Annotated in this window: 73 protein-coding genes and 1 tRNA gene (2 of these 74 cut by a window edge); 27 read left to right on the top strand and 47 right to left on the bottom strand. The window is 43.9% G+C overall.

All coding sequences use genetic code 11. The features are described 5' to 3' along the window. The 6 genes in view from AB5443_RS11560 to AB5443_RS11535 are tightly spaced (at most 46 nt apart) and all read left to right on the top strand, a layout consistent with a single transcriptional unit that may run on beyond the window. Positions 1 to 2,409, top strand: partial view of a SusC/RagA family TonB-linked outer membrane protein gene (locus AB5443_RS11560; RefSeq protein ID WP_277130344.1) — the 3' portion only. Its footprint begins 1,173 nt before the window's first position; the window shows 2,409 of its 3,582 coding nt (coding positions 1,174-3,582); the start codon falls outside the window, past its left edge; it ends in the stop codon at positions 2,407 to 2,409. Between the two features lie 22 nt (positions 2,410 to 2,431). After that, complete coding sequence (locus AB5443_RS11555) at positions 2,432 to 3,979, top strand: RagB/SusD family nutrient uptake outer membrane protein (protein ID WP_277130346.1); 1,548 nt, start codon at positions 2,432 to 2,434, stop codon at positions 3,977 to 3,979. A gap of 16 nt (positions 3,980 to 3,995) precedes the next feature. Continuing rightward, positions 3,996 to 4,916: a hypothetical protein gene (locus AB5443_RS11550; protein WP_277130348.1), complete on the top strand. Its 921-nt coding sequence runs from the start codon at positions 3,996 to 3,998 to the stop codon at positions 4,914 to 4,916. Positions 4,917 to 4,928: 12 nt separating this feature from the next. Beyond that, positions 4,929 to 5,627: an FISUMP domain-containing protein gene (locus AB5443_RS11545; RefSeq protein ID WP_277130350.1), complete on the top strand. Its 699-nt coding sequence runs from the start codon at positions 4,929 to 4,931 to the stop codon at positions 5,625 to 5,627. A 46-nt stretch (positions 5,628 to 5,673) separates the two neighbouring features. Further along, on the top strand, positions 5,674 to 6,864 hold the full coding sequence (locus tag AB5443_RS11540; RefSeq protein WP_277130352.1) for a TlpA disulfide reductase family protein: 1,191 nt from the start codon (positions 5,674 to 5,676) through the stop codon (positions 6,862 to 6,864). 19 nt (positions 6,865 to 6,883) lie between these two features. Continuing rightward, on the top strand, positions 6,884 to 8,095 hold the full coding sequence (locus AB5443_RS11535) for a TlpA disulfide reductase family protein (protein ID WP_277130354.1): 1,212 nt from the start codon (positions 6,884 to 6,886) through the stop codon (positions 8,093 to 8,095). A gap of 113 nt (positions 8,096 to 8,208) precedes the next feature. Here AB5443_RS11535 and AB5443_RS11530 read toward each other — a convergent pair whose 3' ends face one another. From AB5443_RS11530 to AB5443_RS11505, 6 genes are all read right to left on the bottom strand, one after another. After that, the gene (locus tag AB5443_RS11530; protein ID WP_022138710.1) at positions 8,209 to 9,984 is read right to left on the bottom strand and encodes a hypothetical protein; all 1,776 of its coding nucleotides are present in this window, start codon (positions 9,982 to 9,984) and stop codon (positions 8,209 to 8,211) included. 225 nt (positions 9,985 to 10,209) lie between these two features. Beyond that, positions 10,210 to 10,965: a succinate dehydrogenase/fumarate reductase iron-sulfur subunit gene (locus AB5443_RS11525; RefSeq protein WP_195406235.1), complete on the bottom strand. Its 756-nt coding sequence runs from the start codon at positions 10,963 to 10,965 to the stop codon at positions 10,210 to 10,212. 36 nt (positions 10,966 to 11,001) lie between these two features. After that, a complete protein-coding gene (locus tag AB5443_RS11520) occupies positions 11,002 to 12,981 on the bottom strand; it encodes a fumarate reductase/succinate dehydrogenase flavoprotein subunit (protein WP_073347137.1) in 1,980 nt (659 codons plus the stop codon). A 37-nt stretch (positions 12,982 to 13,018) separates the two neighbouring features. Next, complete coding sequence (locus tag AB5443_RS11515; protein ID WP_044654738.1) at positions 13,019 to 13,723, bottom strand: fumarate reductase; 705 nt, start codon at positions 13,721 to 13,723, stop codon at positions 13,019 to 13,021. Positions 13,724 to 13,843: 120 nt separating this feature from the next. Continuing rightward, the gene (locus AB5443_RS11510) at positions 13,844 to 14,716 is read right to left on the bottom strand and encodes an AraC family transcriptional regulator (protein WP_022138868.1); all 873 of its coding nucleotides are present in this window, start codon (positions 14,714 to 14,716) and stop codon (positions 13,844 to 13,846) included. Between the two features lie 110 nt (positions 14,717 to 14,826). Further along, positions 14,827 to 16,410, bottom strand: a complete 1,584-nt coding sequence (locus AB5443_RS11505) for a sulfatase (RefSeq protein WP_277130357.1) — start codon at positions 16,408 to 16,410, stop codon at positions 14,827 to 14,829. A 316-nt stretch (positions 16,411 to 16,726) separates the two neighbouring features. Here AB5443_RS11505 and AB5443_RS11500 point away from each other — a divergent pair, with 316 nt between their 5' ends. Then, a complete protein-coding gene (locus AB5443_RS11500) occupies positions 16,727 to 17,689 on the top strand; it encodes a glycoside hydrolase family 18 protein (protein WP_277130359.1) in 963 nt (320 codons plus the stop codon). A 203-nt stretch (positions 17,690 to 17,892) separates the two neighbouring features. On the opposite strand, the gene AB5443_RS11495 is transcribed toward AB5443_RS11500, so the two are convergent. Beyond that, positions 17,893 to 22,023 (bottom strand): two-component regulator propeller domain-containing protein, encoded by a 4,131-nt coding sequence (locus AB5443_RS11495; protein WP_368113397.1) that lies wholly within the window; start codon positions 22,021 to 22,023, stop codon positions 17,893 to 17,895. Between the two features lie 217 nt (positions 22,024 to 22,240). Here AB5443_RS11495 and AB5443_RS11490 point away from each other — a divergent pair, with 217 nt between their 5' ends. From AB5443_RS11490 to AB5443_RS11470, 5 genes are read left to right on the top strand one after another with little or no spacing between them, the layout of a single operon-like run. Then, positions 22,241 to 23,677 carry a hypothetical protein gene (locus tag AB5443_RS11490; protein WP_368113398.1) on the top strand — a complete coding sequence of 479 codons (1,437 nt, stop codon included), beginning with the start codon at positions 22,241 to 22,243 and terminating at the stop codon, positions 23,675 to 23,677. Positions 23,678 to 23,694: 17 nt separating this feature from the next. Next, on the top strand, positions 23,695 to 26,730 hold the full coding sequence (locus tag AB5443_RS11485) for a SusC/RagA family TonB-linked outer membrane protein (protein ID WP_368113399.1): 3,036 nt from the start codon (positions 23,695 to 23,697) through the stop codon (positions 26,728 to 26,730). Positions 26,731 to 26,752: 22 nt separating this feature from the next. Beyond that, the gene (locus tag AB5443_RS11480; protein WP_277130367.1) at positions 26,753 to 28,342 is read left to right on the top strand and encodes a RagB/SusD family nutrient uptake outer membrane protein; all 1,590 of its coding nucleotides are present in this window, start codon (positions 26,753 to 26,755) and stop codon (positions 28,340 to 28,342) included. Positions 28,343 to 28,372: 30 nt separating this feature from the next. Continuing rightward, positions 28,373 to 30,022: a glycoside hydrolase gene (locus tag AB5443_RS11475; RefSeq protein WP_368113400.1), complete on the top strand. Its 1,650-nt coding sequence runs from the start codon at positions 28,373 to 28,375 to the stop codon at positions 30,020 to 30,022. A 56-nt stretch (positions 30,023 to 30,078) separates the two neighbouring features. Then, on the top strand, positions 30,079 to 31,668 hold the full coding sequence (locus AB5443_RS11470; RefSeq protein ID WP_368113401.1) for a glycoside hydrolase family 30 protein: 1,590 nt from the start codon (positions 30,079 to 30,081) through the stop codon (positions 31,666 to 31,668). Between the two features lie 314 nt (positions 31,669 to 31,982). On the opposite strand, the gene AB5443_RS11465 is transcribed toward AB5443_RS11470, so the two are convergent. The 7 genes from AB5443_RS11465 to AB5443_RS11435 all read right to left on the bottom strand — a co-directional run bounded on the left by AB5443_RS11465 (position 31,983) and on the right by AB5443_RS11435 (position 42,873). Further along, entirely contained in the window at positions 31,983 to 32,636 is a 654-nt protein-coding gene (locus AB5443_RS11465; protein WP_022137646.1) for an HU family DNA-binding protein, read from the bottom strand. Positions 32,637 to 33,190: 554 nt separating this feature from the next. Continuing rightward, positions 33,191 to 34,786, bottom strand: coding sequence for a S41 family peptidase (locus AB5443_RS11460; protein ID WP_368113402.1), 1,596 nt, complete (start codon positions 34,784 to 34,786; stop codon positions 33,191 to 33,193). A 20-nt stretch (positions 34,787 to 34,806) separates the two neighbouring features. Then, a complete protein-coding gene (gene coaD, locus AB5443_RS11455; RefSeq protein WP_195661813.1) occupies positions 34,807 to 35,262 on the bottom strand; it encodes a pantetheine-phosphate adenylyltransferase in 456 nt (151 codons plus the stop codon). Beyond that, on the bottom strand, positions 35,259 to 37,136 hold the full coding sequence (locus tag AB5443_RS11450; protein WP_195406220.1) for a DNA topoisomerase IV subunit B: 1,878 nt from the start codon (positions 37,134 to 37,136) through the stop codon (positions 35,259 to 35,261). The genes coaD and AB5443_RS11450 overlap by 4 nt, the downstream gene beginning before the upstream one ends. A 10-nt stretch (positions 37,137 to 37,146) precedes the next feature. Further along, positions 37,147 to 38,283, bottom strand: a complete 1,137-nt coding sequence (locus tag AB5443_RS11445) for an N-acetyltransferase (protein ID WP_167960409.1) — start codon at positions 38,281 to 38,283, stop codon at positions 37,147 to 37,149. Positions 38,284 to 38,467: 184 nt separating this feature from the next. After that, the gene (locus tag AB5443_RS11440; protein ID WP_368113403.1) at positions 38,468 to 40,951 is read right to left on the bottom strand and encodes a PQQ-binding-like beta-propeller repeat protein; all 2,484 of its coding nucleotides are present in this window, start codon (positions 40,949 to 40,951) and stop codon (positions 38,468 to 38,470) included. A gap of 44 nt (positions 40,952 to 40,995) precedes the next feature. Continuing rightward, positions 40,996 to 42,873, bottom strand: coding sequence for a sodium:solute symporter family protein (locus tag AB5443_RS11435; protein ID WP_368113404.1), 1,878 nt, complete (start codon positions 42,871 to 42,873; stop codon positions 40,996 to 40,998). A gap of 241 nt (positions 42,874 to 43,114) precedes the next feature. On the opposite strand from AB5443_RS11435, the gene AB5443_RS11430 reads away from it, so the two are divergent. Beyond that, on the top strand, positions 43,115 to 44,377 hold the full coding sequence (locus AB5443_RS11430; protein ID WP_277130382.1) for an ATP-binding protein: 1,263 nt from the start codon (positions 43,115 to 43,117) through the stop codon (positions 44,375 to 44,377). Positions 44,378 to 44,447: 70 nt separating this feature from the next. Here AB5443_RS11430 and AB5443_RS11425 read toward each other — a convergent pair whose 3' ends face one another. The 12 genes from AB5443_RS11425 to AB5443_RS11370 form a co-directional block, all read right to left on the bottom strand. Continuing rightward, on the bottom strand, positions 44,448 to 45,632 hold the full coding sequence (locus AB5443_RS11425; RefSeq protein WP_277130384.1) for a glycosidase: 1,185 nt from the start codon (positions 45,630 to 45,632) through the stop codon (positions 44,448 to 44,450). A gap of 145 nt (positions 45,633 to 45,777) precedes the next feature. Then, positions 45,778 to 46,956 carry a hypothetical protein gene (locus AB5443_RS11420; RefSeq protein ID WP_277130386.1) on the bottom strand — a complete coding sequence of 393 codons (1,179 nt, stop codon included), beginning with the start codon at positions 46,954 to 46,956 and terminating at the stop codon, positions 45,778 to 45,780. Between the two features lie 25 nt (positions 46,957 to 46,981). Then, entirely contained in the window at positions 46,982 to 48,547 is a 1,566-nt protein-coding gene (locus AB5443_RS11415) for a glycoside hydrolase (protein WP_277130388.1), read from the bottom strand. A 34-nt stretch (positions 48,548 to 48,581) separates the two neighbouring features. After that, positions 48,582 to 50,207 carry a RagB/SusD family nutrient uptake outer membrane protein gene (locus AB5443_RS11410; RefSeq protein ID WP_277130390.1) on the bottom strand — a complete coding sequence of 542 codons (1,626 nt, stop codon included), beginning with the start codon at positions 50,205 to 50,207 and terminating at the stop codon, positions 48,582 to 48,584. A 38-nt stretch (positions 50,208 to 50,245) separates the two neighbouring features. Continuing rightward, on the bottom strand, positions 50,246 to 53,311 hold the full coding sequence (locus AB5443_RS11405) for a SusC/RagA family TonB-linked outer membrane protein (RefSeq protein ID WP_368113405.1): 3,066 nt from the start codon (positions 53,309 to 53,311) through the stop codon (positions 50,246 to 50,248). 707 nt (positions 53,312 to 54,018) lie between these two features. Continuing rightward, positions 54,019 to 55,209: a glycosidase gene (locus AB5443_RS11400; protein WP_368113406.1), complete on the bottom strand. Its 1,191-nt coding sequence runs from the start codon at positions 55,207 to 55,209 to the stop codon at positions 54,019 to 54,021. A 91-nt stretch (positions 55,210 to 55,300) separates the two neighbouring features. Further along, entirely contained in the window at positions 55,301 to 56,749 is a 1,449-nt protein-coding gene (locus AB5443_RS11395) for a hypothetical protein (RefSeq protein WP_277130396.1), read from the bottom strand. 19 nt (positions 56,750 to 56,768) lie between these two features. After that, positions 56,769 to 58,358, bottom strand: coding sequence for a glycosyl hydrolase (locus AB5443_RS11390; protein WP_044653677.1), 1,590 nt, complete (start codon positions 58,356 to 58,358; stop codon positions 56,769 to 56,771). A gap of 25 nt (positions 58,359 to 58,383) precedes the next feature. Further along, positions 58,384 to 60,177, bottom strand: coding sequence for a RagB/SusD family nutrient uptake outer membrane protein (locus tag AB5443_RS11385; RefSeq protein ID WP_044653676.1), 1,794 nt, complete (start codon positions 60,175 to 60,177; stop codon positions 58,384 to 58,386). 34 nt (positions 60,178 to 60,211) lie between these two features. Continuing rightward, the gene (locus tag AB5443_RS11380) at positions 60,212 to 63,268 is read right to left on the bottom strand and encodes a TonB-dependent receptor (protein WP_338127972.1); all 3,057 of its coding nucleotides are present in this window, start codon (positions 63,266 to 63,268) and stop codon (positions 60,212 to 60,214) included. Positions 63,269 to 63,378: 110 nt separating this feature from the next. Beyond that, on the bottom strand, positions 63,379 to 64,779 hold the full coding sequence (locus tag AB5443_RS11375; RefSeq protein WP_044653674.1) for a hypothetical protein: 1,401 nt from the start codon (positions 64,777 to 64,779) through the stop codon (positions 63,379 to 63,381). A gap of 378 nt (positions 64,780 to 65,157) precedes the next feature. Then, on the bottom strand, positions 65,158 to 66,492 hold the full coding sequence (locus AB5443_RS11370) for a DUF4925 domain-containing protein (protein ID WP_277130404.1): 1,335 nt from the start codon (positions 66,490 to 66,492) through the stop codon (positions 65,158 to 65,160). Between the two features lie 326 nt (positions 66,493 to 66,818). Here AB5443_RS11370 and AB5443_RS11365 point away from each other — a divergent pair, with 326 nt between their 5' ends. Next, complete coding sequence (locus tag AB5443_RS11365) at positions 66,819 to 67,922, top strand: Fic family protein (protein ID WP_301425683.1); 1,104 nt, start codon at positions 66,819 to 66,821, stop codon at positions 67,920 to 67,922. Positions 67,923 to 68,000: 78 nt separating this feature from the next. Here the strand turns inward: AB5443_RS11365 and AB5443_RS11360 are convergent, their stop codons facing one another. From AB5443_RS11360 to AB5443_RS11340, 5 genes are all read right to left on the bottom strand, one after another. Then, a complete protein-coding gene (locus AB5443_RS11360) occupies positions 68,001 to 68,471 on the bottom strand; it encodes a hypothetical protein (protein WP_022140395.1) in 471 nt (156 codons plus the stop codon). After that, positions 68,464 to 69,684 (bottom strand): ATP-binding protein, encoded by a 1,221-nt coding sequence (locus AB5443_RS11355; RefSeq protein WP_277130409.1) that lies wholly within the window; start codon positions 69,682 to 69,684, stop codon positions 68,464 to 68,466. Before AB5443_RS11355 ends, AB5443_RS11360 begins: the two co-directional genes overlap by 8 nt. Before the next feature lie 177 nt (positions 69,685 to 69,861). Then, positions 69,862 to 70,305, bottom strand: a complete 444-nt coding sequence (locus AB5443_RS11350; RefSeq protein WP_022140397.1) for a VOC family protein — start codon at positions 70,303 to 70,305, stop codon at positions 69,862 to 69,864. Between the two features lie 72 nt (positions 70,306 to 70,377). After that, positions 70,378 to 71,295: an alkaline phosphatase gene (locus AB5443_RS11345; protein ID WP_195406208.1), complete on the bottom strand. Its 918-nt coding sequence runs from the start codon at positions 71,293 to 71,295 to the stop codon at positions 70,378 to 70,380. Between the two features lie 708 nt (positions 71,296 to 72,003). Beyond that, positions 72,004 to 73,251 (bottom strand): DUF2264 domain-containing protein, encoded by a 1,248-nt coding sequence (locus AB5443_RS11340; RefSeq protein ID WP_368113407.1) that lies wholly within the window; start codon positions 73,249 to 73,251, stop codon positions 72,004 to 72,006. Positions 73,252 to 73,454: 203 nt separating this feature from the next. Here AB5443_RS11340 and AB5443_RS11335 point away from each other — a divergent pair, with 203 nt between their 5' ends. Continuing rightward, the gene (locus tag AB5443_RS11335; protein ID WP_368113408.1) at positions 73,455 to 75,023 is read left to right on the top strand and encodes a DUF4832 domain-containing protein; all 1,569 of its coding nucleotides are present in this window, start codon (positions 73,455 to 73,457) and stop codon (positions 75,021 to 75,023) included. Between the two features lie 147 nt (positions 75,024 to 75,170). After that, positions 75,171 to 76,511, top strand: a complete 1,341-nt coding sequence (locus tag AB5443_RS11330; protein WP_368113409.1) for an ATP-binding protein — start codon at positions 75,171 to 75,173, stop codon at positions 76,509 to 76,511. A gap of 40 nt (positions 76,512 to 76,551) precedes the next feature. On the opposite strand, the gene AB5443_RS11325 is transcribed toward AB5443_RS11330, so the two are convergent. Next, positions 76,552 to 77,541 carry a calcium/sodium antiporter gene (locus AB5443_RS11325; RefSeq protein ID WP_368113410.1) on the bottom strand — a complete coding sequence of 330 codons (990 nt, stop codon included), beginning with the start codon at positions 77,539 to 77,541 and terminating at the stop codon, positions 76,552 to 76,554. 127 nt (positions 77,542 to 77,668) lie between these two features. Here AB5443_RS11325 and AB5443_RS11320 point away from each other — a divergent pair, with 127 nt between their 5' ends. Continuing rightward, positions 77,669 to 79,525 (top strand): mechanosensitive ion channel family protein, encoded by a 1,857-nt coding sequence (locus AB5443_RS11320; protein WP_288359966.1) that lies wholly within the window; start codon positions 77,669 to 77,671, stop codon positions 79,523 to 79,525. Between the two features lie 47 nt (positions 79,526 to 79,572). On the opposite strand, the gene AB5443_RS11315 is transcribed toward AB5443_RS11320, so the two are convergent. The 7 genes from AB5443_RS11315 to AB5443_RS11285 are packed head-to-tail and all read right to left on the bottom strand — an operon-like array spanning position 79,573 to position 90,012. After that, a complete protein-coding gene (locus AB5443_RS11315) occupies positions 79,573 to 80,058 on the bottom strand; it encodes a hypothetical protein (RefSeq protein WP_195661797.1) in 486 nt (161 codons plus the stop codon). A gap of 17 nt (positions 80,059 to 80,075) precedes the next feature. Next, a complete protein-coding gene (locus tag AB5443_RS11310; protein ID WP_044653665.1) occupies positions 80,076 to 80,726 on the bottom strand; it encodes a hypothetical protein in 651 nt (216 codons plus the stop codon). 47 nt (positions 80,727 to 80,773) lie between these two features. Continuing rightward, positions 80,774 to 81,961: a class I SAM-dependent methyltransferase gene (locus AB5443_RS11305; RefSeq protein WP_073347168.1), complete on the bottom strand. Its 1,188-nt coding sequence runs from the start codon at positions 81,959 to 81,961 to the stop codon at positions 80,774 to 80,776. Positions 81,962 to 82,012: 51 nt separating this feature from the next. After that, a complete protein-coding gene (locus AB5443_RS11300; RefSeq protein WP_195406197.1) occupies positions 82,013 to 82,783 on the bottom strand; it encodes a M15 family metallopeptidase in 771 nt (256 codons plus the stop codon). A 43-nt stretch (positions 82,784 to 82,826) separates the two neighbouring features. Next, positions 82,827 to 85,715, bottom strand: coding sequence for a DUF6493 family protein (locus AB5443_RS11295; protein WP_307995219.1), 2,889 nt, complete (start codon positions 85,713 to 85,715; stop codon positions 82,827 to 82,829). 14 nt (positions 85,716 to 85,729) lie between these two features. Next, positions 85,730 to 88,669, bottom strand: a complete 2,940-nt coding sequence (locus tag AB5443_RS11290) for a DUF6493 family protein (protein ID WP_368113411.1) — start codon at positions 88,667 to 88,669, stop codon at positions 85,730 to 85,732. Next, complete coding sequence (locus AB5443_RS11285) at positions 88,657 to 90,012, bottom strand: SWIM zinc finger domain-containing protein (protein WP_022140408.1); 1,356 nt, start codon at positions 90,010 to 90,012, stop codon at positions 88,657 to 88,659. The genes AB5443_RS11290 and AB5443_RS11285 overlap by 13 nt, the downstream gene beginning before the upstream one ends. A gap of 591 nt (positions 90,013 to 90,603) precedes the next feature. Between AB5443_RS11285 and AB5443_RS11280 the strand changes: the two genes are divergently transcribed. Further along, a complete protein-coding gene (locus AB5443_RS11280; protein ID WP_073347173.1) occupies positions 90,604 to 91,107 on the top strand; it encodes an RNA polymerase sigma factor in 504 nt (167 codons plus the stop codon). A gap of 113 nt (positions 91,108 to 91,220) precedes the next feature. On the opposite strand, the gene AB5443_RS11275 is transcribed toward AB5443_RS11280, so the two are convergent. The 5 genes from AB5443_RS11275 to AB5443_RS11255 all read right to left on the bottom strand — a co-directional run bounded on the left by AB5443_RS11275 (position 91,221) and on the right by AB5443_RS11255 (position 93,813). Continuing rightward, positions 91,221 to 91,294 (bottom strand) — tRNA-Ile (locus tag AB5443_RS11275). Between the two features lie 91 nt (positions 91,295 to 91,385). After that, on the bottom strand, positions 91,386 to 91,697 hold the full coding sequence (locus AB5443_RS11270) for a DUF4491 family protein (protein ID WP_044653730.1): 312 nt from the start codon (positions 91,695 to 91,697) through the stop codon (positions 91,386 to 91,388). A gap of 7 nt (positions 91,698 to 91,704) precedes the next feature. Next, positions 91,705 to 92,169: an Lrp/AsnC family transcriptional regulator gene (locus AB5443_RS11265; protein ID WP_004302580.1), complete on the bottom strand. Its 465-nt coding sequence runs from the start codon at positions 92,167 to 92,169 to the stop codon at positions 91,705 to 91,707. Between the two features lie 160 nt (positions 92,170 to 92,329). Beyond that, the gene (locus tag AB5443_RS11260; RefSeq protein ID WP_022140413.1) at positions 92,330 to 93,208 is read right to left on the bottom strand and encodes an FKBP-type peptidyl-prolyl cis-trans isomerase; all 879 of its coding nucleotides are present in this window, start codon (positions 93,206 to 93,208) and stop codon (positions 92,330 to 92,332) included. Between the two features lie 20 nt (positions 93,209 to 93,228). Then, on the bottom strand, positions 93,229 to 93,813 hold the full coding sequence (locus AB5443_RS11255; RefSeq protein ID WP_022140414.1) for an FKBP-type peptidyl-prolyl cis-trans isomerase: 585 nt from the start codon (positions 93,811 to 93,813) through the stop codon (positions 93,229 to 93,231). Positions 93,814 to 94,047: 234 nt separating this feature from the next. On the opposite strand from AB5443_RS11255, the gene AB5443_RS11250 reads away from it, so the two are divergent. Next, positions 94,048 to 94,746: an NAD-dependent deacylase gene (locus AB5443_RS11250; RefSeq protein WP_073347183.1), complete on the top strand. Its 699-nt coding sequence runs from the start codon at positions 94,048 to 94,050 to the stop codon at positions 94,744 to 94,746. Positions 94,747 to 94,775: 29 nt separating this feature from the next. Here AB5443_RS11250 and AB5443_RS11245 read toward each other — a convergent pair whose 3' ends face one another. From AB5443_RS11245 to AB5443_RS11235, 3 genes are all read right to left on the bottom strand, one after another. Then, positions 94,776 to 94,994, bottom strand: a complete 219-nt coding sequence (locus tag AB5443_RS11245) for a hypothetical protein (RefSeq protein ID WP_073347184.1) — start codon at positions 94,992 to 94,994, stop codon at positions 94,776 to 94,778. Positions 94,995 to 95,011: 17 nt separating this feature from the next. After that, complete coding sequence (locus AB5443_RS11240) at positions 95,012 to 95,359, bottom strand: helix-turn-helix domain-containing protein (RefSeq protein ID WP_022140417.1); 348 nt, start codon at positions 95,357 to 95,359, stop codon at positions 95,012 to 95,014. Between the two features lie 74 nt (positions 95,360 to 95,433). Further along, complete coding sequence (locus AB5443_RS11235) at positions 95,434 to 96,207, bottom strand: class I SAM-dependent methyltransferase (protein WP_195661791.1); 774 nt, start codon at positions 96,205 to 96,207, stop codon at positions 95,434 to 95,436. An 886-nt stretch (positions 96,208 to 97,093) separates the two neighbouring features. On the opposite strand from AB5443_RS11235, the gene AB5443_RS11230 reads away from it, so the two are divergent. The 8 genes from AB5443_RS11230 to AB5443_RS11195 all read left to right on the top strand — a co-directional run. Beyond that, complete coding sequence (locus AB5443_RS11230; RefSeq protein WP_283140075.1) at positions 97,094 to 101,089, top strand: ATP-binding protein; 3,996 nt, start codon at positions 97,094 to 97,096, stop codon at positions 101,087 to 101,089. A gap of 249 nt (positions 101,090 to 101,338) precedes the next feature. Further along, complete coding sequence (locus AB5443_RS11225) at positions 101,339 to 103,303, top strand: M60 family metallopeptidase (RefSeq protein ID WP_022138431.1); 1,965 nt, start codon at positions 101,339 to 101,341, stop codon at positions 103,301 to 103,303. 42 nt (positions 103,304 to 103,345) lie between these two features. Continuing rightward, complete coding sequence (locus tag AB5443_RS11220; RefSeq protein ID WP_022138432.1) at positions 103,346 to 104,776, top strand: alpha-L-fucosidase; 1,431 nt, start codon at positions 103,346 to 103,348, stop codon at positions 104,774 to 104,776. A gap of 19 nt (positions 104,777 to 104,795) precedes the next feature. After that, entirely contained in the window at positions 104,796 to 106,904 is a 2,109-nt protein-coding gene (locus AB5443_RS11215) for a glycoside hydrolase family 2 protein (protein ID WP_368113412.1), read from the top strand. Between the two features lie 31 nt (positions 106,905 to 106,935). Continuing rightward, positions 106,936 to 109,812 (top strand): SusC/RagA family TonB-linked outer membrane protein, encoded by a 2,877-nt coding sequence (locus AB5443_RS11210; RefSeq protein ID WP_368113413.1) that lies wholly within the window; start codon positions 106,936 to 106,938, stop codon positions 109,810 to 109,812. Positions 109,813 to 109,823: 11 nt separating this feature from the next. Continuing rightward, on the top strand, positions 109,824 to 111,632 hold the full coding sequence (locus AB5443_RS11205) for a RagB/SusD family nutrient uptake outer membrane protein (RefSeq protein WP_022138435.1): 1,809 nt from the start codon (positions 109,824 to 109,826) through the stop codon (positions 111,630 to 111,632). 14 nt (positions 111,633 to 111,646) lie between these two features. Next, positions 111,647 to 114,796: a TonB-dependent receptor gene (locus AB5443_RS11200; protein WP_022138436.1), complete on the top strand. Its 3,150-nt coding sequence runs from the start codon at positions 111,647 to 111,649 to the stop codon at positions 114,794 to 114,796. Between the two features lie 13 nt (positions 114,797 to 114,809). Then, positions 114,810 to 115,343, top strand: the beginning of a protein-coding gene (locus tag AB5443_RS11195; protein WP_368113414.1) for a RagB/SusD family nutrient uptake outer membrane protein. The gene runs 1,239 nt beyond the window's last position; the window shows 534 of its 1,773 coding nt (coding positions 1-534); the start codon lies at positions 114,810 to 114,812; the stop codon falls past the right edge of the window.

Genomic DNA, 115,343 nt, shown 5'->3' with positions numbered 1-115,343 from the left:
GGACTTGTCAATCAGCTTTATAAAGGAACGATTACGGATGATGAATTTAAAAGGCAAGTTGCCTATCTGGAGACTGTCAATACCGACTGGTTCGACCTGCTGACGCATAACAGTTTCTCACAGCAGCACACCGTAAGCATGAACGGGGGATCGGAGCGCGGAACCTATTATGCTTCCATTGGTTACACGGATAATGATGACGTGGTGAAAGGAACCAAGAACAAGCGCTATAATGCAATGCTGAACCTTGATACCAGGTTCACTAAATGGTTTTCGGCAGCTATCGGACTGAAAGGAAATGTTTCCGAGAGAGAGTATTATCAGGATGCCAATTCACCGGTGGATTATGCCTATAACACCAGTCGCGCTATTCCTGCATTCACGCCGGACGGTGAGGACTATTACTATTACGGAAGATTGCAGCGCCACACACATCCGCACAATTATAATATTCTGAATGAGCTGGATAACAGTGGCATCAAGCAGGATGGTTCATCGTTTACTTTGGATGCGAATCTTAAATTTCATTTTAATGACTGGCTTACAGCTAATGCGATTGCTTCTTATACCAATTCGAACACAGACATTGAAAATTATTGGGGTGACCGCACTTGGTATGCAGCCGAATTGCGTGACAGCGAATATGGTGAAACGCCCGGAGAAGCCAGCCTGATGCCGCAGGGCGGACAGTTGAGCCGTAATCTCACGCGCCAGAAAGGGTATACGCTTCGTCTTCAGTTGGATTGGAACAAGTATTTCGGCGAGAACGAGAAGCATAATTTCAGCGGGGGTGTGGGTTATGAGATGAGTTCTACCCATTATAGAGGATTCTCCAGCCTGAACCGTGGGTATTACCCTGATCGGGGACTTACGTTTGTCACAGGAATCGACCTTGACAAGTATACCGCTTACAAGGCCTGGATATCTGACAATATGCCTCAAATCACAGATAATAAGTCGAACACGATATCCGCATATGCTACGGTGAGTTATAATTATAACCGCATGCTTTATCTGAATGCCAATGCGCGTATCGATGGCTCCAATAACTTCGGTGACCGCAGTAATGACAAAATTCTGCCCATTTGGTCAGTGTCTGCATCGTTTGATGCCTCGAAACTCGGATTCATCAGAGATTTGGAATGGCTGGATTTCCTGACTGTGAAGACCTCTTACGGTTTTCAGGGGAATATGCTTTCCAGCCAGTCACCTGTAATGATTATACAGAAGAATCCTATGAGCGATTATTACGGAGAGTTTACTTCTACTGCCAGGCATAATCCGAATCCCAATTTGAAATGGGAGCGTACGAACAGCTATAATCTCGGACTGGAGATGTCGTTCCTTGACAACCGTATCCAGTTGGAAGCCTCTCTTTATTTCAAGCGTACCAAGGATGCCTTTATGTCCAAGAATATCTCCACCGTGAACGGCTATTCCAGTTATGTGGTGAATGGCGGAAATATTTCCAACGACGGATACAGCATCGGCATCACGGCTCGTCCCATCCGGACAAAAGATTGGCAATGGAGTTTGAGCACTTCTTTCTCTCGCACCATCAATTCGGTGGAAACGCTTCCTGCCGGTGAAGAATACCATTTGTCCAACTTCCTGAACGGAACGGCTGTGGTAAAAGGGAAACCGGTAGGCACGTTCTACTCTTACAAGTTTTTGGGACTCAGCCCGGTGGACGGAGGACCGATGTTTGACGACTGGTTTGACCATTACGAAGACTTGACGGGGTTGAGCAAGTATGACACATATACACGGGTACTGGAAGCTTCCGGTTCTCGCGAACCTTATATGTCGGGTAGTCTGAGCAGCCAGTTGCGCTATAAAAGTCTGCGCATGCACTTTACGCTTGCCTATAGTCTGGGAGCCAAGACACGGCTTTTCGGTATGTATGGAGAAGGGGCCGCAACCGGCAGTGATGGCAGCAGTGGTGTAATTGTGAGAGCCGGTGAGATACGTCCCGAGCAGAACTTAAGCCGTGATTATCTCAATCGTTGGAAACGTCCCGGTGATGAGGCGCATACCAATATCCCCGCCATCATTTCGACTAGTAACAGTGCTTACTTCAGATATCTGAACCACTGGTCGTCAAACCTTACGGATAAAGGGATTCAGGAAATAGCGAGTAGCTATTGGGATATGTATGATTACAGTGACTTGCGCGTGGTAAGTGCGAGTTATCTGAAATTGTCTTCCCTTAGCTTGATGTATGAGTTGCCTAAGGCATGGCTCGCACCTTGCGGAATTTCGCGCTTGGAACTGAATGTATCCGGCAGTAATCTTTTTACCGTATGTGACCGGAAACTAAAAGGGCAAACCCCTACTCAGGGTGGTTTCACCACGATACAATTGTCCGACCGTCCCAGTTTCTCGTGTGGAGTAAGTGTAGCGTTCTAATTAAAAAAAGAGATAAAAGAGTATGAAAAAGATATTGTTTACATGGGTTGTTGGTGCAGTGCTTATCACCGGCGCAACCTCTTGTTCCGGTTTTCTTGAAGAATATTCGCAAGACCTTGCGAAGGTGGAAAGTTGGAGAGACCTTGATGAAGTGTTGTTGGGTGATGGATATATGCAATCCGGCAGGGTACAGGTATTCGATTCGTATTCAACACCAGAAAGGAAAGGAAACCTGGATATCCTGCATTTTATGAGCGACGAACTTCAGCAAGTGGATGATAATGTGTCGGATGTTGTTGCGTATAAGAGCAGCATGTTTCCTTTCTATACGTGGCAGCAGGATACAGGAATGGATGAGAAATTCAAGTATGTAGGCGGAGATGAAACGTATTGGGATTTTCTTTACAATAAAATCAACATTTGCAATATGGTTATTGCTTTGATTGACGAACAACCGGAGAGCAATGATGATGACCGTATAGAGAAAGAACGGGTGAAAGGTGAAGCGTATTTTCTGCGGGGAGCGTACTATTTCCTGCTTGCCAATCTTTACAGCGAGCCCTATGTTCCTGCCAAGGCGGAAAATATGCCCGGTGTACCTGTGAAAGTGACCGAATTTGTGGAAGATACGGAATTCCGGCGTTTAACGCTTGCGGAAACCTATGGGCAGATATTGGAAGACCTCAGTAAAGCGGAACGATGTCTGGACGGGAAAAGGCGTGCTTCCATTTATCATGCCAATCAGACTGCCGCGTTGCTGCTGAAAAGCCGCGTTTATCTTTATATGCAGAATTGGGAAAAAGCTGCGGAATATGCCGGAATGGCATTGGACAGGCAGAGCGCGTTGCTTGACCTGCATACGAAAACTCCGGGTGAGAATTGCATTTATAAGGACTCGCCCGAAACGATATTCAGCATGGGGGATTACATGATATCGACAGCTTTTGCCGACAGGCGTCGCGAACAACCACCCTATTATTTGTCAGATGATATGCAGGCGTTGTTTGATAGAAATGACTTGCGTTCAACGTTGTATGTCGGCGAGACGGAACATAGGGGATATCCCGGGGTATTTATGAAAGTGAACGGGCAGTTGAGCAAGTGGGGAGGTTATTATGACGTTTCCAGCAATTTCCTGCTCCGTACGCCTGAAGCATACCTCACTCTTGCCGAAGCTGCGGCTTATAGTGGTGATGAAGACACCGCCCGGCAGAATTTGAAAACCTTTCTGACTACCCGTATGAACGGCAGTGTGACTGTTGACGAAGCAGGAGAAGAGTTGATAGCGCTGATTCGTGACGAACGTGCACGTGAGTTCCTGTTGGAGGGGCATCGTTGGTTCGACTTGCGCCGGTACACAGTATGTGAGCCCTATCCGTGGTCTAAAGTCATCGAACACGGGCATGTTTATATTGCGGATTATGAGGTGGATTATATTGATTATTACCGTTTGGAGAAGAATGATGATGCATATACATTGCCTATTCCCCGTGAGATCCGTAATTTCCAGAATACATTGGGCAACAATAGCCGTCCTGCGCGTAAACCTTTTAAAACCGTAACTTACTAAACAAACTTACCAAAAAATGATGAAGAAGATATATTATACCTTGCTGGTTTTCGCCGGCTTAACCTTGTTGGCGGCTTGCGATAAAGAAGAAACACTGGAACCCAGCGGAGCAAACGATAACTTTTTCCGTGTGTCGGACGACAGGCAGGATGCGGAAGCCGTGTTGTGCCGTGACTTTTTGGAGAAAAACGGCATTTATCTGCTCTGTAACGATACATTGCGTAAGGAATACCTTGGCAAAGATGCTTATGGTGATGACCGCTGGCAGGTGGAGCTCGTTGATTTTGATTACAATCTGACAAGTCTTGGAGATCAGAAAGCGACCTATGATTTTCTGGAGACGATGGAAGAGAAGCGGAAGGCGGCGAAACTGATAGAAGACGAGATTCTTCCTCACATCGAAGGTGGGGCTTTGGCACCTTATTCCATACTCCTGCTCAATTCGCTGGAGAAATACAGTTCGGAGGAGTGGGAAGTCGTTCCGGCTAAAACAATCAACTGCATGCGTTGCCTGGGCATTGCTGTAGGCGAATGGATGGCACTGGAAAATGAAGAAGAACGGGAAGCTTATAAAAAGGAAGTGCTGGTTGATTTGATAAGCGCCAAGTTCAATTCCAGTAGTGAGGAGGCAGACCCGTTTTATGAGGTTTCCAATGAATATTATGGTGAATATTTGTCGGAAATTGTGGAAGATTGGGACAGGAATATCGAAGATGTCTATGCGTTGGGATTCCTGAGTTTCACGGAGGATTATTGGGACGATGACCCGGATTATGATTACTTGCCTTATGATACCGGTGATTTTAAGGCTTATTTCAATGCGGTCATGGGACGGAGCGAAGAGGATTTTGTAAGTCAGTATGGCAATTATCCTGTAGTGATGAACAAATACTATATCATCCGGAACATTATCATCGGATTAGGTTATAAATTTTAAACAGAAGGAAACATGAAATATTTGATAAACTATATGTGGGTAATCGCCGTTGTGCTTTTGACCGCTTGCGGTGATGATGAATCACCGGTTGTTGTGCCTTCCGACCGTGGTACGGTGGCTGATGCCGATGGTAATGTATATAACTGGGTGCGTATCGGAGATTTGCAATGGACTACGTCGAATGCCCGAAACGGCACCGACATGTGTGATTTGCAGTATTTTGACGGATGGGACTATGTAGATGCTTTTTCCGAGTCGAAGAAAGAAGAATTGAGAAAGGATTACATACCTGTCTACGGCAATTTGATGAGTTATGAGGATGCATTGGCATCAGCTCCCGAAGGATGGCGGCTTCCGTCGGACGAGGACTGGCAGGTGTTGGAGCGTATGCTGGGTATGGTGGACACAGACAGCAAAGGTTGGCGTGGAAAGGATAGTGCCTTCAAGATGATGGAAGAAACGGGAGGAACGGAACTGGCGTTGAGGATTGGTGGTATCTGTACCTGGAAAGCGGTGTATGGTTGGATGGAACTGGAATTGGATTATGTGAAAGAGTATGGCTATTACTGGACTTCGACCATCGATCCTTCTTACACAGACCATGAGGCTGCTTATTACCGTAAACTGTGTTTCGGGCGTGGCAGTGTGGAGCGGCAATGTGGCACTACGGACAAGTTGATGAACGTACGCTGGGTGCGGGATGCACGATAAACTCCTATTTATAAAAATTGATTTTGAAATATTATTTATAAAAACAATGAATTTATTGAGAACTATTCTTGCCGGTTGTGTTGCTTCGTGTGGAATGTTTCCGGCAATGGCTCAGACCGGTTTCACTCTTAAAGGAACCATTGAGGGACTGCCGGACAGTGTGAAGGTGGCATTGGTCACTACCGATATCGGTGAAGGGGGAAACGGTAAGTTGCTGTGTGAAACAGTAGTTGCCGAACAGTCGTTTGAATTGTGTGGGGAAGTACAGTCTCCTCAATTATGCAAACTCCAGTTCAGGAGGCTGAATCCGAAAACGAAGCGGCATTTCGCTACCGTTTCGCTTCGTCTGATGGTGGAAAACGTGCCGATGACACTTACTTCTTCCGTCCCGTACGACAGCTTGCGAAAAGTGTCCTATAGCTTTGACCAGGAACGGCTGGTTCACCTGAGGGGTGGGCAGGCGTTAAGCCAGTGGAACGAATACCGTTCGGAACTCTATGAACCGTTGAAGTGTGCACGGTTGGCAGGCTATAAAAGTGCGGAGAAGTACTTTGAGACAAGTGACAATGAAGACACCGTACAGAAATACGATGCCATAAAGAAGAAGGCGGAAGTGGAACTCTTGGCGGCCCGTCTTCGTTTTGTAGAGCAAAATCCCGGTTATTATATTTCGGCTTGCCTGATGAATGAATACCTCGGCACGTTTTATACATATACCACGGCAGAGTTGAACAAGATGGCGGAGTTTGTGCAAGCATGTCCGGACACGGCGGCAGTCAACCGTTCACGTAAATTATTGGACCGTGCCTTGCGCTATGCCTTGGCAGAACCGTACAAGGATTTTGATGCGACTACTCCGGACGGTAAGGTACAAAAACTCTCTTCTTGTGTCATTCCGGGGCATTATTTGCTCGTCGACTTCTGGGCGTCCTGGTGCGGACCGTGCCGTGCTGCCATTCCGAAAGTGCAGAAATTACGTGAGCAATATGCCGGCAGACTGGACGTGTGTAGCGTGTCCGTAGACGAGAAAGAAGGCAGGTGGCGTAAGGCAATGGGGGAAGAGAAGATGGCGTGGACGCAACTTTGGCTCAACAAGGAGCAGGCAGATAAAGCGTGTACGGATTATGTAGTGCAGTCCATCCCTCGTCTGGTGTTGATTGACGATGGGGGAAAGGTGGTCTGTGTAACCTTCAAGCCGGCAGATATAGAGAAATACTTGAAACAACATTTGGAATAAGAAGCATTGAAATAGGAAGATGAAACAGCGAAATATTTATTGGGTACTGGCGGTGTTACTAGGCACGGCATGTACGTCGACTTCCGACCGGTTTACAATTGACAGTCATATCGGCGGCTTGAAAGACGGTACTGTTGTTCGTTTGATGAACCTTGAACGTGAGGAACATAAAGGTGAATTGATGGCAACCGATACTGTTAGAAATGGAGCATTCCAATTGAAAGGTACGGTAGCATCGCCCACTCGTTGTCGGGTGGAGATTGTGTTACCACGTCATTATGAGGACGGCACCCCGTATGAAGCAGAAACCGCTACGGTGATGATGGTAGAGAATGTTGCCATGGCAATCCATGCTGAACACGTGGATAGCCTACCTCTGACATGGGAGTATATGCATTCACCCTTGGAGAAGGAAATGAATGCCCGTGTTACCGGCGGACGTGCGCAACAGGAATATACTGAATATCGTGCAGCGCTCCATGCACTCGAACTTGAAGCATGGCAGGAAGGAAGGAGACTTATGTATTGGGAATACGATACCGCGAAGGGTGTCCTTGGCAAGCAAGATAGCATTGCCTGTTACAAGAGGCGGCAGGCAAAGGCGGCGGCAGTTGTACGACAGGCAATGCATGAGTTTGTGCAGCATCATCCTGCTTATGCCATTTCTGTCGAACTGCTTCGCCGTGATGCTGCCCGGCTTTTCACTTATACGCCTGAGGAACTTGACACAATGGCTCAACTGGCAAGTGCAACGTACGATACCACTCGCTTTGCCCGTCTGAAAGAAACCATTGAAGCAACGAAACATCATGCACGCGGTGTGCCTTACAGAGACTTTACGTTGCAGGATGAACAGAAGACGGAAAAGCGGCTTTCCGATTGCCTGCGTTCGGATGTCTATACGTTGATGGATTTTTGGGCATCCTGGTGCGGTCCTTGTCGTGCCGCTATTCCTCATGTGAAAGAGTTGCATGAACGTTATGGTGACCGGCTTGATGTAATCAGTGTTTCCGTAGACAAGAAAGAATCGGAATGGCTCGGTGCCGTGAAGGTTGAAAAGATGCCGTGGAGACAATTTATCGTTCCAGTCGACAAGATGAAGGAAGCTACTGAAGGCTATCAGTTCTCTTCCATTCCTACATTAGTTGTCATTGCTCCCGACGGAACCATTCAATGTGAGACAAACGAAGCGGACGAGATAGATGAGTTTCTTTCACGAAATTTAAACTAGGAAGATGATGTATATACTTCTTGAGAGAGGAGTATATACCCTTAGGATAGTAGTAAATGCACAGATTATCGGTTTCCATGGATAATCTGTGCATTTTTATTATTTATTATGCATCATGCGAAAATATCACTTCTCTCAATATACGCTATCACATCTCCTTTGCGGACATTATCCCCTTGCTGTGCACATACTTCAACAATACGTCCGGTAAATCCGGTAAATACCTTTTCGTATTCTCCCCATGGAGTGGAAAGGTAGCATAATACTGAATCGTGTTGGTATTTGCATCCGATGAACGGTGCGGTTGATGGTCCTTCTACGGAGACTTCCCAAAGTACCTGTCCGTTGGCGGGAGCGATGACGGGATCTGCTTTCGCACGTTTCAGTTTCTTTATTTCCTCTTCCGAATAACCGTTCTTTACCATGGACGCATCTTTGGCACGTTGCAGTTCTTCTTCGAAACGTTTCTTGGCAACGCCCGACTTGTAGTCACGATATTGGCGGTCGTGCATAGCCAGTTCAAAGAGTTCTTCATCATCTTCTCCATATTCCCAGCCGTTTTCGTCCATTTCCTTGCGGTAGTCGTCCAAGGCATCCGGGTAGTTCAACTGCGGGTCGGTATCGACGAATTCATATCCTTTGGATTGGGCCAGTTCCACAATCTCCGGTGCAAGTGTGCCGGGGAGACGCCCGCTCTTGCCTAAAATCATGTCCCAGGTATGGTTGTCTATCATTGTCCAGCGTTCTTCACCTTTTACCAGTTGCATAAGGTTCATTAAGGCAACATTCTTCACATACTGGCTGAAAGGAGTTACCAAAGGGGGATAGCCTAACTTGGGCCATACATATTCCACTTCGTCGAAAAGCATGACAAGCAGGTCGTCAATGCTAAGCTCCGGTTCGTTCTTGCTTCTCAATATCATGTTGATGCCGGAATGCACTCCTTTCAAGTCTGCCATCATGGAACCCATCATACCGCCGGGCAAACCACATTTCAACAGGAGTGAGGACATATATTTATTGGTGGTATCCATGAAGTAGCCTAAGAAATCGTCAATGAATTCTTGCGTCATGGCACGGGCTTTCATGTATGCCTTCATATTTATGTCGGGAACTTGGAAGCCTAAGTCTTTCAACATTGCCTGTACGGAGATGATGTCCGGATGAACCTTGCCCCAGGACATGGGTTCCATGGCTACGTCGATAATATCCGCGCCATTCTCGCAGACTTCGAGGATGGAAGCCATAGATAATCCCGGCCCGCTATGGCCATGGTATTGTATTAATATTTCAGGATGCTTTTCTTTAATGGTCTTGACCAGGCGTCCCAACATACCCGGACGTCCTACGCCTGCCATATCTTTCAGGCAGATTTCCGGTGCACCGGCAGCGATTAGCTGGTCGGCAATCCGGGCGTAATATTCAACGGTATGCACCGGAGAGTAAGTGATACAGAGCGTTGCCTGCGGTATCATACCTGCTTCCAGAGCATATTTGATGGAAGGAATTATGTTTCTAGTCTCGTTCAGTCCGCAGAAGATACGTGTAATGTCCACGCCTTGCGCATGTTTGACTTTATACATCAGTTTGCGTATATCTGCGGGAACGGGATACATTCGCAACGCATTCAATCCGCGGTCAAGCATATGTGTCTGGATACCGGCTTTTCTGAAAGGTTCGGTAAAGGCACGGACGGCTTTGTTGGGATTTTCACCATATAGCAGGTTTACTTGCTCGAAAGCGCCGCCATTGGTTTCAACTCGCGCGAAGCAGCCCATTTCAATAATTAAAGGAGCTATACGTACCAGTTGGTCGACCCGTGGCTGATATTTGCCTGAGGACTGCCACATGTCCCGATAAACAAGACTAAACTTAATTTCCTTTTTCATTGTAGTCAGTATTAAACGTTCTTTCTTTGGTTAACTTCACATATACAAATATAAAGGATAATTGTGACATATAGTCAATTGTATGCCCAAAAATATGCGAATATAGATATGTTATATATCATAATGTAAGGATATGGGTGCTGACAAAAAAATCCCCAACCGGCATGCCGACTGGGGATTCTGTCATTAATCAAATTGTCTCTCAAACTCGAAAACTAGCAGTCTTTAGTCTTTTAATTTCGCGATAATGAAGTCACGGTTCAAGCGGGCGATGTTGCTGATAGAGATGTTTTTCGGGCATTCAGCCTCGCAAGCGCGGGTGTTGGTACAGTTACCGAAGCCCAATTCGTCCATCTTTGACAGCATGGCTTTTGCACGACGCAAAGCTTCCGGTTTACCTTGCGGCAGCAAGTTCAACTGGCTGACTTTTGCAGAAACGAACAACATGGCAGAACCATTCTTACAGGCAGCGGCACAAGCGCCGCAACCGATACAAGAAGCGGCATCCATAGCTTCGTCAGCGATAGGTTTTGCAATCAGGATAGCGTTGGCATCCTGAGGAGCACCCGTACGGACGCTTACGTAACCACCAGCCTGCATAATCTTGTCATAAGCAGTACGGTCTACCATCAAGTCTTTGATAACCGGGAAACCAGCCGAACGCCACGGCTCAACAGTGATTGTGTCACCGTCGTTGAAGCGGCGCATATAAATCTGGCAAGTAGTAGCACCTGTTGCCGGACCGTGCGGATGTCCGTTGATGTACAGAGAGCACATACCGCAGATACCTTCACGGCAGTCATGGTCAAATACAACCGGTTCTTTTCTTTCGCTGATAAGCTGTTCGTTCAGGATATCCAGCATTTCAAGGAATGAAGTATCACCGGGGATATCTTTCATTTGGTAGGTTTCAAAAGCACCTTTAGCCTTCGGGCCAGCCTGGCGCCATACCTTCAGTGTAAATGATATATTCTTATCCATTTTCTTCTAATTCTTTTTAATGTTTAACTTCACCGATTAGCTCTTGTAGTTACGGGTCTGAACCTTGATAGCTTCATAAACCAACGGTTCTTTGTACAATACCGGAGCCTTTTCATCGTCACCTTGATATTCCCAGCATGCTACGTAGAAGAAGTTTTCGTCATCACGTTTTGCTTCTCCTTCTTCAGTCTGGTATTCTTCACGGAAGTGACCGCCGCAACTTTCGTTACGGTTCAGTGCATCGTAAGCGACAAGCTCGCCCATGGTGATGAAGTCATACAGACGGATTGCTTTGTCAAGCTCTACGTTCATGCCTTCTTTAGAACCAGGGATAAACAGATTAGTTTCGAATTCCTTGCGGATTTCTTTCAGTGCGGCGATACCTTTCTTCAAGCCTTCAGCCGTACGTCCCATACCTACGTATTCCCACATGATATGACCCAGTTTCTTGTGGATAGAATCAACGGATTCTTTACCCTGAATCTTCATGAACTTGTCAATCTTAGCCTGAACAGCCTTTTCTGCTTCTGCAAATTCGGGAAGGTCAGTAGAGAAACGCGGAACGGTAATCTGGTCTGCCAGATAGTTCTGGATAGTGTAAGGCAATACGAAGTAACCATCGGCAAGACCCTGCATCAATGCAGAAGCACCGAGGCGGTTTGCACCGTGGTCGGAGAAGTTACATTCACCGATAGCGAACAGACCTTTGATAGTGGTTTGCAGTTCGTAGTCTACCCAGATACCACCCATTGTATAGTGGATAGCCGGATAAATCATCATCGGATTATAATATTTCACACCACTGATTTCTTTTGCCAGTTCGCCCGGGTTCACGTCAGTGATTTCTTCGTACATATCGAAGAGGTTGCCATAACGTTGAAGAACAACGTCGATACCCAAACGGTTGATAGCTTCCGAGAAATCGAGGAATACAGCCAGACCAGTGTTGTTCACACCGAAGCCTGCGTCGCAACGTTCTTTAGCGGCACGGCTGGCAACGTCACGCGGAACGAGGTTACCGAATGCCGGATAGCGGCGTTCCAAGTAGTAGTCTCGGTCTTCTTCAGGAATATCGCTTCCTTTGATTTCACCTTTCTGAAGTTTCACAGCGTCTTCTTTCTTCTTCGGAACCCAGATACGACCGTCGTTACGGAGAGATTCGGACATCAGAGTCAGTTTGGACTGTTTGTCACCGTGTACCGGGATACAAGTCGGGTGAATCTGAACATATGCAGGGTTAGCGAATACAGCCCCCTTGCGGTAGCAAGAGATAGCAGCCGTACAGTTACAACCCATAGCGTTGGTAGACAGGAAGTAAGCGTTACCGTAACCACCGGTAGCGATAACTACGGCGTGAGCGGCGAAACGTTCCAGTTTACCTGTGATTAAGTTTTTAGCGATGATACCGCGGGCACGTCCGTCAACGATGACAACGTCCTGCATTTCGTAGCGGGTGTACAGTTTTACAGTGCCCACGTTTACCTGGCGGCTCAGTGCAGAGTAAGCGCCCAGCAACAACTGCTGACCGGTCTGACCCTTAGCGTAGAAAGTACGTGATACCTGTGCGCCACCGAAAGAACGGTTGTCCAGCGTACCGCCATATTCGCGGGCGAAAGGAACACCTTGAGCCACACATTGGTCGATGATAGCGTTGGATACTTCAGCCAGACGATATACGTTAGCTTCGCGGGCACGGTAGTCACCACCCTTTACCGTATCGTAGAACAGGCGGTAAACGGAGTCACCGTCATTCTGATAATTCTTTGCAGCGTTGATACCACCCTGTGCAGCGATAGAGTGTGCACGGCGCGGAGAGTCCTGGATACAGAAGTTGAATACTCTGAAACCCATTTCACCGAGTGAAGCAGCGGCAGAAGCACCTGCCAGACCCGTACCCACAACGATGATATCCAAACGACGCTTGTTAGCGGGGTTCACCAATTTCTGATGAGCTTTATAGTTAGTCCATTTCTCAGCCACTGGGCCTTCCGGAATCTTTGAATCTATCTTGATCATAATATTATTTACAATTTAATCATTTACAATATCCTATTTAGCAAGCACCACCGCAAATCAGTGTTTTCACGAAGAATACCACTACTACGAGGGCGAAACCGAGTACAACAACGGTAGAGTAGATGTTGGAGATGCATTTCCAACGGTTGATCCATACCTTGTTGTTCCATCCCAGTGATTGCATGGAGCTCCAGAAACCGTGAGTCAGGTGGAACCACAGCGCAAACAGCCAAACGAGGTAAAGAACTACGTAAACCGGGCAGGAGAAAGTCTGCTGGATGTGATAAGCGCCGTTAGCGGCATAAGCCAGCGTCAGCGTGTCAGCGTGCATGCCCATGTTGTGCATCAGTTCCGGCAACTGCATTTTTGCCCAGAAGTTGAAGAGGTGCAAGCCAAGACCTACGATTACGATAATACCTAACACTAACATGTTTTGAGAAGCCCACTCTACAGTTTTAGGCTTGTCGGTCACTGCATAGCGTTCGCTACCACGCGCTCTGCGATTCTGCATTGTCAGCCAGAACGCATAGATGATGTGAATGATGAAAAGAGCAGCCAATCCTGCGGTAGCCACTAACGCATACCAGTTTGCTCCCAGGAATTCACAAATCATGTTGTAACCATCAGCCGAGATGATTGCAACCAGGTTCATCGCCATGTGAAATGTTAGAAACAGGACAAGGGCGATACCGGTAACGCTCATCACCACTTTCCTTCCTACAGATGAATTACTTAACCACATAAATGATTGAATTTAAGTTATTTAATTGTTAGAACTAAAATTTCTACGTTTTACACCTCTTACAGACTGCAAAAATAGGGGAAATAGATTGATTGAGCAAGGAATTAAAGAAATAATTCCTTAATCGGCAATCTTTCCGATTTTTTCACCGCAGGCTGCCTTCTTACGCAGCGCGCGGGGAGTGTCGCCGAAAGAGTCTTTGCAGAAGTGTGCAAAGTGGGACAGGGAATCGAATCCGTATCGGTTGCAGATTTCTGTGATGCGCATTTTAGTGTGTTGCAGGTCTTCGAGGATGCCCTCGCGTTTCTTTTCCAGTATCCATTCGTACACGGGCATGCCATAGAGGTTTTTGAAAAGCCTGCGGAAAGTAGTGGTCGTATAGCCCCCCAGGTGTGCAAACTCTTCCACGTTTTTCACGTTACTGTAGTTTTGCATCACAAAGTAGTGGAAACTTTCCGTGTAAGTGCTTATCGGGTAGAAGAAAGCGCTTAACTGCGGTAGCGGGTAGAAGTTGGTAATCAGGAAAACCAGTTCTTTGCATTTCAGCTCGATATATTTGCTGCAAGGGGCTTCTTCACTGAGAAATTCGGGCATGCTGGTAATCAGATGATAGAGCCTTTCGCTCATAATCAATGGAGTATAGGTCAGAGGTGTTTCTGTCTGTTCCAATATTTCTTTATAACGTTCTTCGCAAAGCAGAGGCAGCTCATTGAACCAGAACACAATGTATTCGACATCTGTAAGTGCCAGCATTTCTATCTTCGAGCCGATAGCTTGCAGGATAAACTGTTTCTCGCGCAGTGTATTTCCCGGATATTCTTCACTATTGATAAGCAATTCGCCTTTTATCATAAAAAGCATACAGTTTTGCGTACACTTATCTTTCGGGATATGCTCTCCTTTTGGTAAGTTCCGATGTACAAGGATATTTTCAGTGGCTCTGGGGCATCCTTCACAGTTTGTATATTGTATGCAAAAAGAATCTCCTGGCATGAGTTTTATTTCATGAATTGTTATCTTCGGGGAACAAAGATAAGCTTTTTTGCGTAAAATGAAACTATTTCTTACATTTATGTTTTAGTAGAAAAATTGATTTAGTGTCTTTAATAATAATATTTATCAAATATCTTCTGCATTTCCGGATACTTTTCATCCGTGTCCCCGGTTTCTTTTCGAAGTCTTAACAAATCCTTTTTCATTTGTTTAATGGTTGACGTGTATCTCGGGTCGTTATAAAGATTGTGATTTTCGTGCGGGTCATTTTGCAAGTCATAAAAATCCCATGTAGGAGTAAACTCGAAGTTTTCCGTATCGGTCATGTCCAGGTTCCTTGCGTAATAGAAAATGAGTTTATAACGATCTGAACGGATGGCGAAGTGTGCCGGACGAATAGCATGGTTGGTCCAGTAGCGATAATAAATTTCTGTTCTCCAGTCCGGTGGTGTTTTTCCTTCGAGGTTGTTGGCGAAGCTGTTTCCTTGAGTATTATCCATTTTTACTCCGGCAAATTCTGCCAGTGTCGGTGCGAAATCGACATTCAGAACAAGGTCTTTCAGGCGTTGTCCTGCGGGAATCTTTTTGGGGTAACGAATCACGAAAGGCATCCGTGCCGATTCTTCGTAAAACATCCGTTTGTCGAAGAAGCCATGTTCGCCTAAGAAGTAGCCTTGGTCGGATACGTACACCACGATAGTATTGTCAGCAATTCCCATTTCATCCAGTGTTCTCAGGAGTTTTCCGATATTATCGTCGACGGTAGCTCCGCAACGCATATAGTCGCGAATAAATTTCTGATAGGCTGCACGTCGGGCGGCAGTCCGTTGCATTCCTTCGGTGCTGAATGGTAGTCCGGGGTAACGACACCACCATTTGTCTGGGTCTTTCGAGGCGGTTCTCCAACGGTGTTCTAGTTCTTCGATGGTTTGTCCTACGAAAGAGCGCCCGTTGGTTTCCGGCCCCCAGTCCAGCAGATTCTCCGGTTCGGGGAAGGTGACGTCGTCATAAAGGTGCTCCATTCGTATCGGGTAGTCGTATGGTTCGTGGGTGGCTTTGAAGTGGCAGCACATCAAGAAAGGTTTGTTGCTGTCCTGCTGCTTTATCCAGTTGATGGCTTTTTCCGTAACGAGGTCGGTCGAGAAACCGAGTACACGTTCTCCGAAACGTCGGTTGCCCGGCCATGGGTCGGTACTTTCGATGAAAGTGGGGTCACGGTACTCTCCCTGGTCATAGAAAATGGAATAGTAATCAAATCCTTGTGGTTGAGACTGGATGTGCCATTTCCCGACAAGCCCTGTGCTGTATCCGTTTGCTTGTAGGACGGTTGCCAGAGTGGGGATGGAAGTATCCAGGGAGTCGGCCAGCGTATAGAGTCCGTTTCTGTGACTGTATAGCCCTGTCAGGATACTGGCGCGGCTGGGGGCAGAGATAGAGTTGGTACAGAAACAGTTGTCAAGCACTACACCTTCTTTGGCAAGGCGGCGGATGTTGGTATTGTAGGCATATTCTGCCAGAATTCCACCATAGATACCCCATGCTTGGGAGGTGTGGTCGTCACTTAGAATAAAAAGAATGTTGGGACGCAGTTCTTCCTCTTGTTGGTTTCTTTGTTCCTGTCCGGTTGGTTGTGCATTCAAAATCTGCGTAGCTGTTCCCGCAGTTAAAATTCCAGTTAGTAGTATTTTATTCATAAATAACATGTCGTTACTGTATTTCTTTTCATATAGCAGCCGGTTGTTTTTTATTTATCCGCTACTTTTTTGTTTTCTGGCAGCAAGTTATGCATTTCCAATGGGTCTTGCAAGAGATTGGATGGTTATTCCGATTTTTTTGTGTAGAAGATGTTTTTTATGTATGTTGCCAGCAAAGATTTAGTAAACGTCAAAATAGGCAAGGTACAAGTAACTTTTTATGTTGTTTTTTGGAAGTATTATAGTCATTTTTGAACATGCTTTTACCTTGAGACTGCGTACTTTTGTGTTCTGAATCCAATAAAAAAGAATCATTATGCTAATGCCAAGAAAAATTCTGTTTTCCCTTTTTTTGTTGATAGGGGCATCTATTTATGCGCAACAAAACACTTTTGTGAGTTCGTATATTCGTGGAAACTTCTATAATCGCGGACGTATTTCTACCGAAAGCCTGCGGGCGAGTGACGACCTTATCTTCTTGAATGTTCATCCGAATAAGGACGGGTCGCTTTCTTTTGAGAATCCCCGTGTGTTTCAGGGAGAAGGAGTGGCAACGTGGGAAGGACTGGTTAAATCTGTCCGTACTAAGGTAAAAGGAACAAATGCCAAACTGCGTTTGGGTGCTTCCAGTGGCGAATGGAAAGCAATGGTGGCTGATGAGGCTGCCCGTACGGTATTTGCCAGGAATATAAAGAAAGTGCTTCAACAAAATAAACTGGATGGCATTGATCTGGACTTTGAATGGGCGGAGAATGCAAAGGAATATGAAGATTATAGCCTGGCTATCTTGAAGATGCGTGAAGTACTGGGAGACAAGTATATTTTCAGTGTTTCTTTGCATCCTGTTTGCTATAAGATTAGTAAGGAAGCGATTGCTGCCGTTGATTTTATTTCGCTTCAGTGTTATGGCCCTTCTCCGATGCGCTTTCCAATAGAAAAGTATTGTTCGGATATCCAAATGGTACTGGATTATGGTATTCCGAAAGAGAAACTGGTGGCCGGCGTTCCTTTCTATGGTGTGACGAAGGATAATTCGAAGAAGACAGAGGCTTATTTCAGTTTTGTACAGGAAGGACTGATTACGTCTCCAGCGCAAAATGAGGTGACCTATAAGGGAGATGTATATGTATTTGACGGACAGGATAATATCCGTATCAAAACCCGTTATGCGAAAGAACAGGGTTTGAAAGGTATGATGAGCTGGGACTTGGCTACGGACTTGCCGTTGAGTGACAGCAGGTCATTGCTTAAGGCGATGATTGAGGAATTGAAACCATGATTGCGGAACTGAAACGATGGTTAAAGATTGAAGCAATGATTGAAGAGTCAAGGAATTGAGTATTCCCGCAGGTCTTTAGGCATGGATAACACGGATTACGCTGTTGCTTTATGCAGTCATATTTCTAAAAACCGTGAAATCTGTGTTATCCGTGCCTGAATATTATTACGACATTGGATTTTATTTTTGACGACTTCTTTTCTCTATGCCTGCTTGATTTGTTTCAGATAATCCGAAGGAGAAACCCCGAACTCATCTTTGAAACATTGGCGGAAGTATCCTGAACTGTTCATTCCTACTTTATAGGCAATCTCAGAAATGTTGTACTTCCCTTCGAGCAGCAGGCGTTCTGCGTTTTCCATCTTCACCTTCCGGATGTATTCATTGGTCGAAAGTCCGGTCAACGCTTTCATCTTCCGGTAAAGGGTAGAACCACTCATACACATCTTGTCTGAAAGGTAAGTGATGTCAATCTTTTCCGAAGAAAGGTTCTCTTCAATTAATTGCGTAATCTTCCCGATAAATTCATTGTCAAGTTTACTCAGCGCTTCGGTAATCATCGTACGTTTCTCGTTTATGTCTGCATGGCTGCTTGGAGTAGGCTGTGACTGAAATTGTGCGACGAGCTTCTTTCTTGATTCAAGCAGGTTATTGATGCGGCTGCGCAGCAAAGAAGCACTGAACGGTTTCGTCAGATAAGAATCTGCCCCTACCTCGTATCCTTCCTCTTTATCCTGCAAAGAGTCTTTTGCGGTTAGCAGGATTATAGGAATATGACTTGTGCGTACATCATCTTTTAGCTGTCGGCACAAGGTGATACCGTCCATGACAGGCATCATAATATCGCTGACTATAATATCCGGTATACGGCTGAGAGCCTGTTGTTTCCCTTCCTCGCCATTGTTGGCTGTGATTACTTCAAAGGAATCGGAGAAAGACTCGGCAATATAATTCTGTATTTCCTCGTTATCCTCTACAATCAACAGGATAGGTTTGCCGCTGTCCATTGCCGCATCCTGTACATCATCCGAAGAAACATTCTGTACTTCTTCCTCTTTTTCAGCCTGTTCCGTCGAATCGGCATGTAACGCATTGGGATAAATATTGTCCGTCAATAGACTGATATAGAAACTACTCCCTTCGTTTTGCGTACTTTCAACGCGGATTTCGCCTTCATGCAATTCCACGAGATTTCTGACCAAAGCCAGGCCGATGCCTGTCCCGGATGCCTGATGCGAACCGCTTTCCTGATAATAACGGTCGAAAATATGCGGCAAAGCCTCAGCAGAGATGCCGTATCCGGTATCACTGACTTTAATTTCCGTATAAGCCACTTCATTACGCATCGTTTGATAAAGGCTCAGAGTGATGCGCCCCTGCTCCGTATATTTGATGGCGTTGGAAATCAGATTATCCAGAATAATGGTAACGATTTCCTTGTCAAAGAAAAGAAGCATCTCCTCTTTTTCTATCTGAATCCGGAAGTCAATTTTAGTTTTCTGGTTGAGCTCCTTGTATTTAAGCCCTGTCTCGTAGATAAGGGGGGCGATATTGCCTTTGCAGACACATAATTTCTTGTTCTGTGTCTCCGTCTTGCGGAACTCCAATATCTGATTAATCAGGTTGAGCAACCGGAGCGCACTTTGATGAATGACGGACAACTTCTGCGCCTGTCTTGCCGGAAGAGACTGGTCTTTCTGCATATCTTCCAGAGGGCCGAGAATTAGAGTCAGCGGCGTGCGCAGTTCATGGGTGATATTTGTATAGAAACGCAGGCGTTCCTGGTTCAACTCCTGTTCTTGTTCGTGGTTCTTCTTCTCCAGGGTATAGAGGCTTTCCAAATCCAGCTTCTTCTTGTAAGCGTGCAGGATAAGGTAGATGATACTGATAGATATCAGTATATAAACCAACTTCGCCCACCATGTCAGCCAAAGAGGGGGATTAATCCGGATGGTGAGCGAAGTCGCTTCGTCCGGCCACTCCTGATTATGCACCCGCGCCTTGATAAGGAACTCATATTTCCCCGGCGGGATATTCCGGAAAGTGACGCTGTTGTTCTCATTCACCGTGTACCACGAGTTTTCGAGCCCTTTCAGCATATAGGCATACTCCATCTGGTTGACAAGGGAGTAGTTCTGCACATTGAATGTCAGGCTGAATGTATTCCGGGCATGAGTCAGCTCCACTTCTTTTCCTTCCAATAGGGAGACGAAGGTGTCATTGCTCTCCTGATTGTCCAGCCGCTCGAATATTTTCATTTCCGTGATGACAACCGGCGGTGTTTTGAGTTCGCTCATCGTGATGTTGGGAGTGAAACAGCACACGCCGTTGATAGAGCCGAAGTAGATGGAACCGTCTGTATTCCTTGCCACACTGGCACTCATGAAGCTTCCGGCAGGCACGTCGTCCGAGTGACCGTAGTAATAGAAACAATCTTTCTTCGTCACGTAGCAGCCGATACCTTTGTTGCTGCTGAACCAGATATTTCCTGCCTGGTCTTCAGTGATAGCTTGGATGCACGTATTGACGAGCCCGTCTTTACGCTGGTAAGTCTTGTAATCCGGATCGTCCGGAGAGTTGAAACATACCAGTCCGTCTCCGGTAGCTATCCACATTCTTTCCTGTTTGTCCCGATAGATTTGATTGATAGTGTTGGAACAGAAGCCCTCTCTTTGGATATACTTCCTGACTAAGTGGAAATCCGGTGAATAAACCCCCATTCCATCGCCGAATGTGCCGATCCAGAAACGTCCTTTGTCATCCTGTGCGATGCTTCGGATGAAGTTGCCGTGCAGCTCGCTGTTACCGGTGTGGTAATGTTGCACAACTTCCATATTGTCGGGATTGTAGACGAATATCCCTTCGCTGCATCCTATCCAGATACGGTGCCGGTTGTCTTCGTAAAAGACACGGACATCCAGATTCGATTTACCCATTGGGGAGATTGAACGGAATGTCTTAGTCCGGGTGTTATAATGGCTGATACTTCCTTGAAAAGCGCCGAACCATAGATTGTCCCTGGAGTCACGGAAAGCGCTCAGCACAGAGTTTGCCTGTAAATCTCCCGTCTCTTTCTTATAAATGGCAATCCGTCTGTTATTCTCAAAAACATTGATTCCACCGCCGTCCGTACCTACCCACAGACGCCCCTGCCTGTCGGTGCAGATACTGCTTACCACCTTATTGTTCAGACTGTTCTCATTGTCGGGGATAGGAGAATAATCAATAGTTGTGAATAAAGGGGGCTCACTGCTGATAAAGTTGATTCCGCCGCCCCATGTCCCAATCCAGATATTATTGAAAGAGTCCTGATAGATATACCGTACACTGGCATTGGAAAGGCTACGGTTATCGTCCCCTTCCCGCAGAAATTCGAAAGTAATCTGTTTGGGGGAAAGGAACTGGCTCTGTTTCAGGTCGAGTATGGCGATGCCGTTCAATTCCGAAGCAATCCATAATTTATTGTCATTCATTTGCCTGATGGAGAAAATACGGCTGGAGAGTGTGCCGTATTTGTCGTTCGGATTTTGCCGGAAAGTTACGAAGTTTCGGGTAGCGGCATTATAGAGTGCCAGTCCTTTATCCGTCCCGAGCCATATATTCCCGTTACTGTCTTTTAATATCGTCCGTACATCATCCCCCGGCAGACTGTTGGGATTGTCCGGTTCATTTTTGAAGTTCCTTACACTCTTATCTTTCAAGGAAAGTATGCTGAAACCGCCATTCACATGCCCGATATAAAGATTATCGTCTCCACCGTCCAACACAGTCCATGTCTGTTCGCAGTCCAATGCCGGAACAGTTGTCTTGTTGTAATGCGTGAACTGTCCGGTGGTAATATCCAGATAGTCTATGCCCCGATAATAAGTGCTTATCCATAATCCGTCCGTACTTTGTGCAGAAGCGGCAATATCCGTGACGTCATTTGTCATCAGGCTGTGCGGATTCTGCGGGTCATGCTGATAAGCGGTAAATGTCTGCGAATGATAATTGTAGGCATTTAACCCGTCACGTTGCGTGGCAATCCATACAATGGGCCGTTCCGGGTCGGCATATATCCGGTTAAGTTCATTCCCGGTGATACTTTGGGAATTCTTGGACGGGTCATTCTTATAAAAGGTGATAAAACGGGTACCGTCAAACTTATTGAGCCCTTCTTCCGTGGCAAACCACAGGAAACCTTGCTTGTCCTGCGCGACACTGACTACATAATTATTAGAAAGTCCCTGCTCAATCCCCAACCGTTTCACAGAATAAGGTTGCGCAATCAGCCGGGAGACTGATAATAAAGACAGGAAAAGAAATAAAATACCAAACGCAATGTGTTTTCTCATAACTCGTGCCTATTCGTTTCATTTACAGGTTCAAAAATAGGAATAAATATTTTATTTAGCGTATGCAAATCGTGCATTGCATGATTTGTGATGCTTCTCTGCATGATTTTTATCTCTCCTATGTGCCTTATTCACTTATATTTGCATTGTGAAAGCGGAAAAAGCACCCTGGCTTTCGCAGCGAACCTAGAAGTTTTAATCATTAAATACTATTATTATGAAGGCAAGATTTTTGCATGGCGCAGCGTTATGGACTTTTCTTTTTGCTGCAACGTTGGCTACCGGATGTAGCGACGATAATGACTACAAAGATGTAGACGGGCAGAAGCCGACTCTCGAACTGGTTTCCGAACATGTGCGTACATTAAACGGATATGAATTTAAGATTGCAGGGAAAGTAGCGGATAAGGATGGTATCCGTTCCATCCGTTTACAATCACCAGACTTATATTTGGATAAGACTATTGACCTAGTGGCTCTCTACCCGGAAACTCTTTATGAATATGACTTGAACTATGGATTTACCATTCCCGAAGAAACCGAAGGCGACGAATTCACAGTGGAAGTAACAGTTACGGATTTAGGGGGACGTACCATAGAGAATAAAGTCCTGATTACAATGGATGGTGATTATACGGAACCGACGATAACTAATACTAGTTTCTCCGGGAACTTTAATATCGCATTGGGTGAAAGCATGGTATTCAAGTTTACTGCCAAAGACAACAGAGGGCTGGCTTATTTGGAACTGACCATCCCTGAACTGAATATTGCGGAACGTATGGATGTGGAAGGAGACAATGTCACGGAAAGCACTTTCGAGAAAGAAATAACATTCCCTTCGGAAGGAACAGGTGCTTATATCATGACAGTACGTGTTGTCGATATATTCGATAATGTGACAGAAAAAGAATCTACAGTGCTTGTGACCCGGCTGAAAGATTATCAGAATATGTATTTGGTGGACTTTGAAGGAACAGATACTCATTTGCTTACAGATAGAGATGTTTGGGGGATTCCAATGCCGATAGAACGCACAGAAATTCTTCAATATAGAGCCCGTTATTATTCGACAGGCGAAAATACACCAATACGCTTTATTACAAGCAAAGAGAACTTTGACATCTGTTTTGGTGATGATAAAACTAATCCGGGAAAGATGACGGAGATAATGGAAAACATACAACCTATTATTTTGCCGGAGAAAGGGTATTATGAGATTACTTTCAATCTTGAAAGTAGAGAATATACAGTGACTCCTTATACACCGGCAGATGCTCCTATTGCTATCGGCTCGAAGTTGAATTATGATGGTCAGGAATATGAGTTGAAGATGGGCTTTGTCGGCGGATGGTTTGACGGCGCTCCCGGATGGGGCGGACCGAAGAATATTTATGAATTGACGCAGGATCCAAACAACCTGTATCGTTTGACTACGGAGTTGACTTACAGCAAAGAAGATATGTTTGATGTGAATATCACTCCTTATCATCCGGATGGATGGTGGACAGAACCGGCCTGGCGGTTTGACGGTGCCAATGAATCTTTCCTGACCGGAGTGAATAACAATAGCAAGAGAGTACCTCCAGGCAAATATACTTTTGAATTTGATACTCACCTTGGCCAGTCAAAATTACTAAAGAAGAATAACTAATATAATGCTATAAAAACATGAAACGATACTTATTCCTTTTATTATCGTTCTTTGCGCTGGGCTTAAATGCCCAGCAAATGAAGCTGACCGGTAATGCCGTTGCAGCGAGTGACAAGCAGCCGATGATTGGTCTTACAGTCTTGGTGAAGGGAACGACGAACGGTACTGTGACCGATTTGGACGGTAACTATACTTTGAACAATGTATCTAAAGATGCTACTGTGGTTTTCTCTATGATTGGATATAAAACTCAGGAAATCAAAGTGAATGGCCGAACTGCCATCAATGTAGTGATGCATGATGATATGCAGGCATTGGATGAGGTAGTGGTTATCGGCTATGGTGCGGTAAAGAAAGGTGATCTGACCAGTTCCATCGCAGCCATAAAAGGTGAAGAACTGAAAACAATGAGCACGGGTAATGCCATGAACTCTTTGCAGGGGAAAATCAATGGCGTACAGGTACAAAGCAGCGGCGGACCGGGTGCTACTCCTCGTGTAATAATCCGTGGTGTGTCTACTGTCAATGCCGCCGACCCTTTGTATGTAGTGGACGGGATGCCGGTAGGTAGAAATATCAACTTTCTCGACCAAAATGACATTGAAAGCATGCAAGTCTTGAAAGATGCTTCTGCCGCAGCTATCTATGGTACACGTGCGTCGAATGGTGTTATTCTGATTACCACCAAAAAAGGAAAGAAAGGCGACACCAAGTTTTCTTTCTCCGCTTCTGCCGGTTTCCAGACATTGCAACAACCTGATATGGCAAAAGCTTCAGAATACGAATATGTTCAGAGAGCACGTTATATCAACGATGACAGTATGCCTGTATATAGTGGAAAAGCTAATATTACTGATACCGAAGGCACCGACTGGTGGAAAGAGACATTGAATAAAACAGCCTTGATTCATAACTATAACCTTAGTTTCTCCGGTGGCACTGATAAGTTCCTCTATTCAGCCAGTATTGGTTATTTCGGACAAGATTCACAATATAAGACAGGCAACTGGCAGAAGTTTACCGCCCGTTTCAGCATGGAATACAACTTCAACAAGATAGTAAAAGCAGGTATCGACTTCACGCCTAAATATGAGAACTGGAAAGATACTCCGGATTTGCTCGGTGCTGTCATGGCAATGGATCCGACTACTCCGGTGATGCGACCCGAAAATGAATGGACGGATAATGAATACGATAATTATTCCCGCTCCCACAATAGCCAAGTGTGGAATCCGGTGGCAAGTATGGCACGTCTGTCAAAGAACACCGATGAGTACGGATTGCTTGCCAATCCTTATATAAGCATTGAACCAATCAAAGGGTTGGTAGTACGCAGCCAGTTCGGAATAAACGCGCGTTTCCGCCTTTTCGATGAGTTTAGTCCCGAGTTTCATTTGGACAACTTGGAACAAGCTACTGCGAATACAGCCAAACGCGAAATGAAGAACTGGGTGGACTGGAACTGGACGAACACAATCACATGGATGAAAACGTTCAATGAAAAGCATAATATTAATCTGATGGGCGGTTATACGATGGAACGTTACCAGTATTATTGGTTGACCGGCTCACGTGATGGTGTTCCGACGAATAATGACGAACTTCTGCAATATGTAAAGGGGGGAACAAAAAAACCTCAGGCAGAGGGATTGAACGAATACAATTCAATGATTTCTTATCTGGGACGTATCATATACAATTATAATGACCGTTATTATCTGACAGCATCCGTACGTGTGGATGGCTCTTCAAGATTCCCTAAGGGTAATAAATATGCTACGTTCCCTGCTGTATCTGCTGCATGGCGTATATCGGGCGAACCTTTCATGAAAAACCAGCATATCTTTGACAATCTGAAACTGCGTGCCGGATGGGGACGTGTAGGTAATGAAGATATTGATAATTCTGCTTATCAATCCTCTATCGGTGGAAGTGATTATGTCTTTGGCCCGAATGCCGACCGTGTGATTGGAACAAGTGTGGCTTCTATTGGAAACAACAGTGTTCGTTGGGAGACAGTCGAAGATTATAGCATCGGTGTAGACATGGCTTTCTTGAACAATCGTCTGAGTGTTACTGCTGAATGGTTTCGCAAAGAGTCGAAGGACATGTTGATGAAAAAAGCTAATCTATTGGTTCTCGGCTACCCCATGTGGAATGGAGAAATGTGGGAGAACGTAGGCAGTATGCAAGCTACCGGATGGGAATTATCCGTCAATTGGAACGACCATAAAGGAGACTTCAGCTATGAAGTAGGCGTGAACCTTTCTTCCGTAAAGAACAAAGCCAAGAAACTGATGGGTGGTGACACTCCTATTTATACAGGCTCTTTCAATGGTGATTACATTATCCGTAATGAAGAAGGCGGAGAAATCAGCCGCTTCTATGGTTACGTAGCCGATGGTATCTTTCAGAACCAGACAGAGGTGAACGCCCACACCAACGAGTATGGTTCGGTCATCCAACCCAATGCACTACCTGGTGACATCCGCTTCAAAGATTTGAATGGTGACGGCAAACTGGATGATAAGGATAAGGCATACATCGGTTCGGCATTCCCCGATTTGATGGTCGGCATCAACGGACGTGTTTCTTACAAGAACCTTGATTTCATGGCCAACTTCTACGGCACTATCGGCAACGATGTGTTCAACACGACCAAAGGCCGCTACTCCGGTGCCGGTGGTGAGAATGTGTATGCCGGAACATACAACAGTTCATGGCACGGTGAAGGAACGAGCAACTCATTACCCCGCTTGTCAGTGAACGACTCTAACATGAACTGGAAACGTCCGTCGAGCTTCTTCGTGGAAGACGGTTCTTACCTTCGTTGCAAGATGTTGCAAATAGGATATACTTTACCGAAGCGGTGGACTAAAGACATCGTATTGCGTCTCTCTTTCTCCGCACAAAATCCGTTTACCATCACCGGCTATTCCGGCATGGATCCGGAAGCGGTATCAGTGGGTAAGGGTGTGACGGAAATGGGTATCGACTGGGCAAGTTATCCTAACCCGCGTACATACCTCTTCGGATTGAACATCAATTTTTAAACCAACATAAATCAGTATAAATATGAAACGATATATATTAGGTCTTTCAATGACTGCCATGACTCTATCCTTCATCGGATGCGCCGACTTTCTGGAAGAACCGCTGAGAGGACAGCAAGACTTGAACGAATATTTCAAGAATGAAGATGAATGCGCGCAGCAAATAACAGGCTGTTATCAATCCCTTGCTTTCGATGACTGGTGGCAGATTTATAAGTTCTATCTGGCTGCCGATATGTGTACCGACGATATGTGGATGGGTAATACTACCCAAGACCCGGGCGAATATCGTGACCTGGCGCATTATACAGGCAATACTTACAATGCGGGAAACTGCTGTCAGAATTTCTGGCAATACCGCTATAAAGGTATCCTGCGCTGTAATGTGGCTATTGAACGTATTCCCGGAGTATCTTTTGAAAACGATAATCTGAAGAAACGCTATATAGCCGAAGCGAAGATGCTTCGTGCCTTCCAATATTTCGATTTGATTCGTAACTTCGGCGGCATTCCATTAGTGATGGGAGTCAAACTGCCAAGTGAAGTACAAGGCATCCAACGTTCCAGCATAGCAGATAGTTACGCAGTTGTAGAGCAAGATTTACTTGATGCTATTAATGACTTGCCTAAGCGTAGCGAATATAGTTCAAAAGATTTGGGACGTGCCACCAAAGGAGCCGCACAAGGGCTGTTGGCAAAGGTATATCTGTATCAGGAAAAATATGAAGCAGCAGAGAAGGTACTGCAAGAACTGATCTGCCGTGGAGAATATGCCGGAACATCTTGTGAATACGACCTGATGGAAGACTTCAGCCAAGTGTGGAACATAGATTATAACAACAACAAGGAATCCCTGTTCGAAATACAGACCAATAGTGATATATCTTATTCACTGGGCGAACGTATCTCTATTGTCTGCGGTTCGCGAAATGACAGTGGTTGGGCTTGGGGATTGCCTACCAGTAATCTGGAAAAAGCATATAGCAGCAGCGATGTCCGTCTGAAATGGACAATAATCAAAAACGGACAAGATGTAGCCGGCGATGAAGAAGCGAGAGGTTACACCATCAAAGCGGACGAACACAAATCCGCACGTGTGACACGCAAATTGTATATCCCGAAGAGTAAACGTCCCGACCCGTACGATGCACCTCATATTCCGTTGAACTACCGTTTGCTTCGTTTTGCTGACGTATTATTAATGTACGCCGAAGTGGAAAATAAACTCGGTCGTGATGCTGAAGCCCGCTGGGCATTGAACAGGGTACGTAAGCGTGCCAGTTTGGAAGATGCTCAAAGTTCGGGAACCGAACTTCGTGACGCAATCCGTCAGGAACGCCGCTTGGAACTGGCTTTGGAAAACAACCGCTTGTTCGACCTTCGCCGTTGGAAAGATGATAACGGTAAACCGGCAATCTGCAATATCATGGGCAAGAATGGTTCATTTGTGAGATACAACCTGTCGTATACGGACAGTTACGAAGCAAACAACCAAAAGGAAAGAAGTGATAAGGGTATCAACTTCAACGAAACCCGCGATTTGCTTTTCCCGATACCGACTACGGAAATAACCATGTCGAACGGAAGTATCGAACAGAACCCCGGTTACTAAAAATCAACTAACTATTAAAGAATGTGACGTATGAAAAATAAATATATCTTATTCGGAATCTCCTGTCTGGCTGCCGCCCTTTCCGCTTGCAGTGACGACCTGACTTTCTCACCGGACTACGAACCGGTGTTGAAAGCCAAAAATGAAACAGCTACGGTGAATGCCGCCACAACTTATCAAACCATCGACGGCTTTGCCTCGTCCGATGCATGGACAATGGACTATGTAGGCAAATATTGGAGCGACAACAACAAAGAAGGAATCGCTAAATTATTATTCTCTCAAGAAGTCAAGAACAATCAACCCGAAGGAATCGGCCTGTCCATGTGGCGTGTCAATCTCGGCGGTGGGACTGCCGAGCAAGGTGAGGCCAGTAATATAGCCAGTAAAGTAAACCGTGCAGAATGTTTCCTGAACGCCGACGGAACTTACACTTGGGGTAAATGCTCCGGCCAGCAATATTTTATGCAGAAAGCGAAAGAATATGGATGCAACCAGTTCGTACTATTCAGCAATACTCCCCCGGTTTATTATACAAAGAATGGAAAAGGATATTCAGACAACGGTTGGTATGCGAATCTGAAAAACACGAATGATGATGGTGTAGACGGCTATGGACTATTTGCCGACTATATGGCTACGGTAGCAAGACACTTTGTAGATGAAGGTTATAATATACCATTTATCAGCCCATTGAACGAGCCGCAATATGATTGGGGGCCGGGAAGCGACGGCAAAGCCGCTCAGGAAGGCAGCGGATGGATGAGCTGGGAGATTGCCAATCTGGCTAGGGAAATGGATAAGAAACTGACTGATAAGAATTTGGAAGGAACAAATATCCTGATAGCTGAGTCCGGCTCATGGAAATCGGTTTATGGTTTTGATGGACAGGGACAAAAGTCGCAGGTGATACTTCAGTTCTTTGAAGATAAAGCAGGTGAATACTATATTGGCAATTTAAAACATATGCAACCTAATGTCGTTTGCGGACATAGCTATTGGGTTGACAGAACCTGGGATCAATTGCAGGAAACACGTACTGAATTGCGTAAGGCAGCAGAGAAGAATAACCTCAAAGTTTATCAGACAGAATGGAGTATGCTCCATAATGCAGGAGAAACCATGTACGAAGATTACGACAGTTTTGATGATGCTACTTACATGGACTTGGCGCTCTCTATGGCAAAGGTACTCCATCATGATCTGGCTACAGCCAATGTAAGCTCATGGTCATACTGGACAACAGCCAGCGTAGAAGTATATAGCCAAAAAAGCCGCTTCTATATGATTCGTTTGATTCCGGGTGATGGTGATTATGGTGACATTGCTTTGGATGGTACTTATTCTGCCAGCAAGAACCTGTGGGTATTGGGTAACTATAGCCTTTTCGTTCGTCCGGGCTATAAACGTGTAGACCTTAATATTCCTAATGGTTCACGTATGCTTTTCGGTTCGGCCTACATTTCTCCCGAACAGGATAGACTGGTAGTAGTATACACCAACATGGGAGTAGAAACCATCCACATGGATACTGCACTGGAAGGAATAGGAGATAAGACTGTGAAATCAGTTCGTCAATATACAACTTCTGAAACAAGAGACTTGAAGGAAGAAGCTGATTATCTGACCGGATATATTCCATCGAAATCAGTGGTAACAATGGTCTATGACCTGCAATAAACCGGATAAAGTTTTGATAGGTATTAGATTTATATAAGGTATTAGGTTATTAAAGTATGAAAGTAAAAACGCTCTTAGCCGCTTTTGGCTTCTTCTCAATCGCAGGTATGGCGGGTGGATGTTCCACTCGTCCTGACCCCGATATCAATTTTCAGATAGAAACAGACAAACCCTGTCAAACGATGGCATATTTCGGCGCTTCTGACGCTTGGAGTATGCAATTCATCGGACTTTGGCCGCAGGAAAAGCAGAATCAGGTTGCCGACTGGCTGTTCAGCACCGGGAATGATGCGAACGGAAAGCCGAAAGGTATCGGCCTGTCCCTCTGGCGTTTCAACGTCGGGGCAGGTAGTACTGAACAGGGTGAAGCCAGTCAGATTGCTTCCCCCTGGATGCGTGCCGAATGTTTCCTCAACGCCGACGGAACATACGACTGGAACAAGCAACGAGGACAGCGTAACTTCCTCAAACTGGCAAAAGAACGGGGAGTGAACAAATTCCTTGCTTTCCTGAACTCTCCCCCTGTGTATTATACGCAGAACGGGCTGGCTACCAATACCGGTCGTGGCGGCACGGCAAACTTGAAGCCGGACTGTTACGAAAAGTATGCCCGCTTCTTGGCAGATGTAGTGCAGAGAGTAGAAAAACATGACGGTATCAAGTTCGACTATATATGTCCTTTCAACGAACCGGACGGACATTGGAACTGGGTAGGCCCGAAGCAGGAAGGCTGTCCGGCAACCAACAGGGAAGTAGCCCATACCGTCCGTTTGTTAAGCAAAGAATTTGTAAGCCGGGATATGGATACACAGATTCTTGTCAATGAATCTTCCGATTACCGTTGCATGTTCCGCACTCACGAGACGGACTGGCAGCGGGGGTATCAGATTCAGGCTTTCTTCTGTCCCGATAGTGTGGATACATATTTGGGAGATATTCCGAACGTTCCCCGACTGATGATCGGACATAGCTATTGGACTACTACGCCATTAAGCGAATTGCGTAATATACGTTGTCAATTGCGTGATACATTGGATAAACACAATGTTGACTTCTGGCAGACGGAGACTTGCATCATGGGTAATGACGAAGAAATCGGTGGTGGAAACGGCTATGACCGTACGATGAAGACAGCGCTTTATGTAGCCCGTATTATCCATCATGACATCGTATATGCCGGAGCAAAGAGTTGGCAGTGGTGGCGTGCCATTGGCGGCGATTATAAAGACGGATTGATTCGTGAATATACTACGGACGGCAACTTTTTGGATGGCAGAGTAGAAGACTCCAAACTGATGTGGGCTTTGGGAAATTACAGCCGCTTTATCCGTCCGGGTGCAGTACGGCTGTCCGTTTCGACTTTCGATAAAACGGGGACTTTGATTCCCGATGGTGATACCGACCAACAAGGATTGATGTGCACAGCTTATAAGAATACAGATGGAACGTATGTGATGGTAGTTGTCAACTATGCCAATGAAGAAAAAGAGTTTTCTATTAATGAAGAAAAAGTAGGAAATGCACAATGGCAGATTTATCGTACTTCAGATAAAGAAGGGGAAGATTTGCTTCCGGTAGGGACAGTGAAAAGTGGAAAGACTGTTCAGATTCCGGCGCGTTCTATTATAACGCTTCAAAGTAAATAATAAAAGTAGCTTTATTCTCTTTTTTTCTGAGGAAAATAATACATTTATGTGTTTATCCTTGCTAATTAAGACAATAATCAATCTGGGTAGTTCTTGCACAAGTTAGGGGTGGAAACAGCACGAAATTCAGTTGTCGCAAATTTTGCGACAACTGAATTTCTTTTTTAATCTTTCTTTATATTGTATCCTTGTTTATAATAGCTTGGATAGTGGGACAAAGAAATGTGACAGTCTATTATCATAAGTGCAGAATTTGCACCTATGAGGTATTAATAATGATTATCTTTTTGTTTTTGAGGAGCTATTTAGTTTCTTCATTTCTGTATTACATTTGTTTCATCCTCTTTTATTTCCGCCATCCCATAATACCCAGGCATCGGCATATAAATCGGATTATAATACGTATGGATATTCTTCAATTTCTTTTCCTCTTTCAGCCGTTTGATGTGCCGTGCGGCGGTGGTGGGAGTGAAACCGCAGAGCCTTTGAAAGTCGGAGCGGGTTAATATCGGGTTATTGTTGAAATAGTTGGTCAGCAGTTTGTCTACTTCTTCGTTCGAGCGGGAAGCCGAATGGGGTTTCAATTTGCTTCGTTCCAGGTGTACGACGCTGACTGATTTTTTCAGTTTGATATCTGCCTTGAAGCTGATGTTGGCTTTGAGCTTGATTTGATTCGCTTTCAGCTTGGGTGAAGTGATAGGTTCTTTGCTGTTCAGTTTTATCTGAAAATAGCCGATACCGTCCAGATGGACGCTTTCTCCCTCCCGAAGCCGGTCGCCCATAAAGTGACTAAGGGAATCGAGGACAGATTTTACGTCTCCTTCGGTCAGCGAGGTGGCTATCTGGATTTCCTTTGCCAGATAATCCGTGTCGATGTGCTGGAAGTTGACTACGCGTGCGTGATACGTCTCTTTGCCTTCCTCATCCTTGGGATGGGGAGTCTTGTACAATTCAAATTGTATTGCCATTGTTCTCTATTTATTTTATCGTAAATACATCGTGTTTTGTTGTTGTAAAACAAATTAGTTATCGTTGGACTTCGTTAGAGGGGATTGTGTTATATAGCTGTTGTTTGTTTGTTATCAAGCGGCTTTATATAAGTTGTCCTGCCTTTATTCTTTGATTAAGACGTAGGGATAGTTATGTTCCGGTGCCTTTATCATTAGTCTGTCACGGCCGTGGTAAGATCTTGCCATGACTGTGGTAGCTTCTCTTCATGGCCGTGGTAGGAATTCGTCACGGCTATGGTAGATGAACTATATCAGCGGCAAAGATAAACTATATAAGGGAGAAAAACAAAGTATTCCTACTTGTTTGAGGAATTTATCAGCCTTGTCCCGATTGACAGATACGGTGTAAGAAAGGAAAACGGCCTTGACGGTGATAGGTGATAGATGAGGTGATAGGTTGAAAAACAACCTATCACCGTCGGAAACCTCGATGAATAAAGCGTTTGATTGCCGTCGGTGATAGGTGAAAGAGAAATGTGCATTTTTAATATAGGAGAGAGAGTTGATGAATATCAGTGTTGATTTACTTTCAGTTTCTTCTGATATTCGTCCGAATTCAATATCTCCAATGCCTTTTGTACACTCTCATTCGTTGTATTCATCACCCGAAAATATTCATTCATATCCCAAAGGTCACGTGCTATCAATGCTTTGAGTTGAGTTTTGATGAGCGGGAGCGATTTCTGATACTGCTCTTCATTAAACTTCACGCCCTCTTTATCGCCCATTTCGCGTAAAGTTGCCATCATGTCATCGTCAATGATAAACTTTTCATTGAATGATTCGAACTTCTTGTACTTGCCCGCCAATTCCTTCCGGTGGCCTTCGATGAACTTCATCGTAAATTTAATGATGACTCCTTTGGCTACCAGGTTCCGGTGATAATCCGTGTACAAAGTAGTGTCGATAGGTACGAAATAATCCGGCATGATACCGCCACCGCCATAGACTGTGCGTCCCAGTTTCTTAGTCTGTACTTTCAGTGAATCCGGGAAGTGGATGCTGTCGGCATTCATCAGTTCGCCGTGGTTGAAGCGTTCTATCAAGTCTTTATTGTAATCTGTCGAGCTGTCATAAGGCTTTTGGATGCAGCGGCCTGCAGGAGTATAATAACGGGCGATAGTCAGACGAATCATGGAACCGTCCGGCAGGTCGATGGGACGCTGCACCAGTCCTTTGCCGAAAGAACGGCGGCCGACGATGATTCCCCTGTCCCAATCCTGTACAGCACCGCTGACGATTTCACTGGCGGAAGCTGTGTATTCATCTACTAATACAATGAGACGGCCGTTACGGAAGTCCCCGTTACCTTTGGCATAAAAATCGCTGCGTTTGGCAGTCCGGCCTTCGGTGTAGACGATGAGTTCCTTTTGTCCCAGGAATTCGTTGGCAAGGTCGATGGCAGCGTTGAGGTATCCCCCGCCGTTGCCTTGCAAGTCGAGAATCATATCCTTCATGCCTTGCTTCTGAAGTTCCTTCATTGCTTTCTTGAACTCCTCAGCGGTGGTTGCTCCGAAGCGGTTGATGCGGATATAGCCTGTCTTGGGCTGAATCATGTAAGAAGCGTCAAGGCTGAGGATAGGAATCTTGTCTCTTTTTACGGTGAAAACCAATGGGTCTTGCACGCCACGACGAACAATCTTCAGGTTGACTTTGGAGCCTTTCGGGCCGCGAAGACGTTTCATAATATCTTCCGTACTCATCTTCACTCCGGCAATGGCGCTGTCGTTGACGGCGATAATGCGGTCGCCGGCAAGGATGCCTACTTTCTCGGAAGGGCCGTTGCTGACGGGTTGTACCACCAGTAATGTATCTTCAATCATTTGGAACTGTACCCCGATACCTTCGAAGTTGCCTTGGAGAGGTTCGTTCATTTTCTTCACTTCTTCTGCGTCCGAGTAGGTGGAGTGCGGGTCGAGTTGTGCCAACATTTTGATGATGGCTTCTTCTACCAGCTTGTCCTCATCTACTTTGTCTACATAGAAGTTGGAGATTGCAAATTCTGCCATTTGTAGCTTGCGCATGGCAGCCGAACCGAAATTCTGAGCCTGTACGGCTGATACTGTCCACAGGCAAGCCAAAAGGACGTATATTTTAATCTTACTCATAATCTTACTTTGCTCCATTCTCAACTTATCCTCATTCCTTCAGGAATAAACTGGCTGATATCTTTATTATAGGTCAATAACTCGCGTACAATCGTAGAGCTGACACAAGTCAGTTCGGGTTCAGTGAAGAGCAGGATGGTTTCAATGCCCGCCAGTTTGCGGTTGATATCCGCAATCGTCTCTTCGTACTCGAAATCCTTCACGGTACGGATGCCGCGGACGATGAACCGTGCTCCTACTTCCTGCGCAAAATCAATCGTCAGACAATCATATGACATCACTGTGATGCGAGGTTCGTCTTTATAAAGTTCCCGAATCATTTCTTCCCTTTTCTCGATGGGGAAATACGTATTCTTGTTCTCGTTGATACCGATTCCTATCACAATCTCGTCCATAAAGGTAAGTGCACGTTCCACTACCGAATAATGTCCGATGGTGAAGGGGTCGAAAGTACCCGGGAATATTGCTTTTCTCATGATGCCAAGTCTTCTTCTATAACCAAGTTATCTATAATAAAGTTCTGTCGTTCCATGGTATTCTTGCCCATGTAGAATTCAAGTAGTTCTTTTACTGCGTCCGTCTTGCGCAATGATACTTGTTCCAGACGCATGTCCTTGCCGATAAAGTGCTTGAACTCGTCCGGTGAAATTTCTCCCAATCCTTTGAATCGGGTGATTTCGGGATTCGGGCTTAATTCGTTGATGGCGTTGATACGTTCTTCCTCGCTGTAACAATAGAGCGTCTTTTTCTTGTTGCGCACGCGGAACAAGGGAGTTTGCAGGATATATACATGCCCCTTCTTGATGAGGTCGGGGAAGAATTGCAGGAAGAAGGTAATCAGCAGCAGGCGGATGTGCATACCGTCCACATCGGCATCGGTTGCTACAATGACCTTGTTGTAACGCAGTCCTTCTATGCCGTCTTCTATATTCAGTGCAGCCTGAAGCAGGTTGAACTCTTCGTTCTCGTAAACCACTTTCTTTGTCAGTCCGAAAGAGTTCAGCGGTTTACCGCGTAGACTGAATACCGCCTGAGTGTTGACATCACGGCTTTTGGTGATGGAACCACTTGCGGAGTCACCCTCGGTGATAAAGATGCAGGAGTCCTCTTCGAGTCCTTTTCCTTTCGGGTCGTTGAGGTGGATGCGGCAGTCGCGCAGTTTACGGTTGTGCAGGTTCGCTTTCTTGGCACGTTCGCGGGCAAGTTTCGTCACGCCGGCGATGGCTTTGCGTTCCTTTTCCGATTCCTGAATCTTCTGTTGGATTGCTTCGGCTACGTCCGCATGCTTGTGCAGGAAGTTGTCCACTTCCTGTTTGATGAAGTCACCTACGTATTTATTAACCGTCACGCCGCCGGGAACCATATTGGTAGAACCCAGTTTGGTTTTGGTCTGACTCTCGAAGATAGGTTCTTCTACATTGACGGCGATGGCGGCAACCAATCCGTTACGGATGTCGGTGTAGTCCATATTCTTATTGAAGAACTCCTTGATGGTGCGGGCGATGTGTTCCTTGAAAGCACTTTGATGCGTACCGCCCTGCGTGGTGTGCTGACCGTTGACGAAAGAGTAGTATTCTTCTCCGTATTGTCCGGTATGGGTGAAGGCTATCTCGATGTCTTCGCCTTTCAGATGGATAATCGGATAAAGTCCGGTTGCCGTCATGTTGTCGTTCAGGAGGTCTACAAGACCGTTGCGCGACAGGATGCGGTGACCGTTATAGATAATGGCAAGCCCGGTGTTGAGGTACGTGTAGTTACGTAGCATCGTCTCGATAAATTCGGGCTTGAAACAATAGTTCAGGAATAATGTGTTGTCCGGTTCGAAGAAGATATAAGTTCCGTTTTCCTCTTCGGTATCTTGCGTATTGTCAGTCAGCAGGTTTCCTTTGGAGAAAGTGGCGGTACGTACTTTGCCGTCGCGGTAACTGCGTACCTCGAAACGGGAGCTCAATGCGTTGACGGCTTTCACACCGACACCGTTCAGTCCGACACTTTTCTTGAAGGCTTTACTGTCGTACTTACCACCTGTGTTCAGCATGCTGACCGCTTCAATCAGCTTTCCTTGCGGAATGCCTCGTCCGTAGTCGCGGACACTGACACGAAGGTTTTCTTCAACGGTAATCTCAATTTTCTTACCGGCTTGCATTTTGAACTCGTCAATACTGTTGTCGATTACTTCTTTCAGGAGGACATAGATTCCGTCTTCGGCATGCGCGCCGTCGCCCAGCCTACCGATATACATACCGGGGCGTGTGCGGACATGCTCCATGTCGCTCAAGTGGCGGATGTTGTCGTCAGTGTACTCTACTGCATTGTTGTTGTCTACAGGTATCAATTCGTTCTCTTCCATAGCTGTTTTTTTATTTTATCTCTTTGATGAACGCACGGCGGCGCTTATGTTGCTTAGTCTCAAAGTAATCCCATTGAGCTTGAACCTTTCCGTTCAGTTCGAGTTCGGGGTTGCTTTCTGCAAAGATAAAACCTAATTTTTGATAAACTGGAATTAAATCGGAAAATAACAAAGCGTTAACACCTTTGTTCTGGTATTCCGGCTTCACTGCAACAAGTAGTAAATCAAGCATTTTGGCACGGCGTTTCATGAACAGTGCTTTCAGCAGGTAGAACCATCCGAGAGGCAGCAAGCGTCCGTGCGACTTTTGCAGGGCTTCGGCAAGTGAAGGCATGGAGATACCTACGCAGACCAGTTCATCGTTGGCATCAGTGATAAGGGTCACCATGCGCAAGTCGAGAATAGGCAGGTACATTTTTACGTACTGGTCGATTTGCCGCTGTGTCAGTGGGGAGTAGCCGTAGAGCGGGCTGTATGCTTCGTTCATCAGCTCGAAAATCTTCTGTCCGTAGTCTTTGGCTATTTTCCTTCCGGAAGTGTATTTTTTTATCTTGAGGTTATATTTCCGTTGAATCAGTTCGGAGATGCGCTTGTGCTTGTCGGGGATGGCATCGGGAATGTAGATTTGGTATTCCACCCAGTCGGCGTCTTTCTCGAAACCGAGTTTCTCCATGTGTACCGGATAGTAGGGGTGGTTGTAGATGGTAGCCATCGTGCTGAGTTGGTCGAATCCTTCAACCAGCATTCCTTCCGCGTCGAAATCGGTAAATCCGAGAGGGCCGGCAATGTGCGTCATGCCCCGTTCTTTTCCCCAGTCTTCTACTGTCTTGATGAGGGCGGCGGAGACTTCGGGGTCGTCAATGAAGTCTATCCATCCGAAACGGACGTTCTTGCAGTCCCATTTCTCATTGGCACGGTTGTTGACGATAGCGGCTACGCGCCCTACGATTTTATCGTCCCGGTATGCCAGGAAATAATCTGCTTCACAGAACTCGAATGCCGCGTTTTTCTTTTTGTTGAACGTATTGAGCATATCGTCATAGAGGTCGGGCACGGAATAAGGATTGTCCTTATACATCCTGTAATTGAAACGGATAAATTTCTTCAGCTCACTCTTTGTGGTGACTTTCTTGATTGTAATAGCCATATCTCGTATTTATGATTGAGGGGCAAAGATACGTGATAATCTTCAAATTACAACGCGCGGGGTGAGAAAAACTGTATAAGATAGGTTATCTCAAATAACTTTCAAGATACCAATTTGGCATCTTGAATGAAAGGGAGTTCTATAAAATATCTGCCTTTTGCTTTTACAGAATCGAGGAGAGAGTTTACTTCGATGAGAAGCAATACACATTTCCTGCAAAGTCGCAAACAATCATCCGGTTACCGGATACGGCTACGGTGGAGAATACAGGTGCTCCGAGGTTATATTTCTCTTTTATGATTCCCGTTGCCTGGTCGATAGCGTATAGATAACCGTCGGAAGCTCCGATGTAGACAACTCCTTGTGACGCTACGGGGCTTGTTTCCACTCCGGCTTGCGGGGTGCTGGAGTAAGGGGCGGTGTAGACGAGTGAAGGCGATGTCTCTGCTTTCCATTTGTTGAAAAGTGTGGATTTGTCTAGTGCGAAGACTCCACGGTCGGCAGTACCGAAGATAATCTCCTGTTCGGTGACGAGCGGGGTGGATGTAACGTCCAGATTGGCAGAAAGTTCTTTTTGTTGAAGTACTTTTCCGGTCTGCGGCTCTATGGTGAAGAAGCTTTTGGAAGAGATAATCCATAGTTTTCCGTCTTTATAGACCGGAGATGCTCCCCGGTTGCCGAGCCCGTTGTCGGAGAGTTTCCATAGTTGTTTTCCGGTGCGGACGTCATTGCCGTATAATCCGCCCCATTGCGTTCCGCTGACTAATACATTTCCGGCAACGGTCAGTGTGGTAGTAGCGCCTTCCCGTTGTTTCCAGTCTTTGTTAGTCCATATTGTTTGTCCTGTTTTTAAGTCATAGGCGGATAGTCCGGCGCCGATTCCGGCATAGGCTACGCCTTTATCTACGGTCACTCCTTCTGTCAGATAGGGGTAACTGTTCAGATTGATGTATTGTTTCCAAAGTAATTTCCCTGATTCTGCGTCTAAGGCATAGAGGTTGCAGGCGGCATCCTGGGCTATTACAATTCCATTTTCATAGGCTATTGTGTTCTTTACTGAATTTGCAGTAGGGAATTTCCACAATAGTTTGCCGGAGTTGAAGTCGAATGCGCAGATGAATGTATTCAGTGATACATTGTCGTCGGTGGTGGCGATGAATACTTTTTGTCCGGCGATAATGGGGGAATTCATAAAGATATTGCTGCCTGTGTTGGCTGTCCATTGCAATTGTAGAGGGAGCTTGATTTGAGAATCATTGACTCCGCCGGAGTGAGCGGTGTTTTGAAGCAGGGTGTTCCAGTCTTCGCCGGGAATAGAGGATAGCTTGAAATCTTTTTGATAAGTGAATTGGCTGGTAGCAGTCGCTTTCTTTCCGTCGTTGAAGAATGAAATTACTGTAAGGTTCAGTCTTTTCCCGTTTTCATTCGCCGGTATTTGAATGTTTCCATTCCAGTTCCAGTCGGTGAGAGAGGTAAGATTGCCTTTGGCTATTTCCTGATTGCTTTCTGCGTCGCTTAAGATATAAGAAACGTGTGATGTTTTTGTCTGCGAATGATAGGTGTTGACGGAAACAGGAAGCTGGTTTTCGCCAGTAGAAGCGGCAACGGAAGAAGCGGTAGTCTGATTGTCCATCGGAGAGACGATGGCAATTTGCGGTTCGATGAAAGCGTATCTCAGTTCTGTGCTGATGTTATTATTGGCATCTACTTTAATATCACGGAAAGAAGAAGGTGTATGGTCAATGCCGCCTTTGTCTAACGTTCCGGTGCAGATGGTATAAATTCCATTCTGATTGCGGACGTAGTTGTAGTGCATATGTCCGTATATCTGGGCTTTGGTATTGAAATCACGCAGGTCGAGTATATGTTCATTGTCGGCTTTGAATACAAAAGTGTCGCTTGCGGTGAACAGGTCATGGTTGAAAAGAATCAGCGCTTGCCCTTCTTTCATCAGGGCGAGGTCATTTTTCAGCCAGTTATATACGTCTTTCAGGGTATAGTCAGTCGGGTTGTCTCCGTGGTCGATGGGGGTGACTACGTAATGGATATTGCCGACATCGAATGAATACCATGTCGGGCCGTAGAGGGACTCGTAAAGTTCTTCGCCATACTTGCCTTTCACCAGGTCGTGATTGCCGATGCAATAATAAACGGGGCAGTTCATAGTTTGAGCATTGACTACTTGATTGTGCATGGTAAGTCCCGGTTCGTAACAGATGTCTCCGGTATGAATCAGGAATGCAGGTTTCTCGTTCTTTATATATTGCTGAAGGTCTGTCACCCAACGTCCCATTCCGCCGGTCACTTCGGTATCGGTGATTTGAACGAAAGAATGCTCCTTTGATTTAGTCCGTTCGCTCTCTGTCAGCAGGAAATCATAGCTTTTCCTGTTTTCTTTTACGGGCAGGTAGAAATGCTGTGTTTCGTATCCGGCAGGAGTGGTGATAGTGATGAACCGTGTCTTTTCGAATCCGGGTAAAGAGAACCGACCTTTCTTATCTGTCTTTACTACGTTCAATCCGTCTGTTACCATAACTCCCGCCAGCGGCTTGTCGCCTTTATTAAATATGCCCGATTGGTCGGCGTCGATATAGACTGTTCCTTTGAATTGAGCGCTTAGTGGCAGATATAGTAAAAATGAGATTAGTATGACAGATAGTCTTTTCATGGTCAGTTCTCCGGTTTTTAGTGTGTTAAGCTAATTATTTCTTTTTATTTCAGTTGTTTCATTTCTTCATTGTAGCGTGCTTCTTCTTTGCATAAAGGTTTGTACCACGTCTTTCTTAGTATGAGTGTGGTGACTAGAAGCAGAGCGATGGAACTCCACAATCCCAATTGTTCACGGACAACGAGATACATCGGAATGATGGTAAGCGTACATTGCCAAACGATACCGATTGCCACGTTGAAAGCATCTCTTTTGAAGTTTCTGTTTGGCCGGATATGGGGGTAACGGGCCAGAGCTTTTTCTTCAATCGGCTTCCACCATCCCCAGGGGCGTACACGGGTATAGAAATTGATAAGTGTTTCATCGTCTGTTGGGGGTGCGCTGTATGTTCCTGCAATACATCCTATCAGGGAAACACCGAACAACACCGGGAAGAAATAGAGCACCCATGCATCGGGAACGGTGAATTTCATCACGATTGCCGCCAGTACTCCGGCAGTCATTCCCCAGAAATATCCCTCACCGTTGAAACGCCACCAGTGCCATTTCAGTACGTTGGCGGCAATATATCCACCGAAGAGCGCGCCTACAATCCATTGGAAGATTTCATTGATATCTTTCAGGAAGAATCCGATAACAGTGCTGACCACTACTACGGCGACAGAGATAACATAACTGCTGCGTATCTGTGTTTTTACACTCGCTTTCGGATTAATATATTTCAAGTAAATATCATTCACGATATAGGCAGGGGCTGCATTCACCGTAGAAGCGAAAGTAGACATGAAAGCTGCCAATAGTCCGGCCAACAACAACCCGGCCAGTCCTGCCGGAACATAACGTGTGATTAAGTGAGGAAGAATCGTCTCAAAGTCCGTCCGTGTAACTTCCATCTGCGTCATTCCGCCATCCTCTTTGAAGAAGTAGATAGCCAGCAACGCGAATCCCATAATCATCAGATAACGGGGAATTAATAACACTACTGATACAGAGCCGCTCATCATAGCCGCTTCTTTCGGAGACTTGCAGGACAGAATCTTCTGCATGTCATAGTTGGGTGCAGGGCCTGCCATACTCATAAAAATACCTTTCAGCAAAGCCATCATGACGAAAATGCTTATCAGGCTGTAAGGCTCGTTCGCCATTCGTTCGGTAAGGAGATTCATCCGGCTGCTCCAGTCAATATCGAGCGTCCACCCGAAGAAAGGAGAATCCCAGCCGGCGGGAACAAATGAGTGAATCATATCCGGTGCTACCATCTGCATGCCGATGACGACGATAACGATACCCGCCACGGTCATTATCAGGAATTGGACGACATCCGTCCATACGATACTCAACATTCCGCCGAGCATCACATAGAAAGTGGCGATTGTGGTAAAGAAGATGCCATATACATGAGGTACATATTCTGCAGGAACATTGAAAGGAATAAATGGAGATACCACTTCCCAGGGGATGAATATCTCCATAAATTTACCAATACCTATGAATCCATAACTTAAAAAACCGAGTACGCTCAATAATGCGAATACAATAACAATCGTATGTGAAAGAGTTGACCCTTTACCTTTCCCGAAACGGGTCTTAATCCATTCCGCGCCGGTGAGCACGTTGGAACGACGTAACCACACGGACAGGTAAACCATGAGGAATATCTGATTGAATACCGGCCATAACCAGGGAATCCAGAGACTTTTGAAGCCATAGGCGAATGCCCAATATACCATCAGCATTGTGCCTGTAATATCGAACATTCCGGATGCGTTGGATAATCCCAACATATAGAAAGGCAATGATTTCCCGCCTAAGAAATAGGAATCCATATTTTGGGCAGCCCGTTTCTTTAGAATAAGCCCGATGACAATCATTGCGATAAGATAAGCACATATGATGAGAAGGTCGGTAGTGTGTAATTTCATATTATTGTTTTGATTCGATTTATATGTTCTATGTTCTTTGCGGCAAAGGTAGGGGGAAAGAGGTAAGGAAACAAATATTATTTTAACTCATTCTGATACTATGTTGATATTCCCCGGTTTTTCTTCTCATGTTGCTTTGATTTAATGCTTTATCTTTTATATTCGATAAAATATGCTTGTTTTTGTCTTTTATAATCGATAAAATAGTGATATATTTGTCTTTTATAAAAGATGAATGCGTATGGAAAAGAATGTGTTTAAGACTCTGATTGTTGAATATCAGCAGTTTGTGAAGGGAATTACTTTAATTGAGCGTGATATTCATTTGTCAGCTCAGTTAAACTATGTTTTTGTCGGTCTTCGTCGTGCCGGGAAATCCTATTTGATGTATCAGCAAATACAGAACTTATTGAAAGAAGGACATAAGGTGGAAGAAATTCTTTATTTCAATTTTGAAGATGACCGTTTGGTCAACCTGACTGTAGAAGATCTTGACCTTATAAAAGTCTGTTATGAAGAATTATACGCATATCGTCCTATTTTCTTTTTAGACGAAATACAGATAGTCCAACATTGGGAAAGATTTGCCCGCAGGCTTGCCGATCAGAAATATCGGGTGTATGTTACCGGAAGTAATGCGAAGATGCTCAGTAGCGAGATTGCCACGACATTGGGCGGACGGTTTATTGTACAGAATGTGTATCCTTTCTCATTCCGGGAGTGTTTGAAAGCCAATAACATTATGGTTGAGCCAACGTGGTATTTCAAAAACCGGGCAGAGATAGTCCGCTCGTTTTCCGAATACTTCTATTATGGCGGATTACCGGAATTGGAACTGGTAGAGGGAGCAGAGAAGCGCCAATGGTTAAGTAACTTATTCAATAAGATATTTTTCGGTGATTTGATAACACGTTATTCCATTCGGAATGATTTAGCAATGAAAGTTCTTATCCGGAAGTTGGCAGAAAGTGTGAAACAACCTTCCTCGTTCAGCCGTTTATCGAATATCGTTTCGTCTGCCGGAGCTAAAACTACAACAGATACTATTATTGATTATCTGGAGTTCCTGCAGGCTACGTGGCTCATTTTCTCATTGGAGAATTATGCCAGTAAACTGGCTGAGAAAGTCTCAAATCGGAAATACTATTTTATAGATAATGGACTACTGAACCTTTTCCTGATTGATCCGGTGACTTCATTGCTGGAGAACTTGGTTGCCATTACTTTGAGAAAGAAATATGAAGATGAACTCTACTTTTACCACCAGAATATAGAAGTTGATTTTTATATTCCGGCAGAAAAACTGGCAGTGCAAGTATCATATAGCTTGAAAGAAGAAACAACACGTAAACGTGAGATAACCGCTTTGTTGAAAATGGCTGCGGTGATGGAAGTGGAGAAATTGCTTGTCATTACGAATGACGAGGAAGAAGTGATAACAGAAAATGGTAAGGAGATTAATGTGATTCCGATTTGGAAGTGGTTGTTGGAATTTGATGGCTGAGTTGGCATGAAAAGGAAAACGCAAAGCTGTCAACTATAAGGGAGAATCAGACAACTTTGCGTTTTGTGAGTTAAACATATTGCTCTGTCATGACTAGTTTGTTCGTTTCTACGAGCTTGCAAATGCTTTTCACAGACGTAGCGGAACGGAATCCGTCTGCCGGTGTGTGGAGACAATAATCCGTCAGCCTGTCGATTGACGAGGTTGCCACGTGCATGCGGGTGTCGGAAGAAGCGTAATAGATATATACTGTTCCGTCCTCATCAACAATCCAACCGTTCGAGAAGAGTACGTTGGATACATCTCCGATTCTTTCCTCTCCCATAGGGGCAAGCAAGAAACCGCCCGGTTCGGCAATGATTTTAGTCGGGTCTTCCAGAGAGGTCATATACAGATAGAGTACATAACGCAAGCCGGCGGCACAAGCGCGAACTCCGTGAGCCAGATGTAGCCAACCTTTTGGGGTTTTGATAGGATGAGGCCCTTCACCGTTCTTCACCTCTTTGATGGTATGATAATGGCGGTGGTTGATGATGATTTCTTCTTTCACTTCCGCATGGGTTATATCATCTATCAGTGCCCAACCGATACCGCCGCCGTTGCCGGCATTGATGAAATTATCCTGCGGACGGGTGTACAGGGCATATTTACCGTTTACAAATTCCGGGTGCAAAACGACATTGCGTTGCTGGCTTTTGGAAATCAGATTCGGCAGTCGCTCCCAGTTCTTCAAATCTTTGGTACGCACGATACCCGCTTTGGCTATGGCAGAAGACAAGTCGCCGGGGGTGGCGTCCGGGTCAAGGCTTTCGCTGCAAAAGATACCGTAAATCCAACCGTCATCATGGGCTGTCAGGCGCATATCATACACGTTCGTCTCTTCAGGATATAAATCCGGCAATTGAACCGGATACTCCCAAAAACGGAAATTATCTATTCCGTTCGGGCTTTCGGCGATGGCGAAGAATGATTTGCGGTCATATCCTTCCACCCGTCCCATGACAAGGTACTTTCCGTTGAATTTGATAGCTCCTGCATTGAATACGGCATTGATGCCGAAGCGTTCCATAAAGAAAGGGTTCGTTTCGGGGTTGAAGTCGTATCTCCATTCCAACGGAGTGTGGGCGGCTGTCAGTATGGGATATTTGTAACGTTCAAAGATACCGTTGCCTGGTAGTATCTTTTCATTTTCACGTGAGATGAGCGATTCGAATTCTTCGGTAAGAATACGTAATCTGTTATCATATCTATTCATATCTATTCAAGAATTTATAAAAAGAGACTGGCTACAATACAGACAGAAATAAGGAACGTACTGTGTTGCGCGGACAGTCTCTTTTTATGTTGGTCATTTCAAAAGTATGGGGGTACTTTCAAAATCCATGTGTCAGGTTTATAAATTATTGCTTGGTTATCATATAAGAACGGACAGTGCAGCCGGCTTCCAGGAAGCTGACCCAATACCAGCCATCTTCTGCTTTATCAATGCGACAGTCTTCTATCGGATATTTTACACTCTTGTCGATTGCGTTTCTCGTCACCTTATATAGTACAGGGGCACTCTTATCGCCTTCTTTCAAGTCTCCTGAGAATTGCACGGCAAAACCGCTGGCAGAAGTTCCGGAGCTTTTTATAACCAGTTCGGACATATTGAACTCTTCCGAATGAGTAATGATACCTACGGCCGAAGTAGACAGGCTTTGATAAGAACTGGAGCTTTTAATCAGGTAACGATAAGACGGATCTTGCAGATAAGGGCTATCTATATAAAGCACATTGATACTGATTGATTCGCCTTCCTGGTCACTAATAGTAATCGTTTTGTTGAAACGGTATCTTCTGAGCCCTTCGACAATGACTTCTGTTCCGTTTTCCGCTATTGTGCATTTCAGATACGTGGCAGAACCATTGTTTGTACAGGTATAGCCGCCGTTACCATTCAGAATTTTAAGCATTAGGGGCTCGCCGACCGTCAGATAAGAGATTTCTTCATTATTGTCGAGTGCCAGTTTTTTGATGACTTTTACGGAAAGTTCCGCACTCTTATTCAGCCTGTCGGTCACTGTAACCGTTGCAGTACCCGGTGACAGGGACTCTACCCGGATCTGTCCTTCTTCATCTACCGTAGCTTTGGCAACCGATTCCTTATCGACAGTCACTTTGTATCCTCTGTTTCCCGTATGTATCTGAATTGCTTTGCTCTCGTTCGGATACATCTTGGTGGAAGAAACCGCCAATACCAATTCACTTAACTGGTCAACGATTACTTTTACACTGATGCTCATTTTCGCCCAGTCAGTGATTGTCAGGTTGGCGCTACCGGCTTTCAACGCAGTTACTTTAATCGCGTTTCCTTCGGCAACGGCCGTCACTACCTCTTCATCCGAACTGGCAATCTTGTAGTTCCCATTTCCCTGAAGCATCCGGATTGTCCCTTCCGGTGTCTCGTCGAAGTTGATGATCAGCTCTTGCGTATCCGGCACCAGTTGATGGTAGGAAGGAACATCATCGTTACAGCCGGAGAATACGGTAACGGCTGCAAGCAGGAATCCTGCTAAATATAATAGATTTCTTTTCATACTATTCATTGTTTATTTGGAACATTTATTCTGCTTCAATATCTTTCATTTTACCGGTGACGGTGACAACGCTAAACTTGGGAACGGTGATGGCACGCAGTCCGCTAAGAGACGGGTTTATTTTCTTGCGTTGCCATTTCACGCCTTCGTCCGATGTATATGCAATCATCGTCTGGAATTCTTTTCCTTCAATCTCCAGTTTCGTTTCGAAAGCCTTGCTGGTAGAGTTATTTACTAATACGATAGTATAGGTGCCGTCGTCTTTCACGTAAGCTGTCATTAACAGTTCTTTGGGGAAGGCTTCGTCATCATTTTCAGGAGCAATCGTTTTTACATCCACGCGGCGGCTTCCTTCCGGGATAAACTTGGTGAATTGTCCGTAGCTGTAATAGCGGGCGGCTCTTTCATAGTTTGTTCCGGGCAGTGCTTCTTCCAGTCTGATGAGTGCTTCATTATTGGTACAGGGACGTGCGCCTGCCCACCAAACAAATGCATTCAGGTTGGAAACGGCGAGGTAATTGTGGAAAGTGGTAGCCCATTGCATCGCATTTTTCCAGGACGGGTCATACGTATCCGTAGAACTGGTTTCCGTATTCCAAAGATGAATATTCTTTTCTGCGCAAAGAGGGGATTGTACAAATTCCGTGTTGCCGATCAATGTATATCCATGAGCTGCGGCAATGATATTGGAATTAACCAGTTCGGGACATGCCTTCAGACCATTTTCCAGAAAAGTGACTCCCGCTTTCCACCATGAGTGCTCGCCGAAGATAATTTTCATATCCTGATAACCTGCCTTGTCTAATGCCGGACGAAGATTCTTCTGGCAGAAATTTGCCAGATTGGTATAGCTCCAACTGCATCCGTTCCATCCTGTTCCGCTACTGTTCGGTTCATTGGACGGTGAGATGGCATAGATGTCGATTCCGAATTTCTCTTGATATGTCTTGATGAAATCTATCAGATAATCAGCATACTCATCTTCCGAGCCGGATTTCAAACTACCGCCGGAAGGTTTTCCGTTAGATTTCATTGTTCCGGGAGGACTCCATGTAGAGAACATGAACTTTACATCTTTGTATTTTCTCTGAAGGATATCCACCAGCCACATTTGTCCCAACTGCACCTGTTCGCCACATCCCGAACCGTTGAAGTCTCTCCAATAATCATTAATCATGGACGGGTCATTCGGAGCCAGGTTGAATGTGCGGTTAATACCGAAGTCGATAACATTGGTAGTCGGATTCTGATAGTGTGGAAATACCTCACCCCGGAAGATATTCAGTTTCAAACCGTTCTCGCCAAACAAGTCGTTTACTACATCTTCACGTTGCATATGGTTCCATATACGGTGTGACCATTCGGCAAAAGCACATCCGAAACCATCAATAATCTGATGTTCGTGCCCATCTCCGAGCTGTACTTTGATGACAGCTTCGGTAGTCGGTTCGGCAGAGAAACCGTCGTCTTCGTCTGTTTCTTCTACCGGGTCGGGAATGTAGACATCACCGTGACTCAAACTTCCGTCCTCACAAGAGTATCCTAGAAATAGGAAGAGGGATACGAATAATAATGAATATATCTTTTTCATATTGTTTCTTTATTAAGTTAATCTTGCCCGGGCATTATCTCCATAGGCTGGTTTGCACCATCGCAGTATTATTGTTTAATTCACTGGTCGGTATCGGATAGTACAGGTGTTTTTCCTGGAAGTTTTCCGCACCTTGCTTTCCATTAGCCTTGAGTATCAACTGGATTTCACTAACGGAATACCAACGTTTGAGGTCATCGAAACGGTGGCCTTCCGCAAAGAATTCCAGTAAGCATTGGTGTTCGATTTCAGCCATCAGGTCGGCTTGTGCGAAGGTTTTTTCCTGAAGTCCCGCCCGTTTGCGGATTAGTTTCAAGGCGTAGTTGGCGCCGTCCGCATCGTCCGTTTTGGCACATGCTTCAGCATAAAGCAACAGTACTTCTGCAAAACGCATCACACGTAAGTTGCTCGATCTTCCTTCCTTGTTACCCATGTTGTCCGGCGCTTTATCGTCCACATAGTATGCAACGTTTTTCTTAATCAGGAATTTACCTGCTGTTCCACTGACATTGAAACTGGGAGCACCACCTGCCATTTTACCTTCGTTGCCTTCCCAAAGGTCGTCCATCGAATAGTTGTTGCCATACCATTTCTCATTAGGCACTTTATCGCCATAGTTGGCCGCGTCGAAGAAAAGACTGGCATACATACGCTTGTCAAACTTGGTATCCGCATCACCCGGACGGGTTTCTTTCGTAAATTCTCCTACGATTAAAGAGTTCGGCATCAGCTTGGCCCATCCTCCGGATTTTACCGGGCCGATAAACTGTGGTATGTAGCAACCCAGGCAGATACCGCTTTCATTACTCCAGGAGTATTCTCCGTCAGGGCTGTATGCTATCTCGTATACGGATTCTTTGTTAAATTCTTCTTCATTCGTGAAGTTCTTTCCGAAGTCGTCGATTAATTCATAAGAATAAGGAGATGTCAATAACGTTTCCAACAACTGTTTTGCTTCCGGATATTTATGTTGGGTGGCATATACTTTACCCAACATTGCGATAGCGGCGCCTTTCGTTACCCGCTCTTTGGCCGTAGTACGTTCCACCGGTAAGTTGCATTTGATGGCATTGCCCAAATCGTCTTCCACTTGTGCCCATAAGGCAGCCTCACTGGCAGGGCCTTTGTTCGTTTCATCTTCGTTGGAAGGTAGCAGGCGCAAAGGAACTTCCCTGTAATTGTTGACTAGCAGGAAATACTGGTAGCCACGCAGGAAAAGCGCTTCACCCTTTATCATCGAACGGTCGTCTTCCGTGATGCCCGATGCCGGTATTTGGTCGATATAACGTAATACGATATTGGCACGCTGGATGCCTGAATAAAGTGCTCCGTAAGGGTCGTTGCCGGTAGACGGTGAATTCAGGAAGTTTGCGATATTCCACATAGGGACTTCTTCTCCTTTGATTGTGTAGATATCGTCCCCGCGACCGTTCAGGTTCAGCCATCCGTCAAATGCGCCGAAGTACCCGTACATTGCCCCCTTTATGGGAGAATAGGCGGCGGCCAGAGCGCTTTCCGCGTCTGCTTTATCTTTCCAGAAATTACTTTCCGTGAAATGATTCGGGTCTGACAGGTTCAAAAAGCTGGATTCGTCGCACGATGTCAGCGTTCCGGTGAGAAGAGCTGCCATGCACATATATGATAACCAATTTCTTTTCATGTTTATAGACATTTAATGTTTAATATTAATTTAAGGTATTACAGGTTCACTTGTATTCCGAATGAGATGGTACGGGGCAACGGATAACGTCCTTGGTCGATACCTCTCGAGAATACGTTGTAGTCAACGCCCGCGACAGTACTTTCACCCAAATCCGGCGTGTAGCCCGAATATTTGGTCAGTGTGAAGAGGTTTTCCATTGAAGTGTATATTCTTACATTTTCAAGCTTTACCTTCTTTGTCAGGTTTTTGGGTAATGTATAACCGATATCCAGTGTCTTCAGTCGCAGGTATGAACCGTTTTCCAGCCATCTGTCGCTGTATGCCCATTTGTTGTCCGCGCCATCTGTCTTGGAGAAGCGTGGGATGTCGGTGTTCTGATTATCCGGCCGCCATGAGTTGGCAAGTACAGTGCTCATGTTCCCGTTGAAGTTTCCTGATTCCAGACGGTAACGCGGGTAGTTGTAGATTTTGTTGCCCACCATTCCGTCAAAGAAAAGGTTGAAGTCGAAATTGTTCCATTCACCGCCCATTCTTACGCCGAACGTGAAATCGGGGAAAGGACTTCCTACATCGTGCTGGTCGTCTGTATTAATCTTGCCGTCGCCGTTCCAGTCTTTGTAACGTACGTCGCCTACTTGCGCTCCGGGTTGGATGAGTTCGCCGTCTTTGTTCTTGTAGTTGGCAATCTCTTCCGCCGAACGGAATAGACCGTCCGTCTCAATCAGGTTGAAATAGGACATCGGATGACCTTCGGCAAACATATTGATACCACGACCGCCGGCACCATGTGCGCTATATCCGGAAATCATCAGGTTCTGTCCGCCCAATGTAATCTTAGTCACTTCATTCTTGTCGGCAGCGATATTGGCGCCTACATAATAAGTGAACTTCTCCTTGATGGAACCGCGGTAATTCACGGCAAATTCAAATCCTTTATTCCGTACCTGACCTGCGTTTTGGATCGAGTTTCCGCTGATACCGGTGGAAGCGGTCGATGGAATAGGCAGCAATACATCATTCGTATTTTTAATATACGCATCCGCAGTGAAAGTCAATTGTCCGTTCAGCAGGCTGACATCCAGACCGATGTTGTAAGTCTCCGTATTTTCCCATGTCAGGTTGGCGGGTGAAATAGCCTGTACATAAGGCATAGAGCCAAACCACGGCGCATTGTTCGATACATAGTTCATCCCGTCCGATACGACACTCTGCGTAGGATAATAACTGGTCATTTCCTGATTACCGAGTTTACCGTAGCTGAAACGTAGTTTCAACTGATCGAATACATTTTCCAACGGTTTGAAGAACTTCTCGCGGTTGATATTCCATCCCACGGAAACAGACGGGAATGCGCCGTACTGATGCCCTTTCTTGAAGCGTGACGAACCGTCGCGGCGGATGGACGCGGAGAATAAATAACGGTCGTCATAGGAGTACATTACACGTCCGAACAGAGATACCAATGCCAGTTCATTCAGGCTGCTGGATGCTTTCAGGTTGGAAGGATCCACGTTACCCGGCATTGTTTCTATAAACTGGGGCATGTCGCTGTTCTTCCCGTACAGGCTGTGGCTCTTGTCCTTTTGTGCCGAATAGCCCGCAAGAAGCGACAGGTTATGCTTGTTGAACGTACGGTCGTAATTCAACGTATTTTCCAATACCCATGATTCCCAGGTGGATGATTTCTCTTCCAGGTCGGGCTTGTCATTCTTTCCGAATGTTCCTAAATCATACGCATCTGTATATTTGCGGTATTTGGTATGTTCTTTCCGGATACCTACATTCAGCTTGTATTTTAATCCTTTGATGATTTCCGCCTGCAGATAAGCATTGAGGAAGATTCTGGTAGTTTCGGTCCGTTCGTCATTCACGGTCATTTCCGCCAACGGATTGGGCAGGTTTATATCGTTGGAAGTACCCCAGCCGCCCGAATTTGTAGAGTCATATACCGGCACTACCGACGGGAACTGGAAGATATCGAACATGGTATCCTGATGGATATATCCGCTTCCTTTGGTCAGGTTTACAATCATGGATTCACCTATCGTCAACCGGTTGTTCAGGAAAGAATAATCGCTCTTCAAACGGATGTTGTAAGATTCGTGATCTGTATTGCGCAAGATACCTTCCTTATTGAGATAACTTACGGACGAACTGTAAGAACCATTTTTTGAACCGCCGCTGATGGTTGCGTTGGCCTTGTAAGTCATGGCGGTGCGCAGCATTACGTCCTGCCAGTCTGTACCTTCACCGATGAAAGGCGTTGCTCCGTTTTCCGAACCGTAACCATCACCCGCCAGGCGATAGTAACGTGCGAAACGGCTATATTCTTCTCCATTGAAAACCTTCAGTGTTTTGGGGGCTTGGCTGATACCTGTGAAGAAATTGACGTCCAGTTTGGTAGGCATGTCTTTCCGCCCGCTTTTCGTTGTGATTAATACCACGCCGCCTGCTGCGCGTGAACCGTAAATGGCTGCTGCGGCGGCATCTTTCAATACCTCGATGGAGGAGATGTCATTAGGATCTACCATGCTGATGTCACCGAATGCACCGTCAACGACATACAACGGATTGTTGTTGGATAATGAACTGATACCGCGCACATTGATGGTCATACTTCCGTTAGGGTCACCGCTGGAACTTGCCACCGATACTCCGGGAATCTTTCCTTGCAGTGCCGTCGCGGCATTGGAAGCCACCTGCCCGTTCAACTCTTTTGCGCTGACCGAACTTACAGCTCCCGAAAGATGGCTTTTCTTTACTGTGCCGTAACCGATAACCACTACTTGCTCGAGGGCTATATTATCTTCTTCCATCGCGACATTGATGGGTGCTCCGGATGTAATGGCCCTTTCTATTTGTTTCATACCTATTGTCGAGAATATCAAAGTATTCCCTCTGCCTGCCTTGATGGAATATTTCCCATCCGCGTCTGTTACTGTGCCGGTGTCTTGACCTTTGACTCTGACCGTAACTCCAGGTAAAGGTTCATTCGTTGTAGCTTCTGTCACTACTCCTTTTACTTCAATGTCTTGGGCTGCCAGTGGAATACTAGCCATGCAGAGAAATAAGAATAGTAAGAAATGAATTTTTCTTCTCATAATTTATTGCATTAGATTTATAACTCCAGTTCAATTATCAATTGATCCATGGAAATTTCAATTGATAATCGTCTGATGCAAAAGTAGAGGATAATGCTCTGCAAGGCAAATGATATCTTAGCTCGTTCTGATACAATTTTGCCTGTATTTTCTGATGTAATAATTATTTAATAAGATACGTGTGGGTTGCATGTAGGACTGACAAAGCTTATTTGTAGGCTGTGTGAGGGTTATGTACTGTGACGATATTTCTTGTGTGTCGGACGATTCTGTCTTATTACTTGTTTTCGAGAAAGGTAATATGGTATTAGAACAAAGAATAGTAGTATTAATTTGTTTTTGTTAATGATACTATTTTGCAGTTAGTTGTATAAGATTATATCGGGAGAACCCTTTTAGGACAAAAAAATTGCTATCATTTTGCTTGAGCTGTAGCGACTTCTCTTGAAGAAATCCGTTATCTTTATTATGAAAAGAGAGGAAATCCTTGCGGGGATACCCTCTCTTTACTTTTCTTTTCAACTGATGTTAGGAATTATTCTTTATACCCTACAATGCGCACTTTTGATAAGTGCTATTTTACCTGCAATACGCACTTTTTGTATCAGTTATTGCCCTGCTTTATAAAAAAGCCCGCCATTGACGTGGAATTTGTCAATGACGAGCAGCTACTATTATTCTAAGACCTATATCTAACTTGTGTTATCTTAAAAATAAACCTTTTCTGCCGTTACATATTTGTTAGCTTCTATGAGCTTACAGATATTTTCTACAGAAGCGGCAGAACGTAAGCCGTCTGCCGGTGTGTGAAAGCAGTAATCTATCAATCTGTCTAGGCTGGAAGTTGCTACGTGCATGCGGGTATCCGAAGATGCATAATAGATATATACCGTTCCGTCCTCATCTGCAATCCATCCGTTGGAGAAGAGTACGTTCGATACATCTCCTATTCTTTCCTCTCTTACGGGTGCGAGCAGATATCCTCCGGGTTCGGCAATAATCTTTGTCGGGTCTTCGAGAGACGTCATGTACAGATAGAGAACATAGCGCAGTCCGGCGGCGCAACCACGCACGCCATGGGCGAGGTGCAACCATCCTTTGGGGGTTTTGATAGGATGAGGTCCCTCGCCATTCTTCACCTCTTTTATAGTGTGGTAGTGACGGTGGTTGATGATAATCTCTTCTTTTACTTCTGCATGAGTCATATCATCTATTAATGCCCAGCCGATACCTCCGCCGTTTCCGGCGTCAATAAAGCTGTCCTGCGGACGGGTGTACAAAGCATATTTGCCGTTGACAAATTCCGGATGCAGGACGACGTTGCGTTGCTGACTTTGGGAAATCAGGTTCGGCAGGCGTTCCCAATTCTTCAAGTCTTTGGTGCGGACGATACCTGCTTTCGCTACGGCGGAAGATAGGTCGCCCGGTGCGGCATTCGGATCAAGGCTTTCGCTACAGAAGATGCCGTAAATCCAACCATCTTCGTGTGCCGTCAGGCGCATGTCGTAGACGTTGGTTTCCGACGGGTCTGTATCCGGTAGTTGTATCGGGTATTCCCAAAAACGAAAATTGTCTATGCCATTCGGGCTTTCGGCAATGGCAAAGAATGATTTGCGGTCATTCCCTTCCACACGGACTACCATCAGATACTTTCCGTTCCATTTGATGGCTCCCGAATTCATGGCAGCATTGACTCCTATACGTTCCATAAGCCAGGGATTCGTTTCCGGATTCAGGTCATAACGCCACTCCAAAGGAGTGTGCTCGTTTGTTAAAACCGGATATTCGTATCTTTCAAAAATCCCGTTGCCCGGAAGAATTCTCTTGTTCGGGCGGGTTATCAGAGCTTCATGTGCATTTTTGAGAACACACAATCGATTGTCATAAATTCTACTCATTGTGAATTGTTCTTTCTTTTTCTTCCTAAGTTTAAGAAGTACTGGAAGCGTGGGGGCACTTCCGGTAGAATGTGTTAATAGTTTATTGTAATTAGAACCAAGTTATTATGTACGAGTATTCGTCTTTACCTTCTTCTTTGAATCTAATCCAGAACTTGCCTTTACCATCAGCCTCATCTGTATCATTTGTGTATTCTCTCTCAATAATTTCTAAATCGCTGATAGCACAAATATTTGATTCTCTGCCACTACTATTGATTTGAACTAACTGAGAAAGAGATGTCTTTTTACCTTTTGTACGTCCACCCTCAAAAGATATATGGAATCCATCTTTCAGTGCTCCCGTCCATGTTTTTCCCGTTGCTACTTTAATATGTTCTCTTCCATTGTCTGTTGAAATGGTACTATGGGGTATTCCCATTTGGTAAGTCCCCTGAATATACCATCTTGCTGAGTATGCTTCAAACCGATAATAAACTTCCCCTACAGAAATCTCTATGGTCTTTTCGAATATATTATCAGTTACTTTAATTGTTTGGTTGACAGCCCTCTTGCCTTCTAAACCTTCTACTATTAGTTTAGACTTATCTTCGGAGAGAGTGCATTTCATATATGCTCCGGCATCAATAGTATAATTCCGACTACCATCGATTATAGGGATTTCTAGTGCTTCGCCAATCCATAAATTATCAATTTGAGTTGTTTCTATTTCAAATCCGCCTGCTACCAATACCTTTATAGTAGTTGTTAATTTCATTCTGTCAGTAACGGTGAATGCAGCTTCGCCTTTGGAAACTCCTGTAACTCTGACGACTTCGTCCACAATTTCAGCAGTAGCAATTTCAGGGTTTTCACTAACAACGGAATATTCTCCATTGCCAGATGCAACTGCGATATCTAAGGTTTGGGTCGCTACACAAACTTTTCCTGTTATATCCTCAAGTGCCAGGTGTTCATCGCATACTCCGACTTTTACGGTAGCTTTCTTGCCGTCAGCATCGGTTACAGTGACATCACAGAAATCACTGGAAAGTGCAGTAATTAATATTTTACCCTCTGTGGTCAGTTCGGCAGTAGCCACTTCACTATTGCTGCTTTCCACTTGATAATCACCATTTCCGCTGACAATATTAACTAATGCTGTATTCTTTTTTTCTTCATTCAAGAAAAGTGTCACTTCTTCTTGGCTCAGTTTCAGTTCGAAATCTTCCTTTACTTTTATGTTGATTACAGCCGAATGTTTAGTCCAGTCCATAACGGTGGCGGTTGTTGTTCCATTCTTCAGCCCGTTAATTATGACACGTGTGCCATCTAGAGTGGCAGTTGCTATATTCTCGTCTGCAACAGTTATCTTATAGTTTCCGTTGCCGTTTGTTATATTGACTTCGGCTGTGGGGTGTTCTCCATCTGCTTGTATGAAAATGTCTGTTTTGTCAACAGCCATTTCGCTATAGGTCGGTGCATCATCGTCCGAACAGCTAAATGTCAGTATGGCGGAGCTTAGTAAAGCTCCAACCATGTATATAATATTTCTTTTCATCAGTATCAATTCTTTTTAGTTATTCTACTGTTACTGTTTCGCTTTCTTTTTCGCCAAATCTGCCTTGGATGGTGACTACACTGAATTTTGGTATAGTAATTGAACGCTTGCCGCTCATAGACGGATTATGTTTTTTACGCAGCCATTTCACGCTAGCGCTTGATGTATACGAAACCATGCTTTCGATATTGAAGCCGTCTACTTCTACTAATGCGTCAACAGCCATAGTCTTAGAACTATTCACTAGGACGATGGTGTAAGTATCGTCTTTGATGTATGCGGATGCGCTCAAGGCTTTCGGAATTCTGTTAGCGCTAGTAGATACCTTTTCTACATCTACCCGGCGCGAGTCACGCGGAATGTATCTGGAGAACTGTCCGATAGAATAGTAACGTTCTACACGATAGAATGAACGACTAATAGGCCATCCGATAGTTTGAATTAAATTTTCTCCTGTTGTAGAACATTCGCGTGCACCAGCCCACCAAACGATTGCGCTGGTATTTGCTCTTACCATGTAGTTTTGATAGTTTTCTGCCCATTTAATGGCGTCATCCCAAGTTTCGAAGCGGGTTTTGTCATCACAAGTTTCCGTTTGCCATACATGGATTCCTTTATCTTCGGCAGATTTCATTGGTTGGATGCTGGCTGTAACTGTAGAATATCCGTGTCCTGCGGCTACAATATCGTCATCTACCAGTTCGGGCTTATATTTTAAAGTTTTATCCATCCATTCGACAGCAGGTTGCCACCAAGCTGCTTCACAATAAATTATTTTTGTATCTGACAAGCCTTCTGCATTCAATGTAGGTCTTAGATAGTCATGAGTAAAGTTAGCCATATCTTGGTAGTCCCATATGCATCCGGCCCAGCCGCCCATTGCACGGTCGGGTTCGTTCCAACCGGAAATACCGTAAACATTGATTCCAAATTTATTCTTGTATGTTTTGCAGAATGACGTTAACCATCGAGCACATTCTTTACTTTTGTCAGGGTTGAAAACTCCTTTGCCCAATGTATGTTCTTCATTCTCCTCATAACTTTTATAAATAACCGGAGGACTCCATACGGAGAAGAAATAGTAAATATCTTTGTATTTCTTTTGACACAGCCGATTAATGAGCCACAATTGGGAGTAATTTTTTTGTCTACCTCCAGTTTCTCCATTCCACACTTCGCTATACATTGCTTCAATTTCTGGAGAGTCTGCCGGTAGATTGAAATTGTCATTTTCCATGAAGTTGAAATTTCCGTTTTCATCTACAGTACCAGCACTGACTTCACCACGATATATATTGAATCGCAGTCCGGCGTCGCCATACAGATCATCTAATATCTGGTCGCGCTGTGTACATTGGTATACAGCCTCGGCCCATCCGAAGGCGCAGCCAAATCCATCAACCATCTGATGTTCATGCTCTTCACCGAGTTTTACTTTGATTACAGATTCTGTAGTTGGCTCTGTTGAATACCCGTCATCTTCGTCTGATAAGACTACCGGATCTGGTATATACACATCGTCATGACTCAGGCTACCGTCATCACAGGAAGTGATACCTCCGCACAACAAGAAAAGCGATGTGTAAAATAATAGATATATCTTTTTCATACATTCGTTTTTATTAAATTCATAATCATTTCCATAATGGATTCTGCTTCATTGCAGAATTATTATTTAGTTCGCCTGCCGGGATAGGATAGTATTTATATCTTTCCCTAAAGTTCGATGCTCCCTGCTTGTCATTCTCTTTTAGTATCATCTTAATTTGTGATGTAGAGTACCAGCGTCTTAAATCATCGAAGCGATGCCCTTCACCGAAGAATTCGAGTAGACATTGATGCTCTATTTCTTGCATGAGGTCATTTAAAGAAAAATCCACTACAGGCAGACCGGCTCTTTTACGGATTTCATTCACCGCAAAATTGGCTTGTTCAACATCTCCTTCTTTTGTACACGCTTCGGCATATAGCAGCAACACTTCTGCAAAACGGAACACGCGGACATTATTGGATTTTCCTTCTTTGTCGCCCATGTTGTCGGCACTTTTTGACTTAATGTAGTAAGCGGTATACTTCTTTAGCAGGAATTTACCATTTTGCCCACTAGTGCCTTCACTGACAGTAAATACCGGAGCGCCTCCTGCCATTTTAGAGGAATTACCATTCCATAAGTCATCCATGTTGTAGATTCCACCATAGTATTCTCCATTGTACCATCCGTTTTCTTCAGTCACCCAGTCGCCATAATCACTTGGAGTGAAGAATAAACTTGCGTAGATACGTTTGTCGTATTTAGAGTTCGGTTCATTTTTCTTATCCGGATCTGGTATTGTTTGCATTTTCGGATTTCCGTCTTCATCATATACTTGGTTTCCATTTTCGTCCAGTACGGGAACTTGGATGGTAGGCCGTGACCCACGTCTTTCTTTAGTAAACTCACTCACAAGGAAAGCAGAAGGCATTAGTTTTGCCCATCCACCTGATGCGGCAGGACCGATGAACTGTGACAGTGAACTACCTAGATTAATGCCGCTTTCGTTGCCCCAGGTCAAGTCACCGTCGGAACTGTATTGGAGTTCAAATACAGATTCTGCATTATTTTCTTTTGCTGTGGTAAAATTGTCAGCAAAGTCTTCCATCAGTTGGTAGCGTTTGCCCGCCAATGGTTCTCCGAATTCACTGTAGGACGATTTAATCAGATTGCCTAATACAGATTTGGCGTCTGCGTATTTATGCTGAGTGGCGTACACTTTACCCAATATAGCTTGGGCTGCACCTCTCTCAATGCGTCCTTTTTGCTCTGCACTGCGGCTTATAGGCAGGTTACAGTCGTTGATAGCCGTTAGCAAGTCTTTCTCTATCTGTGTCCAGATTTCCTGTTCGTTGCTTGCCGGTTTGTTTGTTTCATCCTCGTTAGATGGTATCAGGCGTAACGGAACAGCTCCATAGTTATTTACTAGCAAGAAGTATTGATAGGCTCTCAATACTAGTGCCTCACCCTTTATCATGGCACGATCGCTCTCGGTGATGCCGCTTGCCGGTACTTGGTCAATGTATTTCAGTACAATGTTGGCACGTTGTATACCAGTGTATAGTTCACCATAGGGATCGTTACCTGTTGTGGCAGAATTCTGGAAGTTGGCGATGTCCCACATACTGGCTTCTTCATTCAGTATGGTAAAAATATCATCGCCGCGGCTATTCAGATTTAACCATCCGTCGAATGCTCCATAGTATCCGTTCATCTGGTATTTGATGGGCGAATAGGCTGCTGCCAATGCGCTTTCAGCATCTGCCTTATCACGCCAGAAGTTTTCGTTAGTGAAGTGGTTCGGATCTTTTAAGTCCAGAAAGGAGTCGCTGCATGATGTCAATGCTCCGGATAAGAGAGCCGACACAAACATATATGATAACCAATTCTTTTTCATAAATTTCATTATTCAATGTATTAATCTTAGTATATTACAGGTTCACTTGGATTCCGAAAGAGAAGGTGCGTGGCACCGGATAGCGTCCCTGGTCGATTCCTCTGGAGAATACGTTGTAGCTGACACCGGTCGAAGAGCTTTCACCCAAGTCGGGGGTATAACCGGAGTATTTGGTCAGTGTGAACAGGTTCTCCATTGATACATATACTCTTAAGTTTTGGATCATCGCTTTCTGTATCCATTGTTTCGGGAAAGTATAACCGATATCCACTGTTTTCAGACGTACGAATGAACCGTCTTCCAACCATCTGTCAGTGTAAGCCAGTTTGTTATCCGTACCGTCTGTCTTTGAGAAACGAGGCATGTCGGTATCTGGGTTGTCCGGTCGCCAGGAATTGGCTACAGTTGTACTAAGGTTACCGTTAGTTGCGCCCGATTCCAAGCAATAACGTGGGTAGTTATAGATTTTATTACCTGCCATGCCATCAAAGAATAGATTGAGGTCGAAGTTATTCCAGTCACCACCTATTCTTAAGCCATAAGTGAAGTTAGGGAACGGACTGCCTACATCGTGCTGGTCATTTTCATTGATTACTCCGTCTCTATTCCAGTCTTTGTACCGCACGTCGCCTACTTGGGCACCGGGTTGGATCATTTCTCCTTTGCTATTTCTGTAGTTCTCAATCTCTTCCATGCTGCGGAAGATTCCGTCAGTTTCAATCAGGTTGAAGTATGACATTGAGTGTCCTTTCTTAAACATGTTGATACCCCGACCACCGGCTCCATGTGCGGAGTATCCGGAGATAGACATTACCTGTCCGCCGGCGGTAATCTTTTTCACTTGGTTACTGGCGGTACTCAGATTAGCTCCTACATAGTAGTTTATCTTTTCGCCTATGGAGCTACGCCATGTAGCGGATAATTCAATACCTCTATTCTGTACCTGTCCTGCGTTTTGGATGGACATACCTCCTATACCAGTAGATGCTGCGTAAGGAACGGGTAATAACACATTGTTTGTGTTTTTGATGTATGCGTCGGCTGTTAATGCCAGTCTTCCGTTCAGCATTGTTACGTCTAGACCAAAATTGTATGTTTCTGTGTTTTCCCAAGTCAGGTCCTCTGGAGATACAGCACTTACGAAAGGCAATTTTCCAAACCAAATGCTGTTGCCTTGCAGGTAGTTCATGCCGTCGCTTACCACACTCAGAGTAGGGTAGTAACTGTCCATTTCCTGATTACCGAGTTTACCGTAACTAACGCGTAGTTTTAGTTGGTCGAAGATGTTTTCTAATGGTTTAAAAAACTTTTCACGATTAATGTTCCAACCAATGGAAACAGATGGAAAGCTTCCATAACGATGTCCTTTCTTGAAGCGGGAAGAACCGTCGCGACGGATAGATGCTGAAAGCAAATAGCGGTCGTCATAAGAGTACATCACACGTCCGAAGAGAGAAATCAGTGCTTGTTCGGAAATAGAACTGCTTGATTTCATGGTTGTCACGTTGCCTGTCATGGTATCGATGAATTTCGGAATGTCAGTGTTACTTCCGTTCAATCCGTAATGTTTGTCTTTCTGTGCAGAGTAACCCACCATAGCTGCCACGGTGTGTTTGCCGAAAGTCCGGTCGTAGTTCAATGTGTTTTCAAGTACCCAAGAGTCAAAGCTTGAAAAACTTTCGCTCAAGTCCGGAGCATTATTGATTCCATAAGTTCCTAAATCGTATGCATCGGTATAAGTGCGGCTTTTTGTATGGTTCCTTCTCATACCAAGATTCAGCTTATACTTCAGCCCTTTGATGATTTCTGCTTGCAAATATGCGTTCAGGAAGATTTGTGTATCTTCGTTCGACATATCCATAACTTCGGAATAGGCATAAGGATTCGGAAGATTGATGTCTGCGGAAGTACCCCATCCGGTAGAATTGGTAGGATCGAATACGGGAATCACAGTCGGGAAACGCAATATTCCATTCATTGTGTCCTGATCCGTGCCACCTTTACCTTGTGCGAGACGGACGATTAATGATTCGCCGATTGTTACGCGGTCGTTGAGAAATGAAAAATCACTTTTCAAACGGATGTTGTATGATTCGTGGCTGGTGTTGCGCAGGATACCGTCTTTGTTAAGGTAACCGCCGGAAGCACTGAACGAAGCGTTCTTGGAACCGCCGGTAACTGTTACATTGGCTTTATATACCATAGCTGTGTTCAGCATGATGTCCTGCCAATCCGTTCCTTTGCCGATGAAAGGGGTTGCATCAACTTCCGCTCCGTAACCTTCACCTGCCAAACCGTAGTAGCGGGCGAAACGGCTATATTCTTCACCATTCAGTACATTCAGTTTTTTAGGGTTCTGCTGAACTCCTGTGAAGACGTTGACATCTACTTTGGTCGGCATTTCTTTGCGGCCGCCTTTAGTGGATATCAATACAACGCCACCGGCTGCACGTGAACCATAGATGGCTGCTGCCGCTGCATCTTTCAATACTTCGATAGATTGAATATCATTCGGGTCTACCATATTGATGTCTCCGAATGCTCCATCTATGACATATAACGGTGCATTGTTGGATAACGAACTGACACCGCGTACGTTGATGGTCATACCGGAATTAGGATCACCGCTTGAGCTCATTACCGTTACACCGGCAATCTTTCCTTGCAGTGCATTAGCGGCACTAGTGGCGATATCGCCATTCAGTTCTTTCGCTCCTACAGAACTCACGGCTCCTGATAAGTGACTTTTCTTGACAGTACCGTAACCGATAACTACAACTTGATCCAATGCAACGTTATCTTCTTCAAGAGTCACATTGATAGGCGCGTTGGAAGTAATAGTCTTTTCAACGGTTTTCATACCTATAGTTGAGAATACAAGAATATTTCCTGTTTTCGCCATCAGGGTATATTTACCGTCCATATCGGAGATGGTACCGGTGGTTGTCCCCTTTACTTGGATAGTGACACCGGGTAACGGATCGCCGGTGAACCCCTCTGTTACTACGCCTGTTATCTTGATTTCCTGGGCGAATCCGGATAGGGTAAGAAAGCCTAGGAAAAAGAATAAGCAAAATATTTTTTTCATAATACTACTAGAGTGTTAAATATATATTGATTCTAAAGCATCAACCAACTGTTGTTACTCTAAACGTTGTTCAGAATGGCAGCATGACGGTTATTTGCATCTGTGTGGGTTTATTACTCCACTACTTCCGGTGTTTCTTCCATCTTCACCAAGCGAAGGCCAAGTTTAATACCTGTGCAATCTTCACCGAGAGCATTCCCCATATTTTGCAGCAGCAATTTAACATTGGGTGCATAATCTCCGATTTTGTCAATTTCATCATCAATGTAGGTTTTCGCAAACTCATCATTCACTAATTCATCAACTAATCTCATGATTTCTAATAAGAATTGTCCATCCAGATTGATGATTAGATTATTATTTTCAATTGTGTATTCACAAGGGAATCCTTGTTCTAGTGCAGGTCTTAATCTATCTATTATCTTTTGACCTATTGCTATAGCTGTTCCTGGTAGTGCACCACGGGTAGTAGCTCTTGTGCTAGTACCTGCAATTAAGCCGCCTATAGTATTTAAGAAGAAATCTGCATCGACTTCTATACGAAGTTGATCTTCCTTATCGTAATAGTAGCGTACGATGTTGTGACTCATATCCTGACTGTATTGAGGATCTGTAGTACCGTTCCACGAATAAGAAGCATACATTCCACCAGTTTCTTCGGTTGCAATAAATTCTATAAGTTTTGGGATTGATTTTTCTACTCCATCAGGCATTCCTATCAGTGTTCCTATTTGCGGGGAAACCAGATTAGACATTAAGAGATTGAAAATGCCAGTCATCGGGCGATTTACATTTACAGTCTTAACAATATCGATTCCTGTATTGACATCCCCCATATTCACATTAGCAGTTGACCCCCAATCAAGCCACAGAGGTGAACTTTTACTTGGATCATTATTACTGTTGTTCACATTTTGAATCATAGTTATGCTGAGTCCTTCCTTTGCTTCTCCCATTTTCCATTTTCCCAACAATTCGTTATTCTCTCTTGCAAGTTTGTGCTGAATATCAATGTTCATTTTTCCATCTGTAATCTCTCCTTTGAAATTAAAAATACGATCAGGCCTTATGTCTTCGCCTTCAAATTTACAAGTTGAACCCGTGATTTCTGCTTTTACATTTTTCAATAGAATCTCTTTTTCTCCGGGAATCGGACTGTAAGTAGTAAATTTCCCGTCCATACCTTCAAAAAGAGCGGCTAAAGACTTTAAGTCGAACTCTGCTCCGGTCATCGTTATTGTAGCGGATTCTTTGTCCTCATTGAGTGTGAAAGCTACTTTTTTCCCATTAAGTTCATAACCATTGTACGTCATTTTTAGGTCGTAGTCACCATCGGTAATGTATTCGCCATCGAAGTTTTCGCTGTCTTCATCCTCATTGCCGGTCCCTCCACCATTGCAAGACCCTGTCAGTTCTAAATACTCGTCGTCGACACCGTTTATACAAGATGTAAATGTACTTGTGTAGCATAATATAGACGCTACTCCGATAAGATAAAATAATTTGTTTTTCATTGCATGTTTATTTTATGAAATTAAATTCTTGGACAAAGGTATGGTTGTTTACTAGGGTGGACAAATATAATTTTATCATTTACTAATACAAAACTGACAAAAGTCATAAATAACTGTAAATAGAAGAAATAAACTTCTTTAATGAAATACATAAACGGTATAAATTAAAACATTTATGAGTATATCTATTTTATTGCAATGCTATGTAAGTTTTAGTCCCAAGCTATTAATTAGACTGTTTCTATGAGTTGAAATGTATGAATGGAAGAAATAAAAATGTCATTCCAAAATAGAATATGAGATTGGCTGTTCGTTTTCTCTATCTATTTGGAATGACATTAAATTTCAGATATTTTATATCTAATATATCTAAGTGTTTTATTCTGTAGTTTTGACTAATTGGAATCCAACTTTGACAAATTCACATGGTTCTGTTTTATTGTCGTTTTTATACTTTAATGCATCCGGTAGAGTTTGAAGTATTGTCTCTACATTAGATTTATATGCTTTTAATGCTTCATCATTTTCGATAAGACCTAGTACTAATGCATTTATATTCGGTTCATTAAGTATATCTACTAGTTTGATGAGGATATTCCGAGTGAATTTCCCGTCAAGATTGATTTTCATTTTGTTATCTGTAATTTCATATGTGCATGGGAATCCATTTTCAATAGCTGGCCTTAAAGTTTCAATCAAAGCTTTACTCAAGGCTTCGAACGTTTGATCATCATTGGCACGAGTTCTTGTTAATACGCCTCCTAAGGCACTTAAAATAAAGTCTATGTTAGCCTCAATATAAACTTGATTGCGTTCTTCACCGTGGTAGTAACGGATAATGTTATGACTCATCTCTGAACTCCACGAAGGGGTACTCAAGTCACCACTATATGAATAGGTAGCATACATGCATCCGTTGGGTTGTACTGTTACGCTTTGTAGTAAGTTCTTGATCCATTGCTGGATTTTCACATCAATACCTGTGATTCCCATTCCTGCCAAGAAGTTGTCATCCCCAACGGAGAATATCCATGTGAATAGACTGGCCGGATCCATATCAAATCCAATTCCGGCGATAGTACCGGCATTTATGTTGTTTTGAGAATCCCAATCTATCCATAGAGGTGAAGATATATTGGCTGGTGCTTCTTGCATAAGGCCGAATTTCAAGGGGCCGAGTTCCCATGTTCCAGTCAGTGATTTGTTTTTAAGTTCATTGGTGATTTCAATATTCATCTCGCCTCCTTTCACTGTACCTTTATAAAGCATAGTGCGGTTCTCATTCTCGTCCTTGCCTTCAAAGGAATAAGTTGTACCATCTGTGTTTGCTGTTAATGCAACATTTTCCAACTTAATTTCTTTCTCTCCCGGAACTGGGCTGTTAGTCGTGAACTTAATTTCTCCCAATATTCCACCGAGCATATCTGTCAGGTCTTTTTCAACTCCACTTAAGAGGATGGTAGCTTTCTCTAATTTTTCATCAGCTGTGAAAGTCACCTTTTTCCCTGTAAGTTCTTCTCCATTGTAGGTCATTTTTAGGTTTTCGTTGTCATACTTACCATTCAAGTCCAAGACGTCTCCGCTATTGTCGTTGTCACCATCATCCGGTTTTTCTACTATAGGTTCGTCATTATCTTCTGAACAAGCTGTAAATGTACTAATGGAGCAAAGAAGAAGTGCTGCTCCGAAGAGATAGAATAATTTGTTTTTCATTGCATATGTAATTTTATATTGTTTGAATCTGGGAGCAAAGGTAGGGTGGTTTAGTACGAAGGACAAATATGATTTTATCAAATACTGATACAAAATTAACAAAATACATAAAAATGAGTAAAAATAGCGATGCAATATCCTTTATGTAATACTAAAATGCTATAAATAGATGTGTTTATTGATATGTCGATTAGATTTGAGTTCATTTTGTTCGTCTATCTTATCCTCTATTAAAACGAGTTGTCTGCTTATAAAAAGAAAGGATGTACTTTATTTTTCTGATGCAGAATATTATGATTATATTTACCGCAAAATATACGGAGAATATGGAATGCATCTATATTTGGCAACGAGAAGACTGGCCGTTTTTTACTTGGGATGACTCAAAGCTATCTTATAAATTAGGTAGAGTCCGGGGCTTGCAAGGTAAACTTGTAGGTAAAATGAGCGCATTGGGTTTTGAGCTAAAAAACAGTGCTATGCTTGATGCGCTGACGTCTGATATCACAAAATCATCAGAAATAGAAGGAGAAATATTGAATGTTGATCAAGTACGTTCTTCTGTAGCTCGCCATTTGGGAATAGAAATAGAAGGATTGCCGGACGCGGATCGTTATGTGGATGGCGTAGTACAAGTAATGATAGACGCTACTCAAAACTATATGAAACCATTGACAGATGAACGTCTTTTTGACTGGCATGCTGCTTTGTTTCCTACAGGACGAAGCGGTGCATATAAAATAACAGTTGCTGATTGGCGACAAGGTGCGGAACCGATGCAAGTTATATCGGGTGCAATGGGGAAAGAGAGAATTCATTATCAGGCACCTGATTCAAATAATGTGCCTCATGAGATGAGTGTATTTTTAGCTTGGGCAAATGACAGTCAAAAGATAGATTCGGTATTGAAAGCAGCTATTGCTCACTTGTGGTTTGTTACCATTCATCCCTTTGATGATGGAAATGGACGTATATCCCGAACGATAACCGATCTGTTTCTGGCTCGTGCAGATGAAATGCCACATCGTTTCTATAGTATGTCTGCTGAAATACGGAAGCAGCGTAAAGGATATTATGAAATATTGGAGAAAACACAAAAGGGTGATTTGGATATAACTGCCTGGCTTGAATGGTTTCTCGATTGTTTGGAAGCTGCATTGCTTGATACAGAAAAATCAATTCGTACAATTCTACAGAAGGCAACTTTCTGGGATAAGCATCGGTCGATTTCAATGAACGAACGGCAGATAAGGATGGTGAATATGCTTTGGGATGGTTTCGATGGAAAACTGACTTCTTCCAAATGGGGAAAAATCACAAAATGTTCTCCTGACACTGCGTTGCGTGATATACAGGATTTAATAAATAAAGGAATATTACGTAAAACGGAAGAAGGCGGACGAAGCACTAACTATGAATTGGAACTATAAAAGTATTGCGGAGAATAATACTGTTATTCTCCGCAATATATGCGGATAAAATATGTCTTATTCTCCGCATTTTATTTCCTAAGTCTTATTATCCGGTTGATTCGACTTTAACCCACGCAAATCGCATTGATACATTTGACGGAAACGGATTTTAGCTTTCTCCAATACAGTATTACCACGGTTTGCCGGAAAGGAAGCCGCAACGATTCTGGCACGTTTTTCTTTATTGGTTGGATGTTTGAGTTTTTCATTCTGAAGCGTGCTTTCCAACTGTACTATTGCATGACTGACATCGACACCTTTCAATTCTACCAATATCTGTATCCAGTCATTGCTCGCTCTTTCTACCAGCACCATCTTGTCGCATTTATTACCCCGGGTGATAATATGCCCGTCTATCTGATAAACAACAGACTCTTTTGAATTGCTGACTTCAAGGGTATAGCGTTTACCTTTTTCAGACGTACTTACAGTTTTTCGTACTGTCAATGGTTGTTCAACAATATATCCCTCTCCTTTTAGCTTCTCGTGCAAGTTTGTATCAGCCATAAATAATCGAATTTAATGCGGCAATGCTCTCGTCTACTAAATCGGATATTCCGTCAAGCTCCAAACCGCTTACCATATGTAGTTCGGCATCCACAATGTCTTTCAATGTTCCTTCTTCTGTCAGATAATAAGCGCCGATGCTTCCTGTCGGCAGGATATAATTTTCCGGAACAATTTCTGAAGTAGCCTTGCTGTCTTTTTCCCATGCCGCAGAGGCTACCATTAAAACATTCAAAGCGGTCAAAACATACGGACTATGTGTTGTCAGTGTTACCATACTGTTATGTCCGGTGCGTACAGAAGCTTTCTTTATGGCATTGATAATGCTCCGTACCAGGTTCCATTGCGATTCAGGATAAAGATTTTGTTCCAGTTCTTCAATAAATAACTGCGCAGACTGGTAATTGAGTAAGTGAGACGACAAGATTTCTCCATTAGTCTCAGTCAGCCTATCACCCGATGTCCGTTCGCGAAGAAATTTAGTCATCATATCATAGAGTTCCCCTTTGCTAAGGGAAACAGGTTGACCGGCCATTCCACACACATATTCAACTAATATCTCTATAGGAAGAGCAGACTGTACACCACTTGAAGCATAAAAAGTAGTGAACTCCTTTTTCTTGTCTTTCAAGCGTATAATGTCCGTTCCTTTCTCTTTATCAAAATAATACTCCATATTAGGAGCAATGGCCAGTGTCTTGGGTTCGGAATTTGTATAGAGGTCTTTGGCTTCCCCCCATTCGAAAACAAAGTTGAAGAGTACATCCAAATCTGATGCACGATAAGACCGGTCTATATTTTTTATGGCGGAAAGCAGATTCCTTTCCGATGGGATAAAACTTAGTTTTGTGTTATAACGTCCATCATCAAATGCGGATAAACGTTCTATGCGGGCATTGCTCCGAGTGCCATTTAAATGTATAGTCACGCAATCTCCCTGATAATGAATTTCACTATCATTTGAAAAGTACCCTGCATTGAAACGGTAAAACTGCATCAATTCTTTAAGAAATTTATTATTGTGAGTATAGGCAGAAAGTACCGTATCACTTCCCGTCATAATCGTCTTTTCCAACCATCGGCAATAACTAAGAATTTTCATCAGGGTACTTTTTCCAGTACTCTGTTTTCCAATGAACAGATTGACCATTTTCAGGTCTATCTTACCAGTTTCATTCAATGGACCTACATGCTTGATTTCAATAGAAGCCATATATTTTGCTCTAATTTGTTGAATTCTAAAACAAAAGTAGCAAATTAAGTTTGAACCGCCAATAAAATGCTTCAATTGGCTTTATAAAAGTTTTGCGGAGAATAATAATGCTATTCTCCGCAAATTTCCATAATTGTATGTTACTTTAGCAAACTACCCTTCGTCTGCCTTCATCTCTTAGTGGAATTTCTTATCTTCCTCGAGAAGTTCCGGGCTACATTCCTCCAGTGCCAGAGGAGTGAAGAGTTCTATAAGATTTTCTTCAGGATCACGCAGGTATAGGGTACGCATCCCCCAATCGGGCATATCCGTAGGTTCACTAATAAACGTCACGCCTTTTGCTTTTAGGGCGGCAAAGGTTTCGTCCAGGTTATCCACACTGAATGAAACCATCATTTTCTCGCGCATCGCAACGGGCTGCTGCTTGTCTGCATTGCCTACCGAAGGTGCCATACTGTCGGAACTGAAAAGGGCGAAGCCTTCTATTCCGTCGGCTACCTTAAAATTGGCATATCCGCTATTTTCATCTCCCCAGGCTGGCTCTAATCCGAGCTGTTCGGTGTAGAATCTGAAGCATTTGGCGAAATCTTTTACTAATAATCTTACGTTGCTGAATTTCATTGTTTATTAATTAATGGTTTGTATTAAAAAAGCTTTTTTTCTTTTTCAACATATAATAATCCCGGAGTGAGACTATTTGAAAACAATCTTCATCGGTCTGCCAATCCAGACTTGCGGTTGTTCGAGGTTGAAGATAGATGCTATTGTGGAAGCTACATCGTATTGCATCATGCTTACATCGTCAAACCGAAGCCCTTTCTTGATATTCTTGCCGGAAATGATGAACGGAGTTTCCATCTCCTGCATCGTCTTTCCGCCATGTCCTTTGTTGATGCCACCATGATCGGCAGTCAATATGAAAATAGTATCATCAAGGATTCCTGCTTCTTTTACTGCCTGGACAATTTGACCCACGTATGTATCCAGTTCTTTGAGTTTCTCATAATATGCAGGAGTGTCATGTCCCTCGGTATGGCCGGTATGGTCGGGACTGTCATAACAAATGGCAACGAGAGCCGGATGCTTCTCCTTGATATAAGCGGATGCCATGTCACCCAATTCTTTAGGAGTCTTGCTGTAATCGGCCACATGATAATGATAACTCATAGAAAGGGTGTCCACTAAATATTTGATTCCTTCCCATTCGTACAGACAACCGATTTCTGCTTCCGGACGGGCGTCACGCAATAGTTGGAATACGGTCGGGAAGATGCCGTTCTTGTTTAATACACGCGACGGAAGTTCGGGTGTTTTGGAGCCCCATTCGGTATATCCGTGAAGTTCCGGCCCGGCTCCCATAAACATGGATGCCCAGTTGATGGCGCTTGAAGAAGGAAGTGCCGAACGTTTTTTTAATGTATAAGAGCCGTCTTCCATCAGTTTTTTTACGTTGGGCATATCCGCTTTCGGAAGACTGTATGCGCCCCAGCCGTCCAGACCGATGAGGACAACATGTTTGGCTTTGTCTTTTCCTTTGGCATTGCAAGAGAAAGTGAGACTGAAGAGTAAGGCAAATGTAGCAAGTAGTGTTAATGAAATCTGTTTATTCATGATACTTTTATTTAAATGGTTAATGTTTTATTCGTTTGTTTGGCGAGAGCGTGTAGCTGTTGACAGGCAAAGGTAGGACTATTTTGAAAGAGAGGCAAATATAATATTAGCAGATACTAATACTTTTTTTTCAAAAGACGGTGTTGTAAGGAAAATATTATGCTCCGTTTGTATGCAATATTAACTATTCTATGGCTTTACTTGTTCATATATGAATAAGTCTCTTTCTTCCTAGTGATAATATCTTTACGGTTTTATAATAAACCCGAGTGTTGTTTTTAATAAATAGTTGAAGGGTTTATTATAAACGGTATCCGAGTTTATTAAAAACTATTTTTGATGAATTTCTTGATTGTTTGTGAATTATCTATACAAAACGGGAGAAAATCAGTGCTGATTTTCTCCCGTTCCACTTCCTTTATATATGGAAATATATGTTTGATGATACTCCGTTATGTCTTGATATTTGTATGATTCATCTTGTTTTTCTTCTTTTTTATTTCTTCAAAGATACGAAATAAAAAAGGAAAAGTCAAGAGTTGGCTGTTATTAAACGATTCTTTCTTCTCTTGTTTCGTATAAGAAACAAAATGGTGTTATTCTTTAATTTTATTACTTATACGAAATAAAAAGTAGTAATAGTTTCCAGTCATAATGAAAGATAGTTTCCAGTCGCACTGGAAACTATTGTTTGATACTGATTATTTCTTACTCCTCATGATAAGAATGGTCTCTCGGAAAGTCCTCTCCATCCCATGCCTTTTTCGAAGTCCAGGGCTGTAAAGCATCTGTCCAGAAGGGATCGTCTGCGGGAAGGCCTAATGGCAGGAAAGCGAGTGAAGCCATATATAAGCTTCCATTATTAGTGTAATAATCCGAGATGCCGGGTTGCGAACCGTTGAAGCCTAGCGTGAGGAAATCTTTTTCGTTGAAATTGCGGTTGTTTCCAAACATACGTTTGATGACGGCTGTCATGCCGGCACGTACTTGCCCGTTTGACAGTTCTTCGGGAAGCCAGTTTCGCCATGCTAGTAATGCCAACGTCTGCAAAGAACCTGTGCGATAAGTGATGGAACGTCCGACGACGGGCAGTGTTCCTTCCGGGGAGATAAGCCGTTCGAGAATCATTCCGAAGCGTTGTGCCCGTGCTATCGCTGTGTGGTAATTGCAGCCGGGCATGTTCCATATCTTTTTATGTTTGCCGGCTTCGGTGAATATCTCCAAGGCTTCTATATACATGGGGTGTATCACGAAACTATTGTAATAGTCGAACGCAAAGTGGGGGCCATCGGAATACCAGCCGTCACCTACGTACCATTCTTCTATCTTTCGTAAAGAGGAGCTGATACGGTAGGTGTCGCTGGGCGCACCTGCTTTTCGAAGGAACGATTCGACAGTTGCGCTGAACAATAACCAGTTGCTGTATGACGGGTCAACTCGTCTGAGTTGGATAAATTCATTGATATAACGCTGCTTGGTCAGGCTGTCCAGAGGAAGCCATAGGGCATCGTAACCCCTTAGAAAACTCTCTGCGATATAGGCTGCATCGACCAGTGTCTGTCCTTCCTGACGCCATAGCAGATAATCCGCTGAAGAAGGGTCGACAGCATGTTTATAACTGCTCAAAGCCCATTCCCGAAGCTGTTTGCGTCGGACTCCTTCGGCTGTGTCATCATCAGGCAATGATAACCACGGAGCCAGTCCCGCCATCAGCCGTCCGAAACATTCCATATAAGTGACATCCTTATTGCGGCCATCCCACGTCGGGCTTAGTTCTACAAGCATGTTCTGTTTCAACCGGCCTTCGCTCATGTTGCTTAGTACAGGAACTGCCATCCGGTACATTACTTCGCACCAGATTTCCCTGTCGCTTTTTTCCGCTTTCTTTTTAGCGATGATACTTTCTGCCGGAAGCAGGAGAATGATAAGCAAGAGTAGCCAATTCTGTTTTTTCATGTATTACTTTCTTTATTGAGACAATTTTTTTTGAGACAAAGGCAAAGGTAGGGCAATTCCGTCGGCGGGACAAATACAATCTTAGCATTATCTAATACTTTTGCTTTTTTTATCCGAAACTGATACTTTACTGTGCGAAATGACTTGCAACGGGGCGTTATATCCCGATTTGTTATATATTTGCCGGCAAACGAAATATTACTATGAAGAAGAATTGGATGTATGGCAGTGTGATGGCTGCTTTGTTTGCCTTGATGGCAAGCGGTTGCGGTGATTCCTGGCGGACGGTCGAGTTTCGCGGAATCTGTGTAGATGACACGCATGGTGAAAACGGACTCTATAATCCCGGACGAGGATTCCGGTTGGAGACGGCGGTAGATGTGCTGCATGAGAAAGATACTCCTACAAAAGAGTTGCTGGAGCTGTCGGAAAAGTATGTGGCGGATAGTGTCTCGCTTGCCCAAAGTTATTTCTATCTTACTTATCTGATAGGAGAGAAATTGTCAGAAGAGAATTTCCAAACCATGCAGGCGTATTTTGACGAATTACAGAAACAGGGAAAGAAAGCTGTGTTGCGTTTTGCCTATGAAAGGGATTTTATGGGAAGGGCTGCCGCAGGGCCGACCGGAGAACAGATATTGGAACATTTGGAGCAGTTGAAACCTTTTTTGGAGAAAAACAAAGACTTGATTTTGGTAGTGCAAGCCGGAATGATTGGTGCATGGGGCGAATGGCATAGCTCTATCCAGGGATTGGAAAACTCGGAAGAGACAAAGGCTGCGGTATTGGAAAAGCTGCTTTCAGTAGTCCCCGAAGAAAGAAACGTACAAGTGAGACTTCCTGAATTCAAGAACCTGCTGAAGGATAAACCGGAATTATATAAACGGCTTTCGTTCCACGATGATTTTATTGTCATACGTCCCGACAGATGGGATGCTGATATGCACGAAGGAACTGCCAAGTTCGACCAGATTGTGGCGGAATCGCCTTATCTCGTAGTGGACGGAGAACTCCCCTGGGGATTCTGGAGCGTAGGTGCAGACCCTGACAGCCCTTCTGCCGGATGGATTATTGACGGTCTGCAAGCGGCAAGACGCCTGTTCCTTCAGCATTATACTTCCTTGAGCATTATCCATAATTATAAGGAGCAGCATCCCAATAACAGATTTGACGAGAATAATCCACCCGAATATTCCATGATAGTCTGGAAGAAAACGATGATAACGGAAGATTCCCTTCGTCAGCATCATATGCCTGTGTCGGACAGTTATTTCCAAAAGCAGGACGGAACGAAAGTGGAGCGTAATATGTTCGATTATATACGTGACCATTTGGGTTATCGTATTGAGTTGCAATCTCTTCAGTTACCGAACCAACTGCAAGCCGGAAAAGAAAACCTGTTGAATCTGAACTTGGTAAACAGAGGCTTTGCTACCGTGTTTGGAGAACACCCTGTTTATTTTGTATTGATTGATAATCAAGGAAAAGTTACGGAATTTCTGACTGAAGCCAATCCGTTGGACTGGCAACCGTATCAACCGGGTGATACTACCTATACATCATTGACACATTCCATCGGTTTATCCCTTGATTTGCCGGATTCAGTTGTGCCCGGAGAGTATAAACTGGGTTTGTGGATACCGGATGAGTCGGACAGGCTGAAATATAATCCCCGGTATGCTATCCATTGCGCAAATGGCGATACTACCTGGTGGGTGTCTGAAGATGGAAAATATGGCGTGAATGTATTGACGACTGTTGAGGTGAAATAAGATTTCTTTTTAGTGCGATATTTGTACTTCTGTGTAAATAAATAGCTTGGAAATAGAAGAATGATTTAAATAAAATACTATATTTGCCATTATTACGTGCGGAAAATGTGGGAAATCACACATTTTCCGCATATAAATATGGAAAATATGAAAATTTGTAGAGATATTATTGAACGTTTGAAGAAATGGAAAGATAGTGAAAACCGTAAGCCTATTCTTCTGAAAGGTGCGCGTCAAACTGGGAAAACATGGATCATGTCAGAATTTGGAAAGGAGTGTTTCGAATATGTAGCTGAGTTTAATTTTGATAAAACAGAGGAACTCAACAGTATTTTTGAAAAGACCAAGGATATTAACCGGATTCTGAAGGAATTGATGCTCTTCACAGAAGTTCCCATTGAAGCGGGAAAGACACTTATTATCTTTGATGAGATTCAAATGTGTGAAGGAGCGTTGAATAGTTTGAAGTATTTTTGTGAAGATGCTCCACAGTATCATGTGATTGCTGCCGGGTCATTGCTGGGAGTCGCCATTCGTAGAAAGAAAATGTCTGTACCTGTGGGTAAAGTACAGATTCTAAAAATGTTTCCTGTCACTTTTAAAGAATTTCTGTTGGCTTCTGACGAACGTACTAGCCAATATGTGGATACTTTAAACTCTTTGGAGGCTTTGCCGGAAATTATTCTTAATAAACTGGAACTGGAATATAAAAGATATCTTATCTGTGGTGGTATGCCGGAAGCTGTTACTGCATTGTTGGAAAATAAAGGAATGCAAGCGGTGGAGGATACATTACAGAATATTTTGGATTTATATACACTGGATTTCTCTAAATATGCTTCTCCTGTAGATATACCACGCATTGATAGTTTATGGAGTTCTTTACCTTCCCAACTGGCTAAAGAAAACAGGAAATTTATTTATCGCATTGTTAAAACGGGTGCTCGTGCCCGTGAATACGAAGATGCTTTGCTTTGGTTGGAAGAAGCCGGACTGATTTACCGTATTTTTAATGTGTCAAAGCCTGGGCTTCCTTTGAGTGCCTATCAAGATTTGTCTGCGTTTAAGGTGTATGCCTGTGATTGCGGGTTGTTACGCCGTCTGGCGAAACTTTCTCCTGAAGTTATTCTTTCAGGAAATTATAGTTATACTGAATTTAAAGGTGCATTGACTGAAAATGCCATTTTGCAATCTTTGGTGTCAGGCAATAATGATGTGATGCCCTATTATTGGAGTTCGGAGAATAGGGCAGAGGTTGATTTTGTCTTGCAGTTTCCTACGATGGTTGTTCCTGTGGAAGTAAAATCGGACACGCGCATTAGTGGCAAAAGTCTTTCTGTTTATACTAATAAATTCAATCCTCCTCTTAGGATTCGTTTCTCGATGAATAATCTTAAAGAGAACGATGGATTGTTAAGTTGCCCTATCCCGTTGACAGACTGGCTATATAAAATAATCAATCTGATGACAACGGGGAGGAATAAGTGATTCTATAACAAGTTTGTATATGGCCTACAGGGATTCTGATTTATGTATTATAAATCAGCACCACTGTATATGCCACATAGCAAAGTACCATGATACTTCCCTCTATCCGCGTAATCGTTCGTTTGGCAAAGAACAGCCCGAAGAACCAAAGCAGGACACATGAACCTACCAGCGTGAATAAGTCGAAGTTGGTGATTCCGCTTAGGCGGAGCGGGGTAATGCTGGCACTGCATCCCAGTACGAAGAAGATATTAAAGAGATTGCTGCCGATAACATTTCCGATGGCAATTTCAGGATTCTTCTTCAGTGCCGCTACGATGGACGTGGCAAGTTCAGGCAGGGAAGTTCCTGCGGCTACCAGTGTCAGACCGATAATGGATTCGCTTACACCCAGATTGCGGGCGATACCGGTGGCTCCATTGACGAATAATTGCCCGCCATAAATAAGTGCGGCGAGCCCGCCAAGAATATAAAGAACGGATTTCCACCAGGGAAGCAATTTGATGTCATCTTCTTCGGCAGGAGGGGCGGGGTGCTGAGCGTCACTTGCCACAGGCGTGGACGGAGTACGGGCAATGGCGAAGGTATATCCCATGAAGATGGCGAAAAAACAAAGCAATAATAAACCGTCTACTCTGTTCAGGATGTTTTCTGAAGCCTTGTCAAGAAAGACATCATTGGCACAGACCAACAGGACGACAGAAGAAAGGATGCAGAGCGGTATCTCCTTTCTTAGCGTATTCCGGGTGATGACAATCGGGGCAAACAGGGCGGTGCAACCTACAATCATCAATGTATTGAAGATATTACTACCCACCACATTGCCTATGGAAATGTCCGCGCTGCCTTTGAGGGCGGAAGCGACACTGACTGTCAGTTCCGGGGTGGAAGTACCGAATGCGACAATGGTAAGTCCGATGACGATGGGCGGGATGCGGAAGCGTTTGGCTACTGAAGCCGAGCCGTCCGTCAATCCGTTAGCTCCTAAAAGAATGAGGATAAGTCCTCCTATAAGAAACAATATATTCATAATTTTTTCCGTTTGGTGGCAAAGATAATCATTTTGGGAGTTGATATGTCAAAAACAATCCGTATGTTTGCTCTGTTTTAATTAAAAAATAGATTAACCTTCATTCACTATCTGAGAATAAAAGGATATGGAAATAAATAGAATAAAAAGATTAGTACTGGTGTTGCTGGTGTCTTCCTTTGCAATGGGGGCGCAGGCACAGTTGGAACAAGCTGTTAAAAAGATATTTGCCGGAGATACCATAGCCGAGACACATCCCGCCTTGAAGCGGGATTCGGACTCGGCTTATGTGGCAAATTTGCAAAAGACATTGGAAGAAGCCCGGCTCAATGAAGCGAATATGCGTATGGAGATGGAGCAAATGAAACTCCAGATGGCTACCGCCGATTCCGTGAAATACGCACAGCAACGACAGCGCATTGATTCTTTGCGCCAGTTCACGAAGGGAATACCTGTAGTGGCGGATGGCGATACCTTATTCTATCTTTTTACCAAACGTGGCGGATATACTCCCCAGCAACGGGCGCAAATGACAGGTGCGGCAGTTGAGGAACTGGGAAAACGCTTCAATCTCCGTCCCGATTCCGTTTCTATCGACCATTCGGATATTGTCTCCGATTTGATGTACGGCAATAAGGTGCTGCTTTCACTCACAGACCAGGATGCATTGTGGGAAGGTGTTTCTCGTGACTCCCTTGCCAAAGAGAGACGGGAGAATGTTGTCTCCAAACTACATGAGATGAAGGCTGAACATAGCATCTGGCGGATGGTAAAGCGGATTCTTTATTTCGTGTTGGTGATTGTCGGTCAGTATTTACTTTTCCGTCTCACGAACTGGTTGTTCCGTAAAGTGAAAGCACGAATCCTGCGGTTGAAGGATACGAAGATAAAGCCTGTCTCCATTCAAGGATATGAATTGCTTGATACACAGAAGCAAGCCAATCTGCTGGTCTTTCTCGCTAGTGTAGGACGGTATATCCTGATGGCATTGCAACTGTTGTTTACCGTACCTCTTATCTTTATCATATTTCCGCAGACAGAAGGGCTGGCATATCGCTTGCTGGGATATATATGGAATCCGATTAAGAATATTTTTATAGGTATCGTGGATTATATTCCCAAGTTGTTTACTATTATTGTTATTTGGTATGCGGTGAAGTATCTGGTGCGTCTGGTACTTTATCTGGCGCGTGAAGTGGAAGCTGGACGTCTCAAAATCAACGGTTTCTATCCGGACTGGGCGATGCCGACTTTCCATATCATCCGTTTCCTGCTCTATGCATTTATGATTGCGATGATTTACCCTTATTTGCCGGGAGCCAGTTCAGGTGTGTTCCAGGGAATCTCCGTTTTTGTCGGATTGATTGTTTCGCTCGGTTCAAGCACGGTTATCGGTAATATCATTGCCGGACTGGTGATTACCTATATGCGTCCGTTCAAGATGGGCGACCGGATTAAATTGAACGATACTACCGGAGATATTATTGAGAAAACACCGCTTGTCACCCGCATCCGTACACCGAAAAATGAGGTGGTCACTGTCCCCAACTCGTTTATCATGTCTTCGCATACCGTGAATTACAGCACTTCGGCACGCGAGTACGGACTCATTATCCATTCGGAAGTGTCTATCGGATATGACATTCCGTGGCGGCAAGTCAATCAGATATTGATTGATGCTGCGTTGAATACTCCCGGAGTGGTGGACGACCCGCGCCCCTTCGTGTTGGAAACGTCTTTGAGTGACTGGTATCCGGTCTATCAGATTAATGCCTATATCAAAGAGGCGGATAAGATGGCGCAAATTTATTCGGACTTGCATCAGAATATACAGGATAAATTCAATGAAGCGGGAATTGAAATCATGTCACCGCATTATATGGCTGTACGGGACGGAAATGCGACGACAATGCCTAAGGATGATTGGAGAAACGGTAATCCTGTGAATAAGGCGGGACAAGGGGAGACTACTGAAAAACCATAAAGGAGTCTCTTCCATTACAGGAGAGAGACACCTGATGTTGTGTGTGTTTACTGATATTCATTACTGTCGGGTGTGGCGTAATGAACATCAAAACGTCCGTTGGTCAGACTGCTGCCATTGCCGAATGTCGCGCTGATTATTTTCGCGCTTGTGTCAAAGCGGCTTATAAAGGCTGTCCCGTTTTTCAGTTCTTCCTCTCCGGCTTTTACATTGGTGATGACGGACTCTTCTCCTTCTTTGGGAGCTAAGATTGTGAATTTTATGCAGAAACCGTCTTCCTTTGTCCTGACTGAAACGGATAGTTTATCCTCTTCTTCGTTTTTGTAATAGAAGAACGAATCGTGCGTCCATAGCGGTGAAGGGGCCCAGCCCAGATATCGTCCGCCCACATAAATCCAGCCGTCTACAAGGCATCCGAATGTGTTGGCACCTGTGGTTGTGGCAGGCGGCATTACTGTGATATCGACAGTGTTGTCTTCCGTACAGCTCCAAAGGCTGACAATAGAGAAAAGAATGAGTATATATTTTTTCATTTTCATTGAAGTTAAGGTTAAAAATAATAAGATAATCCCGCAGTGAGATTCAGGCGGGAAAGATTGGCGTCATGGTTTTCATCAAATCTGACGATGGTCGTTTCTCCGTGATAATGAGTTTTCATCCTGACAAGTCCGCTGAACAGGTATTGCACTCCTACTCCGAGCCCCAGGTTGGAAGTCAGTTTGTAGGTGGCATTGCTGTTGATTAGAAAACCGATGCTTCTGGCTTTCACTCTCCGTGTTTTGCCAAATACCTCGCTGTTGTTCCGTAAAAAGAGTACGCCGGGCCCTACTCCCCCACGAATCTGCCAATGCCTGGTATTGGCGTTGCACATTCCGATTTGGGGACTGATGAAATGAATCAATAAATGGTCTTTTCCTTCGGGATGGCTGCCTTTGGAAGAGAATCCGGTATAGACTGCCCCGAAGATGAAACGTTTGAGAGGGCGGAAGTGGTACTGCCCGTCCCAAGTGACACCTTGTGCAAGCTTGCGTTGGTAACTGTGGGTACTCATGGTCAGTGTGGGAGTTCCTTTGAACATATTACCGTATCCGGCATGGAAGGAGAATTCATGTCTCTCGAAATTTCTCTGCGAGAAAAGTGTACCATGGCAGGCGGCTAGCACGATTATTATTAAAACCGTTTTTAGTTGTGCTTGATTCATGTGAAATTAGTTCAGATAGTTAGTTTGTTACAAAAGTAGTAAATATCTCAAGCTTTCTCACATCGGAGCAGAATTTTTTGCCCATTATTTAATGTGCTGGCAAATAGGTAGGTATCTCCCCCTTCTGCCAGGTTGATGCGTTTGCGTAGTTCAGCCACGGTAGCCGGAAAGTTGCGGACGGTGAGGTTCGCTTTCTTAAGGTCTGCCAGGCTTTCTTTTATTTCTTTCTTATTAAAACTACATTGGTTGACGATACGGAAGATTCTTCCGGGAAAGCCGCTAATCAGCGTATCGGAAGTATAAAGATGGCTGTTGGGATGCAGTTTCTTTACCGGATAGCTTGCGGCGATACTGCGAAAAGCGCCGGCTTTCAGAAGGGATGCATTCGGCTCATACAGGTAGTTCTCTAATGTATCCGTGTAGGTACATTCACTGCGCTGCTCCTGTTCACGGGTGAATACGAAGTGTTGTTCTTCCTGTTCTCCTTTTGTGGAGAGGTTCACGCAGTGGATTGGGACTTCTGCCGGCGGCTCTTGTCCGAGTAATAGCAGCAGTTCTTTACATTCGTTATTGACGGACAGAATATGGACTTCTTGTGTATGTCGCAGTTCTTTCAATGCCAATGAAAGGTCGAGCATGGGGGAGAGTTTGACCATTACCCGGTTGGCTTTGCTTAGTAAAAGTTCTTCCAGCTCGGCTACGTCCGGTTCGCAGTCGGAGATGGCTACGGTTTTGCCGCCATGCTCGTTGCGGCGGGCGGGGTCGAGGAAGATGCAGTCTACGGGAGACATTGTTTGCAGGTAGGCTACGCCGTCTTCATTTCTGACGGTAATATGGTTCAGGTTGAGTATGGGAAAGTTATGTGCCGCTATTTCGCAAAGTTCTTTCTGACGTTCTACGTAGGTGGCTGATTTGAATCCGTCAGCAAGGAAAGAACAGTCTATTCCGAATCCTGCGGTAAGGTCAGTCAGGGATTCGCCTTGCAGGAGACTTGCCTTGTAGCGGGCGGTGATTTCCGAAGAGCATTGTTCCAATGACAAATGTTTCGGATACCATATATCTTCTATCTCCTTCCACGATGGGATTTTTTCGGCGGCGGTCTGTCGTCCTGCAATTTGAGTGATGGCAGTCGGCATATCCACATCCGGATATTTTTTAGCTTGCAGAGCCAGGGTGCGTACATTGTCCGATAGGTGTTCGCGGATGAATTGTTGAGTTTCGGGGGAGATTTCCATAAGGGTGTTATTACGTTATTGTGATAGTACGATGAATCGTTAAGTAGCGGTTTATGGTATTAATTTATATTTCTGTCTGGCTACGTCCCGGCTGCAAAAGTTGAAGTGCCACCATTCACTGGGCAATGCACGGAATCCGGCTTCTTTCATTACTTTTCGCAGCAGTATCCGGTTCTGCCGTTCTGTTTCACTCATTTTTCCGTTACGTACCAGTTCGCTTTCCTGTGTGATATGAGCTTCTGCACCCAGGTGGTCTACTTTCGTTCCCATGGGCAGTGGTTGGCCTAAAGAGTCCTGGATACTGATATCTACTGCCAGTCCGTAATTGTGGAGCCCACCGCCACGGTTCGGATTGGAGACGTATTTGTATTTAGCTGTTCCCTTCACTACATTCCACATCTTTTTTTGTACGGACATCGGGCGTGCGGCATCATAAATAAGGAGACTATACGACGGATGCAGCTTTTTCAATGCTCTTTGTGCTTTTACAAGAGCGTGTGCCGCATCCGGGTGCAGATAGGCTTCCGATAAATCATCGTAAAGAACCTCTCCTGTGAAATTATCCGCTTGTGTGTACATCAGCTTCACGGCAAGACTGCTGTCAAGTTCGGTCACGTCTACCAGTCCTAAAGAGTCCATATAGCGAGCCATCGGACTTTTCTCCGGTTGCGGGGCGGGAAGGACGGCTTCACAGACTTGTACGGTATCTATATATTCAGTCCCTGCTTTTGTGGAATCCTTTCCTTCCTTTGTCCCGGAAATACAGGAACACCACATCAGCAGAACACAAAAAGCAGGCAGACAGTGTTTCAGAAATCTCATTGTACTTTTGTTTTTTCGATGGCAAAGGTACTCTTTTTTGCTTTTAGCATTTGATATTCATAACTGCTTTTTTCAGGTTGGCTACTCCTTTCCATACATTCAGCAGACGCAAGACACGTTCATCTTCCGCTTTGCTGTTATTGATAGAAAGTATTTCCGCATAGATTTCCAATAGCTTCTTTAAATCCTTGACAGGCTTTTCAGGAAGTTCGGCGAGTAGTGCGACAAGCAGTTTCTCCAATTCCCGGTTGTGCAGCGGACTGACGTTCATCATCTGTTGCTGTATCAGGTCGGTTAATCTTTTCAGAGGGCCCCATCCAGTGCATTGGTGCGAGCCTAGAATCCTGCCTATGCGTGAGCTGTCCATGCATCCTGTGTTTGCACGTTCTATCCATATTTCGGCAGCATAGGCACGACTGGTTTTGTCGGCCACTAACATACAACTGGCTTCCAGAAGATAAGAAATCTCGTGCCATGTGTGCCTGAACTGGTGGAATGTTGCTATCGTAGTCCGGGTCACGTTGACCTCTCTTACTTCATTTAACATCGGGTCGTATATCGCTTGGCAGATGCACCATGCTAATAATGGCTCCGGCGTATTGGGTGCCAGCCATAACAGACGCGGCAAATCTTTTGATATTTCGTCGAAATACTGTCCCTGAGGATAATATATTTCTACCAGCAACGGATGTGGAGTGCGCGGGTGATACTCTGCTCTCTCGTTATATTTCCCTTTATTGATGATTCGGACGTTCTGTCCTTCCGGAAGATGAATGCTGATTGTAGAGGAAGTCCATTCTACCACTTTCTTGGTGTAATCTATATATGAATGAGATTCCAGATACGTTTTCCATGCGAAGTTTCCAGTCAGAAATTCACGTGGACTTTCGTTGTAGGGGAAGTCCCTAAATTCGGGATAGGCCGTTTCCGGTGATTTGATAAGTCCTGCTGTCATCCACCATGCCGGATGCGTAAAGGGGGACTGGGGCGCAGACTCTTTCTCTCCGAACAGGAAGAGAAGCAGATTCCGGTATTCTCCTTCCAGTTCCTGAGTGATGGTGGAGAGTAGTTGAGCGGTGGTTTCATCCAGTACCGTACGCGACAGTGCTATTTGCATATCCTGACTATTAGGCTCGACATCTGCCTGTTGATATTGCTTCAATCTTTGTATGAGGATTGCCGGGTCGATAAACATGGGTATATGCGTAGGCGTGGAAAGCAACGGCAGGCGGGGTTTGTTGCTTTCAAGCATATCTAAGGTATGACATAGTAATTGCCTGTGCACGCGGTGCTCTATTTGTTTATTTCTTTTTTTTCGGATGGTAAGCGATTGTAAATTGCAGAATCCCCAATGTCCTCGTTGTACTTCATCTTTCTGCACCATTTTCTCGTGCAAGACTTTCAGCTCTTTCCCTTCTTCAGGGAAGCGTCTGATTAGTAGCTTGGAATAGTCGATGAGGAAAGTTGCCATCATATCGTCCAATATACCGGTGCGGGAATTCCCACCGCTTAGAATTAGTTTATAGGCACGTTGAAAAATGGGCGTCCATTGGGGGACTTGCCCGGCTTCCAGTTGGTCGTCCCATTGTATCAGCGAACTGATAAATTGTTCGAAGTGATACACTTCGTTTACTTCCAACACTTGGCTGGCTAAAAATATCAGGTCTTCGGTAGAGGTGATTTCCGGTATCCGGTTCTCTTCGCTGATGATGGGCGGGATAGGCTCATAGGATTCACTGATAAAGGAAGCATTGTTGGTTGTCGGGTTTGCCGGGGTGATGTCAGAGGAGCTACCTTCCAGATAAGGTTTCAATTCTTGTTTGATGCCGGTCAACATGGTATCTACATAAACGGAAAGGGCTTCTTTCAATGTTGCCGATTCTGTGTCTCCGTAGGTCTGAATCAGTTTTACTATTTTACTTTGGATAGATTCTTCACGGCTCATTAGCCCTTGTGCGGCGGCACAGCAGATGGCGTCGCAGTATTCTTTTCTTTCTTTCGCCAGCTTGTTGAGGATGGCCAACGTATTTTGATGGACTGCCTTTACGTCCGAAGCAAACAGGACGGAAGTCTGGTTCAGAAATTCTTCTGTCGGGAATTGGGGGTGACTGCACAGGTTCTTCAGCAATTTGAGTATGATATTTGTCGGACGGCTGTGGGGGCACGACAGGACGGCAAATAGTTCCGGTTGTAACTCCAATTGTTCCTCTACGCTGGGAGCGAGTGCTTCGAACATGCCGGCAAACCAACTGCACAGGTTTTTATTCATGTTCCGGTTGACGGCAAGCAGGGATTCTTTCAGTACGCGCATACGGTTCAGCAGTCCATTTTCGATGAGGTATCTGTAGGGATAGTAGGGGGAACCGCCATTTCGGTTATCCATCCAGTTTTGTCCACAGTCGTATTCAAAGAGGTACCAAATGTGCTCTTTCAATGTAATTTCCCGTTTTTGCAATATGCTGGTGTTGTTAATATAGTTCACCAGATAGCCTACTATGGTCTGTGGTGTTGGGCTGACAGTGAGAATTCCCTGTTCCAACCAGTCCATTAGTATCTCATAATCCATATTATAGAATCCGCGGGAATCTTTTCCTTCACCTTCTTTGAAGAAGGTATTCAGCCAGGAAGGGATGTGCCACGAAATCAATTCATTCAGCCGTTCGACATTTATACTCCAATAATATTTGCTATATTCTTTCTGAGAATAGATGACGAGGGCGGTAAGGTTGAGGATACGATGTTGTTCGGGAGTGGCGCGTGTACCGTATGTGTTTGGCTCTAGCTGGACAAACTTATTATAATGCTCTTCCTGTTTGTTGAGGCAGGGGACGAGACTTCTTCGTTCTTCCTGCGTTAATCCTTGCAGAAAGGGGATGATGGCATCACCCTGTTGTTTTTCTACTATTTCGTTGAGGCGTTCTTCTATGGTCATAATCGTAGGGATTTTTAGAGGTTGTTCAGTGCAGTTGTCACTTTCTTCAGGTTGCTGCTTGCCGTCCACTCCTGCAGGCGTTGGCGGAGTTGTTCGTCCGTAACTTTACTGTGGTTGTTGGACAGCAGTTCGAGGTGGAGTTCGAGTAGCTGTTTGAGTCCGGTGACGGGTTTGTCGGGCAATCCACAGATAAATACGGTGAGCAGTTCTTCCAGTTGGCGGTTGTGGAAGTTGCTTCGCTTGTACATGCTTTCGTACACTTGTGTGGTGAAGCGTTTCAGCGGTGCAAGTTCCATGCAGACAAGGCGGGCGAGGATTTCTCCTACACGGCGGTTGTTTATTCTTCCGGCAGTGAGCCCTTCCACCCATAATTCTGCTGCATAGGAACGGACTGTTTTGTCAGCAAAGAGCAGTGAGCCGCCTAGTAACAGCAAACTCATTTCCCTGAGCGGGCAATGGAAGGAGAGAAGCATGCGCAGAGCGTGGGCAATGCTGCGTTTGCTGTCTTCCTGTGGAGTGCCGAAAGACATATAGCAGGTGATGATTTGTGCGATTAACGGCTCCGGACGGTTGGGAAAGCAGCATAGCAGCGGTTCCATGTAGCGGGAATCATCCATGTTGTATTTACTGTTGATAAGCAGATGTTCCTGCCATAATTGATGGCTGTTTCGCTCGGCATATTCGTGCCATTTGTAGAACTCCAGTTGCAAGTGTTTGTCTGTCTCGTATGCATTCTCTTTCGGTTTCGGTTCTTTCCATCCGTAATCCCCTGACAGATAATTGTGGGGTAATGTGTTACAGGAGAAGGATTTGAATGCTTTGAATTCTGTTTCCGGGCTTTTTACTAGTCCGGCCGTTATCCACGCGGGCTGATGGTTGTAGGGCGGCTCGGGTTGAGTGTCTTCATTCAGCAGGAAGAGGAAAAGATGCAGGTACTCGTCTTTCAATAATTGCCGGGCAGTGGCGATGGCTTCTTCTTTGTCTTTCATGGCACAGCGGGCGATAGCCAGTTGGAAATCCCATGTATTGGGCTTTGTGCCTGCTTTCTGATAGGCGGCAAGCCGCTGTATAAGTTCTGTTGCCTGTATGTATGCCGGAGTGTGGGTCGGAGCAGAAAGCAGGGGAAGCGTATTACCGTCTTTGATTCGGCAGATGACGTCTATCCATAACTTTTTGAAAGGAATAAAGCAGGTTGCGTTACTGTACCCCGGTTTCCAGTCGGCAAGTCGTTTGAAGGCGCGTTCGTCATAAGCGCCCCTGTTTGAATCTATTCCTTTTAGCTTTTCTTCCAGGCGGGTGAACATATTGCGCAGGAATCCCTGGGGAGTAGTGTCTGCCTGTGCCCATAAGCGTTGGTACTCCAGTAGGAAGGTGGCAAGAAGGTCTTCGTAGGGCATCCAACTGCTGGCTACGATGTTCGCTGCCCGTTGGAATATGGGCTCCATCCGACTGAAATCTTCTTCGTCCAGTTGGGGATGGAAAGCGATGATGGCCGCAATCGTGGTGTCCGTCTCCCAGCTCTCTTCCATGTCGAACAAGCGGCTGAGCTGGAACAGGAAATCTTCTTTGTTGGCAGGATACGGGATGCGGTTGTCTTCCCGGCAAATGCGGATGGTTTCTGTAGATGGTTCCTCGGAAAGGAAATCTGCGGCTGTTGTGGTTGTTTCTGTATTTACAGCTTCTATATAGGCTGTTTCTGTGTTGTTTGTCTTGCCTATGGATTGTGCATTGTCTGTGGATTGTGTATTGAAAGTGGCGATAGTTGTTTGCACGCTTTGAAACATTTCCGGTTGATAGGATTGTAGCGTTTCTTGAAGAACGGACGAGGAAGCATCGCCGTATTTTGAGATAAAGCCGGCAGCTTTCTTTTGCAGGCTTTCGTCTTTCTTCAGGAATAACTGGCAGAGGGTGATGCAGCATGTTTCTCTCATTCCGGGGTGCTGTGCGGCGATTTTCTCGAAGATGGCATGAATGGTGAGCAGCGAGTTTTTGGGGCTCGAAAAGAAAAGAGTGGTTGCCCGTTCTACGAACTCCTGATAGCAGAATCCTTTTTCAGCCGCAATCTTCTTGAATTGTTGCAGCATTACATTCATCGGTTTTGTGTAGGAAGAGGTGAATACTTGCATCATCTCTTCTTGCAAGGATAACAGTTCGTCGGTGGTGGGTTGCAACGTCTCGAAGAATCCGGCAAACCATCCTGCCATGTCTTTCTTAAAGTTCCGGTGGAATGTGGCGAGTGTTTCTTTCAGTAAACGGTTTCTGTCCATATGCCCGTCAAGGGAGAAACGGTAGAGAGCGGTGCTGATACTTTCGTCCCGTGTCGTGATTCCTTCTTTGTAGGCGTTCTTGGCGCTCTCGTCCTGATAACTGACGGAGGAGTCGTGTTCAAAAATAGCCCATATATGTTCTTTCAGTATGATGTCGCGTTTGAGTAACAAATTGCTGTCGAAAGAATCTTTCTTTTTCGGGTCACCAGTTGCTATACGGATACATCCAGGGAGTACGTGTGCAATACGGCTCGGAGCAAGTTCCTTGAGATACCCCATATCCATGAGTGATATGAGATCTTCGTAGCCAAGGCCGAAATTGTTCCAGCTTTTGTCATCGTTGATAAAGTCTGTGAGCCAGGTGGGGCAATAGAGTGGAAGTAGTTTGCATATCAGGTCGAAGTTTATATTGTATGCCATATCCATTTCTTTCTTGTTGGCACATACGAATTGGACAGCCGCCAGGAAACGCGCCCTGTCATGGCTGCAAAACGTCTGACTGCTGAAACCTGAAAACTTGCCTTTTATCCATTGCAAGTCCCGTATGACGGGTAGTAACTTACGTCGTTCCTTCATCGGGAGTTCCAATAATTTCTTGATAAAAGGAATCAATACCTTTTCTTCTTTCTCCGGAGTATCTTTGTAAGCCTTGGACAGCTTCTCCAATTCATGTTTTAATTCTTCCATTGTGCTGATTTCTTTACTGCTAAAATGTGTTTGCAAGCTCCCCGTTCGCCTTGGTTACTGCTGAACCAGGTACAAGTACAACGCTCTTTTTCGTTCTCTCTGTCTAAAATGACGGTATGTCTTACTCCGCCGCTGCCTGCGACACGGGCTTCCACCCGGTTTCCGTCATTGGATATAACTTCGACTTTCCCTTCTTCCAGAAGTTTCTCCGCAGCTATCATTCGGGGATTGAGACTCATAATCCGTTCGGTCTTGAAAGGCAGACGGCGATAAAAGAAGCTGTTTTCATCCAAATCGAATCCTAGTAGTCCCATAGCCGCCAATCGTGCCGAAAGGGAATCCACCCTATCCAGGTCGATATGTTCCTCAATAGCAAAAAGAGTAGGATTGAACTGTTGATTGGCATAGCTGTATTTGTCCATGGCTTCTATCCATCTTTCCGGAATGTCTTCGAGCAGGGCATCCAAAGCGGCTCCTTCTCCGGAGAAACCGCGCCAGCATTCCCGCGAGAGAGAAAGGCTGAAACGAACCGGGCCGAAATAGAGTTGCCAGGTGGTCGATTGCATGGTGGGGTGGACAAAGACTCTTAACTCGTCAGCGAACGGAAGTAAAGGCTCAAGCAACCGCAAGCGATGAAGTCCGCCGATACATACGGAATTCAGACTTTTCACCGGTGAAAAGGCGGGTTTTTGACCACGGACTACTAAATAATAGTCGCATTTTACGGTACTTTTCGGTAGAGTCTGAAAGAGTTGTAAAGTCTGTATGCGGTTGAAAGAATAGAGCCGTTCGGCTGCGGATTGATAGATTTGTACCGTAGTCAGTCCCTTTATCCATTTCACGGGGAGAGGAACTTTGCGTTCTATCACTTTCTCACCTTTATTATATAGTCCCACTTCTTTCGGGCCGACCGACATCACCACTTTCTCTTGCCTCCTGATACCCCCTAAAGCGGAAATCATCCCTGCATTGAAGTCTACATTCGTCGTTCCATTCTCCAGAAATTCCCCGTCGTGCCCATCGGGGAGCACATCGACTCTGGCATATACGCCTGCACAGTTGGAAAAGCCTTCAAAGCGCAGACGGTTGTTGCCTGCTGTCACAATCGGGTCTTTCAGCATCGAAAGTTGGGCAGGTGTCAGATTAAAACTGGACTGCACTACGTTGGATAAGGCTATGAGACAGCGTGCTGTCATATAAGGTTGTGTCAACTTCCCCCAGAAGAAACAGGGAGCGTCTTTTTTCTCAATTTCGCTGTATTTGGCGAGGAATAGTTCGTCCTGGTCGGCAGAGCGTTGCAATGCGGAAGGAGCGGCATATTGATAAGAGATTGTATCAGCCATAGTTGAGTAAATAGGTATTTGGTTGCTTATTGCCCAAATATAGAAATTTATTTCTTGTAAGGAAAGAAGTTATGCGGGAATTATCTTACTCAAACGCTGAAAAAGAAGAAACTTTCAAGAAATGAGCCTGTTATGGATTGTTATAAACAGGTATTAAAAATAATTCTTTATATCCTGATACCATTATTTACACATAAAATAATTATTCTTTATAACTATTCTTAAATCCTGTGTCTCATATTGCAATAAAGTAATACTTTTGTTCCTATAAAAATGTTTTGGCGACATAATCTAAATAAGTCTTATGAATTTTAAAATATAAGGTACAGCTGTTTGTGAAAATCGCTAATATTGTTTGTTTTGTTTGTGTTATCCCATTTTGAGTCAGGTGTGACATCAAAATGGGATTTTTTTTATTCCGAAACAACCCAAATACCACCTAAAATCTATCTAAAATGACCTAAAAACTATCCGCTGATAGATTTTCCCCTAAACAATGTTTGTTCTTAACCTGTCACTTCTGTTGAATTCCCGTAAACTTGCACCATCAAAATTATTACGACGAGTATTTACACATTAAAAGTAACGCATATGAAAAGTTTAAGCTTCAAAAAAGACCTGGTAGGAGTACAGGAAGAATTACTTCGTTTCGCATATAAACTGACGACCGATCGTGAAGAAGCAAACGATCTGTTACAAGAAACCTCATTAAAGGCATTGGACAACGAAGATAAATATACCCCTGACACAAATTTTAAAGGATGGATGTACACGATCATGCGTAACATCTTTATTAATAATTATCGTAAGGTTGTACGCGATCAGACATTTGTTGATCAGACTGATAATCTTTATCATATCAACCTGCCGCAGGACTCCGCATATGAAAGTACAGAAAGTGCTTATGACCTAAAAGAGATGCGCCGTGTAGTCAACGCTTTGCCTAAAGAATATAGAGTACCGTTTGCTATGCATGTAGCCGGATTCAAATATCGAGAGATTGCAGATAAACTGAATCTTCCATTGGGAACAGTAAAGAGCCGTATCTTCTTTACTCGCCAGAAATTGCAGGAAGATTTGAAAGACTTTCGTTAAACTTTAACGATAGCTTTTCAGTCAATATTAATAGGTATTAGGGTAAAAAAGAATTGAATAGGATTGCATAAAAGAAAAGCTCCTGTAAGTGTTTCACTTACAGGAGCTTTTCGTGGACCAGCCTGGGCTTGAACCAGGGACCTCCAGATTATGAGTCTGTTGCTCTAACCAACTGAGCTACAAGTCCGATGTATCCATTTGTTGGATGCGGTGACAAAAGTAGTATTTTCTGTCGAATTATGCAAATCCTTTCGATAAAAAACTGCTATTCTTTGTTCTCAAAACTTATATTTTCGTTTCGGGTTCTTGGGAAACCAGCCTTTTTTTACCCGTTCTTCCTGTTCAAAGACCTCTTTGATCGTCCAAAAGGAAGAGAAAGCGAAGACACCAAGCAAGGAAGACAGTATCACATTATCAATGCTTAATGAGGCAATGACTCCGGCTATGCCAAGTATCAGAAATATCCACCAGCATTTTGTGCCCCAATAATATTCGGCCTTTACCACGACAGGGTGAAAAAGGCCGATAATCAAAAAGGTGCAAATTCCGATGAATAATCCTGCAAGGTGATATTCATTTAGAAATTCCATGATACGCTTATTTCTCTACGCGAATAGGAATTTCTTTCTTGATGCTCTGCTCCAGAGAAATCAACGTCTCGGTAGCTACTACGCCCGGTATCTCTTGCATTTTGTTGTTCAGCAAATCCATCAGGTGCTCGTTGTCACATGCGTATAACTTGGTCAGCATGGTGTACGGGCCTGTGGTGAAGTGACATTCCACAATTTCGGGAATTTTTTGAAGTTCTGCCACAACAGATTTGTACATAGAGCCTTTTTCCAGCTTGATACCGACATAGGTACAAGTTCTGTAGCCAAGGGATTTCGGATTAACATGGTAACCTGAGCCTACAATGACACCTAGGTCAATCAGTCTTTGCACACGTTGGTGAATGGCTGCACGTGACACTCCACATTCGGCTGCTACGTCTTTAAAAGGGATGCGGGCATTCTGGGAGATAATCTCTAGGATCTGCCTGTCGAGGTTGTCTATTCTTTCCATAATAATAAATTATAATTTCCAGTTGTTATCAAATAGTAAGCAAATATAGAGATTTATTTTAATTATTCTTCTTTTCCGAGAAAAAAAATAGGAAAAAGCAAAAAAAAGAGGGGCAAACGCTTTGCACCTCTTTCCTTTTTCTATTTAGAAAGAAACTTTCTTATTTCTTATCTTTTTCGATGCTTACCAATTCAACTTCGAAAATCAAAGTAGAGAACGGTTTGATTTGGTTGCCTGATTCTCTTGCGCCATAAGCAAGGTCTTGAGGGATGTAAAGTTCCCATTTAGAACCTACAGGCATCATAGTCAGAGCTTCTGTCCAACCTTTGATTACCTGGTTGGCACGGAAAGTAGCCGGTTCGTTACGTTTGTAAGAGCTGTCAAATTCAGTTCCGTCAATCAAAGTACCTTTGTAGTTTACTTTCACTTTGCAAGTGTCAGCAGGAATTTCACCCTTACCTTCAGTGATAACTTTGTATTGCAGGCCGCTCGGAGTTGTTTTTACACCTTCTTTAGTTTTGTTTTCAGCAAGGAACTTTTCGTTTTCAGCTTTGTAGTCAGCATATTTTTCTTCCAGAGCTTTTGCTTTGATAGTTTCCATAGCTGTACGAGTATAAGTCTGAGCCTCGTCCATAGTCATCATGCCGCCTTTTTCCAAAGTACCTGCGATGAAACCGGCCATGAAGTTGTCTTTGCTGATAGTCTTGGTAGAGTCACCTGCGAACAATTCCTGGTTGATACCTTTCATCATCTGGTTGCTGATTTGCTGACCGATTTGCAGACCTGCCATGTAAGCGATGTCTTTCTTGCTGGTCTTGTTTGCACCTTCGTTCAAACCTTTGATGAAATCTGCCATGTATGCAGTATCTACATCCAGACGACCTGTCAGATAACCTTTCAGACCTTGAGTCTGAGCCATACCGATAGAATAAGACAGTGAGTCGAGATCTGTTTTCAGATTTGCTTTAGGAGACTGAGCTGTACAAGAAGCAAGGCTTGCAGCAGCGGCGATTGCCATAAAAATACTAACTTTTTTCATTTTGCTTTGAAATTTTTTATTTATAATACTTCGAGTAATTCTACTTCAAATATCAGTGTGCTGTGAGGAGGAATCATTTCTCCTGCACCTCTTGCGCCATAACCCAGTTCTGACGGAATATACAGTTTCCACTTAGCGCCTTCAGACATCAGTTGCAGTGCTTCCACCCATCCCGGGATTACTTGGTTAACACCGAATACGGCAGGTTCACCACGTTGGATAGAACTGTCGAACAGTGTGCCGTCAATCAGCGTACCTTCGTAATGACATCTTACCTGATCGGTAGCTTTGGGCTTTTTGCCTGTACCTTCGTTGATAACTTCGTATTGTAATCCGCTGGGTAAAGTCACTATACCTGCTTTTTTCTTGTTTTCTTCGAGGAAAGCTTTTCCCTGTTCGATGGCGACAGCACCCATCTTAGCTTCGAGTTCTTCGAAATACTTGTTTACTATTTCGCGGGCTTCCTGATGGCTGATAGCCGTCTGGTTGCCTTCCAATACATCTTTGATTGCCTGTGCAAAGTCTTCTACCGAGAGATTCCCAATCCCCATGCTTGATAAGTTTTGACCGATTCCCAGGCCAATAGAGTAACTGAATTTATCCATATAATGTTTTTTGTTGGCGATTGAAAGGCATCACCTTCATAGTTTTAGCTTCCAATCAATTGCAAATTTATGAATCGCAAAAGTACGTGTTTTATTTGAATGATTTAGCATTTGGTATTTAAAAATTCTTATATCCGTGAAAGTTAGCTCCTTTTCTTTGGAGAATTTATTCTTTTGTTCCGATGATTCTGATTACATTTGTATATCTTAAAACGAACAGAAGGAGGAACAAATATGAAGAATCTGGTAATTTTGACGGGGGCAGGTATGAGTGCCGAGAGTGGAATCAGTACGTTCAGGGATGCAGGTGGTTTGTGGGATAAATATCCTGTGGAGCAGGTGGCTACTCCCGAAGGGTATCAGCGTGATCCGGCTTTGGTGATTAATTTCTATAATGAACGCCGGAAACAGTTGCTGGAAGTGAAGCCGAACCGCGGGCATGAATTGTTGGCGGAACTGGAAAAGGACTTCAAAGTGACAATAGTGACGCAGAATGTAGATAACCTGCACGAACGTGCCGGAAGTAGCCATACCATCCATCTGCATGGCGAACTGACTAAAGTTTGTTCGAGTAGAGATCCGTATAATCCCCATTATATAAAGGAATTGAAGCCTGAAGAATATGAAGTGAAGATGGGAGATAAAGCCGGAGACGGGACTCAACTGCGACCTTTTATCGTATGGTTCGGCGAGGCTGTACCGGAGATTGAAACGGCTATCCGGTATGTGGAGAAGGCGGATATCTTTGTGATAATCGGAACTTCGCTCAATGTATATCCGGCAGCAGGGTTGCTTCATTATGTGCCGAGAGGGGCAGAGGTGTATCTGATTGATCCGAAACCGGTAGATACACATACTTCCCGCTCGATACATGTGATTCAGAAAGGGGCTTCCGAGGGAGTGTCGGAACTGAAACAATTGTTGGGAGTTTGAAACCTTCTTTTCTTTATTCCAATTCGACTTTATTCCAGCTCGATGGCAAAAATATGATTGTTCCGGAGAGTTTCCGTGATTTCGAGTGCAGTGATTCCGCTGCACTCTATCCTTAATATTTTCTCCCAGTCTTCAAAGTCCACGTTCCATTTATCTATTTGGGGGTATTGGGCCAAAAGCTTTCCTATCCGTTTGATGTCACATCTTCTGGTGATAGAAGTTCGAAAAATCAGAATCTTATTTTCCATGTCTTTTTAGAGTTTTATTATAGTGAACGGAACTCCCGGATAGTCATGTCGAAATGTTGCCTGAAATTGCGGCTTAAAAGTGAAAGGCTGCTAAAGCCGCAAAGGCGGGCAATTTCGGTGGCGGAAAGTTCCTTGTCTTGTTTTAATAATAGGGCTGCTTTTTCAATCCGGATGCGTTTGATGTAATCCGTAGGCGTCTCACCTGTCAGAAATACAAAGACACGGTGAAAATGGAAAGGCGAAAAGCATGCGATACCGGCCATTTTCTGTAAAGAGAGCGGCTGGTCTATATGATTATGGATATAGTCTGTGACTTTATCAATCCGTAATTGGTATTCTTGCCTATTTAGTTCTTTCGTTTCCATATCTTTTTGCAAAGTAAAGGATAATAAGTGCCGGAGAGTTATCCTATCTTGCTAACTTCTCCGGCAGATGTTAATTATCTTTTTTGTCCTATATAGAATACGTAGCCATAGTATTTCTTGTACTTATAATATAGGCTCTCTTCGTACCGTTGTCCGGCAATGAGGTCTGCAGCCGCGGCATTTCCCGAATATTCTTTCAGGAAAGCTTCCTGGGCCGGGAACTGGGGAGCATAGAAATGCTCGGTCCAACAGTTTTCCGGTAAAATGAAATGGGCTGTCAGCGTATATCCTGCTTTCTCCATTTGTGCTATTTTATTCGGAATCGTATCGATTTCCGGATAATTGGCCATCCAGAAGTCTTCTATCTCGGCAGGGCGTTCCGGAGTAAACCAGGATGCTTCCGTTACAGCGATGAATCCGTTCTTTTTAAGGAATCTGTTCCATTCATTCATCCCTCGTTCGAATCCTATATTATAAATAGCGCCTTCCGACCAGATTAGATCGAGTTCTTCATCTTGAAACGGCAGATTATCCATTGAACCGACAATGCCTTTTACTCTGTCATCGCAATGTAATTTAGCTGCATTCCTGTTGAATATCTCGATAAAATCGGGAAAAAGATCGATACCTATAATCTGTCCTTTCGTATAGTTGGCCAGTGCCATTGTCTGCCCGCCTGTGCCACAGCCGATATCGGCAATTCTAGCTTCGTCTGACAGCTCGTTGATGAAACTTACGGCTTTTTGTGTGACTTCGGGGCTCCCGGGACCTTGACGTTCCAATAACTTGAAGTAATTACATATCATTGTGAAATCGAAATCGTGGATTGACTTTAATTCGTTACTCATTGTTTTTAATGTTTTAGGTATATGGCAAATGGAGGCATACAATGATGCTTTATGGGTATTTGGCCATACAAGTTGTTTAAAAATTCAAATATAAAAGATAACTCCGACATGAATATGTCAGAAAACATAAGGGATAATCTGTAATGAGAGGAAGGCTTACAGATTATTTACAGAACGGAATCCTTACGATATGAAAATGAGTTAAACATCCAATTTCTTCTTTTAGTTCGTGACAAAGATATGTTTTTTAGAAACAAACCTCAATAAATTCTTTGAAGAAAAATACTGTAAACCTGTAATTTAGCAAGAATCGTCAAATAAATCTGTTCATAAGCCGGCTTTGTAAGGTTATTGTTGAAGTAATACGGATAGTCTTTGATATTACTTGTCGAATCTTTGCGTATATTCATCTTTTTTATTTAACTTTGTGGACAAATTTAAACAAAAAGGAGGTACATAATTTATAAGAAAGTTGATTAAAAGACATATTGTATAACTTGCAGGCAATTATTTGACTTGGTTAAATCTAGCAAATTTAAAAAGAAGTTCAAAATAATAAGTCTAAGCGTTGTTTATACCCTTATCCAAGGGCGTAGACTGCTTTTTCTTTATTTGAACTTCGGGCTTTGCTAGAGCCTTACCAAGCAATGAAGGAGAGTGTGTTTGTGCCCTTTTTTGTATCCCTTCCCTATAATACTCTTAAATAGTAAGGTTACGGACTTACAAATAGCAGGCACTTATACTATCAACCAATTCATACCCGGCAGACAGCCGTTACGGGATTGATGAAGTATCTTAATCTTTTATTGTGTTTGGCTAAATGAGAGGTTTGATTATATCTGAAAAAGGAAAAGTTTTCGTTGCTGTTATTTTGAGCTTGCTGTGCATGACAATAGCCAGCGGAAAAGACTACTATTTTAAGCATCTGGGAGTCTCGGACGGGTTGTCTCAGGTTTGCATTCCTTCCATTTATCAGGATGAGTTAGGTGTGGTGTGGCTGGGCACAACGGAAGGGCTGAACAGATATAACGGCAAAGAAGTAAAAATATTCCGTCCCTCACATGATGGTCAAGGATTGACGAATAACGAAATCAATGAATTATGTGGAGATAAAAAAGGAAAGGTATATATCCGTTCCGGCAATGATTTGGTCAAGCTGGATATTTATAAAGAACAATTCACCTGTCTGCGGCAGAAAGATGTAAGAGGTATCTTCTGTGAAGGGGATACTCTTTGGGTCAGTTGTAGCACCGGTATTTACTATTATACAGATAATAATCCTGATTTGGTTTTCGTAACCCGGCTACAGGCCGGGGCAGGAGAATCCTTATATGTAGACAAGGACTCGATATGGGTCGTGACATCCAACCATTTGATTGTCGTTTCCCGTAAGAATCTTGCCAGGCAGGACGTGTTGTTTTCGTTCAGCAGAGGTAAATGTATTTCAGGAGATAGTAGCGGTAATATATGGGTAGGCACCTGGGATGGGGCATTCCGTATTTCCTCCACTTATGAGGTAACACATTATAGATGTGATTCAAAAGAAAATGGATTGTCGGATAACCAGGTCCGGTGCATATTGGAAGATAATTTTAAACGTATTTGGATAGGGACTTTCCGTGGTCTCGATTGTTATGATCCGGCAGTTGATGAATGGAGTCACTATACACGTTATGGGGATTCGTCAAATACACTGAGCCATCATTCGGTATTGTCCCTTCATAAAGACATGCAGGGCAATATTTGGATCGGCACTTATTATGGGGGAGTGAATGTCTTTAATCCTGATAAAATAAATAATCATTTCTATTATGCGGAGCCTTTACAGGAGGATTGCCTGAGTTTTCCGGTTGTCGGTAAAATGACAGAAGATAATAAAGGGAATTTGTGGATTTGCACAGAGGGAGGAGGTTTGAATTGTTATCATGCGGCAACGGGAAGCTTTGTCCGGTATCAGCATAATCCGGAAGATACGAAAAGTATAGGAAGCGATAATCTGAAATCAATATTCTATCGGAAAGAGAATGACCGGTTGTACGTGGGCACCCATTTGGGAGGATTGTTCATTTTGGACTTAGAGTCAAACAAAGGGCATACGCTTCATCATGTAAGGGGAAATCCGGCATCCTTGCCGCATGAGATTGTGAATGATATTCAAGAGTATAAGGGTGGGCTTGCTCTCTTGACACAGGGTGGTCCGGTTTTTATGGATCCGGTGACGGAGAAATTCTCTCCGCTTTCGGAGGATACCACTATCCAAAAGTTGGTGAGCCGGGAATATGCATATGAAACCTTTTTGATTGATAGCCGTCATCGTATGTGGCTTGCGTCGGCTAGTGGAGGGGTTATTTGTGTGCATTTGCCATCATCAAAGGTCACTCGTTACATATTGGATGCCAAAGATACTGCTGCAATAGGGAGATTTAAAGTTGTGCACATCTTTGAGGATAGTAGAGGAGATGTATATTTCTGTACGATAGGTTCGGGAATATTCAAATATCAGGAAAAAGAGCAAACTTTTAAATCATACAGTACTTTGAATCATAGCCTTCCGAGTGATTACTGTTATTATATATGTGAATCGGTTGAAGACCAAAGGCTCTATCTTTTACATGGAAAAGGGCTTTCTGTCTTTAGTCGGGAAAAAGAGACGGTGGAAGATACATATCATCTCTTCAACCAGACTTATAGTCAAGGCTCCGCTTTGTATCGTAGTGAGAAATCGGTTATTTTTATAGGTGGTACCAATGGGCTGGCCTTGTTTCAGGAACAATCCTTATATGAAACACCGGCCAGGAGTTTCCTGAATTTTGATAAGTTACTTATTTTTAATGAGGAAATCATTCCTAATGACAATACAGGCATTTTGTCTGATATACTGGCAAAGACATCGGATATATTTTTGAGCTACAAGCAAAATAACATAACAGTAGAATTTGCCACATTTGATTATAATAATGAGCAGAACCGTTTGTTTGAATATTGTCTGGAGGGTTTTGACAAGACGTGGACTCAAACTTCCGGAACCACAATAACTTATACAAATCTGCCGCCCGGAGATTATATACTTAGGGTTCATTCGCAAGATAACCCGAAGCCGGAGAGTGAGATTCGTCTGAATGTACATGTTTCCGCCCCATTTTATGCTACTATATGGGCCTATCTTTTCTATTTCTTTTGTTTGCTGGGAGTAATGGTCGCATTTATCCGTTTTAAGACACGGCAGGCTGCCTTGAAATCTTCTTTGGAATTTGAGCGGAAAGAAAAAGAACGGATAGAAGAACTGAATCAGATAAAATTGCGTTTCTTCACTAATATATCTCATGAATTCCGTACTCCATTGACACTTATCCTTGGTCAGATCGAGGTGTTGATGCAGATGGATTTAGGTACGACTATTTATAATCGTATTCTTCGTATATATAAAAATGCCTGGCATATGCGGAATCTGATATCAGAGTTACTCGACTTTCGTAAACAGGAACAAGGTTATTTGAAGCTTAAAGTTGAAGAGCAGAATCTGGTTACTTTCACCCGGCAGATTTATATGTGCTTTTATGAGTATGCACAGAAAAAAGAAATTACTTATCGTTTTGATAGCGTTGAAGAAACAATTTCTGTGTGGTTTGATTCAAAACAATTGCAGAAAGTAATATTTAATTTATTGTCAAATGCTTTTAAGTATACACCTGATAAAGGTAGTATAACAGTGGAGGTCAGAAAAATATCTTCTCAAGCGGTCGTGTCGGTGTGTGACACAGGAACCGGTATTCCCGCAGAACATATTTCGAAGATTTTTGAAAGATTCTATCAGACAGATAATTCATCTTCCTCTTTCACGTTGGGAACGGGGATAGGGCTGGCGTTAGCTAAAGGAATAATGAATATGCATCATGGGAAGATTGACGTGGAAAGTACTGTCGGGAAGGGTACTAAGTTCACCTTGTTCCTTCCTTTAGGAAATCGCCATTTTAGTGACGAGGAAATGGCTGCAACGGAAGGGAGGGAATCTGTGATTATTACAGAGACAGTTCCTGTACTTTCTTTAGGGCAAATAGTGGAAGCGGAAGATCAGGAAGAGAAGACGACTGCGCAAGAGAATATCAAGGATGAGGATAAGCCTGCCATTCTTTTGGTAGATGACAATGAAGAATTGTTATCTATGTTGGAAGATTTGTTTTTGCCAATATATAAGGTCTATACTGCGCGTAATGGGCGTGAAGGGTTGGAAATGGTGAGACAAATACAACCGGATTTGGTGATAAGTGATGTGATGATGCCTGAAATGTCCGGAAAAGAATTATGCTATAAGATTAAAACCAATGTGGAGCTTTCTCATATCTCTGTAATCTTATTAACGGCTCAGACCTCTGTCGAGTATGTGGTGGAGGGGTTGATGTTTGGTGCAGATGACTATGTGACGAAACCATTCAACGTCAAAGTATTGGTAGCCCGCTGTAATAATCTGATTAAAAACAAAAAACGCCTGATAGCACATTATGCAGGCAAGACCATTACAGAATCGCCGATGACGGAAGCCACCAATGAAAGAGACAAGGAATTATTGGCGAAATGTGTGAACATTATTAAAGAGAATTATGAGAATCCGGCTTTTGATGTCACCACCCTTGCTTCTGAACTCTGTATGGGGCGTAGCAAACTATATATGCAGTTCAAACAAATGACCGGACTGACCCCGAATGAGTTTATTTTAAAAGTAAAGCTGGATGAAGCAATGTCATTGCTGAATAATCATCCGGAACTAAATATTTCAGAGATTTCTATACGATTGGGATTTTCTTCTCCACGGTATTTCAGTAAATCTTTCAAGGCATTTTTTGGAGTCGCTCCACAAGTGGTAAGGAGTAAAAAAGGAGAATAGTGTACTGCATTTTACTATCAAATAGTGTGTAACTTCTACTAATATTGTCCAGGACGAATCATGTCAGGTTAGAAAAATAGGGTAAAATGTGACCAAATCTTCCATTTTAGGTACTCATTTTTTCCATGTGGATTCATACGCTTGCTTTTTGCAATATTTGTATTTATGGGTGTTGCATAGCTCCTGTACTTTTACAGCACTTTAATTTAGTTTTAGTACGTAAAATCAAAAAATTAATTGAACAAGAGTATGAAGAGCACAAAAAAAAGAGCGCCAATTGCCATCTGGTGTTTATTACTATCTTTCTTATGTTTATTTCTGAACGTAGGGTGCAGTGACGACAGTACAATAAATGAGATTCCGAATGATTGGATTTCTGATTTACCTGCCACTATCGAGTTTAATGTAGCAGGAGGTTCTAAGAAGATTCCGCTGAGTTGGAATGAAGCTGTTAATGCAGCGCATGTTGCATGTATACTTTCTGAAGAAAACAGACAGTGGTGTGATGTGAAATTAGAAAATAACACGTTGGCTGTATCTGTTTCTCCATCTGCTTTTGCCCGTTCGGCAGCTATTACATTAGTTTATGATAAAGATCATAAAAGTGTAGTGTATGTAAATCAGAAGAGTGATTTTAGCGAATATTTCACGGATGAATCTTGTTCGGAACTGAAAGCGGGTATCACTGATGCGGAAATAGACAATATTCCTCATGAGAAAATGCGTGAGTTGGCACGTGAGTTGAAAGCCGGCAGATATACTACAGAATTCCGCGTGGCTGAATATCGCCCTTATCAGCATCCTTCTATAATGGCTGCTAAGAATAAAACCGGAAAATATAGTTTGAGAGATAATCCTACCGGCATTTATGCGGAGAAGGATGAGGAACTCTATATCTATTTAGGTAATATGTATGAAGGGGCACAAATTTCTATCATCATCCAAGATTTGAATGGAGGGTATAATAACAGCCAGACCATTGCATTGAAAGAAGGTTTGAATAGAGTCGTTGCGCCTATTGGAGGACTGATTTATCTATTGAATAATGTAGAAGAAAATATACCTCTGTTATTAGAGACTGAGGACGCGAAAAAAGCGGCAGCTGCCAAAACTGTATCAGCACACTTTGTTTTCGGAAAAGTGAATGGTTATTTTGATATTCGGAAACATAAGACACAAGAAAAGTGGGTAGAGATTTTGATGAATGCTCCTTATCAGGACATTGATGTTTTGGGTGATTATTCGCATATCACTTGGAATGTGGAACAATTCAAGGGAAATAATGTACAGAGCAATCAAGGTCATATTACGGAGATTCTTAGAACTATAGAAAATTGTGACAGGCTGGTGTATTTGGAGCAAGAGTTTTTAGGACTCGTGAAATATAACAAGATGTTCAATAACCGAATGCATTTTTGCCTGGATTACACAGCAAAAAGTCCGAATGCAACAGATTATCGTACCGTATATAGCGCGGGCACATCTTATGCGGAGATCTTCTGTAATCCGGATATGTTTCCAAAACGTCTTTGGGGAACGGCTCATGAAGTAGGGCACGTAAATCAGACGCGTCCGGGACTAAAATGGGCAGGTATGACTGAGGTTACCAATAACTTGACGGCCTTATATGTTCAAACTTTATTTGGAGAAACATGCAAATTGCAAGGCAAAGGTGACGCAAGTGTGGGTAATCCGAATACAGAAGACGGTGGTAAGTTGTTTGATGCAAGCGAATTTGATAAAACAAAAATGAATCTCTATGAGGTAAGCACAAAATATATTATCGAAGGTGGGCGGGCACACTGCCTTCCTAATATTAAGGATATAATTCGTGAGACTCAGTTAGTTCCTTTGTGGCAACTCAAACTTTATTTTGTAGATGCTTTGGGACAAGAAGACTTCTATCATGACTTATACGAATATTACCGGAATAACCCGAGTCCGAGTGACGAGGGCAAAAATGCAGGCTTGGATCAATTGGACTTTGTGCGTCAGGTATGTCGCATATCCGGTTATAATATGCTTGATTTCTTTGAGAAATGGGGATTCCTGACAGTAGTGAATACTACATTGGATGATTATGGAAGTAAGATTTTCATTATTACTAAAAATCAAGTAGATGCATTGAAGGAAGAAATTAATTCTGCCGGTTATAAGACGCCAGCTCCCAATGTACATGAAATTACCGATGAAACTTGGGAAGATTTTAAATAACTACATACTTCTGACTTTATTCATTATAATACAATTAGTTACATGAGAAACAAATTAATAACACTACTTTTACTATTAGCTACTATTAGTTCTGTAACCTTCGCTCAGGGGGCTAAAGAAGAAATTCCTTTAAAGTATGGCGCTACGAACGTAGGCAAACGACAAGATCCTGCCATGCAGAAATTCCGCGATAACCGTTTGGGAGCTTTTATCCATTGGGGACTGTATGCCATACCTGGTGGTGAATGGAACGGCAAAGTATATGGCGGCGCAGCCGAATGGCTCAAAAGTTGGGCAAAAGTACCTTCGTCTGAATGGTTGCAACTGATGGATCAGTGGAATCCCACTAAGTTCGATGCGAAGAAATGGGCTAAGATGGCGAAAGATATGGGAGTGAAGTACGTGAAGATTACGACGAAACATCACGAAGGTTTCTGCTTATGGCCGAGTAAATATACTAAATATACGGTAGCGAATACTCCTTATAAGAAAGACGTATTGGGAGAAATGGTAAAAGCCTACAATGACGAAGGCATTGACGTGCACTTCTATTTCTCCGTGATGGACTGGAGTCACCCTGACTATCGTTACAGTATCAAATCTGAAGAGGACAGCATTGCCTTCAGCCGCTTTCTTGAGTTTACAGACAATCAGTTGAAAGAACTGGCTACCCGCTACCCTACAGTAAAAGATTTTTGGTTTGACGGTACGTGGGATGCCAGCATCAAAAAGAATGGTTGGTGGACTGCCCATGCTGAGCAGATGTTGAAAGAGATGCTTCCGGGAGTCACTATCAACAGCCGTCTTCGTGCCGACGACAAAGGGAAACGTCATTTCGACAGCAACGGGCGCTTGATGGGAGACTATGAATCCGGTTACGAACGCCGCCTGCCCGACCCGGTGAAAGACCTTAAAGTGACACAATGGGATTGGGAAGCCTGCATGACTATTCCCGAAAACCAATGGGGCTACCACAAAGACTGGTCGTTGAGTTATGTAAAAACTCCAATTGAGGTGATTGACCGCATTGTTCATGCTGTCTCTATGGGCGGCAACATGGTTGTAAACTTCGGCCCTCAGGCAGATGGGGATTTCCGCCCGGAAGAAAAAACATTGGCTGCCGCTATCGGCAAATGGATGAATCGTTACGGGAAATCTGTCTATGCCTGTGATTATGCCGGATTCGACAAACAGGACTGGGGTTATTACACGCGTGGTAAAAACGGCGAAGTGTATATGATAGTATTCAACCAACCTTATAGCGAACGCTTGATTGTAAAGACTCCGAAAGGGATTTCGGTTGAAAAGGCAACTTTGCTTGCTTCCGGTGAGGACGTAAAAGTAGTAGAAACAGCGCGTAACGAATATAATGTATCTGTCCCCAAGAAGAATCCGGGGGAACCTTATGTCATCCAGCTTAAAGTCCGTGCTGCTAAAGGAACAAAAGGTGTTTACCGGGATGCTTTAACATAAATCACAAGAGGGTTATAATATGAAATTTAAATTTGTATTCATTTTATTAGCACTACTCGGGCAATTCTTCTCTCTCACTGCCCGTGAAGTGACCTCTTTCAATGAAGGCTGGTTGTTCAAACGCGGGCCTTTTTCGGAAGACCCTGTGAAAGTCGCCGCCCAATGGAATGGCAAATGGGAAACCGTCACTCTTCCTCATACTTGGAATGCCAAAGATATGCAGGTAAAAGCTGCTTCTTTTTATGAAGGAGTGGGCTATTACAGAAAGAAACAATTTTTTGGTGAGGAGTTGAAAGGGAAACGTGTTTTTCTTCGGTTTGAAGGTGTGGGCGCCAACACGGAGATTTATGTGAACGGTAAACTCGTCGGAACGCACAAAGGGGGATATAGCGCTTTTGCTTTTGAAATCGGCACTGCCCTTAAGTTGGGCGCAGAAAATGAAATCATGGTAAAGGCTGATAATACTGCACGTCCGGATGTAATACCTGTTAACCATAACCTTTTCGGTGTGTATGGCGGTATTTATCGTCCGGTATGGCTACTTATTACTGAGCAAAATAATATCACAGTTACCGATTGTGCTTCTCCAGGAGTATATATTACTCAGAAGAATGTATCAAAACGCTCTGCGGATATTACTGTAAAAGTGAAGTTGGATAATGGTAGCCTTACTCCTGCCAGCCTAGTGCTTGAGAATACTATTTTTACTCAAGAAGGCAAGAAAGTGGCTTCCCATCGTCTTCCTTTGGAACTTACCCCTCAGGGAACGCAGGCTTATGTTTCCACATTCAAATTGAACAAGCCTCATCTTTGGCAGGGGCGTAAAGACCCCTATCTGTATAAAGTAGTTTCACAGCTGATATCAGATGGCAAAGTCATTGATGAAGTTATCCAGCCCTTAGGCGTCCGTAAGTTTGAGATTGTGGCAGGTAAAGGCTTTTATTTGAATGGTGAGCAATATCCGATGTATGGAGTCACCCGCCATCAGGATTGGTGGGGACTGGGAAGTGCTCTCACCAATAAAGAACATGATTTCGACTTGGCGCAGATTATGGATATTGGTGCGACCACTGTTCGTTTTGCCCATTATCAGCAGTCGGACTATCTCTATTCCCGTTGTGATTCTTTGGGATTGGTTATCTGGGCTGAAATACCTTTTGTGAATCGTGTGACTGGATACGAAGCGGAAAATGCTCAGTCGCAACTTCGCGAGTTGATCCGCCAGAGCTTCAATCACCCTTCCATTTATGTGTGGGGATTGCATAATGAAGTCTATCAGCCTCACGAATACACAGCCGGGCTGACACAGGCACTTCATGATCTGGCTAAGACAGAAGACCCTGACCGCTATACGGTAGCTGTTAACGGTTTCGGTCACGCTGAACATGCAGTCAACCAGAATGCTGATATTCAGGGAATGAACCGCTATTTCGGTTGGTATGAGAAGAAGATACAGGATATTGAACCTTGGGTGAAAGGCTTGGAAGAGAAATATCCGTGGCAGAAGTTGATGCTGACGGAATATGGCGCAGATGCCAATCTGGAACATCAGACAGAATATCTGGGCGATGCCCTCAACTGGGGAAAACCTTTTTATCCAGAAACTTTCCAGACGAAAACGCACGAATACCAATGGAGCGTAATCTCGAAACATCCTTATATCATCGCCTCTTACCTTTGGAATATGTTCGACTTTGGCGTACCGATGTGGAGTCGTGGCGGTGTTCCTGCCCGTAACTTGAAAGGCTTGATGACTTTCGACCGTAAAATCAAGAAAGACTCTTATTACTGGTACAAGGCCAATTGGAGTAAAGAACCTGTATTGTATCTGACTCAACGTCGCAACACCAATCGCGAACGTAAAGAGACTTCTGTAACAGTTTACTCTAATATCGATGTTCCGACAGTCTATCTTAACGGTAAAGAGTTGACGGGTATTCGCAATGGCTATACCGATGTACACTACGTACTGGATAATGTGACATTGGAAGAAGGCAAGAATGTTATCAAGACCGTCGCAACACATCATGGAAAAGAATACACAGATGAAATTGAATGGAACTATACCGGTGAAAAGAAGCGCAATGCCGACTCGCGTGAAAACAGGAAAGAGCATGCAGGCTGGTAATATTTTGAAACTCTTAATATAATTAATACATATGAAAAGACTATTGAAACAAGGAAACACTTCAAAGCGCAGGCATTGCCTGCTTGCACTTGGTTTGTTGTGTGCTGCCAACTTTGTTGTCGCACAGGAACAGGCGGGGAGTAAAAAAGACGTTCCTTTGAAGCAACGTACTGAGACAAAGAATGTGCTAATGGGAAGTCAGGACGCTGAAGTATCGGTTCAGGCTGTCTCCACAGCATCGGGCGACAGGCTGCAACATCGTCCCGTGTTTAACATGGAATCCACGTTAGATGGGGTATTGCCGGGATTGTATATCAGTACATCACAAGGATATCCTACAGAAAACCGTTCCTTTCGTTTGAGAGGAAATACGCCGATTATATTGGTAGACGGCGTGCCACGTTCGGATGCTAATATTCCGGTGAGCCAGATTGAGTCTGTGTCAGTCATTAAAGATGGACTGGGACTGTCTATGTTGGGGATGTCGAGCGGGAACGGGGTAGTGTATATCAAAACCAAACGAGGTGGAAGAACTTCTTTGAAAATCGGATTTACAGCACAACTCGCATTCAATCAGCAGATTTTCCGGCCGGAGTTTTTGAATGCTTACCAATATGCCGGATTATTGAACGAAGCGTTGCTAAATGACGGAAAGTCTCCGATGTATTCGCAAACGGATTTGGAACTTTACCGCACCGGTGCAAGCCCTTATACACATCCCGATGTGGATTGGCAGGATCAATTGTTGCGTAACTCGGCTCCTATCCAACAATATAATCTGAATATGTCGGGTGGCGGTAAAGTGGCGAGATACTTTATTGATCTGAATGTGTACAATCAGGACGGATTCCTGAAACAGGATAATTCGTTGAATAGTTATAATACACGTGAGAGTGTGAAGAAGTACTCATTACGTACGAATACAGACATCAATATTACCGACCACACACTTTTCAAGGTGAATGTATTTGGTCAGATGTACCGTGAGACTACACCGGGGAAAATGATTATGTCTAGTATTTATAGAGACATGTATGCTACGCCGAACAATGCTTATCCAGTGTTTAACCCTAACGGAACATTGGGTGGTAGTCCTATTCATCAGACTAATAACCTGTATGGACAAACAACGATGTCCGGTTATTATCTCTATCCACAGACTGATTTCAACATTGATGCTACCCTCGAACATCGTTTTCAAGGCGCTTTGAAGGGATTGTATGCAAGTGCCACTTATTCTTACAATTCTTCTTATCGTGAATCCTTGAATCGGAGCAAGAATCTGGAAGTCTGGTCTTATTGGAAAGACCCCACCGATCCTAATTCGGCAGAAGTGTACAATCAGATGGCATCGGCAGGCAGCCAGGAAAACAAGACAGAATATAGTCGCCTGAATCGTATGCAATATCTGGATTTTGCCATAGGTTATGATTTCAACATCAAGAAGAATAATTTTCGGACAAAGATATTGTATACATACAATGATTATACATCAAGCGTAAAGAACATTCCGTTACGTAAGAACTCCGTAGGTTTCCGGGCAGAATATGATTATGACAAACGCTATATGGCGGAGTTTGCCCTTGCCGGCATGAATCTCAATACGCTTAAGCCGGGAGATCAATGGGGAATCTTCCCTTCAGTGGGCGCAGGTTGGAATATACATAAAGAGGAATGGTTCAATATTCCTGCTATCAATATGATGAAGCTGCGAGCTACTTTTGGAATGAATGGTAACGATGGAACGGGAGCTTATTATAGAAGCAGCAGTGCGACGTTGACCGATTATTATTACACTTATCTGAAATACTACAAATCGGAAGATAAAAATAAGATATATTGGGGCGATAAAGTGACCGAACAACGCACCCTGCTGGAAGCTAATATGCCTTATCTGAGCAAATGGGAAAAGATAACCCGTTGGAATGTCGGTCTTGATTTGCAGGCTTTCAATAGAAGTCTGAGCGCGACAGTAGAATTTTTCCATAATACTTATTCCGATGTTTTGCAGAAGTCGGTAGGCAAAGATGCCAATCACTTGATTGGTTTGGATATTCCTAAAGAACATCTGGGTAAATACAGAAGAAGCGGTATCGAACTGGATGTGACTTACAACAAGAGGTTCGGTGATGTATCATTTGTAGCCAATGCCAATGCTTTGTTCTATAAGAGCAAATTGTTGGCTAATGGAGAAAATGCTTATCCGGAATCGTATATGCAACGTGTCGGTGAAAAGTACAGTCAGATTTTCGGTTATGTGGCAGACGGTCTTTTCCAGAGCCAGAAAGAAGTGAACGATTATTTAGCTACTACTACGGTGGAAGGTTACAAACCACAACCCGGTGATATCAAATACCGTGACCTGAATGGTGACCACTTGATTGACGGTAGAGATGTCAAAGCTATCGGAAACAATGCACCGTTGATTGAATACGGAGTTTATTTAGCTGCCGAATGGAAGGGGCTTGCCTTCAGTATGCAATGGTCGGGATTGGGTAATTCGCAGACTACTACCAAGATGATGCCGTTTACATTTAATGCTCAAAGTGGCTACGGGCAAGCATTGGTAGAGCATCTCGACCGTTGGACGCCGGACAACCCGAATGCAAGATACCCCAAAGTATCTGCCGGAAGCAACAGCTACAACGAGAGGACTTCTACTTTCTGGTTGCAGAATTCAAGTTATCTGCGCCTGAAGAATGTAGAACTGTCTTATACGCTGCCAAAGGTGTGGACTTCCCGCATTCATCTGGATGGTGTCAAGTTCTTTGTCAATGGATACAATCTTGTCACAATCAGCGGAATCAAAGACCGTGACCCGGAAATACTCAACTTTTTAGATGGGACAACCAAAGCGTATGTTCCCAATTCAAAAGCTTATAATTTCGGTATTAACATTCAATTCTAAATTAGAGAAACATGAAAAGATTCATATATAAAACGATTCAGGTAGCATGTGTCACAGGATTGTTGGCAGTGAGCGCATGTAATACATTCGAGTCCGAACCATTGGAATGGAATCAAGAAGCGAATGTGGTGAATCCGAAAGATTCGACAGCGCTCTATATGAAGCAGCTGCATCAAGCCATTTATTTATCGTTGCCCGGTCTGCATACCCGTTTGAGTAATTCTTACCTCGATGCGGCTACGGATGACGGTGTGCCTACCCGCGATAAGGGAGGAAACGGCAGTTTGGAGAACTATCGTAACGGTAATTTGTCACCGGAGAATATTGCCAGTCTTGATGGCGAAGCATGGAAGAATTTCTATATAGGTATCCGTAGGGCAAATCTCTTTCTGGAAAAAATAGAAGGTTATCCTACTTCTTCACAGTTATCCGCGAAAGATATAAAAGCGATGAAAGCGGAAGCCAGATTGCTGAGAGCTTATTTTTATTTTGAATTGGTGAAAAGATGGGGAGGCGTACCCTTATTGGGCGATAAGGTGTTCAATTATGATGAAGACTGGAATATTGCCCGTAGTAGCTTAGCCGAATGCGCCAGCTATATTCTGGATGAAATCAGTGAAGAAAATCCGGCATCTTGTTATAACGACTTGTTTGATGCCATGTCTGTTCCGTCCACTACACAGACAGCTCTGGTGGGTCGCGTCAACAAAGGAGTGGCGAAAGCACTGGTTTCCCGTCTGAAACTTTATCTGGCAAGTGACCTTTATAGAGAGAAGATGATAGAAGAAGGTGTACCGGCAAATGAACTGGTGACCTGGCAGGATGCAGCAGATGCCGCGAAGGCGGTTATGAATCTGGGGGTATATGATTTGCATTATACTGCCCAAAAAGGAGAAGAAGATAAGACGGATCCCACGCCGGGATTATTGGCTCTCTTTGGAGACAACAATGTGTTTCCCAACAAAGAAACAATCATGATAAAAGAAGCCACCGGTAATACTACACTGGAGTCGGACAACAGTCCGTGCGGTTATCAGAAAAACAAGTGCAAAGGGCTGACCAGCCCGAGCCAGAATCTGGTAGATGCTTTCCTGATGCTGGACGGGAAAAGAATTGATGACCCGACCGGAAAATATACATATAACAATCAGAACCCTTATGCGAACAGAGACCCGAGGTTGACATATACAGTTTTCTATAATGGCGCTACCTGGTTGAAGAGAGCGGTAGAAACGTTTAATGGCGGACTCGACCGTTCCAATGTTCCTAATCTGATAACCACCCAAACCGGTTATTACTTGAGAAAATTCTTGGGATTGAATGAGACTAAAGCAGATAATTCCGGCTTCAATGGAGCCTATCATCATTATCAGATTATCCGTTATGCTGAAATCCTGCTGAACTATGCGGAAGCATTGAATGAAGCGGATACGGATGCAAACAAAGCTGATATTGAAGATTGTATCATTAAATTGCGCAAAAGAGCGGGTATTGAGGCCGGCGATGATGAACGCTACGGGCTGCCTGCCACTTACACACAGGAAGAAATGCGCGATATTATCCGTAACGAGCGAAGAATCGAACTGGCATTTGAAGAACATCGTTTTTGGGATATCCGCCGTTGGAAGATTGCGGAAGACGTAATGAATGAACCTGTGGAAGGTGTTGAGATAATGAGACAGGCTGACGGTTCATTCGACTATAACTATGTAAATGTACGCACCTCTACTTTTGATGAGAGGATGTATTGGTATCCTATACCGAGAGGTGAGATGAACGGAAATACGAAATTAACCCAGAATCCCGGATGGAACTATTAAAAACACAGAATTTTATGAAACGAATAATCATCCTATTATTGGCGCTCATGCCACTTGCCGTATGGGCACAAGTGATCGTCAAAGGTACTGTTAAAGACGACCTTGGCGAAGTATTGGTCGGAGCAACTATTCTGGAAGTGAATAATCCGGGCAACGGAACAATCACCGACATTGATGGTAAGTTCTCCATTAAACTGAAATCATCCAAAGCAAAGATTAAAGTCAGCTATATCGGCTATGCTTCACAGACGGTGACAGCTACGAATGGTATGGTCATCTCGATGGAGGCGGACGGAAATATGCTTCAGGAAGTAGAAATCGTGCAGCAAGGGTTCGGTACGAAGTCCCGGCTTTCAAACGTGGCGTCTATCAGCCAGGTGAATGGTATGACCTTAAGGCAATCGCCCACTTCCACTGTGCAGAATGCACTTGCCGGACGTTTACCGGGACTTTTCCAGTTGCAGGGAAGCGGACAGCCGGGTAAAGATGCTGCAGATATCTTTATACGCGGTATATCCACTTATGCAGATGTCAGTACTTCGCCGCTGGTATTGATTGACGACGTAGAATCGGACATCGAAACCCTTTCCCAACTTTCGCCGAACGACATTCAGGATATCAGTGTGCTGAAAGATGCAGGTAGTACCTCTATCTTCGGTCTGAAAGGAGCCAATGGCGTTATTCTGGTTACTACCCGTCGTGGCTCGGAAGGCAAACCGAAGATTACATTCAGAGCTGATGTCGGTTTTCAGCAACCTACTTATGAAAATACATTCCTTAATTCATATGAAAGTTTGAAACTGATAAAGGAGATGTATATGAATGCGGAAAATACCGCTGCATTGGAAAAGAACCAGGATCTTCTTAGTGATGAAGCATTGGAGCATTTCCGTACCGGCGATTCTCCTTATCTCTACCCGAATGTGGACTGGTACGACCTTATGTATAAGAAAGCTGCTATGATGCAACAGTATAATGTAGACATACAGGGGGGTACTGACAAGGTGAAATATTTTGTGGCTATCGGTTATACGAATCAGACAGGTTTGCTCAAAGAAGTGGAGAAGACTGAGGATTTTAATAATGATTACTACCTGAAACGGTACAATATCCGTTCTAATTTTGATATACAGATTACCAAGGACTTTCTGTTCAGGATCAATGCCAATGCTATTTTGTCTGAGTTGAATGAACCTCATTTACCGTCAGTGGGGCAGAGTGGTACTTATAGTATTTTCACCCGTTTGCTTGGCGGACACTTCACCCCTTGGAACTATCCGGCATACAATCCGGACGGAACGTATGGCATGAAGGTAGGTCAGGCGATGAATCCTCTGGCATTGATGTCTCAAGGTGGTTATAAACGTGAATGGAAGAACAATGTGAATGGTAATATCACGTTGGAACATAAATTGGACTTTATCACTAAAGGATTGAAAGTGAGAGGTGTAATGGCACTTACCAACCGTTGGGGAACCAAGAGGGAACTTAAGAGAGGTGATGGAGACTATCTGGCATTCTATCATGATGCCGAATCGGATTCTTATCGACCGATCAATGACGACTTGTATGTATTGCGTCCTATGGGTGTGAAAGAAACGACTTCCAAACCGTATGTACAAATCAATACCCGTATAGACTTGTCGTATAGCAGACGTTTTGGCGGACATAATATAGGTGCTTTATTGCTAGGCAACTGGTATTCCAATCGCGCAGGCTCTGATACGCCGAGCAACTCGATGAGTTATTCTGCTCGTGCCAGCTATGATTACAATTCCAGATATTTGCTTGAGCTTAGTGGGGCATACAATGGATCGGACCGTTTCTCAAAGGCCAACCGTTTCGACTTCTTCCCTTCAGTTTCTATCGGATGGAATGTGGCGGAAGAACCGTACGCAAAGAATTTCCTTAACGGACTCCAGGTAAACTTGCTGAAATTGAGAGGTTCCTATGGTCTTTCAGGAGCTGATGCCGTAGTAGGTGGTGTATATACATACCTTGAAAGTTACAAGAAAGAATATGACTATCCTTTCGGGGAGAATCAGCGTTCAACAAGTAAAATTCCCGCTTATTTCCTTGATAAGATTGCTAATGAGGATGTACGTTGGGAAGTGGAAAAGAAATTGAATCTTGGTATTGATTTGAGAATGTTCGACAGCCGTCTATCTGCAACATTTGAATATTTCTATAACCGACGGAATGATATCTTGTCGAAGCCGGAATCTGTTCCTCTCTATGCCGGATATAAGTCGGGTGTACTGCCTTATATGAATATCGGACGCACGGAAAATAAAGGTTGGGATGCGGAACTGACTTGGAGAGACAAGATTGGAAAAGATTTCAGTTATTTTTTCCGTGGTATCGTATCGCATGCAAAAAACAAGATTCTGGAAATGGGGGAAGCTCCCAGTCCGTATAAACTGAGCATGAGTACAGGTAGGGCTATCGGTACAAAATTCGGTTATGTGGCGGATGGTTTCTATAATACACAAGAAGAAATAGATAACGGGCCGTATGACAAACTCAGAACATTGCGTCCGGGTGACCTTCGCTACAAAGATATCAGTGGTCCGGACGGAGTAGCCGACGGAATCATAGACCAATATGATAAGGTGGCTATTGGTAATTCCCGCCCTGATTTCAACTATGGTCTGACAGTGGGATTTTCTTATAAGAACTTTGATGTAAGTGCGTTATTCCAAGGAGCGACGGGAGCTTCATTGAGCATTGAGAAAGTGTTACATATCGGTAGTGGTGACGGACGTCCGCGTCCGTTGCACCTGAATAGATGGACACAGTTTGATGAAAGCGGCAATAAAGTGACGGATCCGGCACAATTGATCGAAATGAATAAGAATGCCGCTTTCCCTATTTTGTGGGAGCAAAATGGTAATAACTCGGAATTGTCTACATTCTGGTTGCGTTCCGCTAACTACATCCGTTGGAAAAACCTGGAGGTAGGATACAGGCTACCGGACGCATGGGTGAAGAAAGTGGGACTGAATTCAGTTCGTTTCTACGGCTCTGCACAGAATTTGATGACATGGTCGGCATTAGGTGATTATCAAGTAGACCCGGAAAGCAGCCGTGTAAGTTCGGGCAACCCGATGGATACTTATCCGCAGCAGCGCGTATATAATATTGGATGTCAAATTGCTTTTTAAATAAACGATTATAATGAAGAAGATAATAATAATCTTTTTGGCTATGTGCTGCGTAGTGGCGGCATGTACCGAAACTTCAGAGGGATTCTTGGATAGTAAAGGAAAGGAAACGGATGATCTTGAGGCTGTCTTTGCGGACAGTATGAAAGTGATGGGTTTCCATGCCGCTTTGTTCTGGCAGCTGGGGCGTGTCACAATGTCTCCGCATGGTGTGGCTAGTACTTTGACAAATTATAAAGATTACGAAGCGGGAACGGACAACAGTCGTTACTGTGCATACTTTAAGGTGACTGAGTTTACGCCTGCTTATACGAAAGGCGATTTCAGTCAAGGAGGAACAAATGCCGGTTTCACTGATTTCAAGACAGGTTGGCTGGAGATGTATCAGACAATTTATCGTTGTAATTCCTTCCTTCAGAATTATAAGAAAGCGCCTTTGACGGATGCTACAAAAGAAAAACTGGCTTACGAGGCTCGTTTTATCCGTGCATTCTTCTATTTTCACTTGATGCGCCAGTATGGTGGAGTGGTGTTGGTATACGATGAA

The organism is Bacteroides sp. RTP21281st1_H5_RTP21281_210402, from assembly GCF_040918965.1.
In the GTDB taxonomy this organism is placed as follows: domain Bacteria; phylum Bacteroidota; class Bacteroidia; order Bacteroidales; family Bacteroidaceae; genus Bacteroides; species Bacteroides congonensis.
The sequence above is the reverse complement of the archived record's forward strand: the minus strand, read 5'-3'. Positions and strand labels throughout refer to the sequence as shown.

Coding starts and splice junctions, on each gene's coding strand:
- AB5443_RS11555 (WP_277130346.1), top strand. CDS start 2,432: ATGAAAAAGATATTGTTTACATGGGTTGTTGGTGCAGTGCTTATCACC.
- AB5443_RS11550 (WP_277130348.1), top strand. CDS start 3,996: ATGATGAAGAAGATATATTATACCTTGCTGGTTTTCGCCGGCTTAACC.
- AB5443_RS11545 (WP_277130350.1), top strand. CDS start 4,929: ATGAAATATTTGATAAACTATATGTGGGTAATCGCCGTTGTGCTTTTG.
- AB5443_RS11540 (WP_277130352.1), top strand. CDS start 5,674: ATGAATTTATTGAGAACTATTCTTGCCGGTTGTGTTGCTTCGTGTGGA.
- AB5443_RS11535 (WP_277130354.1), top strand. CDS start 6,884: ATGAAACAGCGAAATATTTATTGGGTACTGGCGGTGTTACTAGGCACG.
- AB5443_RS11530 (WP_022138710.1), bottom strand. CDS start 9,984: ATGAAAAAGGAAATTAAGTTTAGTCTTGTTTATCGGGACATGTGGCAG.
- AB5443_RS11525 (WP_195406235.1), bottom strand. CDS start 10,965: ATGGATAAGAATATATCATTTACACTGAAGGTATGGCGCCAGGCTGGC.
- AB5443_RS11520 (WP_073347137.1), bottom strand. CDS start 12,981: ATGATCAAGATAGATTCAAAGATTCCGGAAGGCCCAGTGGCTGAGAAA.
- AB5443_RS11515 (WP_044654738.1), bottom strand. CDS start 13,723: ATGTGGTTAAGTAATTCATCTGTAGGAAGGAAAGTGGTGATGAGCGTT.
- AB5443_RS11510 (WP_022138868.1), bottom strand. CDS start 14,716: ATGCCAGGAGATTCTTTTTGCATACAATATACAAACTGTGAAGGATGC.
- AB5443_RS11505 (WP_277130357.1), bottom strand. CDS start 16,410: ATGAATAAAATACTACTAACTGGAATTTTAACTGCGGGAACAGCTACG.
- AB5443_RS11500 (WP_277130359.1), top strand. CDS start 16,727: ATGCTAATGCCAAGAAAAATTCTGTTTTCCCTTTTTTTGTTGATAGGG.
- AB5443_RS11495 (WP_368113397.1), bottom strand. CDS start 22,023: ATGAGAAAACACATTGCGTTTGGTATTTTATTTCTTTTCCTGTCTTTA.
- AB5443_RS11490 (WP_368113398.1), top strand. CDS start 22,241: ATGAAGGCAAGATTTTTGCATGGCGCAGCGTTATGGACTTTTCTTTTT.
- AB5443_RS11485 (WP_368113399.1), top strand. CDS start 23,695: ATGAAACGATACTTATTCCTTTTATTATCGTTCTTTGCGCTGGGCTTA.
- AB5443_RS11480 (WP_277130367.1), top strand. CDS start 26,753: ATGAAACGATATATATTAGGTCTTTCAATGACTGCCATGACTCTATCC.
- AB5443_RS11475 (WP_368113400.1), top strand. CDS start 28,373: ATGAAAAATAAATATATCTTATTCGGAATCTCCTGTCTGGCTGCCGCC.
- AB5443_RS11470 (WP_368113401.1), top strand. CDS start 30,079: ATGAAAGTAAAAACGCTCTTAGCCGCTTTTGGCTTCTTCTCAATCGCA.
- AB5443_RS11465 (WP_022137646.1), bottom strand. CDS start 32,636: ATGGCAATACAATTTGAATTGTACAAGACTCCCCATCCCAAGGATGAG.
- AB5443_RS11460 (WP_368113402.1), bottom strand. CDS start 34,786: ATGAGTAAGATTAAAATATACGTCCTTTTGGCTTGCCTGTGGACAGTA.
- coaD (WP_195661813.1), bottom strand. CDS start 35,262: ATGAGAAAAGCAATATTCCCGGGTACTTTCGACCCCTTCACCATCGGA.
- AB5443_RS11450 (WP_195406220.1), bottom strand. CDS start 37,136: ATGGAAGAGAACGAATTGATACCTGTAGACAACAACAATGCAGTAGAG.
- AB5443_RS11445 (WP_167960409.1), bottom strand. CDS start 38,283: ATGGCTATTACAATCAAGAAAGTCACCACAAAGAGTGAGCTGAAGAAA.
- AB5443_RS11440 (WP_368113403.1), bottom strand. CDS start 40,951: ATGAAAAGACTATCTGTCATACTAATCTCATTTTTACTATATCTGCCA.
- AB5443_RS11435 (WP_368113404.1), bottom strand. CDS start 42,873: ATGAAATTACACACTACCGACCTTCTCATCATATGTGCTTATCTTATC.
- AB5443_RS11430 (WP_277130382.1), top strand. CDS start 43,115: ATGGAAAAGAATGTGTTTAAGACTCTGATTGTTGAATATCAGCAGTTT.
- AB5443_RS11425 (WP_277130384.1), bottom strand. CDS start 45,632: ATGAATAGATATGATAACAGATTACGTATTCTTACCGAAGAATTCGAA.
- AB5443_RS11420 (WP_277130386.1), bottom strand. CDS start 46,956: ATGAAAAGAAATCTATTATATTTAGCAGGATTCCTGCTTGCAGCCGTT.
- AB5443_RS11415 (WP_277130388.1), bottom strand. CDS start 48,547: ATGAAAAAGATATATTCATTATTATTCGTATCCCTCTTCCTATTTCTA.
- AB5443_RS11410 (WP_277130390.1), bottom strand. CDS start 50,207: ATGAAAAGAAATTGGTTATCATATATGTGCATGGCAGCTCTTCTCACC.
- AB5443_RS11405 (WP_368113405.1), bottom strand. CDS start 53,311: ATGAGAAGAAAAATTCATTTCTTACTATTCTTATTTCTCTGCATGGCT.
- AB5443_RS11400 (WP_368113406.1), bottom strand. CDS start 55,209: ATGAGTAGAATTTATGACAATCGATTGTGTGTTCTCAAAAATGCACAT.
- AB5443_RS11395 (WP_277130396.1), bottom strand. CDS start 56,749: ATGAAAAGAAATATTATATACATGGTTGGAGCTTTACTAAGCTCCGCC.
- AB5443_RS11390 (WP_044653677.1), bottom strand. CDS start 58,358: ATGAAAAAGATATATCTATTATTTTACACATCGCTTTTCTTGTTGTGC.
- AB5443_RS11385 (WP_044653676.1), bottom strand. CDS start 60,177: ATGAAAAAGAATTGGTTATCATATATGTTTGTGTCGGCTCTCTTATCC.
- AB5443_RS11375 (WP_044653674.1), bottom strand. CDS start 64,779: ATGAAAAACAAATTATTTTATCTTATCGGAGTAGCGTCTATATTATGC.
- AB5443_RS11370 (WP_277130404.1), bottom strand. CDS start 66,492: ATGAAAAACAAATTATTCTATCTCTTCGGAGCAGCACTTCTTCTTTGC.
- AB5443_RS11365 (WP_301425683.1), top strand. CDS start 66,819: ATGGAATGCATCTATATTTGGCAACGAGAAGACTGGCCGTTTTTTACT.
- AB5443_RS11360 (WP_022140395.1), bottom strand. CDS start 68,471: ATGGCTGATACAAACTTGCACGAGAAGCTAAAAGGAGAGGGATATATT.
- AB5443_RS11355 (WP_277130409.1), bottom strand. CDS start 69,684: ATGGCTTCTATTGAAATCAAGCATGTAGGTCCATTGAATGAAACTGGT.
- AB5443_RS11350 (WP_022140397.1), bottom strand. CDS start 70,305: ATGAAATTCAGCAACGTAAGATTATTAGTAAAAGATTTCGCCAAATGC.
- AB5443_RS11345 (WP_195406208.1), bottom strand. CDS start 71,295: ATGAATAAACAGATTTCATTAACACTACTTGCTACATTTGCCTTACTC.
- AB5443_RS11340 (WP_368113407.1), bottom strand. CDS start 73,251: ATGAAAAAACAGAATTGGCTACTCTTGCTTATCATTCTCCTGCTTCCG.
- AB5443_RS11335 (WP_368113408.1), top strand. CDS start 73,455: ATGAAGAAGAATTGGATGTATGGCAGTGTGATGGCTGCTTTGTTTGCC.
- AB5443_RS11330 (WP_368113409.1), top strand. CDS start 75,171: ATGAAAATTTGTAGAGATATTATTGAACGTTTGAAGAAATGGAAAGAT.
- AB5443_RS11325 (WP_368113410.1), bottom strand. CDS start 77,541: ATGAATATATTGTTTCTTATAGGAGGACTTATCCTCATTCTTTTAGGA.
- AB5443_RS11320 (WP_288359966.1), top strand. CDS start 77,669: ATGGAAATAAATAGAATAAAAAGATTAGTACTGGTGTTGCTGGTGTCT.
- AB5443_RS11315 (WP_195661797.1), bottom strand. CDS start 80,058: ATGAAAAAATATATACTCATTCTTTTCTCTATTGTCAGCCTTTGGAGC.
- AB5443_RS11310 (WP_044653665.1), bottom strand. CDS start 80,726: ATGAATCAAGCACAACTAAAAACGGTTTTAATAATAATCGTGCTAGCC.
- AB5443_RS11305 (WP_073347168.1), bottom strand. CDS start 81,961: ATGGAAATCTCCCCCGAAACTCAACAATTCATCCGCGAACACCTATCG.
- AB5443_RS11300 (WP_195406197.1), bottom strand. CDS start 82,783: ATGAGATTTCTGAAACACTGTCTGCCTGCTTTTTGTGTTCTGCTGATG.
- AB5443_RS11295 (WP_307995219.1), bottom strand. CDS start 85,715: ATGACCATAGAAGAACGCCTCAACGAAATAGTAGAAAAACAACAGGGT.
- AB5443_RS11290 (WP_368113411.1), bottom strand. CDS start 88,669: ATGGAAGAATTAAAACATGAATTGGAGAAGCTGTCCAAGGCTTACAAA.
- AB5443_RS11285 (WP_022140408.1), bottom strand. CDS start 90,012: ATGGCTGATACAATCTCTTATCAATATGCCGCTCCTTCCGCATTGCAA.
- AB5443_RS11280 (WP_073347173.1), top strand. CDS start 90,604: ATGAAAAGTTTAAGCTTCAAAAAAGACCTGGTAGGAGTACAGGAAGAA.
- AB5443_RS11270 (WP_044653730.1), bottom strand. CDS start 91,697: ATGGAATTTCTAAATGAATATCACCTTGCAGGATTATTCATCGGAATT.
- AB5443_RS11265 (WP_004302580.1), bottom strand. CDS start 92,169: ATGGAAAGAATAGACAACCTCGACAGGCAGATCCTAGAGATTATCTCC.
- AB5443_RS11260 (WP_022140413.1), bottom strand. CDS start 93,208: ATGAAAAAAGTTAGTATTTTTATGGCAATCGCCGCTGCTGCAAGCCTT.
- AB5443_RS11255 (WP_022140414.1), bottom strand. CDS start 93,813: ATGGATAAATTCAGTTACTCTATTGGCCTGGGAATCGGTCAAAACTTA.
- AB5443_RS11250 (WP_073347183.1), top strand. CDS start 94,048: ATGAAGAATCTGGTAATTTTGACGGGGGCAGGTATGAGTGCCGAGAGT.
- AB5443_RS11245 (WP_073347184.1), bottom strand. CDS start 94,994: ATGGAAAATAAGATTCTGATTTTTCGAACTTCTATCACCAGAAGATGT.
- AB5443_RS11240 (WP_022140417.1), bottom strand. CDS start 95,359: ATGGAAACGAAAGAACTAAATAGGCAAGAATACCAATTACGGATTGAT.
- AB5443_RS11235 (WP_195661791.1), bottom strand. CDS start 96,207: ATGAGTAACGAATTAAAGTCAATCCACGATTTCGATTTCACAATGATA.
- AB5443_RS11230 (WP_283140075.1), top strand. CDS start 97,094: ATGACAATAGCCAGCGGAAAAGACTACTATTTTAAGCATCTGGGAGTC.
- AB5443_RS11225 (WP_022138431.1), top strand. CDS start 101,339: ATGAAGAGCACAAAAAAAAGAGCGCCAATTGCCATCTGGTGTTTATTA.
- AB5443_RS11220 (WP_022138432.1), top strand. CDS start 103,346: ATGAGAAACAAATTAATAACACTACTTTTACTATTAGCTACTATTAGT.
- AB5443_RS11215 (WP_368113412.1), top strand. CDS start 104,796: ATGAAATTTAAATTTGTATTCATTTTATTAGCACTACTCGGGCAATTC.
- AB5443_RS11210 (WP_368113413.1), top strand. CDS start 106,936: ATGAAAAGACTATTGAAACAAGGAAACACTTCAAAGCGCAGGCATTGC.
- AB5443_RS11205 (WP_022138435.1), top strand. CDS start 109,824: ATGAAAAGATTCATATATAAAACGATTCAGGTAGCATGTGTCACAGGA.
- AB5443_RS11200 (WP_022138436.1), top strand. CDS start 111,647: ATGAAACGAATAATCATCCTATTATTGGCGCTCATGCCACTTGCCGTA.